Source organism: Cellulomonas humilata (genome assembly GCF_030814415.1).
Taxonomy (GTDB): domain Bacteria; phylum Actinomycetota; class Actinomycetes; order Actinomycetales; family Cellulomonadaceae; genus Cellulomonas; species Cellulomonas humilata_A.
Genome location: NZ_JAUSVB010000005.1, coordinates 1 through 112,837 on the forward strand (window position 1 = coordinate 1; position 112,837 = coordinate 112,837).

Below are 112,837 nucleotides of genomic sequence, written 5' to 3' on the forward strand. Positions count from 1 at the left end.
CTGCAGCCTGCGGAGGACCGGTACGACTTCTCGCGGCTCGATGCGATCGTCGCGCGGGCCACGGCCGAGGGCCGCTCGATCGTGCTGGCGACGCCGAGCGGCGCGATGCCGCCGTGGCTCGCGCAGGCCCACCCCGACGCGTGCCGGGTCGACTTCGAGGGCCGCCGGCACGTGTACGGCCAGCGCCACAACCACTGCCCGTCCTCGACGGCGTTCGCGCGGCTGTCGGTGGCGCTCGCGGGCCGGTTGGCGCAGCGGTACGGGGACAACCCGGCGGTGGTCGCGTGGCACGTCGGCAACGAGTACGGCGGCGCCTGCTACTGCGAGGAGTGCGGGGCGGCGTTCCGCGTCTGGCTCCGCGAGCGGTACGCCACGCTGGACCGGCTCAACGACGCGTGGAACACCACGTTCTGGTCGCACACGTTCACCGACTGGGACCAGGTCCAGCCGCCGACGGCCCTGTCCGAGCACTGGCGCGGACCGAACCACACCGCCTTCCAGGGCATCACCCTCGACTACCGTCGCTTCATGTCCGACGCGCTGCTCGGCGGGTTCCTCGCGGAGAAGGCGGCCATCCGCGCGCACGTCCCGCACACCCCCGTGACCACCAATCTCATGGGTCTGTACCAGCCGATCGACTACCACCGGTGGGCCGAGCACCTGGACCTGGCGACGTGGGACAACTACCCGCCCGAGGACCCGTCGCCGATCCGCACGGCCGCCCGGATGGCCCTCGCGCACGGGGCGATGCGAGGCCTGCGCGGGGGAGCGCCGTTCTGGGTGATGGAGCAGACCCCGTCGACCACCGCGAGCCGCGACGTCAACGCCGTGAAGCGTCCGGGCGTGCTCGGGCTGTGGACGTGGCAGTCGGTCGCGCACGGCGCCGATGCGACGCTGTTCTTCCAGCTGCGGCAGTCGCGCGGCGCGTGCGAGAAGTACCACGGCGCCGTCCTCGACCACGCGGGTCGGACGGACACCCGGGTGTTCCGCGAGGTCGCCGCGCTGGGGGCGCAGCTGGCGAGCCTGGGGGACGCCACGCTCGGCGCCCGCACGCCGGCGCGCGTCGCACTGCTGCTCGACTGGGACTCCTGGTGGGCGGTCGAGATGTCCGACGGACCCAACCGGAACGTCCGCTACCTCGACGTGCTCACCAGCTACCACCGCGCACTGTGGAACCTGAACGTCGCTCTCGACGTCGTCCCCGTGACGACCGATCTCGACGGGTACGACGTCGTCGTCGCGCCCCTGCTGCACCTGGTCAAGGGCGACCTGCCGTCGCGGCTGCGGGCGCTGGTCGAGCGCGGCGGGACGCTGCTGACCACGTTCCTGTCTGCGCGGGTGGACGAGGACGACAACGCGTTCCTCACCGACGCCCCCGGTCCGCTGCGTGACCTGCTGGGCCTGCGGGTGGAGGAGACCGACGCGCAGCAGCCGTCGGTGGTGAACCCGGTGACGCTCGACGGGGTGGTCCACGAGGCTCGGCACGTCTTCGAGCTCGTGGTGCCGGACGAGTCGACGACCGTGGTCGCGACGTACGGCGCCGACTTCTACGCGGGCTCCCCGGCCGTCACGCGGGCTACGCGGGGTCGCGGCGAGGCCTGGTACGTCGCGACGGCGCTCGACGACGCCGGTGTCGCGGACGTCGTCCGGCGCGTGGTCGACCGGCACGGGCTCGTCGGACCGCACGCCGACACCGAGGGCGTCGAGGTGGCCGACCGCGTCTCGCCGGAAGGTGGCCTGCACCGGTTCGTCCTGCACCACGGCGCCGACCCCGTGACGGTGACGTCCGAGGTCACCGGCACCGACCTGCTCACCGGCCGACGCATCGAGCTCGGCACGCCCCTGACCTTGTCCCCGACGGAGGTGCTCGTCCTCTCATGAACCGCGTCCTGATTCCCGCCGAGCCGTCCGGTCCGCTCCCGTCCGCGTGGCGCGAGTGCGTCGGCACCGGCCGCCTCAACCTCGCCCTGCGCGCCGACTACCAGGAGTCCGCCGCGCTGGTGCAGCGCGAGATCGGGTTCCGCTACATCCGCGGCCACGGCCTGCTGTCCGACGACATGGGAGTGCTGCGCGAGTCGGAGGGCGTGACCCGGTACACGTTCACCTACGTCGACCAGGTGGTCGACTCCTGGTTGCGGATCGGCCTCAAGCCGTTCCTGGAGCTCGGCTTCATGCCGTCGGCGCTCGCGTCGGGGGACCAGACGGTCTTCTGGTGGAAGGGCAACGTCACCCCGCCGCGCTCGCACGACGACTGGGCCGCGATGGTCCGCGCCGTCCTGCGACACCTGATCGACCGCTACGGCCTGGACGAGGTGCGCACCTGGCCGATCGAGGTGTGGAACGAGCCGAACCTGACCGTGTTCTGGGAGGGTGCCGACCAGGCCGCGTACCACCGGCTCTACGAGGTGACGGCCCGTGCGGTCAAGGACGTCGACGCGTCCCTGCAGGTGGGCGGGCCGGTCCTGTCACCCGGGTCCGACGAGTGGTGGGCGCCGTTCGCCGACTTCGTCGCGGCGCGGGACGTGCCCATCGACTTCGTCAGCCGGCACGCGTACTCGTCGGGACCCGTCCAGCAGGTGCCGTTCGGGGTCTACCAGACGTTCGAGCGACCGCAGGCGCTGCTCGACCAGTTCGACGCACCCCGCCGCTACCTGGCGGGCACAGCGCTCGCGGGCCTGCCCGTGCACATCAGCGAGTTCAACACGTCGTACCGCCCCGACAACCCGGTCCACGACACCGCGTGGAACGCCGCCTACCTGGCCCCCGTGCTGGCCGGCGGCGGGGACCTCGTCGACTCGTTCTCCTACTGGACCTTCTGCGACGTGTTCGAGGAGGCGGACATCCCGACGTCGCTCTTCCACGGGGGCTTCGGGCTGCTGACCCACCGCCAGGTGCGCAAGCCGACGTACCACCTGTACGCGTTCATGGCCCGGATGGGCCGGTCGGTCCTCGCCCGCGGCGACGACCACCTCGTGTGCCGTGACGACGACGGTCGCGTGACGGTCCTCGCGTGGCAGCCGGTGGGGGGTTCCGACGACGGCCCGTACGGCTCTGCGCCCGCGACCCATGAGCTCCGGCTGCGGGTGCCGGTCGCGTCGGACGTCGCGGTCGTGCGGCGTTCGGTGAACGAGACCGAGGGCAACGCCTGGACGGCCTGGCGCGAGCTCGGTCGGCCCCGGAACCCGTCCGAGCGAACCCTCGACCTGCTGCGCGACGCGTCGACCCCGGCCGTGCGGCACCACGCGCTGTCCGCGGTCGACGGTCACGTGGACCTCGACCTGGTGCTCGGGCAGCACGAGGTCACCCTGGTGGAGCTCGTGCCGGTGAGGTCCGACGAGCACCCCGGCCTGGACGACCGGCGGCTCCTCGGCCAGGACGTGGTGGGATGACCGCCATGGCGACGAAGCCCGACGACGAGATCGGTACCGGTCCGCTCCCGCGCTGGTCGGCGGTCGTGTACTGGTTCCTCGTGGTCGAGGGGATGCTCCTCCTGACGTCCGCGCCTGGGCTGGTGCTGCTGGGGCTGCTCGACCGGGACGTCAGCAACGTCCCGCTCGTCGCGCTCGCGTTCGTGCCGTTCGGTCCGGCGGTGGCGGCGGCGCTCTTCGCGTGGCGGGTGTTCGCCCGCGACCGCGACCTGTCCCCGGCGCGGCACTTCTGGCGGGGCTATCGGCTCGACGTCCTCGACGTCCTGCGCTGGTGGGTCCCGACCCTCGGGATCCTCGGCATCGTCGCCGTCAACCTCACGCACCTGGGCGCGACCGGCCTCCCGCCGGCCCTCGGGATCGCGCTCGGGGCGGTCGCGGTGCTCGTGGTGCTCTGGGCCGGGCACGCCCTGGTGCTCAGCGCGCTGTTCTCGTTCCGCACCCGCGACGTCGCCCGGCTCGGCGCGTACTTCGTGGCGGGCAAGCCCCTCGTCACGCTCGGGTTCGTGTCCGTCCTGGTGCTCACCGGGGCGCTGGCGTACGCGTCGGACTGGCTCCTCGTCCTGCTCGCCGCCCCGCTGACCTACCTCTACGCGCGCACGGCCGCACCGGTCGTGAAAGCCACCGAGCACCAATTCACGGACCGCCCGGAATAGGTCAGGCCCGCAGCCGGAGGCTGCGGGCCTGACCTCGTGCGTAGCGCCGTGCGTCAGCGCCGCGCGAAGCGGCGCAGGCCGACTCCGGCTGCGACGACCATCGCGCCGAGAAGGGCCAACAGCCCGGCCTGCGACCCGGTCGCCGCCAGCGTGCCCTCGGTCGCCGTGGGAACCACGGTGCTCACCGGCTCGACCGGCGCGGCGGCCACGGGTGCCGCGGGGACAGCCGGCGCCACGGGTGCGCCGGGCACCGGAGTCGCCGGGACCGGAGGTGTCACCACGGTCGGCTCCAGTCCGAAGGTGTAGGTGGCGCCGCCGACGACGATCTGCTCGATGACGGCGTCACCGATCACCCCGGAACCCAGCGAGTAGCCGACGCCGATGACCTTCGCGTTGGGGTTCGCCGCGGAGAAGGCCGCGATGGTGCCGAGGGACTCGTAGCCCGCGCCTGCCGGTACGCCGAACCCGGTCTTCGAGGTCCACCAGTTGCCCTCGCCGTAGGCCCAGGGCTCGTACACGAGGTAGCCGTCCCAGGTGCCGTTGCCGTCGCGGTCGACGGCGAGCTGCACGCTCGGGCGGACGCCGGAGTACGAGGAGAACTCGATGCTGGTCGTTGCGGCGTCCGTGAGCGGGAAGCTCGCCGCGACGTAGCCGGCGGCCTTCGACTGGGTCAGGCCGGGGTTGTCGGTGCCCGTCTCGGTCCACACGTGCAGACCGTTCTCGACGTACTCGTGGTGGCCGAACGTGCGGTTCTGCATGCCCCACCCGGCCGCGTTCTTGTCGGTCGAGTGGACCGTGGTCACGACAGGAGGCGTGACGACCACGGGTGCGAGCCCGAAGGTGTAGGTGGCGCCGCCGACGACGATCTGCTCAATGATGGCGTCACCGATCACACCGGAGCCCAGCGAGTAGCCGACGGCCATGACACGCGCGCCGGGGTTCGCTGCGGAGTACGCGTCGATGCTGCCGTAGGACGCGTAGCCCATGCCGGGCGTCACGCCGAACCCAGCCGCCGAGGTCCACCACATGCCGTCGGCGTAGGCCCACGGCTCGTACACGAGGATGCCGTCCGCCGCGCCGTCGGCATCCCGGTCTACGACGAGCTGCGCGCTCGGGCGGACTCCGGAGAACGAGGCGAACTCGATGGTGGTGGTCGCGGCGTCCGTGAGCGGGAAGTCCGCGGGGACGTAGCCGGCGGCCTTCGACTGGGTCAGGCCGGGGTTGCCGGTGCCCGCCTCGGTCCACACGTGCAGACCGTTGGTGACGTATTCGTGGTGGCCGAACGTGCGATCCGTCATGGTCCAGCCAGCCGCGCTCTTGTCGGTCGAGTGGACCGTGGTCACAGCGAGCGGCGCGGCTCCCGCGACCGGCTCGGTGACGACCGGCTCGACCGGGACGACGACGTCAGCCGGCGTCTCCTCGACGATGACCGAGGCGTCGTCGGTCGAGGGCTCCTCGGCCGGGCCTGCCTCGGGGGCGACCTCGGTCGACTCCTCGTCGGTCGACTCCTCGTCGGTCGACTCCTGGTCGACCGGTGCGTCGTCGGCGTCGGGGTCGATAGCGATGACCTCACCCGGCGTCTCGATGTCGTCGATCGCGACGATGTCCTGTGCCGTGCCGTTCGACACCTCGAGGTGGTCGTCGGCCATCGCCGGCACGGCGACGGCGCTGAGCAGCACGGCGCTCGTGGCTATCGCGCCGATGCGGTATCTGGTGCGCTTCACGGTTCGTTCCTCCCTGTGGCGGGCGTCTCGACCCGCGTGGCGCGGTGCATTCGCACCGAATGGTTCTATCCTGGTATGCCGGTATACCCGTATACAGGGACATTGGTCCCATGTTTGGCTCTCCACCGGTCGGTGGGATCGGGCTACTGTCGGGAGTCGCCTCGTGAGCCGTAGGAGCCGTCCGTGCCGCTGAGTTCGCCGAAGGAACCGCTTCGGCCCACGTCGATGACCGACCAGCTGGTCGAGACCGTGCGTTCTGCGATCGTCAAGGGAGATCTGCTGCCAGGTGAGGCAGTCCGCGAGGCGGACCTCGCCAAGACGTTGGGTGTCTCACGCACGCCGATACGGCAGGTGCTCCAGCGGCTCGCGGAGATCGGCCTCGTGCGCATCGACGTCGGCCGCCGCTACACCGTCACACCTGTCGAGCCCGAGCAGCTCCAGCAGATCGTGGTCGTCCTTGCCGAGCTGTTCGGCCTGGCGACCCGGCTGGCCGTCGCGAACCTCACCGACGAGGACCGAGAGTGGGTCGCGCAGGCAGGGCGCGCCGCGAGCACGGCCGATCCCACGGCGCCGACCACCGTCGCTCCCGGGTTCTTCGACCTCGTCCTGGGACGCTGCGGCAACGCGGTCCTTGTGGAGAGCGTCGATCGCTACCGCGTCCACGTCACACGCATGCGGACGCTCGTCGGCGGGGCGCCCGAGGTCGAAGCGCGGCGGATGGCGGCGATCCTCGCCGAGGTCCCGCGCCGGGACGGCGATGCCTTGGCGGCTCTGGCGCGCGACGTCTTTCTCGAGCACGGGACCGAGCTCGTGGCCACAGTGGCGGAGCGGACGCAGGCTGAGCAGCCGGGCGTCGCTCAGTAGCCCCCGGGGCCGGTCGCAGACTCGGCGGCGGTCGTCACCACCGTCGTCGGCCGACGGCTCACAGCCTGACGAGCGTCTTGCCGGTCGTCTCGCCGCGCATCATCGCCAGGAAGGCGTCGACCGCGTGGTCCAGGCCGTCGACCACGGTCTCGTCGTACGCGATCTGCCCGGCGGCGAACCATCCGCGCATGTCCGCGAGGAACGCGGGGTAGTGCTGCAGGTGGAACGGGACGGTGAACCCGCGCAGCATCAGCCCCTGCTGGATGATCCGCGCCAGGTTCCGGGGCCCGGGCTGCGGGTGCTCGTCGTTGTAGCCGGAGATCGCCCCGCACACGGCGACCCGACCGTCCCGTCGCAGCATGCCGATCGCAGCCTCGAGGTGCGCGCCGCCGACGTTGTCGAAGTACACGTCGATCCCGTCCGGCGCGGCCGCGCGCAGCCGCCGGTAGAGGTGACCGTCCTTGTAGTCGAAGGCCGCGTCGAACCCATACCGCTCCTGCACCAGCGCCACCTTCTCGGGCGACCCGGCGGACCCGACCACGCGCGACGCGCCCTTGAGCCTGGCGATCTGTCCCACGATCGACCCGACCGCGCCGGCCGCCCCCGACACGAACACGACGTCACCGGGCTGCATCGACGCGATCTGCAGCAGCCCGAGGTGCGCCGTGAACCCGGTCAGGCCGAGCACCCCGAGGTACGCCGACAACGAGACGCCGTCGTCGACCACCCGGAACTGCGCTGCATCCCCCTGCGCGACGTCCCGCCAGCCGAGGTCGTGGGTGACGGCGGCGCCGACCGGGACGTCCGCCGACGTGGACTCCACCACCCGGCCGACCGCGCCGCCGGTCATCGTCGCGTCCAGGGCGAACGGAGCGACGTACGACTCGGCGTCGTTCATCCGGCCGCGCATGTAGGGGTCCACCGAGAGGAACTCGTTGGCGACGCGCACCTGGTCTCTGTCCAGGGCGGGCAGGTCGACGGTCACGGTGCGGAAGTCCTCGGGCACCGGCCAGCCCTGCGGCCGACGGACGAGCTGGACCTGGGTGCTGGTGGTCGTCATCCCTCGATGATGGTGCAGGTCAGTAGATTGTTCGACCCGTCGCGTCCGGGATCCCCGAGCGGCGGTGGAACGCCGACCGGAGCTGGTCGCGCCACTCGCGGGCGCTGCGCTCCTGCTCGGTCAGCCGCTCGGTGACCCGGTCGAAGAACGCCTTCGGCACCCGCCCGTCCGCGGTCGCCCAGCTCTGCATCATCTGCACGACCTCGTCGTACCCGTCCGCGTGCGTGTCGTAGACGTGCTGGATGACGGTCGACCCGCTGTGCAGCACGTGCGTCCAGGGGACGTGGTGGAAGAACAGCAGGAGCTCGTCGGGGCAGGTCTCGACCGACTCGTAGACGTCCCGCCACGGCGGCGGGTACTGGCCCGTGAACCCCGTGCCGGTCGCCCGCGTGCGGTCGACGCCGATGCCGTCGCGGTCGGCTAAGTGGTACGTGCCCCAGGCGGTGTACTCGTAGCCGTCGACGTCGGGGCCGTAGTGGTGGCCCGGGCGCACCATGAACCCGACGCCGAGCGGGGCCGTGTACTTCTCGTAGGTGTGCCAGGAGTCGTCGAGCACCGCGTGCACCGCCGGCGCCACGGAAGGATCCTGGAACGTGAGCCCGATCCACTCGTCGAGGACCGCGACGGGGTCCTCCTCGCCCCACGCCAGCCGCGCGAACGCGTAGAGGTTCGCCTGCGCCAGCGGGTGCCCGGTCCAGAACTCGTCGTCGCCCACGTTGGAGACGGCGACGAGCCCGGCGGCCCGCCGCTCCGCCTCGTGGTCCTCCGACAGGCCGGCCGCGATCCACCCGACCGCGCGCCCGTCCTCGGCCAGCGGGAACCGCAGGATCTCGGCCCACTGCGTCCCGAGGTAGACCGCGTGCTGCTGCTGCCCGGTGTACTCCTGTGTCACCTGCAGCTCGACCGCCAGCCGGGTCTGCGGCATCGCGGCGATCACGGGGGAGACGGGCTCGCGCGCCTGGAAGTCCATCGGCCCGTACTTGACCTGCAGGACAACGTTGTCGTCGAACCGGCCGTCCAGCGGCGTGAAGTGGTCGTACGCCGCGCGTGCGCGGTCGGTGGAACGGTCGCGCCAGTCCTGGTGGTGGTCGTAGACGAACGCGCGCCAGAACACGGTGCCGCCGAACGGCGCCAGCGCCCTGGCCAGCAGGTTCGCCCCGTCGGCGTGGTCACGGCCGTACGCGAACGGGCCCGGCTGTCCCTCGGAGTCCGCCTTCACGACGAACCCGCCGAAGTCGGGGATGGTCTCGTAGACGCCGGCCGCCGCGTCGGCCCACCACCGCTGAACGTCGGGGTCGAGCGGGTCGGCCGTCTCCAGACCGCCCGAGAGAGGCGCGGCGAAGCTCACCGACAGGAAGACGCGGATGCCGTGCGGCCGGAACGCGTCCGCCAGCCGCGCGACGCCGTCGAGGTGGTCCGTGAGCAGCCGCGCCTCGGCCGCGTGCACGTTGACGTTGTTCAGCCCGACCGCGTTGATCCCGACCGACCCGAGCAGCCGCGCGTACTGCGCGACGCGGGACAGGTCGTCGCGAACCCGGCCGTCGGTCCAGAAGATCGAGCCGCCGGCGTACCCGCGCTCCACCTGGCCCATGACGGGGTGGACGACGGTGTTGTCCCAGTGGTCGAGCATGCGGATCTCGTTGACGGGCAGGTCCCAGACGAAGTCGTCCGGTCCGGAGAAGGCCGCCTCCCCGCGACGGACCAGCGCGTGCAGCCCGTAGAGGAGGCCCGCCGCGTCAGCTGCCACGACGACCGTCCTGCCCCGGTGCCGCCCGAGGCCGAACATGCCGGGGTTGAGCACGCTGCTCCCCAGGGCGAGCAGGTCCTCGACGACGGCCTGCACGGCCCGGAGGTAGGGATCGGTCCGTGGCGGGTGGCCGGGAGGCGGCGGCATGGTGGCCGACGCCGTCCCCACCTCCCCGGCGCTCCCGACGATCGCGAGCACCACGTCGCACGCGAGAGCGTCGTCGACGGTCACCGGAGCCGTCACCAGGTGCCCGCCGAACTGCTCCGTGGCACGCGCGACCTCCGCGACGACGGTGTCGGCGACCGGCCCGTCGTCCGGCCCCACGGCCACCAGCACACGCCGCGACCCCAGCGCCCGGAACGCCTCGTCGGGCAGCCACATCGGGTGCACCGGTCTGGCAAGCCGCCCGGTCACCAGTCGTGCACCGTGCCGTCCTTGAGCCGGTTGAACGGCAGGTACGCCTGCGCGTACGGGTACCGCGCGGCAGCGTCGTCGTCGTAGGTGACGCCGAGGCCGACCTCCGAACCCGGGTGCAGGTAGCCGTCCTCGAACGTGAAGGACTGCTGGAACACGGCGTTGGTCTTGGCGCCGTGCTGCATGTACTCCTGGATGCCGAAGTTGTGGATGGCCAGGTCCAGGTGCAGCGCCGCCGCCATGCCGACGGGGGAGATGTCCGTCGGCCCGTGGATGCCGGACTTGATCTGGTACTGCGCCGCGAAGTCGAGGATCTTGCGCAGCGCGCTGATGCCGCCGGTGTGCGTCACGGCGGACCGCACGTAGTCGATGAGCTGCTCGCGGACCAGCGTCTGGTAGTCCCACACGGTGTTGAACACCTCGCCGATGGCCAGCGGCGTCGTGGTGTGCTGGCGGACCAGGCGCAGGGCCTCCTGGTTCTCCGCCGGGGTGCAGTCCTCGAGCCAGAACAGGTCGTACGGCTCCAGGTCCTTGCCGAGCCGAGCCGCCTGGATCGGGGTCATCCGGTGGTGCCCGTCGTGCAGCAGCGGGACTTCGGGGCCGAACTCGTTGCGCACGGCCTCGAACACGGTCGGGATGTGCCGCAGGTATGCGCGGGTGTCCCAGTCCTCCTCGGCCGGCAGGGGTGCGCGCTGCGCGGGCTCGTAGTCGTAGCGGCCCGACGACGACGGCTGCGCGGCCACCCCGTAGACGGCGTCGATGCCCGGGACCGAGGTCTGCACGCGGATGGAGCGGAAGCCCTGCTCCTGGTGGTGCCGGATCGAGTCGAACAGCTCGGGCAGGTCCCGGCCGCTCGCGTGCCCGTACGCCATGATCCCGGTCCGGCTCGCCCCGCCCAGCAGCTGGTACAGCGGCAGCCCGGCGATCCTCGCCTTGATGTCCCACAGGGCCACGTCGACCGCGGCGATCGCCGCCATGGTCACCGGCCCCCGGCGCCAGTACGCCGAGCGGTAGAGGAACTGCCAGGTGTCCTCGATGCGGTGCGCGTCCCGTCCGAGCAGCAGGGGCACCACGTGGTCGGACAGGTACGACGCCACCGACAGCTCGCGACCGTTCAGCGTCGCGTCGCCGAGCCCGACGACCCCGTCCTCGGTGGTGATCCGCAGCGTGACGAAGTTGCGGTCCGGGCTGGTGACGAGGACCTCGGCGGAGCGGATCGCGGTGCCGCGCGCCGCGGGGGCCAGGTCGCTCGGCGAGGTGTCGGGGTGGTCCATCGGCATACCTGCTCCGTCCCGCCGACGACGCCGTCGGCGCTGCTCTGCTCCCTCGCGCACTCCACCCGTGCGGCGGGGCGCGGGTCCACCGTAGGCGTGCGGCCCTCCTCGGGGCAAACGTTTGCCGATGGTTGCCATCCGGCGCGTTCACCGCCACGATGGGGGTCGCGTCGGGCCGGTCGGCCCGTCACCCGATCGCTCGACGAGGACCGATGACCAGGCCACCCACCCTCCGCGACGTCGCGGCCGCCAGCGGCGTGGCCATCTCGACCGCGTCCCGTGCGCTCACCAAGCCGGGCCGGGTCAACGAGCGCACCGCCATCCGCGTCCGCGAGGCCGCGCGCGAGCTGGGCTACGCGCCGAGCGCCACCGGTCGCGCGCTGAGCTCGGGCCGCACCCGGATGGTCGCCCTCCTCGTCCCCGACGTCACCAACCCGTACTTCTTCGGCATCGTGCGCGGCACCGCCGCCCGGCTGCGGGCCGACGGCTACGTGCACGTGCTGGTCGACGCCGAGGAGTCGGTCGAGGCGGAGGAGCGGGCCCTGCGCGCGCTGCGCCCGACCGTCGACGGCGCCGTCCTGGCGGCCTCGCGGCTGGACGACGACCGCCTGACGGCCTGGTCGCACGAGTTCCCGATGGTCACGGTGAACCGCCCCGTGCCCGACCAGTCGGGGGTCCTCGTCGACACCGCGGGCGGCACCGGCCAGGCGCTCGCCCACCTGGCCTCGCTCGGCCACCGCCGCGTCGCCTACGCGGGCGGCCCGCGCGCGTCCTGGTCCGACCGTCGCCGGCGCGCGGTCCTGCGCACGGCAGCCAAGCGTCTCGATGTCGAGGTCGTCGCCATCGGCCCGTACGTGCCACGCCGCGAGGACGGAGCCGCCGCTGCCGACGCCGCCCTGCACGAGGGTGTCACCGCGGTCCTCGCATTCGACGACCTGCTCGCCTTCGGGATCCTCGACCGGCTGGCCGAGCGCGGGGTCGACGTGCCCGGTGCCATGAGCGTCGTCGGCTGCGACGACGTCTTCGGCGCCGACCTGGTCCGACCCGGCCTGACCACGATCGCCGCTCCGCTGGAACGTGCCGGTCACGCGGCCGCCGACCTCCTGTTGGCACGCCTGGACCCCAGCCACCCGGGCGGCACGGTGACCGTCGAGCTGCCCACCCACCTGGTGATCCGCGGCTCCACCGGCACGGCCCCGCTGCGCGTCGTGCGCTGACGCCTGCTCCGACCCCTCGGCCCCGCCCACGGCGACGAGGGCGGCACTGTGGGATGAGAGCGTGAGTTGCGACTGCCGATCTCGTCGCAGAGTGCCGACCTCGCGGGCCACGGGATTCGCCGACCAGCAGAAAGGCCGTGACCCGTGCGGGTCGGCGCAGCGAGGATGCCCGGATGCTTCCCCTCGCCGAGATCGCCCGGCTCGACGCCACCGTCGACCCCGACTGGCGCAGCCCGGTGGCCGACCAGGTCGCCGCCGCCTGGGGGATCGCCCCGGGCGGTGCCCGCTGGCGTCGGTCGAGCGCGACGCACGTGTTCGTCGTCCCCCCGGACGTCGACCCCCGCGGTGTCCTCTACCTGCGCTTCGTCCCAGCGTCTCTGCGCACGGTCCGCGACCTGGACACCCCCGCGCGGCTGCTCTCGACCTGGGCCGCCGGGCACGGGGGGACCGTCGCACCCCTGCCGTCGAGCGCCGGCCGGCTCGTCGAGACCGTCCCGACGGTGCTGGGGGACATGCACGCCACCGCGGTGCACGCGGCTCCCGGCGACGAGCTGCAGCTGGCGAACCTGACCACCACCCTCGCCGCGCGCTGGGGTGCGGCGCTCGCACGGCTGCACCGTGACGCGCGACCCCTGACCGCCGACGAGGAACCGCCGGTGCTCGACCTCGCAGCACTCGAGCGTGCGTGCGTGGACGACCCGGCCGTGCTGCGCGCTGCCCGCGCGGTGCTGGCGAGGGCTGACCGAGCGGAGCTGCCGAGCGGCACGCTGCACGGGGACTTCGAGCTGGACAACCTGCGCTGGCTCGACGGGAACCCCGTCGCGTTCGACGCCGACGAGGCGCGGACCGGTCCGTACGTCCAGGACATCGCCGCCGCGGTCCGCGACCTGGTCGGCGACACGCCCGGGCAGGTGGAGCACCCGGCGCTGCTCGCGGCGTTCCTGACCGGCTACCGCGGCGTGCGTCCGCTCGCGTACGACGAGGTGGCCGAGCTCGAGCTGCACAGCGCCGCGGTCGCCGTCCGCCTGCTGGTCGCGATCGCGCACCTGGAGGACGACCCCGCGGTCGATGAGGGCCAGTGGTCGGTCGACCTGCGGGCGTCCCTGCTCGAGCACCGGCAGAGGTTGCGCGCCCGCGTGCTGGCCGCCACGGTGGCCCGATGACGCTCTCCGACGCCGACCTTGCCCACCTCACCCGCGCCGTCGAGCTCGCCCGCGAAGCGCTCGACGACGGCGACGAGCCCTACGGCTCCGTGCTGGTCGACGCGGCCGGGCAGGTCCGGTTCGAGGACCGCAACCGCGTGAAGGACGGCGACGAGACCCGCCACCCGGAGTTCGAGATCGCCCGCTGGTCCGCCAACCACCTGACGCCCGACGAGCGCGCGGAGTCGACCGTCTACACCTCCGGCGAGCACTGCCCGATGTGCGCGGCGGCACACGCCTGGGTGGGCCTCGGCCGGATCGTCTACGCGACGTCGTCGGCGCAGACCGGCGCGTGGCTGGCGGAGTGGGGCATCCCTGCGGGACCGGTGGCGCCCCTCCCGATCGCCACGGTCGCACCGGGCGTTCCCGTCGAGGGCCCGGTCCCGGAGCTCGCCGACGAGGTCCGCGAGCTCCAGCGCCGCCGGTTCGGCGCCTGATCAGTCGTCGTTGCCGGCGTCGCACCGGCCGAGCGAGTCGGACTCCACGACCTCGACGACCTCCGCCGACGTTGTGGAGCACACTCCCGGCAGATCAGACGCTGGAGCCCGCCGGCGACGTCGTTGTGGGCGTCGGCCGCGCACTCCCACTCTTCAGGGCAGCCATCGGCGCGGCCATAGCCCTGCTTGGCCGGGGTGCTTCAAGGAAGCTCGTACGGGCGCGGTTTGCCGAGAAATCCGAAGTCGATCGCCGTGTTTCGCCAGTGCTGCAACAACGACGCGAACCACGGGCGGTCATCGACGACGAGGTCCAGCTGCCAGCCAAGGTCGTCCTCGTTGGACTCGATCAAGTAGGTCACCGTATGAACAGCGCCGTAGACGTCGTCGTCGTACGGGCGGTCGAGGAGGCCCAGCAAGAGTTGGCGCTCGGCGCTGTTGACCGGCGGTGTGATCGCGTGCAGCGGCTCACCGAACCGCGCCATCTCGTCGTCGCTCCACTCCTCCTCGGCCTTCATCGGAGCGAAGGCGGCCGCAGCGGCGACCTCAGGACGGATCACATCGCCCATGGGAGCATTCCCGTCTTCTGCCAGCACGCGTCGAGATTGCCGATGCTCGCCTCCACGTCGACAGCACGCGCGCTACCCGAGTAGGTGAATGACCAGACGACAAGCACCCCGAGGCACAGTACTCAGCCGGTCGCCCACCCGCGGGTCACCCGTTCAGCGCGGCCAGCAGTCCCGGGCCGTGCCGTTCGAGCTTGGTCGCACCCACGCCGCTGATCCCGCCGAGTGCCTCCAGCGATGCCGGCCGCTGCGTCACGATCTCGCGCAGGGTCGCGTCGTGGAAGACCACGTACGCGGGCACCCCTTGCTCCTTCGCGACACCCGCACGCCACGCCCGCAGCACCTCGAAGAGCTCGACGTCGTCGCCCGTCAGATCGGCTGCCGCGGTGGCCCGGGCGCCGCGCGACCCGCGCGTCCGGACGACCTTCTCGGTCTCCCGTCGCAGCCGGACCTCGCGCGCCCCGCGCAGCACGTCCGCGCTGTCGGGTGCCAGGCGCAGGGTGCCGTACCCGTCGGTGTCCACGCCGAGCAGCTCCATCGCCAGCAGCTGTCGGACGACCCCGCGCCACTCCCCGTCGGACAGGTCCTGCCCGACACCGAACGTGCTGAGCGACTCGTGACCGAGCTGCGTGACGCGCGGGGTCACCTTGCCGCGCAGGATGTCGACCAGGTGCCCGACGCCGTACCGCTGCCCGCGCTGCTCCAGCCGGACGACCGTCGACAGCAGCTTCTGCGCCGCGACGGTGCCGTCCCACGACTCGGGCGGCGTGAGGCAGGTGTCGCAGTTGCCGCAGGGCTCGGAGGGCTGGCCGAAGTAGTTGAGCAGCTGCACCCGGCGGCACGACACGGTCTCGCAGAGCGCGAGCATCGCGTCGAGGTGCGCGGTCAGCCGGCGCTTGTGGGCGGCGTCGCCCTCGGACGTGTCGATCATGCGCCGCTGCTGCACCACGTCGGCGAGCCCGTACGCGAGCCACGCCGTGGAGGGCAGACCGTCACGACCGGCGCGGCCGGTCTCCTGGTAGTACCCCTCGACCGACTTCGGCAGGTCCAGGTGCGCGACGAACCGGACGTCGGGCTTGTCGATGCCCATCCCGAACGCGATGGTCGCGACCATCACGATCCCGTCCTCGCGCAGGAACCGGCTCTGGTTCCGCGCCCGCACCTGCCGGTCGAGCCCTGCGTGGTAGGGCAGCGCCGGCACGCCGTGCTCCACCAGGAACTGCGCGGTCTGCTCGACCGAGTTCCGCGAGAGGCAGTACACGATCCCGGCGTCGCCCTCGTGCTCGGTGCGCAGGAGGTTGAGCAGCTGGTCGCGCGGCTTGTCCTTGGGCGCGATCCGGTACTGGATGTTGGGCCGGTCGAAGCTGGCGACGAAGTGCTTGGCGTCCCCGAGCTGCAGCCGCTGCGCGATCTCCGCGTGGGTCTGCTCGGTGGCGGTGGCCGTCAGCGCGATCCGGGGGACCTCGGGCCAGCGCTCGTGCAGCATCGACAGCTGCAGGTAGTCGGGGCGGAAGTCGTGCCCCCACTGGGACACGCAGTGCGCCTCGTCGATGGCGAACAGGGCGACGGTGCCGCGGTCCAGCAGCTCGATGGTCTCCCGCACCCGGAGGCGCTCGGGAGCCAGGTACAGCAGGTCCAGCTCGCCTGCGAGGTACGCGTCCTCGACCTTGCGGCGCTCGAACGACTGCTGCGTCGAGTTGAGGAACCCGGCCCGCACTCCGAGCGCCGAGAGCGCGTCGACCTGGTCCTGCATGAGGGCGATCAGGGGGGACACGACGACCCCGGTGCCCTGCCGGACCAGAGCGGGGACCTGGTAGCAGAGCGACTTGCCGCCGCCGGTCGGCATGAGCACCAGCGCGTCGCCGCCGCGCACGACGGTGTCGATGATCTCGGCCTGCTCACCGCGGAAGGCGTCGTACCCCCACACGGTGTGCAGCACCTCGGCGGCTGCCGCCAGAGCCGCCTCGGGATCGAGCGTCTGGGCGACCTCGCGCGGGATGTCGGGGCGCGGGGGAGGCTCGGCACGGGCACCCCGCGCGGACGACGGAGCGGGCTCGTGCTCGGGCGGTGCGGCGTCGTAGAACGGGTCGAACGGCGGCTCCTCGTCGAGAGGCCAGTCCGGCACGTCGCTACCCCACCCGTCAGTCACGCGGCACACCCTACGTCCGACCGCCGACGCGTCGAGCGGCTCCTCCACAGACGTCGAATCTGCCGCGGGGTCGAGCGACCAAGCCCTCGGTGACGTCCGGGCAGGCCGGGGCGGCACTCATGACATGGTCGAACCCGGACCGGCCGTCGGACGCGAGTCGCGGATCACCCGGGGCGCGCGACCCTGCACCCCCTCCGTAGGGTGTTCCCCATGGCAACCGCACTCATCACCGGCGCGTCCGCAGGCCTGGGCCTGGAGTTCGCCTGGCAGCTGGCCACGGCCAAGCACGACGTCGTCCTGGTCGCCCGCAACGAGGAGCGGCTGACCCGCCTCGCGGCCCAGCTCGAGGCCGCCGCGGGCATCCGGGCGGAGGTGCTCGTCGCCGACCTGTCCGTCCGCGCCGACGTCGAGCGCGTCGCCGACCGCCTGCGCGCCACCGAGCGCCCCGTCGGGCTGCTGGTCAACAACGCCGGCCTGGGCCTCAACCAGCGCTTCGTCCCGGGCGACCTGGCCGACGAGGAGACCGCGCTCGCGCTCATGGTCACCGCGGTCATGGTCCTGTCGCACGCCGCCGCGGGCGCGATGGTCCCGCGGGGCCGCGGGGCGATCCTCAACGTCGCGTCCGTCGCCGCCCTGCTCACGTCGGGCACGTACTCCGCGCACAAGGCCTGGGTCCGGGTGTTCACCGAGAGCCTCGCCGTCGAGCTGCGCGGGACAGGCGTCACCGCCACGTCGCTGAACCCGGGCTTCGTGCACACCGAGTTCCACGAGCGCGGCGAGATCGACATGACCGCGTACCCCGAGATCGCGTGGCTGAACGCCGAGGACGTGGTGGCCACCGGCCTCGCCGACGTCCGCCGCGGCGCCGTCCTGTCGACCCCGAGCCTGCGCTATCGGGTGCTCTCGGCGGTCGCCCGCCTGGCCCCCCGGTCCGCCGTCCGCGCGTTCGGCCGCTACCGCCGCTCGTTCCAGGGCCAGGAGACGGACGCCCCCACCGTCGGCTGAGCCGTCCGGGTGAGGCCCGCTGACCGGGGCGCTCGTCCTGGCTAGCATCGCGCGATGGTCTCGACGGGTGCAGGAACGACGCCATGAACTCCAACACGTGGCTCATCCTGGTCACCCTCGCTCTCGCAGTGGTGGTCCGCGTGGCGTCCGACCTGGTCGCACGGTGGAGGTCCGCCGAGGCGCGGCGCAGGCGCAGCTGGGCCCGGGAGCACGGGTGGGTGGTGCAGGACGAGGCGGACGCCGTGCTCGGACGGTTCGCGACGAGCCTGCTCGGCGGCCCGCGCTCGGGTCGGCACCGACGGCTCGTGGACGAGGTGCTCACCGTGGAGATCGGGACCACGGCCGTGTACTCGTTCCGGTACTCGTGGCAGTCGACCGACGACGAGCTCCTGCCACCCGGCGACCGGAGCATCGACGGGCACTCCGCGCATGTGGTGGGAGCGCCCCTCGGCCGGGCGGTCCCGATGGTCCAGGTCACCCCCGTGGGCGCGGTGTCGCCCTTCGCCCGAGCGTTCGGGGCGAGCGACGTGCGGTTCGAGTCGCACGCGTTCAACGAGGCGTTCCGGGTCGTCTCGGACCACCCTCGGACCGCGCACGCCGTGCTGCACCCGCGCCTGATGGAGCGGCTGCTCGAGGAACCCGGCCGGAGCATGTCGTGGCGCATCGAGCACGGCTGGGTCTTCACGTGGGTCGACGGTCGCACCGACGTGGAGCAGATCCTGCCGATGTTCGAGGTCGTCCTCTCGGTCCGCAGCGCGCTCCCCACCTTCGTCGGCACCCCGTCCGCCCCTGCCCGCCCGGTAGCCTGACCGCCGTGACCCACGACCTCTCCCCGACGCCCCGCGAGCAGCTGCTCGACCTCATCCGGACCCTCGCGGTCGTCCACGGGAAGGTCACGCTGTCGTCCGGCCGTGAGGCCGACTACTACGTGGACCTGCGCCGCGTGACGCTGCACCACCGCGCCGCCCCGCTGATCGGTCACCTGCTGCTGGACCGGCTGGAGGAGGTCGGCCTGGGCACTGCGGAGATCGACGCCGTCGGCGGCCTGACGCTCGGCGCCGACCCCGTCGCGACCGCGCTGCTGCACGCGGCCGCGTCCCGCGGTCAGGACCTCGACGCGTTCGTCGTCCGCAAGGAGGCCAAGGCGCACGGCATGCAGCGCCGCGTCGAGGGCCCGGACATCGCCGGCCGCAAGGTCGTCATCCTGGAGGACACGTCGACCACGGGCGGCTCGCCCATCGCGGCGATCGAGGCCGCGCGCGAGGCGGGTGCCGAGGTGCTGGGTGCCGCCGTCATCGTCGACCGCGCGACCGGTGCGCAGGCCAAGATCGAGGCGCTCGGCGTGCCGTACCACTACCTGTTCAGCCTGACCGACCTCGGTCTGGCCTGACCCGAGCATGGGCGACGGCCTGTTCGGAGTCCTGGTCGTCCTCGGCCTGGTCGTCACGCTCGGCCTGTTCGTCGCCGGGTACTGGGTGCAGAAGAAGCGCCACGAGCGGTTCCGGGCGTGGGCGCTGCGCAACGGGTGGACCTACGCGCAGTCCGAGCGGGCGCTCGTGGACATCTCGCGCGGGCAGCCGTTCGGGCAGGGGAGCAGCCGACGGGCCATCGAGGTCCTGCGCGGCACGTACGACTCGCGGTCGGCGCTCTCGTTCACCTACCAGTGGACCACCGGCAGCGGGAAGAACCGGACCACCCACCACGCGCACGTCGTCGGGTTGGCCCTGCCCACGTTCCTGCCGACCGTCGAGGTGACCCCCGAGGGGATCGGTGCCCGGCTGGCCAAGCTGGTGGGCGCGCAGGACGTCCAGTTCGAGTCCGAGGCGTTCAACCGCGCCTACCGGGTCGCGGCGAGGGACCAGCGGACCGGGCACGCGATCCTGCACCCGCGGCTGATGGAGCGCCTGCTGCGCCCCGACGCCCTCGGCAACGCCTGGCGCATCGACGGCACCTGGATCCTGTCGTGGGAGTCGGGGACCACCGACCTCGACCGCCTGGGACCCCGGCTCGGCCTGCTCTCCGCCGTGGTGCGCTCCGTCCCGCGGCACGTCTGGCAGGACCACGGCTACGACCCCACCCCGACCACGATCGGGCAACCTGACGCCGCTCCCGCACCGCCCGACGCTACGATCTCCTGAACCGCCCGACCTCCGAGAGGCCCTGCTGTGACCACCGGTGTCATCGTCCTGATCGTCATCGCCGTGATCGTCGTGATCGCCCTCATCTGGGCCGTCACCACGTACAACGGCTTCGTCCGGCTGCGGAACCTGGTCCAGGAGGCGTGGCGGCAGATCGACGTCGAGCTGCACCGCCGCCACGACCTGATCCCGAACCTCGTCGAGACGGTCAAGGGCTACGCGGCCCACGAGCGCGGCGTGTTCGACGAGGTCGCCCGCGCCCGTGCCGCTGCCGCCGGACCGGCCTCCGGCCCGGCCGAGCAGGCCGTCCAGGAGAACCAGCTCACGCAGGCGCTCGGTCGGCTGTTCGCCGTGGCGGAGGCCTACCCCGTGCTGCGGGCCAGCGAGAACTTCCAGCAGCTGCAGGCCGAGCTGACCAACACCGAGGACCGCATCGCGGCGGGCCGCCGGTTCTACAACGCGAACGTCCGCGAGCTGAACACGAAGGTCGAGTCGTTCCCGCCGAACATCATCGCCGGCATGTTCCACTTCGAGCGGGCCGAGTACTTCGAGGTCGAGGAGCCGAGCGTCCGAGCCGCTCCTGAGGTGAGCTTCTAGACCCGACCGATCAGGTCCTGCACGGAGTCGAGGATCTCGGTCGGGCGGAACGGGAAGCTCTCCACGTCGGCCAGCCGCGTGGACCCGGACAGGACCAGGAACGTCCGCAGCCCGGCCTCGATGCCGGCGACGACGTCGGTGTCCATCCGGTCGCCGACCATGACGGTGGTCTCCGAGTGGGCGTCGATCCGGTTGAGCGCGGAGCGGATCATCATCGGGTTGGGCTTGCCGACGAAGTAGGGCTGACGGCCGGTGGCGGCGCTGATCATCGCGGCGACCGCACCGGTGGCCGGCAGGTCACCGTCGGCCGACGGCCCGGTGACGTCCGGGTTGGTGGCGATGAACCGGGCGCCGCCCTGGATCAGGCGGATGGCCTGCGTGATCGCCTCGAAGGAGTACGTGCGCGTCTCGCCGAGGACCACGAAGTCCGGCTGCGCGGCGGTCAGCGTGTAGCCGGCCTCGTACAACGCTGTGGTCAGCCCGGCCTCGCCGATGACGTAGGCGGAGCCGTTCGGCATCTGGTCGACGAGGAACTGCGCGGTGGCGAGCGCGGAGGTCCAGATGGCGTCCTCGGGGACGTCGATCCCGGACGCGGCCAGGCGTGCGCGCAGGTCCCGTGTGGTGAAGATCGAGTTGTTGGTCAGGATGAGGAACGGGCGGTCACCGTCGCGGAGCGCCTTGACGAACTCCGCGGCTCCGGGCAGGGCGGTTCCCTCGTGCACGAGGACACCGTCCATGTCGGACAGCCACGAGCGGATCTCGCGGGGGCCGTGGTGCGTCACGCGCCGAACGCCTTGCGCTCGACCTCGTCGCGCTCGGCCTGGTCGTCGTAGCGCGTGTCGCGCTCCTCGGGCTCGGCTCCCTTGCGGCGGGCGCGCAGGAGCTCGATGCCGATGGGGATCACCGAGAGGCCGACCACGACGATCAGCAGGATCTCGATGTTCTCCTTGATGAACGTGAAGTTGCCCAGCCAGTAGCCGAGCAGGGTCACGCCGACCGCCCAGAGCAGCGCACCGATCACGTTGTAGCTGACGAAGTAGCGGTACCGCATCCCGCCGACGCCGGCGGCGACGGGGGCGTAGGTGCGCACGATGGGCACGAACCTGGCGACGACGATCGTGCGGCCGCCGTACTTGTCGAAGTACGCGTAGGTCTGGTCGATGTACTTCTTCTTGAAGAAGCGCGAGTCCGGCTTGTTGAACACCTTGGGCCCGACGGTGCGGCCGATGAGGTAGCCGGTCTGGTCGCCGAGGAACGCGGCGGCGAAGAGGACCAGGCAGAGCACCCAGATATTGATGTCGAGCGAGTCCTGCGCCACGAGCGCCCCGGCGGTGAACAGCAGCGAGTCGCCGGGGAGGATCGGGAACAGCAGGCCGGTCTCGACGAAGATGACGAGCGCGATCCCGATGAGCGCGGCGGTGCCGAACGACTCGATCAGGTAGTCGGCGTTGAGGAAGTCGGGCCCGAGGGCAGCAACAGGTCCGGCGGCCGTGAGGGCGGTCGTCATCAGCATGCGACCAGAGTACGGGGCCGTCGGTGGGCAGCCCGTGGCCGGGTTGTGCGGAGCGTGTGCGCCGCCGTGCTGAACAATGGCACCGTGCGGGCCACCGTGAAGGATGTCGCTGCCCGGGCAGGGGTGTCGCCCAAGACCGTCTCCAACGTCATCCACGGGGTCGTGTTCGTGCGTCCGGAGACCCGTGAGCGGGTGGAGCGCGCGCTGGCCGAGCTCGACTACGTGCCCAACCTCGGCGCGCGCGGGCTGCGCAACGGGCGGTACGGGCTCATCGCCCTGGCGCTGCCCGACCTGTCGACGGCGTACTCGGCCGAGCTGGCGCACCACTTCGTCGAGGAGGCGCACGCGCGCGGCTGGTCGGTGCAGATCGAGGAGACGGCTGCCGAGCCAGGACGCGAGCGGGACCTGCTGTCCCGCGCACGGTCGCACCTGGTCGACGGGCTCGTGCTCAACCCCGTCTCCCTCGCGGACTCCGTCGTGCCCGTGGTCCGCGGGCCGCTGCCGCCGACGGTGCTCATCGGCGAGGTCGTCCAGGACCGGGCCGACCACGTGGGCGTGGACAGCGTGCTGGCCTCGCGGGACGTCACGGAGCACCTGCTGGCGACGGGCCGGCGACGCATCGCCGCGCTGGGCACACCACCGGCGGGCGTGGAGACCGCGGCGGCGCGGCAGCGCACCGAGGGGTACCGGGCGGCCCTCGCGGTGGCGGGGGTGGCGCACGACCCGGACCTCGAGATCCCCGTGCGGCACTGGACGACGGAGCAGGCGGTCGACGCGACCCGCGCCCACCTGGCGCGGCACGCCGCCCCTGATGCGTTCGTCTGCTTCACCGACTCGATGGCGCTCGGGGTTCTGAGCGTGCTGTGGGAGCGCGGGCTGCGGGTCCCTGACGACGTCGCGGTGGCGGGGTTCGACGACGTCGCCGCCGCCCGGTACGCGGTGCCTCCGCTGACCACGGTGGCCTTCGATCTGCGGACCTACGCGGTGGCCGCTCTGGAGCTGCTCAGCGGGCGGATCGCCGACCCCGACCGGCCTCTGCGGCAGCTGGTGCATCCCCACCGGGTCGTCGTACGCGCCAGCACCGGCTGACGTCGCCGCTGGTCAGAGCGGGTGTGACACGGGTGAGCGCGTCTATGTTGCCTGTCCGTTCCAACGATGTAATGATGCGAACCGGACACGGCGACGACGCCGGACCTGGCTACCGACGACGACGTCGGACGCGTCTCACGAAGGAGTGAGGGCATGGCACTGCACCACTTCGCGCACCGGCGCACCGCCGGCGACGCAGTCCTCCCACCCGGTCAGGGCCTCACCCGGCGCCAGATGCTGATCGGGTCCCTCGCCACCGTCGGAGGCGTCGCCGCAGCCTCCTCGCTCGCCGGCTGCGCTCCGTCGGCGTCGGCGAGCGGCCTGCACGAGCTCGCCTACTGGCACCTGCTCAGCGGCGGAGACGGCATCAACATGGCCGGCCTCGTCGACAAGGTGAACGCCCTCGACCACGGGTACGAGGCGACCCAGACCGTGCTGGCCTGGGGCGCGCCGTACTACACCAAGCTGGCGATGGCGAGCGTCGGCGGGCGGTCGCCCGACGTCGCGATCATGCACGCGTCACGCGTGGCGGGCTACGCGCCCGGCGGGCTGCTGGACCCGTGGGACCTGGACCTGCTGGCCGAGCTCGGCGTCGCGGAGTCGGACTTCCTCGAACGCGTCTGGGCCAAGGGCGGGCTGGACGGCAAGCAGTACTCGATCGCCCTCGACTCGCACCCGTTCATCATGATGTACAACCTCGACGTGGCCGATCAGGCCGGCGTCCTCGGCCCGGACGGCCAGCTGGCCCCGATCGACAGCCCCGACCAGTTCCTCGAGGTCGCCCGCGCGATGCAGGCGGTGACCGGCAAGCACGGCCTGTCCTACGGGTACCTGGGCGACGGCGCCCAGATGTGGCGGCTGTTCTACACGCTCTACAAGCAGCACGACGCCGACTTCGACCTGTCCGGACTGACCGCGAAGGTCGACGACGCCGCCGCCGTGGAGTCGCTCGAGTTCATCCAGCAGCTCCTCGACGGCACCATCTGCACGCCCAGCGGCGACTACGGCACGGCGGTCTCGGAGTTCATGTCCGGCGAGAGCGGGATGTTCTTCACCGGCGTGTGGGAGCTGCCGACCGCCAAGAGCTCCGGTCTCGCGTTCGACGCGCAGCCGATCCCGACGCTGTTCGGCACGCCGGCCGCGTACGCCGACTCGCACGCGTTCACGCTGCCGCACCAGTCGAGCCCCGACCCGGAGCAACGGCGGGCGAGCTACCAGTTCGTCGCCGACCTCCTGCAGAACTCGCTCGGCTGGGCCGAGGCCGGGCACATCCCCGGCTACCAGCCGGTGGTGCAGAGCGCCGAGTACCAGGCGCTCGTCCCGCAGGCGCACTACGCGGCCGCCGCGGAGATCCTCAACTACGACCCGGAGGCGTGGTTCACCGGGTCCGGAAGCGACTTCCAGAACTACTTCCTGGAGACCGTCCAGAGCGTCTACCTGGACGGCGCCGACCCGGCAGAGGGCTTCGCCGCCTTCGTCCGCCGCGTGAACGTGCAGCTCGCCAAGCCCAACCCGGTGTGACCCGAAGGAGTTGACCGTGTCCTCTGCAGCTCTCGACGCCTCGGCCACCGGCGCGCCGCCGCGCACCACGACGGCCGAGGAGGTCCGGCGCGGCGAACGTGAACGCCGCGCCCGCGACAACCGCATCGGCTGGGCCTTCGTCGCCCCGTTCGTCATCGTCTTCGTGATGTTCCTCATCTGGCCGCTGGTGCACGGCTTCTACCTCAGCTTCACCGGGGAGAGCATCACCGGTGCCGGTGGCGAGCTCATCGGCTTCGACAACTACGCCGAGGCGCTGCGCGACCCGATCATGTGGCGCTCCCTGCTCAACACCCTGTGGTTCACGGTTCTGTCGACCGTGCCGCTGGTGGTCGTCGCGCTGATCCTGGCGCTGCTGGTGCACCAGGGACTGCCCGGGCAGTGGCTGTGGCGGCTGTCGTTCTTCATGCCGTTCCTGCTGGCCTCGACCGTCGCTGCGCAGTTCTGGATCTGGATGTACAACCCGCAGCTCGGCCTCGTGAACTACGTGCTCGGGGCGGTGGGCGTCGAGCAGATCGCCTGGCTGCAGGACCCACAGTGGGCGATGCTCGCGGTGGTCATCATGACGCTGTGGTGGACCGTCGGGTTCAACTTCCTGCTGTACCTGACGGCCCTGCAGAACATCCCCGAGCAGCAGTACGAGGCGTCCGCGCTGGACGGCGCCGGCCGGTGGCGGCAGCTGCGGTCGATCACGGTCCCGCAGCTGGGCCCGACCACCGTGCTCATCGTGATCCTGCAGGTCCTGGCCTCGCTGAAGGTCTTCGACCAGATCTACATCATGACGCAGGGCGGACCCGGGGGCGTGACCCGACCGGTCGTCCAGTACGTCTTCGAGGTGGGCTTCACGGGCTACCGGTTCGGGTACGCGTCGTCGATCGCCTACATCTTCTTCGCCATCATCGTGATCATCTCGGTCGGCCAGATGCGGCTGACGACGAGGAGGAGTGCCTGATGACCACCACGGTTGCTCCCCAGCCCAACGCCGCCGCACCGGGCCCCGTCCACAAGCAGCGCGGGCGGTTCGCCGACAAGGCGGGCCTGCGCATCGGTGAGAGGTTCGCCAGCCCAGGTCGCATCGGCGCGATCGTCGCGCTCGTCATCCTCGCCGTGTTCTGGCTCCTGCCGTTCCTGTGGGCGGTCGCGACGTCCTTCAAGACGGAGACGTCCGCCGCCGCGACACCGGTCTCCTGGCTGCCGCCCGACGGCTTCACCACCGAGGCCTACGCCAACGTGCTGCGCGAGGGGAACATCCCGCTCTGGACGTGGAACAGCCTGATCACCGCCACGGCGATCACGCTCATCACGCTCGCTGTGACCGCGCTCGCGGCCTACGCGTTCTCGCGGCTCGACTTCACCGGCCGGCGCTGGCTGTTCTGGGCGATCATCGCGTCGATCATCATCCCGCCGCAGGTGCTCATCGTCCCGCTGTTCTACGAGATGCTCACGCTCAACCTCGTCGACACCTACTGGGCCGTGATCCTGCCTCAGGTGGTGCACCCGGCCATGGTGTTCATCCTGAAGAAGTTCTTCGACCAGATCCCGGTCGAGCTCGAGGACGCGGCGCGCATCGACGGCGCCGGCCGCCTGCGGGTGTTCTGGTCGATCGTGCTGCCGCTGTCGCGGCCGATCATGGCGGCCGTCGCGATCTTCGTGTTCATCGCGGCGTGGAACAACTTCCTGTGGCCGTTCATCGCCACGAGCGACGCGTCCCTGATGACCCTGCCGGTCGGCCTGCAGACGGTGAAGAGCGCCTACGGCCTGCAGTACGCGCAGGTCATGGCGTCGGCCGTGCTCGCCGCGCTCCCGCTGGTCGTCGTCTTCCTGTTCTTCCAGCGCCAGATCATCAAGGGCTTCGCCACCACCGGTTTCGGCGGCCAGTAGCACGCACGCAGCACCAGCCTCGGAGGAGATCCATGTCCCGCGCACGCGTCACGCTCGACCGCGACTTCGTCGTCGGGGAGGTACCCCGGCGGATCTTCGGGTCGTTCGTCGAGCACATGGGCCGGTGCGTCTACACCGGCATCTACGAGCCCGGCCACCCGACGGCCGACGACCAGGGCTTCCGTCGTGACGTCCTCGACCTGGTCAAGGAGCTCGGGGCGACGGTCATCCGGTACCCCGGGGGCAACTTCGTCTCCGGGTACGCCTGGGAGGACGGCGTCGGCCCCGACCGGCCCCGGCGGCTGGACGGTGCCTGGCACACGGTCGAGACCAACGCGTTCGGGCTGCACGAGTTCGTCGACTGGGCGCGCGTGGCCGATGTCGAGGTCATGGAGGCCGTCAACCTGGGCACCCGGGGCGTCGAGGAGGCGCGCGCGCTGGTCGAGTACGCCAACCACCCCGGCGGCACCGAGCTGTCCGACCGGCGGCGCAAGAACGGTCACGAGGACCCGTTCGACATCCGGCTGTGGTGCCTGGGCAACGAGATGGACGGCCCGTGGCAGATGGGCGCCAAGACCGCCGACGAGTACGGCCGGCTTGCCCAGGAGGCCGCCAAGGCGATGCGGCTGGTGGACCCGCGGATCGAGCTGGTCGCGTGCGGCTCCTCCAACTCGGGGATGCCGACGTTCGGCGCGTGGGAGCAGACGGTTCTCGGGCACGCCTATGACCAGGTCGACTACGTCTCGCTGCACGCCTACTACCAGGAGCACGACGGCGACCACGCGAGCTTCCTGGCCAGCGCGGTCGACATGGACTACTTCATCGAGTCGGTGGTCGCCACGGCCGACGCCGTCCGCGCGAAGGGCAAGCACAAGAAGCACATCGATCTCTCGTTCGACGAGTGGAACGTCTGGTACGCCACCGGCAAGGACACCGAGGACCAGCCGCACGTCATCGAGAAGGCCGGCGCGTGGCGCGAGCACCCGCGGATCATCGAGGACGAGTACTCGGTCACCGACGCGGTCGTCGTCGGCACGTTCCTCAACTCGCTGCTGCGGCACGGCGACCGCGTGAAGATCGCCAACCAGGCCCAGCTGGTCAACGTCATCGCCCCCATCCGCTCGGAGGAGGGCGGCCCCGCGTGGCGGCAGTCGATCTTCTGGCCGTTCGCGCGGACTGCGGCGCTGGCCCGCGGGGTCATCCTGCGGACCGCCGTCACCTCGGACCGGTACGACAGCGCGAAGTTCGACGCGGTGGACCTGGTCGACGTCTCCGCCACCTGGGACGAGGAGCACGGCCGCGTCGCGCTCTTCCTGGCGCACCGCGGTCTCGACGAGGACGCGGAGGTCACGGTCGACGTGCGCGGCTGGACGGCGGGGCAGGTCAGGCGTGCCGAGGTGCTGACCGTGCCCGAGGGCGGCGACCGGCACACCACCAACGCGCAGGACGCCCAGGACCGGGTCGGCCTCCGCCCGCTCGACGGGGTGCGGGCCGACGGCGGCACCGTGAGCCTGCGGCTGCCGCCGCTGTGCTGGGCGGTGGTGGAGCTGGAGGTCACTCCGGCCTGAGGACGCCGTTACCGTGGCGCCGTGGACGAGGAGCGCGCGGAGGTCGGGGTCGGGCCGTGGGAGGGCGAGTGGCCGTCTGACGCCCGCTTCGACCCCGGGCTGCTGGCCGAGGGGGACCGTCGCAACGTCGTCGACCGCTACCGGTACTGGACGGTCGAGGCGATCGTCGCCGACCTCGACACCCGTCGGCACCCGTTCCACGTGGCGATCGAGAACTGGGCGCACGACATGAACATCGGCTCGGTCGTCCGCACCGCCAACGCGTTCCTGGCCGCCGAGGTGCACATCGTCGGCAACCGCCGCTGGAACCGTCGCGGCGCCATGGTCACCGACCGCTACCAGCACGTCCGGCACCACCCGACGGTCGAGGACCTGGTCTCCTGGGCGGCCGAGCACGACCTCCCGGTGCTGGGCGTCGACAACCTGCCCGGCTCCGTCGCCCTGGAGGGCTACCCGATCCCGCGCGCGTGCGTGCTGTTGTTCGGCCAGGAGTCCGTCGGGCTGTCCGACGCGGCCCGCGACGCCGCCGTCGACGTCCTGCACATCGCCCAGTTCGGCTCGACCCGCTCGATCAACGCGGGCGCCGCGGCCGCGATCGCCATGCACGCCTGGATCGCCCGGCACGCACCGGGAGCTGTCCAGGGGTAGAACGTCCCGGGCGTCGGGTCATGCGGGCGTGCCAGAATCGATGCGATACCCCCTCCCCTCTACGCGCAGGAGATGCTGCAGATGGCCATCGCCACCCCCGAGGTCTACGCCGAGATGATCGACCGGGCGAAGGCGGGCAAGTTCGCCTACCCGGCCGTGAACGTCACGTCGTCCCAGAGCGTCACCGCCGCACTGCAGGGCTTCGCCGAGGCGGAGTCCGATGGCATCATCCAGGTGTCCGTCGGCGGCGCCGAGTACGCGGCCGGCTCGACCGTCAAGGACCGCATCGCCGGTTCGCTGGCCCTCGCGGCGTACGCGGCCGAGGTGGCCAAGGGCTACCCGATCACCGTCGCCCTGCACACCGACCACTGCGCCAAGCAGAACCTCGACTCCTGGGTGCGGCCGCTGCTCGCGCTCGAGATCGAGCAGGTCAAGGCCGGCAAGCTCCCCACGTTCCAGTCGCACATGTGGGACGGCTCGTCCGTGCCGCTCGACGAGAACCTGATCATCGCCGAGGAGCTCCTGGAGCTCTCCGTCGCTGCCCGCACGATCCTCGAGATCGAGGTCGGCGTCGTCGGTGGTGAGGAGGACGGCCACACGGCCGAGATCAACGACAAGCTGTACACGACCGTCGAGGACGGCCTGGCCACGGTCAAGGCGCTCGGTGCGGGCGAGAAGGGCCGCTACCTGACGGCCCTCACGTTCGGCAACGTGCACGGCGTCTACAAGCCGGGTGCGGTCAAGCTGCGTCCGTCGATCCTCGCGGAGATCCAGAAGGCCGTCGGCGACGCCATCGGCAAGGAGAACCCGTTCGACCTGGTGTTCCACGGTGGCTCCGGTTCGACCGAGGCCGAGATCGCCGAGGCCGTCGACAACGGTGTCATCAAGATGAACATCGACACGGACACGCAGTACGCGTTCAGCCGTCCGGTGGCGGACCACTTCTTCCGCAACTACGACGGCGTGCTCAAGGTGGACGGCGAGGTGGGCAACAAGAAGGCCTACGACCCGCGCGCCTGGGGCAAGCTCGCCGAGGCCGGCATGGCGAAGCGCCTCGTCGAGGCCGCGCAGCAGCTCCGCTCGGCCGGGCACACGCTCGGCGCCTGACGTCCGAGCACAGGAAAGGCCCCCGGTCACCCGGGGGCCTTTCCTGTGTGTCAGCTCGTGCTGTCCCCGACCGGTTGGAACTCGGACTCGTCCCCCTCGACGACGTCCAGGAGCTCACCGATCCGGGTGACCTCGAGCAGGAACCGCACGGTGGGCGGTACCCGCAGGAGCCGGACGCGGTGCTGGGACCGGATGGACAGGCGGGCCAGGAACGCGACACCGGACGAGTCCATGAACGTCACATGGTGGGCGTCCACCTCGATGGGCAGCCCCACCTGCTCGGCCTCCGCCGTCGCCTCCTGCAGCTCGGGGCCGAGGTCGGCGTCGACCTCGCCCGAGAGCACGATGCGAGTGGCGTCGGTCCCCACGATGACCTGCACAGCCCCCGGCTCACCGACGATCCCTGCACCCTGGTCGGCCTGCGAGACGTCCGCAGGCCCGTCGGGGATCGTGCTGTTACCGTCGCGCACGGCGCTCCTTTCAGGTTCTTCGGCAGGCCCGCGCCGCTTCTCGACGACTTGCCTGTTCGGAACGCTAGACGATGGGAGGTGGTGGTGGTCAACTCCCACGCCTCCCCCCTTCCCGATCGGGCCCTGGCCGAGGTCCGCGACCGTGCCCTGAAGTCCACTTCCGTGCCGATGGCGCTGCTGGATGCGACGACGACGAACCTGCCCGTGATCTGGGTGAACGACGCGTTCGAGCGGGTCACCGGCTACGGCGTGGAGGAGGCGCAGCTCCGACAGGCGGCGGTGCTGGCGGACTCAGCGCTGCAGCCGCCCGACCTGCTCCGGTTGCTCGACGAGCTCCGCGCCGGGCGGGAGATCGCCCACACGATCGTCCTGCGACGTGCCGACGGCACCCAGCTCGCCTGCCGCGTGCACCTGTCCCCGGTCCACGCCGGCGGTGACGGTCCCCTGACCCACTGGGTCGCCGCGCTCCAGGACCTGACCGAACAGCTGTCGCACGACGCCGAGCAGGCGGCGATGGTGGAGACGGAACGCCGCGAGCGGCGCAGCCTCGGGCTCATCGCGCAGGTCTCGGACCTCCTCATGGACGTCGACGACCCGCACGCGCTGCGCGAGATCGCGGCGATCCTGCGGCGGGCGGTCGTCGGCTGGGCCGCGTTCTACCTCAACGACGGTGGGCTGCGGGTGGCCGACGGGATCGACGCGGGGCGCCCGCCCACCGGCAAGGGCTCGCGCCACGGGGAGGGGCCGACGGTGCGGGACGTGGGGCCGGACGCCGTCCAGCAGCTCCTCGACGCCGAGATCGACCGGCCGGTGGAGCTGGCGCTCGGCGGCTCGTACGGGCTCGGGAGCGCGTCGGCGTGGCTGGCCCAGCAGGCCGAGACCGAGCTGGGCCTGGCCGACACGGCTGAGAGCCGCTCGGTCCTCGTCTTCCCGCTGCCCGGTCGCCGCCGGGTCCTCGGGGTGCTCGTCGTGCACGCGCACGACGGCCACGGCCTGCACGGCCTGGAGCCGTCCGTGCGCACCGTCCTGGACCTCACGGCCCGCCGTGTCGGGCTGGTCATCGACAACGCACGCCTCTACGACCGCGAGCACCGGCTGGCCGAGACCCTCCAGCGGGCGATGCTCCCCGAGCAGGCCGAGGTCGACGGCCTCGACGTGTGGACGTACTACGCGCCGAACTCGGAGAACGCCCAGGTGGGCGGCGACTGGTACGACGTGCTCCAGGTCAGCCCGGACGTCGTCGGCGTGGTCATCGGGGACGTCGTCGGCCACGACGTCGAGGCTGCGGCGTCGATGGGTCAGCTGCGCTCGGTGGTCCGCTCCTACATCTTCGACATCACGACGCCCGGCCCGGTGCTGGAGCGGGTCGACCAGCTCGTCGCCGGCATGCGGGTGCCGCGCCCGGCCGGTCTGGTCCTGTCGACCCTGACGCGCTCCGAGGACCGTTGGCGGCTGGAGTACTCGCGCGCGGGTCACCTGCCGGCGCTGCTCGTCCGGGCGGGGCGCGTCACCCCGCTCGACGCGGCCGGGGGACCGCTGATCGGCTTCGGCGGCGTGCCCCGGAGCACGGGTGCGGTCGACCTCGACGCCGGTGACGTCGTCGTCTACTACACGGACGGTCTCATCGAGCGGCGCGACCGTGGCCTGCGCGACGGGCTCGCCGCGCTGTCGGCCGTGGCCGCCGGTGTCACAGCGCGCGACGCGGCGGGCGTCGGCGAGGAGCTGCTGTCGCGGCTCGCGGACCACCCCGAGGACGACGTCGCCGTCGTGGTCGTGCGGGTGCCATCGCCGCTGGACACCTCCGGGCGCACCCGCAGCCCCCGCCGGCGGCGCTGGTCGCTGCCCAGCGAGGCGGCCTCGATCGGGCGCGCGCGGCACGCGGTGGTGCGGACCTGTCAGGCGTGGGGGATCGAGGACGCGGCGAACGCGGAGCTGGTCGTCTCCGAGCTCGTCGCGAACGCCGTGCTGCACGGGTTCGGGCACGTCTCGTTGCAGCTCTACGACACCGGGGACGGCCTGCGCATCGAGGTCGAGGACGCCAACCCGGCGCCGCCGGTCACCACGGACGGGCATCCCGGGCGCGTGGGGGGCTTCGGCATGCAGATCGTGGAACGGCTCGCGGACTGGGGCTGGCGGCAGTCCCGCGGCGGCAAGCTGGTCTGGGCGAAGGTGCGACCGGGGTCGCTGCCCGCCGGCAGCCGCTAGGCCGGGGCGGAGGCCCCGTCGGGACGGCGGAAGTCCGACGGCTCGACGCCCGACTCGCACCGGTGGTCCGTGTCGATGCGGAACAGGTCGAGGGCACCGCAGATCTCGATGACGAACAGGTCCCGCGGGTCCGCCCCGCGCAGGACCGTCGCGCCGCCACGCTTGCGGCCGGCGTCCGCCAGCGAGATGAGGAACGCCGCACCGGTCGAGTCCATGAAGGTCACGCGGCACATGTCGATGACCACGAGCTGGCGGCGCAGCCCCACGACGCGCGCGGCGATCTCGGGGAACTGGTCACGCTCGGCGAGGTCCAGGTCGCCGGCGACGGTCAGCGTCGTCGTCGTCGCGGACGTCGAGATCTCGATCATGGGCACCCTGTCTGGAGGGGGGGAGGTGCGCACCGAACAAGGGTCCAGGTCGGCGGGACGACTGTAGTCGCGCTCCCAGCGGGTCGCACGCGGTAGGGGACACTGTGACGATGAGCCACGAGAACCTGCTGGACGGTCCCGCCCCGACCCTGCTGCCCGCCGACGGCCCCGACGCCGACGCCCGTGCCGCGCTCATCAGCGGCTCCTCCCCGCGCGAGGCCGTCGCCGCGGCACCGGCGGCATCGATCCTGTGGGCCCTGCTGGCCGAGAACGCCCTCGCGGACGACGGCGACCCCGTGGCTGCCTACGCGTACGCGCGCACCGGCTACCACCGGGGTCTCGACGCGCTGCGCCGTGCGGGCTGGCACGGCCGCGGCCCGATCCCCGCGGACCACGCACCCAACGAGGGGTTCCTGCGGTCGCTGCTCGCGCTCGCAGAGGCCGCGGAGGCCATCGGCGAGTCCGAGGAGGCGACGCGGTGCGAGACGTTCCTCGCCGACAGCGGCACCTCCGTCAGCGAGGTCGCGAACCTGCGGTGACATGACCATCTCTTGACGATCCGGTAGCCTCTGTGGGTACTGGGTCACTGCCGCCCGGTGCACGGCCCCGGCACACCTCCAGCACCCGGGTCCGCACCGTAGGCAGCATGGGAGTGGTGATCTGGATGCCGGCCGTCGTGGTGCTCGGAGCTCAGTGGGGCGACGAGGGCAAGGGCAAGGCCACCGACCAGCTCGGTGCACGGACGGACTACGTCGTGAAGTTCAACGGCGGGAACAACGCGGGCCACACGGTCGTGATCGGCGGCGAGAAGTACGCCCTCCACCTGCTGCCCTCGGGGATCCTGTCGCCCGGCGTCGTCCCGGTCATCGGCAACGGCGTCGTCGTGGACATCGAGGTGCTGTTCGAGGAGATCGACGCGCTCGAGGCCCGCGGCGTGGACACCTCCGCGCTCAAGGTCTCGTCGGCCGCCCACGTGATCGCCCCGTACAACCGCACGCTCGACAAGGTCACCGAGCGGTTCCTGGGCAAGCGCCGCATCGGCACCACCGGTCGCGGCATCGGCCCCGCGTACTCCGACAAGATCAACCGCGTCGGCATCCGCATCCAGGACCTCTTCGACGAGAAGATCCTGCGGGAGAAGGTCGAGGGTGCCCTCGACCAGAAGAACCACCTGCTGGTGAAGGTCTACAACCGGCGCGCGATCACCGTCGACGAGACGGTCGACGACCTGCTGCGCCACGCCGACCGCCTGCACCCCCTGGTCGCCGACACCCCGCTGCTGCTGAACACCGCGCTCGACGAGGGCAAGACGCTCGTCTTCGAGGCCGGCCAGGCCACCATGCTCGACGTCGACCACGGCACCTACCCGTTCGTCACGTCCTCGTCGGCCACGGCCGGCGGCGCGTGCACCGGCTCGGGCGTGGGGCCGACGAGGATCGACCGAGTCGTCGCCGTCGCCAAGGCGTACACCACCCGCGTGGGCGAGGGCCCGTTCCCCACAGAGCTGCTCGACGACGACGGTGAGTGGCTGCGGCAGACCGGCGGCGAGTTCGGCACCACCACCGGCCGCCCGCGCCGCACCGGCTGGTACGACGCCGTCGTGGTCCGCTACGCCAGCCGCGTCAACGGGCTCACGGACCTGGTGGTCACCAAGCTCGACGTGCTGACCGGCCGGGACAAGATCCCCGTCGCCATCGCGTACGACGTCAAGGGTCGCCGGTTCGACGAGATGCCGTACGACCAGTCGGACTTCCACCACGCGACGCCGGTCTACGAGTACCTCGACGGGTGGTCCGAGGACATCTCGGGAGCCCGCGAGTTCGACGACCTGCCGGCCGCCGCGCAGCGCTACCTGCTGCGGCTCGAGGAGATCTCGGGCGCCCGCATCTCCTCGATCGGCGTCGGTCCCGGCCGCGAGGCCACGATCGTCCGGCACGAGCTGCTCAGCTGACGTCTCCCGCGACGCGGGCGTGCAGGTGCATGTCGTGCCAGCCGTCCGCGTGCAGGGCGTCGCCGCGCTTGGTGCCCTCCAGGCGGAAGCCGGCGCGGGTGGCCACCCGGCACGACGCGGGGTTGTCGACGGAGTGGTCGACCTCGATCCGGTGCAGGCCGAGCGTCTCGAACGCCCAGGTGCTCACGGCGGTCAGGGCGGCGGTCGCGGTGCCGCGTCCGCGCGCCTGGGGCAGCACCCAGTAGGAGATGTCCGAGCGCCCGTCGCCGTGGTCGAGCGACCGCAGGCTGATCTGGCCGACGACCGCGCCGTCGCGCACCAGGGCCCAGCCGGCGCCGGTCTCGCCGTGCCACCGGCCGGCCCAGGACGTCACCCACGCGGTGGCCTCGTCGAGGTTCATGGACCGCGTGTGCCACCGCCGGATGTCGGAGTCCTCGTAGGCGGTGACCACCACGGCGGCGTCGTCGACGTGCCAGGGGCGAAGGCGGAGACCGTCGGCGTCGAGCACCGGCTGGGTCAGGTCGCGCTGGGTTCCGGGGGTGATCGCGGGCGTTGTCAGCCGGGGCACGCGGCCAGTTCTACCGCGCTCCGGCGGTCGCCGTCAGCACGGTCTCGTCCACGGGCGCCGGCGGCAGCTCCAGCTCGGCCACCATGCGCTGCCGGACGACCGCGACCGGGTAGGCCACCCCGGCCACGCAGACCGCCGTCGCGCCCAGGAAGACCGCGGACAGGCCCCACTGCTCCGCGACGAGGCCACCGAGCAGCGCGCCGACGGGCATGAGCCCGTAGGCGAGGGTCCGGCTGGCACCGCCCACGCGACCGAGCATCCCGGGCGCGACCATCCGCTGCCGCATCGACTGCGAGATCACGTTGCCGGTGGTGTTGAGGAACCCGACCACGAACAGGCCCGACGCGATGGCGGGCACGGTGGGCGCGAGCACAGGGACCAGCATCAGGAGGGACTGCAGCATCCAGGAGGTCAGCAGCAGCGGGACCTCGGGGATGCGTCGGCCGAGCGGCTCGGCGGCGATCGAGCCGAGCACCGCGCCGACCGCCAGGACCGCGATGACCAGCGGGTACTGCGCGGGCTCGAGGCCGACGCGCGACCCGGGGCCCACCATCCAGAGCACGAACACGGCGAAGTAGCCGGTGCTGGCCATGTTCATCACGCTGCCGGCCACGAGCAGCGGCCGGAGCACCGGGTGCCGGACCAGGAAGCCGACGCCCTCGCGGATCTCGGCGGTCGCCGAGCGCCTCTGCGGCGCGGCGTGCTTGTACGACCCGGGGATCCGGGTGGCGATGAGGACCAGCGCGAGCACGCCGAGCCCCGCCGGGACGCCGAGCACCCAGCCGGCGCCGAGCGCGAGCAGGGCGCCGGCGACCGGCCCGCCGACGAACGCGGACATCACCTGCTGCGCCGCGAGCGTCCGCCCGTTCGCGGCCTCGAGGCGGGAGCGCGGCACCAGGTCCGGCACCAGCGCCGAGCCGGCGAGGTCGACGAACACGTCGGTCACCCCGTAGAGCAGCACGATCACGGTCAGCGCCGGCATCGTCATGCGCCCGGAGGCGACCATCCAGACTGCGACCCCGAGCAGGGCCGCGCGGGCGGCGAGCCCGACCACCTGGGTGTACTTACGGTCGCGTCGGTCGACGACCACCCCGGCGGCGAGCCCGCACACCAGCCACGGGAGCCACGCCGCTGCGGTGAGCTGGGCGATCTGGCTGGGGGATCGCGTGAGCGTCAGGGCGTACAGGGGGACGCCGGTCTGCACGATGCCGTCGCCGAGGTTCGCCATCCCGGTGGCCGTGAGGTGCGCGGCGAACCGACGGCCGAGGGGTTCCCGCGTGGCGACCTGCTCGCTCATGGGTGTGCTCCCGGTAGGATTGAAGAGGAAACTCTGCAAAGACAACTCTGCAAAGGTATCTCTGCGAATGAGCGAGAGCAACCCCCTTCCTTTCCGGGCCCGTGCCATCGGGCCGGAGGAGCTCAAGGCGTTGGCGCACCCCCTGCGGATGGCGATGTACGACTACCTGTCCGAGCACGGGGCGGCCACGGCCAGCCAGCTCGGCCGGCACCTGGGCGAGAGCAGCGGGCAGACCAGCTACCACCTGCGCCAGCTGGAGAAGCACGGCTTCGTCGAGGACGACCCGGCGCACGAGCGCGGTCGGGACCGGTGGTGGCGCGCGGTCGGGTACAGCCTCGACGGCCGGGACATGCTCCGTGACCCCCGGACCGCGGACGCCGCCAAGGCGCTGCTGCAGGGGGTCGTCGCCGAGCGCGCCCAGGTGCTCCAGCGGTGGCTGTCCATGGGGGACACCCCGGAGTGGGAGGGCGCGTCGCTCAACGACCGGACGACGGCCGACCTGACCCTCGAGGAGCTGCAGCAGGTCGTGCTCGCGGTGCAGGAGGTCGTCGACGACGCCGTCAAGGCGGCCAAGGCGCGCAAGGCTGCCGGCGAGACCGAGGGCCGGCGACGGGTGCGGATCTACGTCGACGCACTCCCGCTGCCGCGCGACGATGGCGCCTGAGTTGTGCAGATCGAAAGAAACGCGGATGTTTCCGGCCTGAGGTGATGGAATCGGTGGACGAAGAGGTCCACGGTGGAAGGACTGGATCCTTTCCCGGAGGTCGTCATGACGCTCGTCGAGCACTATCCGCCCCTCACGGTCCCGGCTGCGCCCGGTGTGCACCGGCACCGTGCGCTGCACTCGTGGGTCGGCGCCGTCGCTGCGCTCACGGAGCCGGACGATGTCGTCTGGGTCGACGGCTCGCCGGAGCAGGCGGCGACGCTCGTCGAGGACATGGTCGACGCGGGGACCCTCATCCGGCTCAACGAGGAGCTGCGGCCGAACAGCTTCCTCGCGCGCTCCGACCCGTCCGACGTCGCCCGCGTCGAGGACCGCACCTTCATCTGCTCGGTCGACGCCGACGACGCCGGACCCACCAACCACTGGCGCGAGCCGCACGTCATGCGCGCCGAGCTGGCGGGGGTGTTCGCCGGCTCGATGCGCGGCCGGACCATGTACGTCGTCCCGTTCTCGATGGGCCCGCTGGGCGGACCGATCTCGCAGCTGGGCGTGCAGGTCACCGACTCGCCGTACGTCGTCGTGAGCATGCGCGTCATGACGCGCGTGGGGACGCCGGTCCTGGACCTGCTCGGGCCCGACGGCGACTTCGTCCCCGCGGTGCACTCCGTCGGCGCGCCGCTCGGCCCCGGGGACGACGACGTCCCGTGGCCGTGCAACCCCACGAAGTACATCGTCCACTTCCCCGAGACCCGGGAGATCTGGTCGTACGGCTCGGGCTACGGCGGCAACGCGCTGCTGGGCAAGAAGTGCTTCGCGCTGCGGATCGCGTCGGTCATGGCACGCGACGAGGGCTGGCTCGCCGAGCACATGCTCGTGCTGCGGGTGACCTCGCCGACCGGGACGGTGTCGCACGTCGCGGCCGCGTTCCCGTCCGCGTGCGGCAAGACCAACCTTGCGATGCTCCAGCCGACCATCCCGGGCTGGAAGGTCGAGACGATCGGCGACGACATCGCGTGGCTGCGTCCCGGCGGGCCCGGGACCGACGGGCGGCTGCGGGCGATCAACCCCGAGGCCGGGTTCTTCGGCGTCGCCCCCGGCACCGGCGAGGCCACCAACCCCGCCGCCATCGCGACCCTGTCGCACGACGTCATCTTCACGAACGTCGCCCTCACCGACGAGGGGGACGTGTGGTGGGAGGGCCTGACCGACACCCCGCCGGACCACCTGACCGACTGGCGGGGCGACGACTGGACCCCCGCGTCCGAGACGCCGGCCGCCCACCCGAACAGCCGGTTCACGGTGGCCGCCGAGCAGTGCCCGACGATCGCCGACTCGTGGGACTCGCCCGAGGGGGTGGCCATCGACGCGATCTGGTTCGGCGGTCGGCGGGCCACCAACGTGCCGCTGGTCGCCCAGGCGCGGAGCTGGTCGCACGGGGTGTTCCTGGGCGCGACGATCGCGTCCGAGCAGACCGCCGCCGCGGAGGGACCCGTCGGGACGCTGCGTCGCGACCCCTTCGCCATGCTCCCGTTCTGCGGCTACAACATGGCCGACCACTGGGGCCACTGGCTCCGGCTCGGCGCGCAGCTGTCCGCCCGCGGCATCCCCCTGCCGGCGATCTTCGGCGTCAACTGGTTCCGCAAGGGTGCCGACGGGTCCTACCTCTGGCCGGGGTTCGGGGAGAACGCCCGGGTGCTGGCCTGGGCGCTGCAGCGGCTCGACGGGTCGGTGGAGGGGGCCGACTCGCCGATCGGGGTGCTGCCCGCGGAGGGTGAGCTGAACCTCGACGGGCTGAACCTGCCGACGACCGCCCTGGAGCAGCTGCTCGCGGTCGACCCCGCGGCCTGGCTGGCCGAGTGCGACCTGACCGAGGAGTTCTTCGCGCGGTTCGGGGACCGGCTCCCGCTGGCGATGGTCGACGAGCTGGACGCCCTGCGGGCACGGCTCCGCGCCGCCGGCTGAGCCCGCACCGGTCGCCGGGCGCGCCGTCGGGGCGCGGCCGGTAGGCTCCCGGCCCGTGAAGATCCTCGTCGTCGGCACCGGTGCCCGTGAGCACGCGCTGGTGCGCGCGCTGTCCCTCGATCCGGCGGTCACCGCGCTGCACGCCGCCCCGGGCAACCCCGGCATCGGGTCGCTCGCGACGCTGCACGCCGTCGACCAGCTCGACGGGACCGCCGTCGCGGCACTCGCCACGAGCCTGGACGCGGACCTCGTCGTCGTCGGGCCCGAGGCACCGCTCGTCGCGGGCGTCGCCGACGCGGTCCGGGCCGTGGGGATCCCCGTCTTCGGCCCGTCCGCCGCGGGCGCCCGGCTCGAGGGCTCCAAGGCGTTCGCCAAGGAGGTCATGGCCGCCGCTGGCGTCCCCACCGCCGAGCCGCGGGTGGCGACGACGATCGAGGAGGCCGCCGCGGGTCTCGACGCGTTCGGTGCCCCGTACGTGGTCAAGGACGACGGGCTCGCCGCGGGCAAGGGCGTCGTCGTGACCCACGACCGCGCCGAGGCGCTGGCCCACGCGCAGGCGTGCCTTGCCAAGCCCGACGGCCGCATCGTCATCGAGGACTACCTCGACGGACCCGAGATCTCGCTGTTCGTCCTGTCCGACGGCATCGACGTGGTGCCGCTGGTCCCCGCGCAGGACTTCAAGCGCGCGCACGACGGCGACGAGGGCCCCAACACCGGCGGCATGGGCGCGTACTCGCCGCTGCCGTGGGCACCCGCGGACCTGGTCGACGAGGTCGTCGAGCGCGTCGCGCGCCCGACGATCGCCGAGATGGCCCGCCGCGGCACCCCCTTCTCCGGTGTCCTGTACGTCGGGCTCGCGCTCACGTCGTCCGGGCTGAAGGTCGTCGAGTTCAACGCCCGCTTCGGGGATCCCGAGACGCAGGTCGTGCTGGCCCGGCTGGAGACGCCGCTGGCCGCGGTGCTGCTCGCCTCCGCGACGGGGACGCTCGGCACCCTGCCCCCGCTGCGGTGGCGCGACGACGCGGCGGTGACGGTCGTCATCGCCTCGGGCGGGTACCCGGGCGCCGTCCGCTCCGGAGACCCCATCACGGGGACCGAGGACGCCGAGGCGATCCCCGGCGTGCACGTCCTGCACGCCGGCACGGCCCTGCATCTCAATGCCGCATCCGACGACGACGACGCGATCGACGGCGCGCACCTCGTCTCCGCGGGTGGTCGCGTGCTGTCCGTCGTCGGCGTCGGCCCCGACCTGCACGCCGCCCGCGCCGCCGCCTACGCGGGTGTGCAGCAGATCGAGCTGCCGTTCTCGCACCACCGCTCGGACATCGCCGCGGCCGTTGCGGACGTCCCACTCGTCTGAGGAGCGGTACGGCATCATCGCGGGATGGCTACCACCACGTTCGTGTACGGCGACGGCGCCTGGGGCGGGGATGCAGCTGTGACCCCGAGCCTGACCATCGAGGTGCAGGACGGCGACATCGCGACCATCGACTACCGACCGGCGCCGGACGGGCTCGGCCGGTTCTACCTGGGCTTCCAGCCGCGGGACTTCTTCGACGACCCGGCGGAGAGCGACCCGGTGGATCTCGCGGCCGAGGCGGAGGCCTTCGCCGAGTGGGCGCTGCTGGTCGGCGCGGTGGATGTCGAGGCCAAGCACGTGCGGCGTCTGCTGGCCGAGGAGCACGTCGACGAGCCGGCGGACACGTTCGTCGAGGAGACCGTCGAGCGGCTGGTCCGGCTCGTCGGGTTGCCCATCCCGGATGGTCTCGAGGGCGGGGACGACCTCGTCTGATCGGGCACACTGTGCCCGTGACTTCTCACCTCCCTGGCTGGACGCACACCTACTCCGGCAAGGTCCGTGACCTGTACGTGCCGGAGGACCCGTCGCACGGGGACGTCGTCCTCGTCGTCGCCAGCGACCGGGTCTCCGCGTTCGACCACGTGCTCGACCCCGGCATCCCCGGCAAGGGCGTCGTCCTGACGCAGCTGAGCCTGTGGTGGTTCGAGCAGCTGGCGGACCTGGTGCCCAACCACGTGGTGTCGACGGACGTCCCGGCGCAGGTCGCCGGGCGCGCGATGATCTGCCGCCGCCTGGACATGTTCCCCGTCGAGTGCGTCGCGCGCGGGTACCTCACCGGGTCGGGGCTCGCGGAGTACCGGGTGTCCGGCTCGGTGACCGGGATCGCGCTGCCCGCGGGGCTGGTGGACGGCTCGCGGCTGCCGGAGCCGATCTTCACCCCGGCCAGGAAGGCCGAGCTGGGGGAGCACGACGAGAACGTGCCGTTCGAGGCCGTGGTCGCGACCGTCGGTGCCGACACGGCGGAGTCGCTGCGGGCGCTGACCCTGGCGGTGTACGGGCGGGCCGAGGCGATCGCGCGCGAGCGCGGCGTGATCCTGGCCGACACCAAGCTGGAGTTCGGCACCGACCCGACGACCGGCGCGATCACCCTGGGCGACGAGGTGCTGACCCCCGACTCCTCGCGGTTCTGGCCGGCTGACCTGTGGCAGCCCGGGCGTGCGCAGGCCAGCTTCGACAAGCAGTTCGTCCGGGACTGGCTCACGTCGTCGGCGTCCGGGTGGGACCGCGCCTCCGACTCGCCGCCGCCGAGCCTGCCCTCGGACGTCGTCGGGCGCACGCGCGACCGGTACCTCGAGGCGTACGAGCGACTGACGGGAACGCCGCTGCCGGTGTGATGTTTCGCTCACCCCCGACAGGGGAGGGGTGCCGCAGGAGAGGTTAGGCTTGCCTCATTCTGACGTCGCCCGCTTCGCCGAGGTGGCAGTCCCCGAACGAATGGGAGCACCTCCGTGCGCATCGCCCGTCGCGCGGCAGCAGTGGCATCCGTCGCTGCCGTCGCCCTCACTCTCACTGCCTGCGCCGGCGCGGCCGAGTCCGCCGACGAGCCCACCGCGAGCGCGTCCTCCGACAGCATCTTCCCCGTGTCGATCGACTCGACGCTCGGCACGGCCGAGATCGAGAAGAAGCCCGAGCGCGTCGTGACGCTCGGCTGGGGCGCTGCTGACATCGCGTTCTCGCTGGGCACCGTGCCGGTCGGGATCGAGGAGGACACCTGGGGCGGCGACGCCGACGGGTACCAGCCGTGGTTCCGCGACGCGGTCGAGGACGAGGGCGCCGAGCTGCCCGAGACCATCGCGATGTACCCCGAGCTGGACGTCGACGCGATCATCGCGCTCGAGCCCGACCTCGTGCTCGCCCCGCAGTCGGGTCTGGAGCAGGACGTGTTCGACCAGCTCTCCGCGTTCGTCCCCGTGGTCGCCTACCCCGGTGAGCCCTGGCAGACCTCGCTCGAGGACCAGGTGAACATCGCCGCCGAGGCGCTGGGCGTCCCGGAGAAGGCGGACCCGCTCCTCGCGGAGCGCCAGGCCGCGATCGACACCGCTGCCGAGGAGAACCCCGAGCTGTCCGGGCTGACGTTCGCCTACGTCTACGGCGGCGACCAGCCGGGTGCCCTGTCGGTGTACCTGCCCGGTGACCCGCGCGTCGAGCTGCTCACCGGTCTCGGCCTCGAGCTCGCCCCGTCCGTCTCGACGCTGTCGGCCTCGCCCGGGACGTTCGTGAGCACCCTCGGCCTCGAGAACGCCGACCAGCTCGACGACGCGGAGCTGCTGTTCACGTGGTTCAACAGCACCGACGAGCAGGCCGCGACCGAGGCCCAGCCGCTCTGGGCGCAGATCCCGGCGTTCGCGTCCGGTGCCTACGTCCCGATGCTCGACCCGCAGCTGGGCATGGCCGTCTCGGTGGCCACGCCGCTGAGCGTGCCGTGGGCGATCGACGAGTACGTCCCGCTCATCACCGCCGGCGCGGCGAAGGTCCAGGGCTGACCGACCTTCACCTCGCGCCGTGAGCATCGCCGTCGCCGGAGCCCCGCACGCCACCCGCGTGCGGGGCTCTCGCGCGCTCGTGCTCGGGCTGGGGCTGGTCGCCGCACTCCTGCTGCTCGTGCTCGTCGTCGGACTGAGCATCGCCGTCGGCGCCAAGCCTCTGCCCCTGGGCGACGTGTGGTCGGCGTGGCGGAACCCGGACGGGTCGTACGCGTCCACGGTGGTCGCGTCGCGGGTGCCCCGCACGCAGCTCGGCCTGCTCGTCGGCGCCGCGCTCGCCGTGGCGGGCGTGGTGATCCAGGGCCTGACCCGCAACCCGCTCGGCGACCCGGGGCTGCTCGGCGTGAACGCGGGGGCGTCGGCGTCGCTCGTGGTCACGGCCGCGGTGCTCGGCGGGGTCGCCGGTCGGACCGTCTGGGCGGCCGTGCCCGGTGCGCTGTTCGCCGCGGGTGCCGTGTACCTGATCGGGTCCGGGGGTCGACGGGCGACTCCCGTGCGGCTCGTCCTGGCCGGCGCCGCCGTCTCCGCGGTGCTGATCGCGCTCGTCGAGGCCATCACCCTGGCCAACCCGACGGTGTTCGACACCTATCGCTCCTGGGTGGTCGGCTCCCTGGCCGGGCGGCCCCCGTCGACCGTCGATGCCGTGCTGCCGTTCGTCCTCGTGGGCCTCGTCCTGTGCCTGCTGCTCGCCCGGCCGCTCAACGCGCTCGCGCTCGGCGACGAGGCCGCGACCTCCCTCGGGCTGCGCGCCGGCCGGACCCGGCTGCTCGGCGCCGCCGGCGCGACCCTGCTGTGCGCCGCGGCCGTGGCCGCCGTCGGACCCATCGCCTTCGTCGGGCTGGCCGTGCCGCACGTCGTGCGCTCGTTCACCGGCTCCGACCACCGCTGGCTCCTGCCGTACTGCCTCGTGCTCGGTCCGGTCCTCCTGCTCGCCGCCGACGTCGTCGGCCGGGTGGTCGCCCGCCCCGGCGAGCTCCCCGTCGGTGCCGTGACGGCGTTCGTCGGGGCGCCCTTCCTGATCATGGCCGTGCGCCGAGGGCGGGTGGGGCTGTGACCGCCGTCCTGACCCTCGGTCCCGCGGTCGCCGTGCGCTGGCGGCGTCGGCCGGTCGTGGTCTGCATCGTCGCGCTCGTGATCATGCTGGTCACGATGCTCGTCACGCTGTCTGCGGGGCAACTGGGCATCCCGCTGACGGAGCTGCCCGGGGTTGTCGCCGGTACCGGGTCGCGCGCGCAGGAGTGGGTGCTGTGGACCAGCCGGCTGCCGCGGCTGCTCGTCGGCGCCGCGGCCGGCGCGGCGTTCGCGGTCTCCGGGGCGATGTTCCAGTCCGTCACGCGCAACCCGCTGGGCAGCCCCGACGTCATCGGCCTCGGCGCGGGCGCCGCAGCGGGTGCGGCGGCCGCGGGGCTCGTGTGGCCGGGCGTCGTGCCGGTCCCCGTCGGTGCGCTGATCGGTGCCGGCATCGCGATCGGCGCGGTCTACCTGGGCTCGGGGGCGGGGTTCCGGGCGCCGTTGCGGATGGTCGTCGTCGGCATCGCCGTCGGTGCGATGTCGATGGCGTTCGTGCAGCTGGCCCTCGCGCGCGCCACCCGCCAGGACGCGCAGGTGATCTCCGCGTACCTCAACGGCAGCCTCGCCGCGCGGGCCTGGTCCGACGTGGTCCTCATCGTCGTCGCGCTCGTGGTGCTGCTGCCCGTCGCGCTCGCCCTGACCCGGCCGATGCAGCTGGTCGAGATGGGCGACGAGGTCGCCGTCGCGGTCGGCGTCCACGCGGACCGGGTGCGGACCTGGGCGGTGGTGGTCGGCGTGCTGCTCACCGCCGCGGCCGTCACCGTGAGCGGGCCGATCGCGTTCGTCGCGCTGACCGCACCGCAGATCGCGCGCCGGCTGACCCGGTCGACCGGACCCGGTATGGTCGCCGCCGCGTGCTGCGGTGCCGCGGTGCTCGTCGTCGCCGACCTGGTCGCCCAGTACGCCGTGCCGGGCGTCGTCTACCCCGTGGGTGTCGTCACCGCCGCGCTCGGCGGCGTGTACCTCGCGTTCCTGCTGGTCCGCGAGTGGAGGAGGAGTCCCGCGTGAGCTCTCCCGTACAAGGTTCACCGCTGGAGGCAGAGGGCCTGACCCTCGCCTACGACCAGCTCGTCGTCGCCCAGGACCTGTCCGTGCAGATCCCGCGGGCCTCGTTCACCGTGATCATCGGCCCCAACGGCTGCGGCAAGTCGACGCTCCTGCGGGCGCTCGGTCGCACGCTCAAGCCGCGCGCAGGACGGGTGCTGCTCGAGGGCACCCCGATCTCGACCATGAAGAGCAAGGACGTCGCCCGTCGGCTCGCGCTCCTGCCGCAGAGCCCGATCGCGCCCGAGTCCATCACCGTCGGGGACCTCGTCGCCCGCGGCCGGTACCCGCACCAGGGGCTCCTGCGGCAGTGGTCGGCCGCCGACGCCCGGGCCGTCGCGGACGCCCTCGACGCCACCGAGGTCGCCGACCTGCGCGACCGCTACGTCGCCGAGCTGTCCGGCGGTCAGCGGCAGCGGGTCTGGCTCGCCATGGCCCTCGCGCAGCAGACCGACCTGCTGCTGCTCGACGAGCCGACGACGTTCCTGGACATCGCGCACCAGTTCGAGGTCATGGACCTGTGCGCCCGGCTGCACGAGGAGGGCCGCACGCTCGTGGCCGTCCTCCACGACCTGAACCAGGCCGCCCGGTACGCCACGCACCTCATCGCGATGAAGGCCGGGGCCGTGGTCGCCGAGGGGCCGCCGGCCGACGTCGTGACGGAGCCCCTCGTCCGCGAGGTGTTCGGGCTCGCCTGCCGGGTGGTGCCGGACCCGGAGACCGGGACGCCGATGGTCGTGCCCGCCCGCCGTGACGCGCACGTGCGGCACTAGAGGGCGATCTGCGCCACCGCGGTCAGCGGCAGCCAGCGCTCGCGGTCGGCCAGGGCGCCGACAGGGGCGAGCACGTCGGCGTCGACCAGCGGACCGAGATCGATCCCGGTGAGCTCCTCGACGTCGACGACGGGCACCTGGAACGTGCGGAACGGCCCGAGCTCGGGCACGCCCACCTGCAGGGTTCGGACGAAGGGCGTCTGGTCGAGCACGAACGCCGTGGCACGCAGGTCCGCGCCGGACGCCCACGCGGCGACCTTCCAGAACCTCCGCGGGATCTGGACGCCGCGGTAGACCGGGTCGTCGTCGGCGAGGACAGGCCCGGTGAACACCGAGACCCGGTGCCCGTGCGTCTGGGCGTAGTCGAGCACGTGGTCCTCGAGGCCGACCCAGAGCAGCTCGCCCTGGTTGAACGCCGAGGCCTGCGGCGCGGCGTTCGGGTACGCGAACGTGTCGAAGTTGGCCTTCCGGGCGACCACCAGGTCACCCCAGACAGGGTCGCGACGACGCACCAGGTGCCCGCGGTCGAGGTCGTTGCGCGCGTACAGCTCCGGGCCGGCCTGCTCGTCGGCCGGGACCCGCGGGTCGAGGTGCCAGTCGTCGCCGCGCTCCAGGTTGACCAGCTGTGCACCGTCGATGTTCACCGCCGTCGCCGCCGCCAGTCGTCGCGCAGGGTCGAGCAGCACCGTGAAGTGCGTCGACGGGAGGGTCCGGACCGTCTGCGCCGGTCTCGGGAGCGGGACGAGCGGACCGAGGAACGTCGGGTCGTATCCCTCTACGGTGCTCACATGCGGACCGTACCGACCACCTCCGACCTGCTGCTGCGCGATGCTCGCCTGGTGGACGGCGACGGACCCGTCGACGTCCTCCTCCGCGACGGCCGGGTGGTCGCCGTCGGACCACGGCTCGATGCCGGTAACGAGCAGGTGCCGCTCGACGGCCGGTGGCTCATGCCCGGTCTCTGGGACGCGCACGTCCACCTGACCCAGTGGGCGCTCGCCCGGCGCCGGCTGGACGTCTCCGGGGCCACGTCCGCCGCGCACGCCGTCACGCTCGTCGCCGCGGCCCCGCCCCCGCCCCCGGGTACGGCACTCGTCGGCTTCGGGTTCCGCGACGGGCTCTGGCCCGACCAGCCGACGGCCGCGCTGCTCGACGCCGCCGTCGGGGACCTGCCCGTCGTCCTCGTCTCCGGTGACCTGCACTGCGCCTGGGCCTCGACGGCCGGGCTCCGGTTCCTCGGCGTCGGCTCGCACCCCACCGGCCTGCTCCGGGAGTCCGAGTGGCTCCCACGGCAGGCGGCCGTCGACCACGTGCCCGACGACGTCGCCGACGCGCTCGTCGACGACGCCTCCGCCGCCGCGGCCGCACGCGGGGTGGTCGGCATCGTCGACCTGGAGATCGCCGACAACGTGGCCGTCTGGCGTCGTCGCGTCGCTGCCCGACCCGCCCGGCTCCGCGTGCGCGCGGGGGTGTGGGAGGAGTTCCTCGACCGCGTCGTCCGCGAGGACCTGCACACCGGCGACGCCATCGGCGGGCTCGTCACGCAGGGCCCGGTGAAGGTCATCACCGATGGCTCGCTCAACACGCGGACGGCCTTCTGCCACGACCCGTACGCCGGGCTGACCGGCCCGAACGCCCGCGGCATCCTCGCGGTGCCCCCGTCGCGGCTGGCTCCGCTCATGGCGCACGCCACCCGCCACGGTCTGCGCTGCGCGATCCACGCCATCGGCGACGCCGCGAACGCGCTGGCCCTCGACGCCTTCGCCGCGTCCGGTGCGACCGGGTCGATCGAGCACGCCCAGCTGGTGTCCTGGGAGGACGTCGAGCGGTTCGCGGCGCTCGGGGTGGTCGCCAGCGTGCAGCCCGAGCACGCCATGGACGACCGCGACGTCGCGGACCGCTACTGGACCGGTCGCACCGACCGCGCATTCGCCTTCGGCTCGCTCCATCGGGCGGGCGTCCGGCTGGCGCTGGGGTCCGACGCACCCGTCGCGCCCCTCGACCCGTGGGTCGCCGTCGACGCCGCGGTCAGCCGGTCCCGCGACGGGCGCGATGCCTGGCATCCCGAGCAGGCCATCGACCGTCGGGTCGCGCTGGAGTCCTCCGTCGACGGCCGCGGGCTGACCGTGGCGGTCGGGGCGCCCGCGGACCTCGTCGTGCTCGACGCCGACCCGCTCACCGCACCGCTGCGGGGGATGCCGGTGGCGGGCACCCTCGTCGCGGGCGAGTGGACGCACCGGGCGTTCTGACTCACTCGCCGGGTCGGCGAGGATGGGCGCATGCGTGCCGTCGTGATCTCCGAGTTCGGCGTCCTCCCGACCGTGCGTGAGGTCCCGGCGCCGACCTGCCCCGACGACGGCGTCGTCCTGCGGGTCACCGCGACCGGCGTGTGCCGCTCCGACTGGCACGGCTGGCAGGGTCACGACGACGACATCACGCTCCCGCACGTGCCCGGGCACGAGCTGGCCGGGGTCGTCGTCGAGGTCGGCCCGCTGGTTGGTGCGTGGGCGCTCGGCGACGAGGTCACCGTGCCGTTCGTGTGCGCGTGCGGGTCCTGTGCCGCCTGTCTCGCGGGGGAGCAGCAGGTGTGCGAGCGGCAGCGCCAGCCGGGCTTCACCGACGACGGGTCGTTCGCCGAGCTCGTCGCGATCCACCACGCCGACGTGAACCTGGTCCGTCTCCCGGACGGCATGTCCCCGGTCACCGCCGCCGGTCTGGGCTGCCGGTTCGCGACCGCCTACCGAGCCGTCACCGTCCACGGCCGGGTCCAGGCGGGGGACTGGGTCGCGGTGCACGGGTGCGGTGGCGTGGGTCTGTCGGCGGTCATGGTGGCCGTCGCCGCCGGTGCCCAGGTCGTCGCGATCGACGTGTCACCCGTCGCCCGCGACGCCGCCCTCGCGATGGGTGCTGCCGTGGTCCTGGACGGCACCGGCGACGTCGCCGAGCAGGTCCACCGGGTGACCGGCGGGGGTGCGGCCGTCTCCCTGGACGCCCTGGGCAGCCGCGCCACCGCGACGGCGTCGATCCTGTCGCTCCGCCGCCGCGGCCGGCACGTCCAGGTCGGCCTCCTGCTCGGCGCCGACACCGCCCCACCGCTGCCGATGGGTCGCGTGATCGGGTGGGAGCTCGAGGTCTACGGCAGCCACGGCATGGCCGCCCACGAGTACCCCGCGATGCTCACGCGCATCGCGTCCGGCGACCTCGACCCGTCCCGCCTGGTCGGACGCACGATCGGCCTCGACGAGGCACCGGCCGCGCTCGCAGCTCTCGGCGACGGCACCGGCGGCCCGGGAATGATGGTCGTCGTCCCCTGAACGGGGGTCAGCCGCGTGGAGAACCTGACGTCGTCGCGACGGTCGCCTCCGCCTCGTCGACCGCGACAGTCGTGACCGCCGCCCGCGCAGCGTCGGCCGACCGGCGCCGTGCGGCACCCCACTGCGTCAGGCCGACACCCGCGAGCACGATCGCGCCGCCCACGGGCTCGTACCAGTGCAGCCCCTCGTGCAGCACGAGGACGCCGAGGGTCGTCGACACCAGCGGGATCACGTACGTGACGCTCGCTGTGACGGTGGCTCCGGCGATGGCCAGGACGCGCCAGAACAGCACGTACGCCAGCCCGGTCCCGCCCAGGCCGAGCGCGAGCAGTGCCAGGGCCGGCGCCGGGGCGACCGGTCCCACGAGCGGCGTGGAGACGGCGAACGGAAGGATCACCAGCGCACCGACCGCCAGCTGGATGGCGGGCAGGGCCACGTTCGACAGGCCCGTGCTGGTCAGTCGACGTCGGCTCCACGCGTTACCGAGGCCGTAGCAGAACGTGGCCCCCAGCAGCATGAGACCGCCGACGAGGTCGATCGCCCCGGAGTTCCACACGCCCAGCAGCACCGCGATTCCCCCGAAGCCCAGCACCAGCCCGCCTACCTGCACCCGGTCCGGCCGCTCGCTGGGCAGCAGGAGCGCGACGAACACGGCGGTGAACAGGGGAGTCGTCGCGTTCACCAGGCCCGCGAGCACGGAGGTGACCCGCTGCTCGGCGAGCGCGAAGAGCACGAACGGGATCGCCGTCATGATCGCGCCGACCATCACGAAGTCGCCGATCCGCCGCCGCTCGACGCGCACCCGCTCGCGCCGGATCAGCAGGATCACCGCGAGCAGCGCGAACCCGATGATGATCCGGCCGAACGCCACCTGCGTCGGCGCGAAGGTCTGCAGCGCAGTCGCGATGAACAGGAAGCTGCAGCCCCAGAGCACCGCGAGCAGCAGGTACGGGCCGATCCAGCCGCGCGTCGAGGGGGCGAGGGAAGTCGCCCACGCATCATGCCCCCGACCACCGACACTCGACGCACGCCGTCGATGGGCTCTCTGACCAGCACAAATACGCCGAACATGACTCGAAACGCCTGAAAGTTCGCTACCGTGCGCGCAGCAACCAGGGCAACGCGAAGGAGCGAGCACGTGGGATACCGGACCAGCACGGACGTGTACTTCCTTGACGCTCCGCCCGAGCGGGTCTGGGAGCTGGTCGCGGACCCGACGGTGATCGAGGAGCTCGTCGCGCACGGAGTCACGTTCGAGCCCGCGCCGGATGGTCCGGTCTCGACGGGCGACACCTGGGTGGAGGTGCACGGGCCCGAGTGCAACGACGACCGGGTGCCGTGGAAGGTGGTCGAGGCGCGCCCGCCGCAGATCGTCCGGCTGCACGGCTGGCAGTCGGCGATGCGTCAGGAGTCGACGTTCGAGCTCACGCCGCACGACGGCGGGACCATCCTCCGCACGCGGCTCACCCTGACGCCGACCCTACGGGGACGCTCCAAGGAGCGACCGCTGACGTGGCTCCTGTTCGCCGTCTGGATCCTCGGGTGGATGGTCGCGCGCGAGCCCGACCTGGTGAAGCAGAACCTCCCGGCACGGCTGCACGCGGTGGACGAGCCCTTGTCGTCATAGGTCGTCACGCGATATATATCGCCCATGGCGTTCCGGATGAGCGAGCAGGCGTACTACGTCCTGCTGTCGCTGGCCGAGGAGCCCCGGCACGGCTACGGCATCGTGCAGGCGGTCAAGGCGATGTCCGACGACCGCGTCCGCCTCGGCGCTGGCACCCTGTACGGCATCCTCGACCGCCTGGTCGAGGCCGGCTACACCGAGGCATCGGGAGAGATCGTCGTCGACGGCCGCGTCCGCCGCTACTACCGGCTCACCCCCGACGGCATGGCGGCCCTCACCGCCGAGACCGCCCGCCTGACCGACCTCGCGTCTCTGGCACGACGCGTGATCGCCGCCCGACCGACATCCCGCCCCGCCCTCGGGACGGCCTGATGCGCAGCCTGGACCGGTCCGCGGCGTTCTGGCTGCGCGCCTACCCACCGGCCTGGCGGACGCAGCGCGCCGACGAGGTGACCGCTGTCCTGGTCGACCTCGCGCCCGACGGGGCACGACGGCTCGACGCCCGCACCGCCCTCGGCCTGCTGCGCGGTGGGGTCGCGACGCGCTGGCGGCTGACCCCGCCCCTGCGCGTCTACCTGCCGTACCGGATGCTCGACATCCGGGTCCCGGCGCAGTACCGGGAGTGGGTGCACCAGGACATCGCGACGCCCGGTGCCATGCGCCGGAACCTGACGGGCCGCCTCTGGCTGTTCGCCTTCCCGATCTACAACGCCCTGACGACCGACGCCCGGGACGTCACCCTCGTGATGTGGACGGTCGTGGGCGTCGCACTCCTCGCGACGCTGCTGTGCGTCCGCCCGGGCTTCGGGGTGCGGCGGAGGCTGCAGCACCACGCGGGCACGGGATCCAGAGTCCTCGGCTCGTCGGTCTGGGTGCGCACGTCCCGTGCGCGGGTGTCGGCCGGGCCGGGCGCTCGGGTGCTGGTGCTCCTGCTCGCGGTCGGCGCGGTGGCCTGGTCCGCCGCCGCGGTCCTCGCCCCGACGCGTCTCGGTGCGGTCCCGTGCGACGCTGCCGGTGCGCTGGCGTGCTGGGAGACCGTCGTCGTGGAGCGGGACTCCGCCGCCCTGATCACCGCCCCGATCGCGGCCGCGGCCCTCGCCGGCATCGCGATCGCGGTCGCGGTCCACCGACGCCTGGGCCGCCACCTCGCCGACCGGCCGGACCAGCCCGCGCGGCACCTCGTCGGTCTGGCGCCCCACGCCGGCGTCGGCTTCACCCTGTGGGCGGGGCTCATCATCGCGGAGGCGTGGGCGGAGGCAACGGGTGCCTGGGTGCTCTCGCTCTCCGCGGTCGCCGCTCCGGCGTGCCTCCTGCTGCTCCCGGCGGCCGTCGTCGTCTGGCTCCGGTCCCGCACGGCGCCGGACCTCGCCCTCGTCGACCTCCGGCACGTCGCGTGGACGGGCCGCCCGGTGCAGGTGGACCGGTACGACACGGAGCTCGTTCCCGCCCTCGCTCAGGAGAGCCGATGACCATCGACCCGCGCTTCGAGCGCTCCGTGCGCCGGTGGCTGCGGGCCTACCCGCGTCGTTGGCGACTCCGGAGGGCCGACGAGATGGTCGCGCTGCTCGCGGACCTCGCCGCCCCGGGAGCGACGCGCGTCGACGCGCGGACGGCCGCGGGGCTGGTCCGCGCGGGGTGGGCGACGCGCGCGCGGACCCGGCCGCCGCTGCGGCACGCGCTCGCGTACCGGCTGCTCGACCGTCGCGTGCCGGCCCAGCACCGGGGCTGGGTCCGCGACGACCTCGAGGGGGCGTGCGCGCCGCTGCGGGTGCTGGTCAACGTGTCGGCGGTGGTTCTCGTCGTCTCGGTGCTCCTGCCCCTGGCGACCGGGGGGCGGCCGCACGCACCGTCGGCCGGCACGATGGCGGTCGTGCTGGGGATGTCCGTCGGCCTGCTGTCGCGCGGTCCGTGGCAGCAGCGCAAGCAGTCCCGCAAGCACCTGGTCGCGGAGCCGGGCGAGGAGGTCACGGCCGACACCCTCCTGTTCGGGATGGTCATGCGCGACCGGCTGACGGCGCGCGGGACGGCGGGGATGCTCGTGGTCGCCGTCGGGGTCGTCGGACTGTCGGCCGTCGTCGCGTGCCTCGTGGCTCCCACGAGGCTCGGTGTCGAGGGGTGCGGGGCCGGCTGCTTCGGGACGGTCACGGACCGGCGTGCCGGTGCGTCGCCCGTGCTCCTGGCCGTGCTCGGCGTTGCGCTCCTCGTAGGCGTGCTCGGATCGGTCCTCGCCGCTCGCCGCCTACGACGGCTGGTTCCCGCACGGCACCCGCAGCACGCCCGACGGCTGGTTCCTCCGACGGTGCGGCACGGCATGCTGCTCGGGACGATCAGCCTCAACGTGGTCGGCATCGCCTGGATCGAAGGGACGGGGCGCGCGGACCTCTTCTTCTCCGTCGGGGTCGCGGCGGGTGCGCTGCTGACCCTGCCCGCACTGCTGATGGCCTGGCGCGCCGCCCGGACCGGCCCCGCCGATCTCGCGCTAGTCGATGTCCTGAGGATCGCCAGGGCGGGCACCGTCCCGCCCGTCGACACCTACCGCGAGGGCCTCGTCCCCGCGCTGGTCTCCACCGACTGAGCACCTGGACCGGGCTCCGGCGCGCACTGGCTAGAATCGCCGCGACCCCCCACCGCCGCGCGAACACCTGGAGCCCTTTCGTGGGACGAGTCGTCGTCGATGTCATGCCGAAGCCCGAGATCCTCGACCCGCAGGGCAAGGCCGTCGCCGGCGCCCTGCCGCGGCTCGGGTTCGGGCAGTTCGCGTCCGTCCGTCAGGGCAAGCGGTTCGAGCTCGAGGTCGACGGGCCGGTGACCGAGGAGATCCTCGCCGCGGCTCGTGAGGCCGGCGAGCACGTGCTGTCCAACCCGGTCATCGAGGACGTGGTCGCGGTCTACGAGGACACCGAGGCATGACTCGCATCGGCGTCGTCACCTTCCCCGGCACGCTCGACGACCGCGACGCCGCCCGCGCGGTCCGCCTCGCGGGCGCCGAGGCCGTCTCCCTGTGGCACGGTGACGCCGACCTGCACGGGGTCGACGCGGTCGTCCTGCCCGGTGGCTTCTCCTACGGCGACTACCTGCGCGCCGGTGCCATCAGCCGGTTCGCGCCGGTCATGGGCGAGATCGTCGACGCCGCGCACAAGGGTCTGCCGGTGCTGGGCATCTGCAACGGCTTCCAGGTCCTCACCGAGGCGCACCTGCTGCCCGGCTCGATGATCAAGAACGACCACCTGCACTTCGTGTGCCGCGAGCAGGTCCTCTCGGTCGACAACGTCGACACGGCCTGGACCCGCGACTACACGGCGGGGGAGCACATCACGATCCCGCTGAAGAACCAGGACGGGCAGTACGTCGCCGACGAGCACACGCTCGACGAGCTGGAGGGCGAGGGCCGCGTGGTCTTCCGCTACCAGGGCTGGAACCCGAACGGGTCGCGCCGCGGCATCGCCGGGATCTCGAACGCGGCGGGCAACGTCGTCGGCCTCATGCCGCACCCCGAGCACGCGGTCGAGCCCGGCTTCGGGCCGGACGGTGCCCAGGGTCCGCGCACCGGCACGGACGGGCTGCGCTTCTTCACGTCGGTCCTCAAGGCCCTCGTCGGCTGAGCGTTGACCACCAGCATCACGCTCGTCGACTGGGACGACCCCGACGCCCTCCGCCTGCGCACCGCCCAGCAGGCTGAGCTGCTCGCCCTGTACGGCGAGGAGGACATCGGCGCCTCGATGACCGGCGAGAGCATCGTCGCGATGCTCCTCGTGCGGGTCGACGGCGAGGCCGTGGCGTGTGGCGCGATCCGCGACGCGTCCGCCGAGCTCGGCGAGGGCGTCGGCGAGCTGAAGCGCATGTTCGTCACCCCGGAGCACCGCGGCCGCGGGCACTCCCGCGCGGTGGTCCGGGAGCTCGAGCGTCTCGCGCTGGACAAGGGCTTCCACCGGCTCGTCCTGGAGACCGGCGTGCTGCAGGCGTCGGCGATCGGGCTCTACCTGAGCGAGGGCTACCGCTCGATCCCGAACTTCGGTGAGTACGCGGCCGAGTCTGAGTCGCGCTGCTTCGGCAAGGACCTCGGACCGACACCCGCCAGGACCCCTGGCACCGGCCAGCGGCCCACCGTCACGCTCACGCACGCCGAGTGGTCCGACCCCGTGGCGACGGCGCTGCGCCTGGCGATGTGGCGGGACATCGAGGTGCGGTACCCGGAGATCGCCGCGAGCACCCCGGGCGGTTTCGACGTCGACGATCCCCGGCAGGGCGTCGGTGCCCTGAGCACCGTCCTCGCGTGGATCGACGGCCGCGCGGTCGGTTGTGCGACCCTGCGCGCGGCGCGCGACGGCTATCCCGCCGGTTCGGTCGAGCTCAAGAAGGTCTGGGTCGACGAGTCCGCTCGCGGCTCCGGTGCAGCCCGTGCCCTGCTCGGAGCGATCGAGGACGACGCCCGCGCGCACGGACTGACCTCCGTCGTCCTGCAGACCGGCATCCGACAGCCCGAGGCCGTCTCGTTGTACCTGTCCGCCGGCTACCGACCCGTGGTGCCCTTCTTCGACTTCGCGGGCGACTTCCTCTCGCTCTGGATGGCCAAGGACGTCTGAGCGGCGGCCACCCGGGCGACCTCGGCGAACCGCATCCACTCGTCCTCCAGCGAGGACGGCAGCGCGACCCAGTCGTGGAACAGCCGGCCGCTGTCCCCGGGCGACCACACGGCGGCCCCGGGCAGCGCGAGCGCCTCCGCGAACGCGTCGGTGTCCCGGCCGAGCTTCACCGCGAGCCTGTCCCCGCCCACGTGCGCGGCGAACATGGTCGACCGGACCTTGAGGATCGGCCGCCCCATCATCTGTGCGCGCGTGGCGCCGCGGGCGACCAGGTCGTCGGCCATCGCCTCGTAGTCGCTCTCCATGGTCCGAGCATGCCCGGTGCCTCCGACATGCGGCAGCCGCGACCCCGACCTACCGTGGCCGGGCCGCCGCGGTCAGCAGCCCCGTGAGCGCGCTGGTGGAGGAGGACGCATGACGCACGACGACGACATCGCCACGGTGGCCGGTCTGATCAAGGACGCGAAGATCGCGATGCTCACGACGGTGGGCGCGGACGGCTCGCTGGTCAGCCGGCCGATGGGGGTGCAGGACGTGGACTTCGACGGGGACCTCTGGTTCTTCGCCGACGCCGACAGCCACAAGGTGCACGAGATCGAGGCGGGCAGCCCCGCGAACGCCGCGTTCGCGGACTCGACCGCGTGGGTCTCGGTGTCGGGTCCGGCCGAGGTGGTCCGCGACGTCGCCAAGAACCGCGAGCTCTGGGGCGCGACGGCCGAGGCCTGGTTCCCCGACGGACCGGAGACCCCCGGCCTGGTGCTCGTGGTCGTGCACGGGCAGACCGCCGAGTACTGGCACGCCAAGGGCGGCCGCCTGACGACGGCGTTCAGCCTGGTCAAGGCCAAGGTCACCGGGGAGCGCTACGACGGCGGCGAGAACGAGACGGTGCAGCTCTAGCCCGCGAGCGTGCCCAGGGCCTGCGCGAGGTCGTCGATCAGGTCCGCCGGATCCTCGAGCCCCACCGACAGCCGCACTGTCGACTCCGCGATGCCGACCGCCGCACGCCCCTCGGGACCGAGCTTGCGGTGCGTCGTCGTCGCCGGGTGCGTGATGAGCGACTTGGCGTCGCCGAGGTTGTTGGAGATGTCGACGACCCGCAGGGCGTCCAGGACCCCGAAGGTGACCTTCTTGGCGACGTCGGGGGTGGCTCCCTCGGGCACGGCGAGGTTGAACGTGACGACGGTGCCGCCCCCGGTCTGCTGCGCGCGGGCGAGCTCGTGCTGCGGGTGCGACGGCAGGTACGGGTAGCGGACGAGCGAGACGCCGGGCTGCTGCTCGATCCACGTCGCGACCTGCAGGGCCGACGAGGTCTGGTGGCGCACGCGCAGCGACAGCGTCTCCAGGCCCTTGAGCAGCACCCACGCGTTGAACGCGGACAGCGACGGGCCGGTGTTGCGGATGAGGGTCTGCACCGGGCCGTGGATGTACTCGTCGGTGCCGAGGATCGCGCCGCCGAGCACCCGGCCCTGCCCGTCGATGTGCTTGGTCGCGGAGTACACGACCACGTCGGCGCCGAACTCCAGCGGCCGGGACAGCACGGGGGTGGCGAAGACGTTGTCGACGATGACCGTGGCGCCTGCGGCGTGCGCGAGCCGGCTGACCGCCGCGATGTCGACGAGGTCCTGCATCGGGTTGGACGGGGTCTCGAAGAACACGACGTCGGCCGGCGTGGACAGCGCGGCCTCCCACTGGTCGAGCTCGTGCCCGTCGACGTAGTCGGTGCGCACACCCCACTTGGCCAGGATCTCCTCGAAGATCACGACGGTGGACCCGAACAGCGCCCGCGCGGAGACGATGCGCGAGCCGGACTCGACCAGGGCGGCGATCGCGGTGAACACCGCGGACATGCCCGACGCGGTGGCGAAGGCTGCCTCGGCGCCCTCGAGCAGGCGCAGGCGCTCCTCGAAGGTGGAGACCGTGGGGTTGCCGTAGCGGGAGTAGAGGAACCGGTCGGCGTCGCCGGCGAACGCGGCCTCGGCCTCGGCGGCGCTGGAGTAGACGAAGCCCTGCGTGAGGAACAGTGCCTCGGAGGTCTCCTGGAACTGGCTGCGGACCAGCCCGCCGCGCACCGCGAGGGTGTCGGGGCGCAGGTCGGTGCCGGGGGTGCGCCGGTCGTCCCAGTCGCTCGGACCGGGGACGCGCGCGGCGCTCACGCCTGCCGCCAGGGGAGACCGGCGGCGCGCCAGCCCGAGTGCCCGCGGTGGCCGTCGGGGCCGACGTCGCCCTCGAAGCCCTCGAGCACGTTGTACGCCGGGCCGAGGCCCGCGGCGGTCGCTGCCTGCGCGGCGGCGACCGAGCGCACGCCCGACCGGCAGAGGAACACGACGGGCCGGCCGGCCGCGACGCCGGCCTCGGCGAGCTGCTTGAGGAACTGCGGGTTCGGGCGTCCCGACGGGTAGGAGACCCACTCGACCAGGGCCGCGCGACCGTCGAGGGGCGCGGAGTCGGGGATGCCGACGTAGCGCCACTCGGCGTCGGTCCGGACGTCGACGAGCACCGCGCTCTGGTCGGACGTCAGGAGGTCCCAGGCCTGCTGGGGGGTCAGGTCGCCGGCGTAGCTCATACGGGCCTCGTCTCGTAGGTGGTGGCAGAGGGCAGGATCACGGCCTGCGCGACGATGACGTGCTCGCCGTCGAACGTCGCGGCCGGGCTGCCGTAGAGGACGTAGCCCTCGTCCAGCGAGCGGTGACGCGGTCGCAGAACGCGGCGTCGTCGGGACCGGTCAGCAGCCGGTAGCGCCGGGGCTCCGGGGGTACAGCAGTCATGTCGCCTCTCCATCGGTCCTGGCGGTAGCACCCTCGGCCGGGCACAGGGTGCCCGCGGGTTGCTGCGGCGTCGTCGAGCCAGATCTCTCAGCCGCTCTGGATGGTGGCCGTGATGCTACGCGCGGCGGCACGCACGCTCCAAGTGGTGGACAAGTCGTCCCGTCAGGCGAGACGGTTCGCGTGCCACGTTGACAGGCCCCGGGAGGTGCCGGGACCCTCGTCACAGGTCATGAGCGCCAGCGTCAAGCCCCGGCTCGCTGGCCGGCAACCCTCCTCCGCGGTGGGGTGCCCCGGGTGACGACCTGGCTGCGTCCCGTCCGGGATGCGGCAAGCGCGGGGTTCCACCACAGCCGGTGTCCCCCCGGAACGTGTCGGAGGACCATCATGACCGTCATCGCCGAGCGCCTCTCGTGTGCCTCCGTCGACGAGGTGGGCGCCCTGCTCCCGGTCGTCGGCGGCACCACCACCGTGCCCCTGGTCGACGGCACGCAGCGCGTCTACGCCAACCTGGACTACGCCGCCAGCGCCCCGGCCCTCGAGGCCGTCGCCGCCCGCGTGACGGAGGTGCTGCCGCTGTACGCGTCGGTGCACCGCGGCGCCGGCTACCTGTCGCAGGTGTCCACGGCCCTGTACGAGTCGGCCCGCCAGACGGTCGCGCGGTTCGTGGACGCGCGTCCCGACGACGTCGCGATCATCACGCGCAACACCACGGACTCGCTCAACCTGCTGGCGGGCGTGGTCCCCGAGGGCGGTCGCGTCCTGGTGCTGGACGTCGAGCACCACGCGAACCTGCTGCCGTGGGTCCAGTCGAGCGAGCGCCACGGCAACCGCACGACGATCCTGCCGATCAAGAGCACGGTCGCCGCGACCCTCGACGCGTTGCGGTCCGAGCTCGCGCGCCAGCCGTACGCGCTGGTCACGATCACGGGCGCGTCCAACGTGACGGGGGAGGCGCTGCCGATCGACGAGGTCGTCGCGCTCGCGCACGCCGAGGGCGCCCGCGTGGCCGTCGACGGCGCGCAGCTGGTCCCGCACCGCGGCTTCTCGCTCGCGGCCACGAGCGCTGACTACATCGCGTTCTCCGGCCACAAGACCTACGCACCGTTCGGTGCGGGGGTCCTCGTCGGACGACGGGACTGGCTCGACACGGGCACGCCGTACCTCGCAGGGGGAGGTGCGGTGCGCGACGTGCGTGCCGACCGGACCGTCTGGCAGCCCGCCCCGGCGCGCCACGAGGCCGGGTCGCCCAACGTCATCGGCGCCATCGCCCTCGCGGAGGCGTGCGACCAGCTTGCCTCGCTGCCGGCGGGTGCCCTGGCGGCGCACGAGGAGGCACTGCGTGAGCGGTTGGTCTCCGGTCTGTCGGGGATCGACGGCGTCGAGATCGCGCGCATCTGGCCGGACTCGCAGGCGCCCGTCGGCGTGCTCACGTTCACGGTGCCTGATCACGACCCGGGTCTCGTCGCGGCGTACCTGGCGGCCGAGCACGGCATCGGCGTCCGCGACGGTCGGTTCTGCGCGCACCCGCTCCTGGCGCACCTGGGCGCGTCCAACGGCGCGATCCGCGCGTCGGTGGGCGTCGGCACGACGAGCGAGGCGGTCGACCGCCTCATCGTCGCGCTCACGCAGTACCTGTCCACGGGTCCCGCGGTCCGCTACGAGGTCGTCGACGGCTGCTGGGCGGTCGTCGAGGACACCCGCCCCCTGCTCGCTGTCCACGGCCTGGACCACCTGGCGGCCACCGCCGCGGCAGCGTGCGGCCCGGCCCTGGACGACTGAAGCACTGCGCCGAGCTCGTTGAACCGCGCGCCCGAGCAGCGCGAGTCCGTCGGCCGAGCCGCGCCGCGAGATCGGCAGTTGGCGACGAGATCGGCAGTTGCAACTGACGATCTCGTCCGAAACTCACGACCTAGGCGACGTCACGACGTGGGCGAGTGCATCTCGAGGGCCGGTTCCGGACGAAGGGGACACAGGGCGTCCTCCCGGGCGCCCGCGCGGTGCGGCGCAGGGGCGTCGGCCGTGACCGTCGTCCGCAGGAGCCCACCATGAGGATCCGCCGCACGCTCTCCGCTCTCGTCGCCGCCGGTGTCGCCGCCGGTGCAGGACTCGCCCTCGCACCAGCAGCAAGCGCCGCAGCACCCACGGGAACGTCCAGCCTGGCCGCCCTGCTCGCCTCCGACGGCGACACGTTCGACCGGAGCTGGCGGGACTTCGACATCCTCGACCAGGCCGTCGGCGCGGTGCTCGCCGCCAAGCCGGGCAGCCCGGTCGCGGTCCTCGCGGACGGCACCGTCCCGCTCACCGCCTTCCTGCCGACCGACCGCGCGTTCCAGCTCCTGGCCAAGGACCTCACGCACCGCTGGTACGGCAGCGAGCAGGAGGTCCTGACGGCGCTCGCGGGTGCCGTGGGCATCGACGCGATCGAGCAGGTGCTGCTCTACCACGTGGTCCCGGGCGCGACGATCGACTCCGGCACGGCGCTGGCCAGCGACAATGCCGTGCTGACCACCGCGCAGGGCGCCACGTTCACCGTCGACGTCCTCTCGAAGCGGTGGGGGATCGTGCAGCTGCGCGACCAGGACCGCAACGACCTCAACCCGTTCCTCATCCCCGGCAAGCTGGACCTCAACGCGGGCAACGTCCAGATCGCGCACGCCATCACGTTCGTCCTGCGCCCCGCGGACCTCTGAGCACCGGACGGTCAGGTCGTGCCAGCATCGACGGATGCTGCACGACCTGACCCTCGAGGGCCACGGCACCCGGCTGGTCCCGCTGGCCGACGAGCACGCCGAGCCGCTGTCCGCATTCGTCGACGACCGGCTGTGGGCGGGGATGTCGTCGCCGACGCCCGACACCCCGGCGGCGATGCGCACGGAGATCCGGGCCGCCCACGAGGCGCCCAGCCGGTTGGCGTTCGCGGTCCTGGACAGCGCCACGGGCGAGGTCCGCGGCTCGACCTCGTTCTACGACTGGGAACCGCGGATCGGACGCGTCGAGATCGGGTACACGTACTACGCCCCGCGCTGGTGGGGCACCACGAACAACCCCGCCTGCAAGCTGCTGATGCTCACGCAGGCGTTCGAGACGTGGGGCTGCGCCCGCGTGGCGTTGCGTGCCGACGCCCGCAACGCCCGCTCGATCGCGGCGATCCTCCGCCTCGGCGCGGTGCCGGAGGGTGTCCTGCGCAGCCACCGCCTGGCACCGGACGGCACCCGCGGCGACAGCGCGTACTTCTCGATCCTCCCCGACGAGTGGCCCGCGGTCCGCGCCGGCCTGGAGGCCCGGCTCAGCGCAGCGAGGTGACCGAGCCGGTCAGGTGCGGCTTGCCGGAGCGGGCGTCCCAGCCGGCGAACGTGAAGTCCTCCGACGAACGCGCGATCCGCACGGTGACGGTCCCGGGCAGCAGCACCGGCTTCACGAACTCGACCGACCACGCGAACGCGTCCCCGCGCCCGGCACCCACGTCGGCGAGCGCGCGCGACGCGGTGTACATGCCGTGCGCGATGGCCCGCGGGAATCCGAGCAGCTTGGCCGACAGCGCGGACAGGTGGATCGGGTTGCGGTCGCCGGAGACGGCCGCGTACCGACGTCCGACGTCGCCGTCGAGCTTCCACCGCCCGGTGGGGGTGGGCGGGACGAAGGTGTCCGACGACTCCTCGACGGGCCCCGCGAGGAACAGCCCCCGCGCGAGGTAGGTGGACACCCCGCGCCACGCGACCGACCCGTCGACGGACACCTCGGTCACCAGGTCCACCTGCGTGCCGGACCGGTGCCCTCGCAGGTCGGTGGCGGTCGCGCGGACGTCGAGGACGTCGGTGAGCAGGACCGGCCGCAGCTGCGTCACGCGGTTGGCCAGGTGGACCAGGCCGACCAGCGGCAGCGGGAAGTCGTTCCGGACCATGAGCGCGGTCGCGACGGGGAACGCCAGCACGTGCACGAACCCGGCGGGCAGCGCGTCCGACGCGGACTCGCCGAGGAGGTGCTGGTACTCCGTCAGGTGCTCCGACGACGCCTGCACCCCGCGGACGAGGTACTCGACGTCGGGCAGCACCGACGGCCCGGACCGCACGCGCCGCGCCAGGGAGAGCCCGGCGCCGCGCGTGAACAGCCCGCCGAGTGCGGGGACCTCCGGCAGGACGACGGTCGCCGTCACTGGCCCACCATGTTCTGCCCGCACACGCGCAGCACGCGTCCGACCACGCCGCCGGCGGCGGGGGAGGCCAGGAACGCCACGGTCTCGGCGACGTCCACCGGCTGCCCGCCCTGCTGCAGCGAGTTGAGCCGGCGAGCCACCTGCCGCGTGACGGCGGGGATGCGCGCGGTCATCTCGGTCTCGATGAACCCGGGGGCGACCGCGTTGGCGGTCCCGCCGAACGCTTCGAGCAGCGGCGCGGTCGCCCGGACCATGCCGATGACCCCACCCTTCGACGCGGCGTAGTTGGTCTGCCCGCGGTTGCCGGCGATGCCCGAGGTCGACGCGAGCGACACGATCCGCGGCGCATCGGTGAAGTCGCCGGACGTCAGGAGCGCCTCGTTGATGCGCAGCTGCGACGCGATGTTCACCGCGAGGACCGAGTCCCACTTGTCGGGGGTCATGTTGGCCAGCAGCTTGTCGCGGGTGATCCCGGCGTTGTGCACGACGATGTCGAGCCGCCCGTGCCGCTGCAGCGCGTGCTCGAGGATCCGTGCCCCGGCGTCGTCGGCCGTGACGTCGAGCTGCAGCGCGGTCCCGCGGACGCGGTTGGCGACGGTCACCAGCTGCTCCCCGGCGGCGGGGACGTCGACCGCGACGACGGTGGCACCGTCGCGGGCGAGGGTGTCGGCGATCGACGCGCCGATGCCCCGGGCCGCCCCGGTGACGACGGCGACGCGGCCGGCCAGCGGCTTCTCCCAGTCGGACGGCAGCGAGCCGGCGGCCGAGTCGATGGCGAGCAGCTGACCGTCGACGAACGCGGACTTGGTGGACAGGAAGAACCGCAGCGCGCCGACGACGGACGGCGCGGTGACCGGGACGTCGGCCGCGAGCACCAGACCGTTGCCGGTCGACCCGCCGCGCAGCTCCTTGGCCAGCGACCGCAGCAGCCCGTCGACGCCCTGACGTGCGGCGGCGACCGCGGGGGCGTCGTCGGCACGCGGTGCGCGCGAGACGGTGACGACGCGCGCGCCCTTCGGGAGCGACTTGAGCACGGAACCGACGGCCAGCACCGGCTCCGACAGCTGGTCGGGGTGCGTCAGCTCGGTCAGCGCGAGGACGACCGCCGAGTACCGCGTGCCGGGCGTCGCGTGCCGGTGGACGTCGAGGTCCCAGTCGGCGGACAGGAAGCCGGCGAGCGCGTCGGACTCCGACCCGCGTCCGAGCACCAGCACCGCGCCCTGCAGGAGCGGCTGTCCAGGCTCGTAGCGACGCAGGGGAGCGGGCTGGGGCAGTCCGAGCTGCTTCGCGACCTTCTTGGTGAAGCCGCTGTTGACCAGGTTCAGGTAGGTGTCGCTCATGGTCAGGCCGCCTCGAGGATCGCGGTGAGGCCCAGCCCGCCGGCTGCGCACACGGACACCAGCGCCCGGACCGGCCGGTCGGAGCCGGACTCGACCTTGCGTCGGTGCAGCTCCTTGCTGATGGTCGCGATGATCCGCCCGCCCGTCGCGGCGAACGGGTGCCCCGCGGCCAGCGACGACCCGTGCACGTTGAGCTTGGCGCGGTCGACGGTCCCGAAGGCGCCGTCCAGGCCGAGCCGGGTGCGCCCGAACTCCTCGGACTCCCACGCAGCCAGCGTCGTCAGCACGGTCGCGGCGAACGCCTCGTGGATCTCGATGTAGTCCAGGTCGTCCAGCGTCAGCCCGTTGCGGGCCAGCAGGCGCGGCACGGCGAACGCGGGGGCCATGAGCAGCCCGTCGTCCCCGTGCACGAAGTCGACCGCACCGGCCTCGGCGTCGATGACCGAGGCGAGCGGGACCAGGTCGTGCGCGGCGGCCCACTCGGCCGACCCGAGCAGCACCGTCGAGGCGCCGTCGGACAGCGGCGTCGAGTTGCCGGCCGTCATCGTCGCGGGGGTGTCCAGGCCGAGCCCGAACGCGGGCTTGAGCTTCGCCAGCTTCTCCAGCGAGGAGTCGGCGCGCAGGTTGGCGTCGCGCGTCAGCCCCCGGAACGGGGTGACCAGGTCGTCGAAGAACCCGGAGTCGTAGGCGGCGGCGAGGCGCTGGTGGCTGGCGAGTGCGACCTCGTCCTGCGCAGCCTGCGTGATCTCCCACTGCGCGGTGGTGAGCGCCTGGTGCTCGCCCATCGACAGGTGCGTGCGCGGCTCGCCGGTGTTCGGGGCGACGGGCGCGAGGTCCTTCGGGCGGATCTTCGCGACGGCCGCGAACTTCTGGCCGACGGTCTTCGCGCGGGAGAGGTCGAGCAGCGCGCGGCGCAGGCGGTTGCTGACGGCGATCGGAGCGTCCGACGTGGAGTCGACGCCGCCGGCGATCGCGGACTCGAGCTGGCCCAGGCGGATCTTGTTGCTCAGCGAGACGACGGTCTCCAGACCGGTCGCGCAGGCCTGCTGCACGTCGTACGCGGGAGTCTCGGCCGAGAGTGCCGACCCGAGGACGGCCTCGCGGGTGAGGTTGAAGTCCTTGCTGTGCTTGAGCACGGCACCCGCGGCGACCTCGCCGATGCGCTCGCCCTGCAGCCCGTACCGGGCGACGAGCCCGTCGATCGCGGCGGTGAGCATGTCCTGGTTGCTGGCGCGCACGTAGGGGCCGCCCGCGCGGGCGAAGGGGATCCGGTTGCCGCCGAGCACGTAGGCCCTGCGTACCTCGGTCGTGGGGGTGGTGGGGCGTGCCATGGGGCGCGTTCCTCTCGCTTCGTCGCTGAGCGGGGACCGAGCGCAGCGGCTCGATGATGATGACGTGGTGTCCGAAACCCACAGTACCTGATACCTTCGGTCTCGTGAGCCCTGTCACACCGGGCCCGTCGAAGGCGACGGCCCTCACCCTGTTGAACTCCGAGGCCGGTCGTGCGCGACCGGCCCTTCCGACGCCGCCCACGAGGCGCCCTGCTGACGACGCCTTCGCGGCCGACGGTCGGTCCACCCGGTGGGCCGACCACCGCGAGGCCCGCCGCGCCGAGCTGGTGCGCATCGCCCGCCGGACCGTCCACCACAAGGGCCCCGACGTGTCGATGGAGGAGATCGCGGCCGCCGCGGGCACCTCCAAGTCGATCGTCTACCGGTACTTCGCGGACAAGACCGGCCTGCAGATCGCGGTCGCCGAGGCGGTCGTGCTGCAGATCCAGGGGGCGCTCGAGGGCGTCCTGCGGATCGCGCCGACCCCCCGCGACGGCCTGCGGGCGATGGTCGCGGTGTACCTCGAGATGATCGAGTCGTCGCCCAACGTCTACGCGTTCGTGACGCGCAACGGCTCGGTCGAGTCGGGCGGCCCGCTCGGGCACTTCCTCGACTCGGTCACCGCGCTGGTCGCCGCCCCGTTCGCCCGCGGGCTGACCGAGGAGCACGCGGACGGTCGTCGGACCGCGCGCCGTCCCGAAGGGGGCGAGGTCGCGGATGACGACGCCCTCGCCGCCCGCGTCGCCCTGGCCGAGTCCTGGGCCGCCGGCGCCGTCGGCTTCGTCCGCGGTTCCGGCGAGTGGTGGCTGGCCCACCGCAACGAGCCCGCCAGCCCGGACCGAGAAGAGCTCACCGCCCAGGTCGCCGCATGGCTCTGGGCCGGACCCGTCGGGCTCCTTGCCCGTGACCGCAACCGCACGACCCACGAGGAGTCCCGATGACCACGACCAGCACCCGCCCCACCGTCGAGACTCCCGAGGCCGGCGACCCCCGCCTGGACGCCGACGTCACCAACGTCGACATCGCCCACCTCAGCGAGGTGCTGCTCGGCCACTACCCCGAGCTGCGGCTGGCGGCGCGCAAGCTCATGGCCGACGAGCGGTTCCACCGGATCGAGGGCCAGACGCTGGTCGACCACCGCGAGCGGGTCATCGGCCAGCTCCGCCTGCTCGCCGCCGAGGGCGACGTGCACCGGTCGTTCCCCGAGCGGTTCGGCGGCCACGAGGACCACGGCGGCTTCCTCGCCCGGTTCGAGGAGCTGACGCACGCGGACCCGTCGCTGCAGATCAAGTCGGGCGTGCAGTGGGGCCTGTTCGCGTCCGCGATCTACCACCTGGGCACCGAGCGCAACCACGACGAGTTCCTGGCCGACGCTCTGTCGGTCAAGGTCCCGGGCGCCTTCGCGATGACGGAGACGGGCCATGGCTCGGACGTCGCCGCCATCGGCACCACCGCCACGTACGACCCGGCGACGCAGGAGTTCGTCATCCACACGCCGTTCCGTGCGGCGTGGAAGGACTACCTCGGGAACGCCGGGGTGCACGGCACGGCGGCCACCGTCTTCGCGCGACTGATCACGGCCGGCACCGACCACGGCGTGCACGCGTTCTACGTCCCGATCCGCGACGAGGACACGATGGAGTTCCTCCCGGGCGTCGGCGGTGAGGACGACGGGCTCAAGGGCGGTCTGAACGGGATCGACAACGGCCGGCTCTGGTTCGATCAGGTCCGTGTCCCGCGCACCAACCTGCTCAACCGGTACGGCGACGTCGACGAGGCCGGGACGTACTCGTCGCCCATCGCGAGCCCCGGCCGCCGCTTCTTCACGATGCTCGGCACCCTGGTCCAGGGCCGCGTCTCCCTCGACGGTGCCGCGGTCACCGCCGCCCGCGTGGGCCTGACCATCGCGATCACGTACGGCAACCAGCGCCGGCAGTTCAACGGCGCGTCGCCCACCGACGAGATCGTCATCCTCGACTACGCCGAGCACCAGCGCCGCCTGCTCCCGCTGCTCGCCGAGACGTACGCCGCCGGGTTCGCGCACGAGGACCTGCTCGCCGCGTTCGACGACGTGTTCTCCGGCCGCAACGACACCCCGGAGACCCGCGAGGACCTCGAGACGCTCGCCGCGGCGCTCAAGCCGGCGTCGACGTGGCACGCGCTGAACACGCTCCAGGTCGCCCGCGAGGCGTGCGGCGGGGCCGGGTTCCTCGCGGAGAACCGGATCACCGGGCTGCGCGCCGACATGGACGTGTACGCGACGTTCGAGGGCGACAACACCGTCCTGCTGCAGCTCGTCGGCAAGCGCCTGCTCACGGACTACTCGAAGAGCTTCAAGCACCTGGACGCGACCAAGGTCGCCCGCATGGTGGCCGAGCGCGCGTCCGACGCCGCCCGGTACCGCACGCCGCTGCACCGGGCCGTGCAGACCATCGCCGACGTCGGTGACCCGCGCCGTTCGGCCGGTCAGCTGCGCGAGACGGCGACCCAGCGCGAGCTGCTGGTGGACCGCGTCGAGACGATGGTCGCGGAGATCGCCCAGGCGCTCCGCCCCGCGCAGAAGGCCGACCCGGCGACGGCTGCGGCCCTGTTCAACGCCCACCAGCACGAGCTCGTCCAGGCGGCCCGCGCGCACGCCGAGCTGGTCCAGTGGGAGTCGTTCACCGCGGCGCTGGAGCGCGTCACCGACCCGGGCACCCGCCAGATCCTCACGTGGGTGCGGGACCTGTTCGGGCTCACCGTCATCGAGCGGAACCTCACCTGGTACCTGCTCAACGGCCGGCTGTCCGCGGGTCGCGCCCGCACGGTCACGTCGTACATCGACCGCCTGCTGGCCCGCCTCCGCCCGCACGCGCAGAGCCTGGTCGACGCGTTCGGCTACGAGCAGGCGCACCTGCGCGCACCGATCGCGTCGGGCGCCGAGCAGGACCGGCAGGACGAGGCCCGCGCCTACTACCGGGCGCAGCGTGCGTCGGGCGACGCGCCTGTCCCGGAGAAGCACAAGCGCTGACCGCGCGCACTGCACCGACGCAGGGTCACGACCCTGCGTCGGTGTCCTGTGCCCAGCGCCGGACGGGTTCCGGCGGCAGGTCGGACCCCGGCGTGTGTGCGGTGACCCGGGAGCCGGCGAGCGCCCAGACCTCGAGGAGCCGGCGGACGCTCTGCGGCAGACCGTCGACGCGGATGCCGTCCTCGACGTCGACGACCGTGCCGGCCGCCCCCGCGACCTGGTTGTCGCCCCACACCGAACCGGCGGCGTAGACGAGGTACAGGTCCGCCTCGGTCAGGTTCGCCGAGCGGAGGTCGGCGCCGTCGAGCCACGTCTTCACCAGGAACGAGCGCGACAGGTCGGCCCCGGTGAGGTCGGCGCCCGTCAGGTCCGCCCTGATCAGCGTGCACCCGCGAAGCACGGCCCCCCGAGCCCGGACCCGGTCGAGGTGCGCCTTCTTGAGGTACGCACCGGACAGGTCGGCACCGGACAGGTCCGCGCCGACGAGCCAGGCGTGACCGAGGTCCGCACCGCGGAGGTCCGCCCCGGACAGGTCGGCTCCCGAGAGATCGGCACCGGACAGGTCGGCACCGGGCCCCACCTCGATCACGACGATCAGCCCTTGCGCCCGGCTCGGCGGGTCTTGGCGATCCAGCCGACGACGATGCCGAGCGCGAACGTGATCGCGAGGATCACCCACAGCGGCATCGCGAAGTGGGTGAACACGAGGCTGAACTCGACCTCGTCCCGGTTGGCGGCGATGACGACGACCGTGACCACCACGATGACGATCGCGAGCCACCGGCGCTTGAGGAACGCGACGAACGAGCTCTCCTGCGGGGCGGTCGACGCTCCGGACATGTGCCACTACCTCCGTGCCGGGAGGGGCCTGCTTCCCCTCGTCGTCCGCCAGTCTGGCGCGCTCAGGGGTTGCAGCGCTCGCGGATCATCTCGATGACGTCGACGTCGGGCCGCCACGGTTCCAGGTTCCAGGTGGCCTTGTCCGGGGCGCCGAGCTCGTGGCACTCGAGCTGCGCCTTCATGCCGGGCGTGTCGGCGTCCGGCGCGAGTGCCACGACCTGCGCCCACAGACCCTCCTGCGCGGCCAGTCCGCGGGCACGGGCCCACGCGCTGGGCGTCACCGCGAGCGAGCGTCCGCCCTCGGCCTCGCCCCAGACGGCGCTCTCGACGGCGACGGAGGTGAACCAGAGGCCGGCGGCGTCGTCGAGCCGGACGACGTCGGGCCCCACCTGGACCAGCGCGCTGCCCCACGGGTCGGTGGTCAGGCCCGCGACGAACGCGCCGACGCCGTCGCGGACGGCGGCGGTCCCGTCGGTCAGGGCCGCGATCGTCAGGCCCTCGGGAGCGGCGATCAGCACGCCGCCGGGGACTGCGGCACGCGCGGAGCCGTCGGGGTCGACCGTCACCGCGAGACCGGGCACGGAGACGGTGAGCGTCACGGCGCCGGAGGTGACCGGGGTGCCGGTCGTGCGGATCACGGTGGGGTCCGTCGGGTCCGCGGTGGGTGTCGGCGTGGCCGACGGGGACGCGGGCGGCGAGGGCGCCGAGAGCCCAGCGGGGTCCGAGCTGCAGCCCACCAGCACGAGGGCGGCCATCGCTGCGACGAGGGCTGCCTGTGTTCTCACCCTCGGAAAGGTACCGGCCCGTCCGCGAGCCAGACGCACTCCGACGGGGTGACGATCGTCGGCTCGGCGCCGGGACGGCTGCGAGCGACCACGGAGGCCCCGGTCGGCAGCCGCCAGGGGCGCGACGAGGTGTTGAGCACGACGAGGGCGTCGCCGCGGCGGCCGACGAGCACCCCGGGCCGGGCGTCCTGCCAGGTCAGGTCCTCCGACGTCCACAGGGTCCGGCGTGCGGCGAGCGCCCGGTGCAGCACCGCCCAGGTCGAGCCGGGGTCGGCCTCCTGCCGGTCCCGGGCGTACTGGGGCCAGGTGGACGGGATCGGGAGCCACGGGGTGCCCGTCGTGAAGCCGACGCCTGGCCCGGCTGCCCACGGCAGCGGCACCCGGGCACCGTCCCGGTTGGGCAGCGTGCCTGCGGACCGCAGCGACTGCGGGTCCTGCCACTGCTCCGGAGGCACGTCGGCGTCGGGCAGGCCCAGCTCGTCGCCCGCGTAGAGGTAGAACGCCCCGGGCAGAGCGAGCAGGAACAGGTGCAGGGCCAGCGCGCGCTCGGGTCCGAGCCGGGTCGCGACGCGGGCGATGTCGTGGTTGCCGGCCACCCATGCGGGCAGGGCGCCGACTGCTCGATGCGCCGCGAGCTGGGCGTCGACGGTCCGGCGCAGGGCCGCGGCGGACCAGGGCGTGCGCAGGACGTCGAACGCGAACGCCTGGCCCAGCTCGTCGGGCCGGGCGAACGCCGCAGTCCGCTCGGGCGGTCCCCAGGCCTCGGCGACCGCGGGCGCATCGCCCAGCACGCGGCGCCACGACCGGTAGATGTCGTGCACCTCGGTGCGGTCCCAGTGCGGGTGCTGGGCGCTGCGGCGCACCTCGCCGTACGCGGGGTCCTTGGCCAGCCCGCCGGCGACGTCGACCCGAAATCCGTCGACCCCGCGGTCCAGCCAGAACCGCAGGGTGGCGACGAAGTCCGCCTGCACCACCGGGTCGGCCCAGTTCAGGTCCGGCTGCTCGGGGGCGAACAGGTGCAGGTACCAGTCGCCGTCGGGCAGGGGTGACCAGGCAGAGCCGCCGAACATCGAGCGCCACCGGGTCGGCGTGGACCGGACGTGGAACCGCGAACGCTCAGGGCCGCCGGCCTTTGCGGCGACGAACCACGGGTGCTGGTCGGACACGTGGTTGGGGACCAGGTCCATGAGCACCCGCAGCCCGCGCTCGTGCGCCGCTCCCAGGAACGTGTCGAACGCCGCGAGGTCCCCGAACAGCGGGTCGATGTCGCGGTGGTCGGCCACGTCGTACCCGTGGTCGGCCTGCGGCGAGCGATACACCGGCGTGAGCCAGACCGCGTCGACGCCCAGGCGGGCGACGGCGTCGAGCCCGGCGGTCAGACCCACCAGGTCACCGACGCCGTCGCCGTCACCGTCCAGGAAGGACCGGACGTAGACCTGGTAGACGACGGCATTGCGCCACCAGGAAGTCACACGCGAACCAGCTCGATCAACACGATCGAGGGGTTCGGCAGGTCGACGTCCAGGGACGACCCGTCGAGCGGGCGCTCCGTGACGGCGAGCTGGTCCGCCGCCCGCAGGGCCGCCCACTGCTCGTCCGTGGGCCAGTCGGCGCCGTCGGACATCGAGGACCACAGGGCCGCGATGTTCGAGTGCTCGGCGTCGACCCGGGACTCGCGCACGGTCCACTCCCCGTCGGGGAGGCCGTCGAGCGCCACGTGAGCGGTGCGCGCCAGGGCATCGGACCCGTCGACCTTGGACTGGTCGAGAGTGCCGTTCCACAGCGCGATGGCCACGCGGTCGTCGTCGCGCGACGCCCACACCTCCACCAGGCTGTCCGCGCCGTCGCCGGTCACGGTCGCCGCGACCTCGTCGCGACCCAGCTGCTCGAGCAGCCACAACCCCCACCACCGCGGCTTGCGCAGCTCGCCGACGGTCCGCAGCCCGAACCCGCCGTGCAGGAGCCGCGGCGGACGGCCCAGCTCCTCGAACTGGTCGGAGACCACCCAGTACGACAGGGCGTCGATGCGCCCGGCGGCCGAGCGCATCCCGCGGACCAGGAACGCCGCGGAGAACACGCCGTCGTTGGCGTTGCCGAAGTGCGTCGGGCTGACCCCCCACTCCGTCCACCAGATCTGCGCGTCCTCGCGACCGTGCCGCGCGAGCGTCGCCCGCATGTCCAGCGGCGCGTTGCCGTAGGTGTGCGTCGACACGAAGTCGACCGGCGCGCCAGAGGAGGCGACGTGCTCGAGGAGCCCGTCCACCCATCCGGCCGCCGCGGTCGACGGCCCGCCGACCACCAGCTGGTCGTCGACCGCGCGCACGGCGTTCACGGTGACGTCGTACAGGCGCCAGAACTCGTCGCGCGTGCCGGACCAGAACACCTCGAGGTTCGGCTCGTTCCAGACCTCGAAGGACCAGCGCGACCGGACCTCGTCCAGCCCGTACCTGTCGACGAGGTGCTGGACGAGATCCGTGATCAGCGCACCCCAGCGGTCCCAGTCCTTCGGCGGCGACACGATCGCGCCGTAGTCGAACACGGTCACGTCCGGGTCGGACGCCAGGTCGCGCGGCATGTACGACAGCTCGACGACGGGCCGCAGGCCGAGCGCGAGGAGCGCGTCGTACGTGGCGTCGACGCCCGTGAAGTCGTGCACGGGCTCGCCGTCGACCTCGCGGTAGACGCCGAGGTCGTCGCACAGGATCGCGTGCGCCCGGACCGTCGACACCCCCAGCTCGTCGTGCGCGGCCCGCAGCGCCGACGTGAGGTCCGCGGAGATGCTCTGCCCGCCGACCGTCTCGTCGCTCAGCAGCAGGCTGAGGTGCTCCGAGCCGATCATCGGCCGCCACGGTCGGGGCAGCTCGCGGACCACCGTGCCCAGGTCCACGAGGACCTCGACGCCGGCGTCCTCGAGCTCCAGCGACGCCGCGACGACCTCGGCGCCGGTCGGACCGGTGACGTCCACGTCGGTGACCGTCGCCACCGCGTACCGGTACGCGACCCCGGGCTCGCCGGTGGTGTCCGCGTACGGCCCGTGCGGGACCGCCAGGACGTCGCCGCCCTGGTGGTCCAAGGGCGTGCCGTCGCGGACCACCTGGTACCCGACCGCGCCGTCGACCGGCTCCCAGTGCAGGGTCACCTGCCCGACCCCCGGCGAGGCGTACAGCCCCGCCGGGGGAGCGAGCACCGGGATCTGCCCGGCGGCGGTGGTGTCGGAGCGACGACCGATCCTGTTCTCCCAGTCCGTGCGTGCCCCGGTCACTTGATCACCCCCGCGCTGAACTCCTCCTGGCCGATGAGCGGTCGCAGGACCTTCTCCACCTGGCGGGTGCCGAACGACTCGTGCAGCACGTTCCCGCCGAGCACGTTGCCCAGCGCGCCCAGGACCATGCCCTGGTCGAGCGACAGGTAGCGCTTGGCCTGGGTGTTGGAGCGGACCGCGACGGAGTCGTAGAACCCGCCGTCGCCGTACGCGCCGAGCACCGTCTCGATGTTGCGCAGGTTGTCGACGGCCTCGCGCGGTGCGTACGGCAGCGCGAGGAAGGACGCGTGCGGGGTCACGACGCCGTCACCGAACGTCGGCGTCGGGTTGGTCGCCTCGCGGCAGCCCTCGTAGCCCGCATCCACGTTCGTCTTCTCCGCGTCCGACGGGTACCCGCCCGGGTCCATGCCGATCGCGTCGACGCCGTACACGTTGTACGTGCCGAACGGGTCGCTGGCGGGGGAGAAGCCCCAGTAGCCGTAGCCGGCCTCGACCATGCCGTGCTCGATGTGCGCGCGGACCGCGAGCGGGTGGTTGACGCCCCAGCTCTTCGGGGCCCACTCGGACTCCGGCACGAACAGATCGGGCATGAGCTCCTCGAACATGTCCCCGCCCCAGCTCGGGACGATGTGCATGCCGCGGTACGTGAACGCACCCTCGAACACCTCGAGGCCCTCGTACGTGCGGGTCACGCCGACCGGGCGCTGCTCCAGCCAGGACCAGTCACAGCTGGCCGGGAACGTGCGGTTGGTGGCGAAGTAGTGCGCGGGCGGGACCTGGCCGCGCACGATGCCGATGTAGCTGGCGATCCGCGGCTCGGAGTTCGTGATGTCGTAGTGGTGGCAGGTGAACAGCACCGTCGACCCGGCGACGTCGCCCGGTTGCGTGCACTGCTCCGGGTTCGGCGGGTCGACCCAGAACCCGCCGCGCATCATGCCCGGACGGGCGCCGCCGAACTGGTTCGCGTCGTAGAACGCACCGAAGTTCATCGGCTCCAGGAGGGCGTTCGCCTGGCGGCGCAGCGACGGCTCGGCGGACGCGACGACCATGAGCGCCGCGGCCATCCACCCGTTGTCGACCGTGGACAGGAACGGGTAGACCGTCTCGCCCGTGGGGAACTCGGTGAGCTTGGCGCCCGTGGCCTCGTCGTACCAGTTGTAGAACATGCCGCTCGGCTCGTGGCGCTCCATCGTGGCGACAGTCGCCAGCGTCTGCGCCATGCGCTTGCGGGCCTCACGCTTGCTGATCACCCCGAGCTCCTGGGCGGAGATCGTGGACCACAGGTAGGCGCCGATGTTCGTCGGCGAGGTGTAGCCGGACCGGGTGGCCGGGTCCAGCGACGCGTCGATGTTGTCGGCCGGGAGGCCCGTGGTCTCGTCCGTCATGGCGACGAACGAGGTCCACGTGTCCTGCGCCCAGCGGTGCAGGTCGGCGCGGTCCTGCCGGGTCAGGCCGAGGTCGTCGGGGTGGTGCCGGCCGCCTGCGGAGGCGGTCGTGGCACCGGTGAGGAGCAGTGCGGTCGCGGCCGTGGCAGCCGCGAGGGATCGGAGTCTCATCGTTGAGCCCTTCAGGACTTGAGGCCGGTGGTCGCCAGCCCTTGGACGAAGTGGCGCTGCATCGTGAGGAACACGACGAGCACGGGGATCAGGACCACGCAGGAGCCCGCGAGGAGCAGCCCGTAGTTGGTCGAGTTCTGCCCGACGCTGTAGAGCGCGAGCGCGACCGGCAGCGTGTACATGTCCTCGGTGCTCGCGACCACGAGCGGCCACAGGAAGTTGTTCCAGGAGCCGAGGAAGGTGAGGATCGCGAGGGTCGCGAGCGCCGGCTTGCACAGCGGCATGACCACGGTGGCGAAGATGCGCAGCTCGCCCGCGCCGTCGACGCGCGCGGCGTCGATCAGCTCGTCGGGGATCCCCTGCATGAACTGGCGCATGAGGAACACGCCGAACGGCCCGGCCAGGAACGGCAGGATCAGCCCGAAGTAGGTGTTGACCATGCCGAGGTTGCTGATCAGCACGAACAGGGGGACCAGCAGCACCATGCCCGGGATCATCAGCGTGCCCAGGACCAGCCGGAACAGCCAGGTGCGGCCCCAGAAGTCGATCTTCGCGAACGCGTACCCGAGCATCGAGCAGAACACCATGTTGCCCACCGTCACCACGGTGGCGACGACGAACGAGTTGGTGAAGAACTGCGCGAAGTCGAGCCGCGTGAACAGCTCCCGGTAGTTGTCGAGCGTGGGCGCCTGCGGCCACCACGTCGGCGGGTTGGCCCGCAGCTCCCCGTTCGGCTTGAACGACCCGAGCAGCATCCAGACGAACGGCGTGACGACGAGCACGAGACCGAGCCCGAGGACGACGTAGATCCACGGGCGCGGCTGCGGCTCGCCGATGTGCGACCCCGCCTGCTCGCGGGGCTTCGTGACGGTGCTCATGCTGGTCATGACGAACCTCCCGCCCGGCGGAACCACCCGCGCCGCGGGCCGACCGCGTCGTCGCGCTCACCGAGGACCTTGAAGTTGATCACCGTGAGCACGACGACGGCGGCGAAGAGCACGTAGCTCATCGCGGCGGCGACGCCGTAGTTGCCGAACCCGAACGTGTTGTAGACGAGGTACGCGACCGACAGCGTGCTGTTCAGCGGGCCGCCCTGGGTCATCACGAACGGCTCCTCGAAGAGCTGCAGGAACCCGATGCCCGTGATCACGCCGGCGAACAGCATGGTCGGGCGCAGCGTCGGCAGGGTGATGTTGCGCAGCCGCTGCCACGCGTTGGCGCCGTCGAGCGCGCCGGCCTCGTGCAGGGCCTTGGGCACCGACTGCAGACCGGCCAGGAAGATCACGACGAGCGTGCCCAGCGAGCGCCAGACCGACATCATGATCAGAGAGGGCATCGCCCACGTCGTGCTGCCCAGCCAGTCCGGTCCCTGGATGCCGAACCAGCCCAGCACCTCGTTGATCAACCCGTTGTCGGGCTGCAGCAGGAAGCGCCACACGACGGCCACGGCGACGATCGTCGTGACGACCGGCATGTAGTAGCCGACCCGGAAGAAGCCGGACAGCTTGGTGATCCCGGTGTTGAGCGCGAGCGCGATGGCCAGCGCCACGAGGATCGTGAGCGGGACGCCGACGACGACGAAGTAGAGCGTGTTGAACGCGGCCGTGTGGAAGAGCGGGTCGCTGAGCACCGTCGCGAAGTTCTCGAACCCCACGAAGTTGACGGCGAACGGGTTCTGCAGGTCGCGACTCTTGATGTCGGTGACGCTCATGAAGAGCGACGAGATCACCGGCCACGCGGTGAAGATGAGGAACAGCACGACGAACGGTGCTGCCAGTCCCCAGGCGGCGATGCTGCGCCGACGGCGCAGGGGCGAGGAGCGTCGCACCCCGGGAGCGGCCGTGCCGGCCGTCCCCGGGGGGCGAACACCCTGCCCGGAGGTCAGGGTCGCGGACATGGGGTCAGAGCCCCGTGCCGATCGACTCGGCCTGCTGCTGGATGGCCGTGGCCGCCTCCTGCGGGTCCATGCCGGTCTTGCAGACCTTCTCCAGCTCGGTGTCGATGACGTTCGCGATCTGCTCCCACGTCGGGATCGACGGGGGGGCCTGCGCGGTCGTCATCTGCTCGCCGAACACCGCGAGGCGCTCGTCGGAGGCGAGGTCGCCCTCCTCCCACGCGGACTGCACGGCGGGCAGGTCGCTCGTCGTCGCGTACCAGTCGGCCTGGACGTCGGGCTGGCTCAGCCACTGGACGAAGGCCCACGCGGCGTCGCGGTTCTCGGCGCTCTTGAAGACGGCGAGGTTGCTGCCGCCGATGAACGACGCCTGCGTCTCGTCGGCGGGCATCGGAGCGAGGGTGACCCCGTCCATGAAGGCCTCGCCGCCGGACTCCTCCAGCAGGCCGATGTGCCACGGCCCTGACGAGAACGCACCGATCTTGCCGGCCACGAAGTCGGGCTCCAGCGTGCCCTCCGGCAGCTCCTTCGGCGCGACCCCGTCGGTGAAGAACGACTGGTAGTAGGTGAGGGCCTTGACGAACTCCGGGCTGTCGAACGTGAACTCGGTGTTGTCCTCGTTCATGATCTCGGCACCGGCCTGCCATGCGAACGGCAGGAACGTCTGCCACGCGCCGGTCTGGCCGGGCTGCAGGTTGATGCCCCACTGCGCGCCGGCGGACTGCATGCCCGCCGCGGTCGCCGTCAGGTCGTCCCAGGTGGCGGGCGTCGGGGAGACGCCGGCCTGCTCGGCGAGCGCGGTGTCGACGTACAGCACACGGGTCTCGACGTACCACGGGACCGCGTAGGACGTGCCGCCGACCTCCGTGGAGCCCCAGGCGCCCTCGAAGAACGTGGACTCGTCGATCAGGTCGGGCGGCGTCGGGTCGAGGCCACCGCTCGTGGCGAACTCACCCATCCAGGTGGTGCCGATCATCGAGACGTCGGGCACCTCGTCGGCGGCGATCGCGGTGGCGATCTTGTCGTGGGCGGCGTCCCAGGGGACCGCGGTGACGTCGATCGTCACGTCGGGGTTCTCCTCGGTGAACGCCTGCGCGAAGTCGCCGAGCGCCTCGCCCTCCGTCCCCATCGCCCAGACGGTCACGGTGCCGCTGAGCTCGCTGGTGTCGACGGCGGTGGCGCTGGCGTCCCCGGTGGCCGCGTCGTCGCCGCGACCGCAGGCGGTCAGGGCGAGCGTCGTGACGGCGAGCGCGGCGACGCTGATGCGCGCTGTTCTCCTCATGGTGGTTCCTCCTCGAACCGGACGGCCCCTCGTGGAGTCCGTCAGTGGTGCAGGCCGCAGCTGTCGCGCACCACCAGGTCGGTGGCGAGCAGCTCGTGCCGCGGCGTCGTGCGGGTGGCGGTGATGCGCTCGTCGAGCACCTCGGCGGCGAGGGACCCGAGCGCGCGCATCGGTTGGCGGACGGTGGTGAGGGCGGGACGGGCATGGCGCGCGGCCATGACGTCGTCCCACCCGGTGATCGCGATGTCGTGTCCCACGCGCAGGCCGGCTTCCTCGGCCGCGACGATGGCGCCCAGCGCGATCTCGTCGTTCGCACAGACGAGGGCGTCGGGACGCCTGCGCCCTTCGAGCAGGGTGGCCGCGACGCGGGTGCCCGATGCCTCGTCGAACAGGCAGGGGGTCTCAGTCGGCTCGATGTCGTGCGCGCCGAGGCCCTCGCGGATGCCGAGGAACCGCTCGGCCACGTCCGGAGACTCGTCGGGGGAGCCGAGGAGCACGATGCGGCGCAGCCCGTGACCGGCCAGGTGCTCGCCGAGCGCGCGGGCCGAGGTGAGGCCGTCGGTGCGGACCGAGTCGACGTCGCCGAGCTCCGGCCGGGCCAGGACGACGACCGGGAGGCCGGCGAGACCGGCGATGACCTCGTCGCTCACCGTGCGACCCAGCAGGACCATCCCGTCGACGCGTCCGGCCAGTTCACGCACGGCCGAGGCGGGGTCGGGGCGGCCGTGCGTGGCCAGCACGAGGACGCTGCGTCCGAGCTGCGAGGCGGTCTCCTCGTACCCGAGCAGCACCTCGGCGTAGTACGGGCCGGACAGGTCCGGGAAGACGATGCCGTTGGCGGCATGCGTGCGGGCGGCGAGCGAGGTGCCCGCGTGGCTGGGGCGGAAGCCCAGCTCCTCGACGGCGGCGAGCACGCGGGCTCGGGTCGCCTCGGCCACGGGGGCGGAGCCGTTCAGGGCCCGGGAGACGGTCGCGATCCCGACGCCGGCACGTGCGGCGACGTCGTAGATCGTCACCGTGCCCGTCTCGTGGCCCGAGGGCACAGGAAGCGCTTTCATGTGGTGACCGTCACACCTCCCGACGAGTTGCGCAACTCGAGCGGGGACGCATGATCGCGGTCATCTCGCGCCATCCTGAGTCACGTTGGCCCTGTCGCCGCAGGTCAGTGAGGCGATCCCGAGGCGGGGGGATACCGCCGCAATTGCCCGGAAACTCGTCGGCACGGACGCTGCTCCGGACGGCGTCCGGGCGCCGGTATCCTGTGCGCGTCTGCCGACGTCGGCCGCGCGGCCACCGAGCCGGCGCCGAGCCACGGGTCTCCACCGAGGGAATCGATGACCACCGCACCTGCTCGCGCCCCCCAGACCGACACCGTCGACGTCGCGGCCGCGACACCCGACCAGGAGCAGCCGTTCGCGGAGCTGGGCCTGAAGCCGGACGAGTACCAGCGCATCCGCGACATCCTCGGCCGCCGCCCCACGGCCGCCGAGCTGGCCATGTACTCGGTCATGTGGTCGGAGCACTGCTCGTACAAGTCGAGCAAGAACCACCTGCGCCAGTTCGGCGACAAGACCACCGACGCCATGAAGGAGCACCTGCTCGTCGGCATCGGCGAGAACGCCGGCGTCGTGGACATCGGTGACGGCTGGGCGGTGACGTTCAAGGTCGAGTCGCACAACCACCCGTCGTACGTCGAGCCGTACCAGGGCGCGGCCACGGGCGTCGGCGGCATCGTGCGCGACATCATCTCGATGGGCGCCCGTCCGGTCGCGGTCATGGACCAGCTGCGCTTCGGCGCCGTCGACCACCCCGACACCGCACGCGTGGTGCACGGCGTCGTGGCCGGCGTCGGTGGCTACGGCAACTCCCTCGGACTGCCCAACATCGGCGGCGAGCTGGTGTTCGACGCCTCCTACCAGGGCAACCCGCTGGTCAACGCGCTGTGCCTCGGCGTCCTGCGGCACGAGGACATCCACCTGGCCAACGCCTCGGGCGCGGGCAACAAGGTGGTCCTGTTCGGTGCGCGCACGGGTGGCGACGGCATCGGCGGCGCGTCGATCCTCGCGTCCGAGACCTTCGACGACACCAAGCCCTCCAAGCGTCCGTCGGTGCAGGTGGGCGACCCGTTCATGGAGAAGGTGCTCATCGAGTGCTGCCTCGAGCTCTACGCCGCGCGCGTGGTCGAGGGCATCCAGGACCTGGGCGCCGCCGGCATCTCCTGCGCGACCAGCGAGCTGGCCTCCAACGGCGACGGCGGCATGCACGTCGACCTGGAGAACGTCCTGCTCCGTGACCCCTCCCTGACCGCCGGCGAGATCCTCATGTCGGAGTCGCAGGAGCGGATGATGGCCGTGGTCCGGCCCGACCAGCTCGACGCGTTCCTGGCCATCACCGGCAAGTGGGACGTCGAGACGGCCGTGATCGGCGAGGTCACCGGCACCGGGCGCCTCACCATCGACCACCACGGCCTGCGCATCGTCGACGTCGACCCGAAGACGGTCGCGCACGAGGGCCCGGTCTACGACCGCCCGTACGCGCGGCCGGCGTGGCAGGACACGCTCAACGCGGACACCGTTGCCTCATTGCGGAAGCCGTCGACCAATGCCGAGCTCCGCGCCACGGTCCTGGAGCTGCTGGCCAGCCCCAACCTCGCGTCCAAGGCGTGGGTGACCAACCAGTACGACCGGTTCGTGCAGGGCAACACCGCGCTCGCGCAGCCCGACGACTCCGGCGTGGTCCGCGTCGACGAGACCACCGGTCTCGGCGTCGCGCTGGCCACCGACGCCAACGGCCGCTACGCCAAGCTCGACCCGTACACCGGGGCCCAGCTGGCCCTGGCCGAGGCGTACCGGAACGTGGCGACGACGGGCGCTCGGCCGCTGGCCGTCACCGACTGCCTCAACTTCGGCAGCCCGGAGCACCCCGACTCGATGTGGCAGCTGGTCGAGGCCATCCGCGGCCTGGCCGACGCGTGCCAGGTGCTCGAGGTCCCCGTCACCGGAGGCAACGTCTCGCTCTACAACGGCACGGGCGAGCCGGGCCTCATCGACTCCGCCATCCACCCGACCCCGGTGGTCGGCGTGCTGGGCGTCCTCGACGACGTCGCCGACGCCACGCCGTCGGGCTGGACGGCCCCCGGCCAGGCCGTCTACCTGCTGGGCACCACGCGCGCCGAGCTCGACGGGTCGGCCTGGGCCGACGTCGTGCACGGCCACCTCGGCGGGCTGCCGCCGGCCGTGGACCTCGACGCCGAGCGCCGGCTGGCCGAGGTGCTCGTCCGCGCCAGCCGCGACGAGCTCGTCGACGCCGCGCACGACCTGTCGGAAGGCGGCCTGGTCCAGGCGCTGATCGAGTCGAGCCTGCGGTTCGGCGTCGGCGTGCAGGTGTCGCTCGAGCCGATCTGCGCGCGCGACGGTGTCACGCCGTTCGAGGCGCTGTTCTCGGAGTCGACCGCCCGCGTGCTCGTCGCGGTCCCGCGCTCGGAGGAGGTCCGCCTGGTCGACCTCTGCACCGCGCGCGGCGTCCCGGCGCTGCGCCTGGGGGAGACCGCCGAGTCGTGCTCGCCGGGTGCCGGCACCCCGACCGACGCCGCCGACCACGTGCACGGCCCCGCGGTCGAGGTGCAGGGGGTGTTCACGCTGCCCCTGGCGGAGGCCCGCGAGGCCCACGAGGCGACGCTCCCGCACTACTTCGGCTGACCGCGCGCCGAGCGCGGGCGCCGAACCCGACGTGGGGGTCGTTCTGCGGCCGATGACGGCACCCATGTCGGGTTCGCTCCTCTGAAACAATGAGAAACCGCTTACCCGAATGGTTTCGCCGGGTAGGGGAGCCGATGTCCCAGGTGGACCCTGCCGTGACGGCGCCAGCACAGCGAAGTGCACCCCGGGCGCCGCACGAGAAGAGGACCTCCCATGCGACTCACGACCCGACGACGTACGGCGACGGCGGCGTTCACCTCCGCGGCGCTCGTCGCGATGGCAGGCGTCGGCGCGCTCCTGGCGGTACCCGCGCAGGCCGCGACCGGCTGCAAGGTCGAGTACAAGGTGACCAACCAGTGGCCGAGCGGCTTCGGTGGTGACGTCGTCGTCACCAACCTCGGGGACGCGGTCAGCAGCTGGAAGCTGGGCTGGTCGTTCGGGGCCGGCCAGCAGATCACGCAGGCCTGGGGCGGCACTGCGACGCAGTCCGGCGCGGCGGTCACGATCAGCAACGCCGGCTGGAACGGCTCGCTGTCCACGGGCGCGACCGCGCAGGTCGGCTTCAACGCGTCGTGGTCGGGCAGCAACCCGGTGCCCACGTCCTTCACGCTCAACGGCGTGACGTGCACGGGCGGCACGACGAACCCGACGTCGAACCCCACCACCCCGCCGCCGACGAGCAACCCGACCACCCCGCCGCCCACGTCGAACCCGACCACTCCGCCGGCGACCGGTCTGGTCGGCTGGGCGTCGCAGAACGGTGGCACCAGTGGTGGTGGGTCGGCGGCGGCGACCACGGTGACCAGCTCGTCGGCGCTGGTCAGTGCCGCGTCGGGCACGGGTGCGGCGGTGGTGCGGGTCTCGGGCACGATCTCGTGCTCGGGGATGCTGGCGATCGGGTCGAACAAGACGATCCTGGGGGCCAGTGGCGCCAAGATCGTGGGCTGTGGTCTGAACATCAAGAACGCGAAGAACGTGATCGTGCGCAACCTGACGTTCGACGACTGGGACGACGACGCGATCAACGTCGAGACGTCCACGAACGTGTGGATCGACCGGAACACGTTCTTCACCGGGTACGACGGGTCGGTGGACACCAAGCGGGCCTCGGACTACGTGACGATCTCCTGGAACCACTTCGACGGTCAGGACAAGAACTCCCTGGTCGGGCACTCGGACGACAACGGGTCCCAGGACCGCGGCAAGCTGCGGGTGACGTATCACCACAACTGGTTCGACGGCACCAACCAGCGCAACCCGCGGGTGCGGTTCGGTAACCCGGTGCACGTGTTCAACAACCTGTACAGCTCGGTCGGGTCGTACGGGGTGGCGTCCACGATGGAGGCCGGGGTGCTGGTCGAGGGCAACTACTTCGAGAACACCGACGACACGTTCCACCTCGGTGAGGGGTCCTCCCCGGCGGGTTCTCTGGTGGCGCGGAACAACCACTTCGTGGGCTCGTCGGCCGGGCAGACCGGCGGGTCGGTCAAGTCGATCCCGTACGCCTACTCGCTGGACACCGCGAGCTCGGTGAAGTCGATCGTGAGCTCGGGCGCCGGCGCACGCTGAGCGCCTGCACCACGGACGGCCCGCGACGGATCCACTCCGCCGCGGGCCGTCCCGCGTATTTCCGTGGCTCCCGGACCGGCACGCTCCTACCGTCGAGGGCGTGATCGACCTCTTCCGTGTGGTGCGCGCCGACAAGGGCGCCGTGCTCGTGCTGCCCGCCGACGGTCTCGACGGCGCCCACGAGCCGCGCCGGGTCGCGCTGGACCGGGACGGACTGGTCGCCACGGAGGGTGGGGACCGGCTCGCGCCGACGGTGGGGGACTGGCTGCTGGTCGACGAGGCCGGTCCGAGCCTGCGCCCCCGGACCACAGCGCTGGTCCGCGACAGCGCGGGAGCCACCTCCCGGGTCCAGGCGCTGGCCGCCAACATCGACGTCGTGCTCGTGGTGGAGCACCTCGAGCCGGACCCGGACCTCGGGCGCATCGAGCGGATGCTCACGCTGGCCTGGCGCTCGGGGGCGACCCCGGTCGTCGTCCTGACGAAGGCCGACCTGGTCCCGGACCCCGACGGCATGACCGCCGAGGTCGAGGCGGTGGCCCTCGCGGTCGACGTCCACACGGTCAGCGTCCCCACCGGCCGGGGGCTTGACGCCCTCCGGGCGCTGCTCGTCCCCGGCGCCACCCTCGTCGCCGTCGGCCCGTCGGGCGCGGGCAAGTCCACCCTGGTCAACGCGCTGGCCGGCCGGGAGGTGATGGCCACGGGCGAGCGACGGGTCGACGGACGCGGTCGGCACACGACGACGCACCGCGAGCTGGTCCCGCTGGCGGGCGGCGCGATGCTCATCGACACGCCCGGCATCCGCGGGGTCGGTGTCGTCGCCGACGAGGACGCGCTGGACACCACCTTCGCGGACGTCGCCGAGCTGGCGGGGGCCTGCCGGTTCGCCGACTGCCACCACGCGGGCGAGCCGGGCTGCGCCATCCAGGCGGCGCTCGACAGCGGGGAGCTGGCGGAGCGCCGGTTCGACAGCTGGCGCCGGCTGGCGCGCGAGGCGGCGTACCAGGCGCGGAGGTCGGACGCGCGGCTGCGTGCCGAGGAGCGCGACCGGTGGAAGAAGGTCACCAAGGAGTACCAGCGGGGCCTGCGCGGACCCGGTCGGCCGCGCCCCTGAGGCGCGCGCGGAAGCGCATCGACGACCCGGATCGAGTACCAAAACGTTTCGTATCCGGCCGAGCGCTCGCCAGACCTGAGGGCGGTCGGGTTTCCTCGTCGAGACCGGGGTGCGCCGCCGTCATCGCCGACGCGCGGCCCGCCCCGCCCAGACACAGACGTCCCGAGGAGACCCATGCCCACCCGCAGATCCGCCACCGCGCTGCTCGCCGCCGCGGCCATCGCGGTCGGAGGCCTCACAGCCGCCGCGACCGCCGCGCAGGCCGCCCCCGGCTGCAAGGTCGAGTACAAGATCACGAACCAGTGGGGCGGCGGCTACGGCGCCGACGTCACGATCACCAACCTCGGTGACCCGGTCAGCTCCTGGAACGTCGGCTGGACGTTCACGGCCGGGCAGAAGATCACGCAGCTCTGGAACGGCAACGCGACCCAGAGCGGCTCGACGGTCTCCGTCGCGAGCCTCCCGTACAACGGCTCGCTCGGCACCAACGGGAAGACGAACTTCGGGTTCAACGGGTCGTGGAGCGGGTCCAACCCCGTGCCGGCCTCGTTCACGCTGAACGGCACCACCTGCACCGGCAGCACGCCGACGCAGACGCCGACCCCCACGCAGACGGCGACCCCGACGCCCACCCCGACGGTGACCGCGACCCCCACGCCGACACCGACCCCCACGCAGACGACGCCTCCGCAGCCGGCGGGCAACTTCTACGTCGACCCGACCACGCAGGCGTACCGCGCGTGGCAGTCGGCGGGTGGCTCCGACAAGGCGCTGCTCGAGAAGATCGCGCTGACGCCGCAGGCGTACTGGGTGGGCAACTGGGCCGACGCGTCGCACGCCCGGAGCGAGGTCGCCGACTACACCGGTCGCGCCGTCGCCGCGGGCAAGACGCCGATGCTCGTCGTCTACGCGATCCCCGGCCGCGACTGCGGCAACTACTCCGGCGGCGGAGTCGCCGAGTCCGCCTACGCGGCCTGGATCGACACCGTCGCGTCCGGCATCCAGGGCAAGCCCTACGTGATCCTCGAGCCCGACGCGCTCGCCATGCTGGGCGACTGCAGCGGCCAGGGCGATCGGGTCGGCTTCCTCAAGTACGCGGCGAAGGCGTTGACCCTCAAGGGCGCCCGCGTCTACATCGACGCCGGCCACTCGGCGTGGCTGCCCGTCAGCACGGCCGTGAGCCGCCTCAACCAGGTCGGCTTCGAGTACGCGGTCGGTTTCGCGCTGAACACGTCGAACTACCAGACCACCGCGGCGTCGAAGTCGTACGGCCAGCAGATCTCGCAGCAGCTGGGCGGCAAGAAGTTCGTCATCGACACCTCCCGCAACGGCAACGGCTCCAACGGCCAGTGGTGCAACCCGAGCGGCCGCGCGCTGGGCGAGAAGCCGACGCTCGTGAACGACGGGTCCGGTCTCGACGCCCTCCTGTGGGTCAAGCTGCCCGGCGAGTCCGACGGCACCTGCAACGGCGGCCCGTCCGCCGGTGCCTGGTTCCAGAGCATGGCCCTGGAGCTGGCCCGCAACGCGCACTGGTGACCACCCTTCAGCAGTAGGTCATCCCCATGAGCTCGCGGACGTCACGAAGAGTGGCGTCCGCGAGCTCGTTCGCGCGTGCGTTCCCCTGCGCCAGGATGTCGGCCACCAGCCCGGGCTCGGCGGCGAACAGGGCGCGGCGGGCCCGCAGGGGAGCCAGGTGCTCGACGAGCGCGTCGGCGACCACGGCCTTGAGGCGGCCCGCGCCGCCGGACCCGATCTCGTCGGCGATCGTCTCCGGCGCGGCGCCCGTGCACAGCGACGCGAGCAGCAGCAGGTTGGCCACCTCGGGTCGCGACGACGGGTCGTAGGTGATCACCCGGTCCGAGTCGGTCTTCGCGGACCGGATCGCACGGACCGTCTCGTCGGCGCTCGCCCGCAGCGCGATGCCGTTGCCGTTGCTCTTGCTCATCTTGCGGCCGTCGGTCCCCAGGACCACGGGAGCCTCGGACAGCACGGGCTCCGGCTCGGTGAAGCACGGTCCGTATCGCTGGGTGAACCGCCGTGCGATCGTCCGCGTCAGCTCCAGGTGCGGCAGCTGGTCCCGGCCCACCGGCACGACGTCCGCGTGGCAGAACAGGATGTCGGCCGCCTGGTGCACGGGGTAGGTGAGAAGCAGCCCGGACATCGACCGGCCGGAGTCGGCGAGCTCCTGCTTGACGGTCGGGTTCCGTTCCAGCTCCGCGACGCTGACCAGCGAGAGGAACGGCAGCATCAGCTGGTGCAGGGCGGGCACCGCGCTGTGCGTGAAGATCGTCGCGGTGTCGGGGTCGATACCTGCGGCCAGGTAGTCGAGGACGATCTCGCGCACGTTTCCGGCCACGTCACCCGTGACCTCGCGGTCGGTGATCACCTGGTAGTCGGCGAGCACGAGCATCGTCTCGACGCCCGAGCGCTGCAGGCGCACCCGGTTGGCGACCGTCCCGAACAGGTGGCCGATGTGCAGCGGGCCGGTGGGGCGCTCGCCGGTAAGCATGCGGGTCATGAGATGCTCCTTCTTCGGGGGAGCAGCGCACGTGCCCGGAGACAGCGATGCCCCCGCAGCCGCGTGAGCAGCTCGGGGGCAGGACGACCGCGGGCTGCGTCTAGAGCAGCCGGCGCCAGGTCGTCGAGGACATGGGGAGCAGGCTAGCCGACCAGGCAGAATCGGACCATGCCCCCCCGTCGACGTACCGATCCCGCCGACGGGCGGGCCGCGCTCGCCGTCTGGCGGGCCGACCCCGAGGGCGTCCCGACGTCCGCGCGCCGGACCGCCGTCCGGTTCACCCTCGAGGAGCTGGCCGAGGTGGCGCCCGGCAACGCGGTCGAGGTGCGGGTGCCGCCGGACGGTGCCGTGCAGGCGGTGGAAGGACCTCGTCACACCCGAGGCACGCCGCCGAACGTGGTCGAGACCGACGCGCAGACCTGGCTCGCCCTGGCCACGGGTGCCCTGACCTGGGACTCCGCGGTGGCCGACGGGCGGATCCGCGCGTCCGGAGAGCGTGCCGACCTGCGCGAGTGGCTCCCGCTGCAGGCCGCCCGCCCCCGCGGCTGAGCACCGCGCTGGGGCTGCTGACCTAGGATCACGGGGTGCCTGACGACCCCCAGCCCGACGAGACCCCGGCCGCGGCCGAGCAGCCCACCGCGCCCGGGCCCGCAGCGGAACCCGTCGCCCTCGACGCGCGCGGCGTGCCGATCCCGTCGGAGGAGGAGCTGGCCCGGGTCGCGGAGCCGGCCACCGTGCGCCACGCCCCGAAGTTCGGCGCGTTCATCACCGCCGGCGCCCTCGTCGGCATCGTCGTCGCGCTGGTCCTGGTCGCGGTCGTCCGCCCGGAGGTCCCCTGGGTGGCCGACGGGTCCGGCTTCATCTCATTCCTCGACGGCGAGGGTGCCGTGCGCACCGTCATGGCCGTCGCCGGCGCGGTCCTCGGCGGGTTCCTCGGTGGTCTCGCCGCGGTGCTGGCGGACCGGCGCAGCGTGCGCAAGGCCGTCCGCCCCACCGTCTGACTCGCGGTCACCTTGGTCGCCCACCGTGCGGACTGTGCGACCATAGGAACGTGGCCCCCCGCGCAGACGGACGTCTGAACCACGACCTCCTCCCCAACGAAAAAGGCCCCCAGGACGCTTGTGGCGTCTTCGGTGTGTGGGCACCTGGCGAGGAAGTCGCCAAGCTGACCTACTTCGGCCTCTACGCACTGCAGCACCGTGGCCAGGAGTCGGCGGGCATCGCCACCTCCAACGGCCAGCAGCTGCTGGTCTACAAGGACATGGGCCTCGTCTCCCAGGTCTTCGACGAGACCGCGCTGAACGCGCTGCAGGGGCACATCGCCATCGGGCACACGCGCTACTCGACGACCGGTGGCAGCACCTGGGAGAACGCGCAGCCGACGCTCGGTCCCACGGCCGCCGGCACCGTCGCCCTGGGCCACAACGGCAACCTGACGAACGCCGCCGAGCTGGTCGATCTCGTCGCCGAGCGCTACGGCAGCCAGCGGCGCGGCGAGCTCGCGCGCGGCAACACCACGGACACCGCGCTGATCACGGCCCTGCTGGCGGGGGACCCGGACCACACGCTGGAGGCCACCGCGCTCGAGGTGCTCCCGCGCCTGCGAGGCGCGTTCAGCCTCGTCTTCATGGACGAGCACACGCTGTACGCCGCGCGGGACCCGCAGGGCGTCCGGCCGCTGGTGCTCGGCAGGCTGGAGCGCGGCTGGGTCGTGGCCAGCGAGACCCCGGCCCTGGACATCGTCGGCGCCTCGTTCGTCCGCGAGATCGAGCCCGGTGAGTTCATCGCGATCGACGCCGACGGCCTGCGCAGCAGCCGGTTCGCACCCGTCGACCGCGCCGGGTGCGTCTTCGAGTACGTCTACCTCGCGCGTCCCGACACCTCGATCGCCGGCCGGTCCGTGCACGCCGCGCGCGTCGCGATGGGCCGACGTCTTGCGGTCGAGCACCCCGTCGAGGCCGACCTGGTCATCCCCGTGCCGGAGTCCGGGACGCCCGCGGCCGTCGGCTACGCCGCGGAGTCCGGCATCACGTTCGGGCAGGGCCTGACCAAGAACGCGTACGTCGGTCGCACGTTCATCCAGCCGTCGCAGACGCTGCGCCAGCTCGGCATCCGCCTCAAGCTCAACCCGCTCAAGGACGTCATCCGCGGCAAGCGCCTGGTGGTCGTCGACGACTCGATCGTCCGCGGCAACACCCAGCGCGCGCTCATCCGGATGCTGCGGGAGGCCGGCGCGGCCGAGGTGCACGTGCGCATCAGCTCTCCGCCGGTGAAGTGGCCCTGCTTCTACGGCATCGACTTCGCGTCCCGCGCCGAGCTCATCGCCAACGGCCTGGGGGTCGACGAGATCGCCGCGTCGCTCGGCGCCGACTCGCTCGGCTACATCTCCCCGGAGGGCATGATCGCCGCCACCGAGCAGCCCGCGTCGCAGCTCTGCGCCGCCTGCTTCACGGGTCAGTACCCCATCGAGCTGCCCCCGGACGACCGGCTGGGCAAGTTCCTGCTCGAGCAGAACGAGCTGCCGCTGGGCGCTCCGGAGGACGGGCTGCTCGCCATCGTGCCGAGCGTCGGTGGCGCGACCGCGCTGGACCACCCGTGAGCGGCACCCAGGGCACGCAGGTGACCTATGCCGCGGCGGGCGTGGACACCGAGGCGGGCGACAAGGCCGTCGAGCTGATGAAGGACGCCGTCCGCGCGACCCACGGGCCGCAGGTGCTCGGCGGGGTCGGCGGGTTCGCGGGGCTCTACGACGCCAGTGCGCTGCTGACCTACCGCAAGCCGCTGCTGGCCACGTCGACCGACGGCGTCGGCACGAAGGTCGCCATCGCGCAGGCGCTCGACATCCACGACACCATCGGGTTCGACCTGGTGGGCATGGTCGTCGACGACATCGTCGTGGTCGGCGCCACGCCGCTGTTCATGACCGACTACATCGCGTGCGGCCGCGTGGTGCCCGAGCGCATCGCGGGCATCGTGCGCGGCATCGCGGCGGCCTGCTCGGTGGCCGGGACGGCCCTCGTCGGCGGCGAGACCGCGGAGCACCCCGGGCTGCTGGGTCCCGACGAGTACGACGTGGCCGGTGCCGCGACGGGCGTCGTCGAGGCCGACCAGCTGCTGGGCCCGGAGCGGGTGCGGGCCGGCGACGTGCTGCTCGCGCTGGGCTCCAGCGGTCTGCACTCCAACGGGTACTCGCTGGTCCGCAAGGTCGTGTCGGTGGCCGGCTGGTCGCTGGACCGTCACGTCGACGAGCTCGGCCGCACGCTCGGCGAGGAGCTCCTGGAGCCCACCCGCGTCTACGCCTCCGACTGCCTCGCCCTGGCGGAGCGCGCCGGTGTCGCCGGCCTGCACGCGTACAGCCACGTCACCGGTGGGGGACTCGCGTCGAACGTCGCGCGCGTGCTGCCCCAGGGCCTGGTCGCGGACATCGACCGTGGCGGCTGGACGCTGGCGCCGATCTTCTCGCTGGTGCAGCGCCTCGGGCAGGTGCCGTGGACCGACCTCGAGGGCACGCTCAACCTGGGCGTCGGCATGGTGGCGATCGTCGCGGCCGACGCCGTGGACGGGATCCTCGCGCACGCCGCCGAGCTCGGCCTGCCGGCCTGGGAGCTGGGCACCGTCCGGCACACCGACCCCGCGACCGACGTCGTCGGCGCCCCGGGCTTCGTGGCCGGGACAAAGGGAGTGCACGGGGGAGCCGTCCAGCTCAGCGGTGCCTACCGGACGTGACCCCGCCTGGCGGGCTCGGTCGGCTCGCGGGACGGTCCGTCTAAGGACGTGACCACGAGGCTCGGCGGCGAGCCCGACGAGAACGAGCACGACGCTGAGCGCCGACAGCCACCAGCCCCAGCTCAGACATCGGCGACGTACGTCCGGGTCGGACGTGACCTCGTAGTCGCCAGCGCAGCAGGACGCCAGCCGGGACGATCACCACGATCCAGGTCCAGAGAGCGACGTGCGAGACGAGCGACAGCTGGGCTGCCGCCGTCTCGCTCGTCGATCGCGACGCGCGCGAGATGAGTGACGACCGCGTCAGCGGTCGTCGTCGGACCAGCGCCGGTAGTCGTCGCTGTCGTCGTCAGTGTCCGTCTCCACAACCGCGCGAGGGCGGTTGTCGGTGACGACATCGTTGTGGCCGTGCGACGTGAGCTCCTGCTCGAGAGCTCGGTAGTTGGTCTCCGGGCTGAAGTACTTCAGCTCCCGGGCCACCTTCGTCTGCTTAGCCTTCTGACGGCCGCGCCCCATGGCATCGACCCCCTCTTACGTGGATGCGGGGCGGCTCCGTGCTGACACGTGCGGCCCCGGGGTGCTGAATCGTCTCTTCGAGGGGCAACGGTACATGCTCGTTCGCTATTCCGACCACTCGCCGCGGGCGATACGCGTCACGTACGCCCGTCGGACCCGGTCGGCGGGGCCGCAGGTCCAGGTCGGCCGTCCAAGCGGGCGTGGACGGTGCGCGCGTCGACGGGTATGACCGATTGGTCGGGTTTAGGGTGGTGCTGCGGCCGCGGAGTGGCGCGGCATGAGAGTTGTATGAGAGTCCTGTGTAGGTTCGTTACGAGAACGTGTCCCGGAATGCGGTGTCTGCGGCTTTCGTTCATGCTAGAGGGCGATGTCACGGTTTGGGCATCGACCACGTAGGCTCGCCGTACCGAGAACGTTTCACACAGTTGGACCTGCACCACCCGCACTTGAACTGGCCGGGCGTCGACACCTGTCGGCACCGCGGGCCGCACGCTTGCCAGGAGGCAGCTGATGAACCCACACCCCGTAGAGACCGAAGCACTGCTCACGCCCTCCGAGGTCGCGACTCTGTTCCGGGTTGATCCGAAGACCGTCACCCGGTGGGCCAAGGCCGGGAAGCTGTCGTCGATCCGCACCCTGGGTGGTCACCGGCGTTACCGCGAGTCCGAGGTGCGCGACCTGCTGAACGGTGTTCCGCAGCAGCGCCCGTCGGACGGCTGAGCGACCGTACACGCCCGGCCGAGCCCGTCGACCACGATCGACGGGCCCATGGTGGTCGAGCGCCCGGCACGCCTCCTGGCTTCACCAGACTGCTGCACGAGCGTGTTAACAGAACTGCGCGGGTCGCGATGACGCGACCCGCGCAGTTCTCGTCCCTGCGTCCTCGTCCTAGCGACCCGACGTCAGCCCTTGCGGCGCGCGGCGACCATCAGTGCGAGCAGGGCCGCCACCCCCGCCACGGCCCCGCCGATCAGAGCGATCGCCTTCTTGCGGGCGTCGGGCGCGGCGTCGCTGCTCGTCGCGTCGCTCCACAGGTGACCGACCGACGCGACCGCCCGCCCGGCCTGCGCCCGCGGGTCGAGGCGCGCCACCAGCTCGTCCACGGTCGACGCCAGCTGGGCGCGGGTCACGGCGAGCTCGGCCTCCAGCGCCACCATCTCCGGCGTGCTGAAGGGCTTCTGCGTGCTCGCAGGCTTCTGGACCGACTCGTCGCTCATGCGTTGAACCCCGCCTTGACTGCCTCGATGTCCTGCTGGACGTTCTCGATCGCCTTCGCCGGTGTGGGTGGGGACCCGGCCTTCACGCGGTTGATGCCGATCAGCACCAGGACCACGATCACCAGCAGCAGGAACGCGCAGACGATCAGCGCGGCCAGCCACAGGTCGAGCCACAGGTCCAGCACGATGATCGTGGTGGCGATCCCTGCGGCGAGCAGGTAGAGCGCGAGCACGGCGCCGGCCGCGATGAGTCCGGCACCGACGCCCAGCTGCTGCGCCCGCCCGGCGATCTCCGCCTTGGCCAGATCGATCTCGGCGCGGACGAGCCGCGCTCCCTGCTCGCTGAGCTCGGACACCAGCTGGCCCAGCGACTTCTCGTCGCCCGGCAGTCCCGACTGCGTGGTCATGGGCACGGCCTCTCGTCTGCTCTTCCGTAGGGCACTCAGTCTGGTGGTCGGCGATCCTGCCCGCGAGTCAGTCCGCCCACGGATGCACCTGCTCCTCGGCCGGGTGGACCGGCTCGTGGATGCGGACCACCGACACCGTCGGCCCCGGAGGCAGCCGGCGCTTGGCCCAGGCGGCCACCCCGGCGCCGATGAGGAGCAGGGCGACACCGATGATGAGCGCGGCCAGCCAGGGCTCGACCGCGTGGGACAGGCCCAGCACGCCGGCCGTGATCAGGAGCGCGAGACCGAAGAAGCTGAGGAGCGCGGCGACGCCGAACCCGATGGCCGACGGGCGGACCTCGATCGCGCGCGACCGGACGCTGCGCGCGACCGCGTCGATCTCGTGCTGGATGGCCTCGCGGACGTGGTCCTCGGCCTGCTCGAACTTCTCGCGCGCCCGGTCGGTGAACGGCTCGGTCAGCCGGTCGAAGAAGCTGCGGGGTCGATCGGCACCGGGGGTGCTGGCCATGGGTCCTCCTCGTACGGCGGTGTGCCCAGCGTAGGAGGAAGAGCGCTGGTCAGGGGTCCGCCGCGCGCTACCTGCCTGGGACCGGCGCGGTGCAGGCGTCCGCGTCGGCCGGGCAGAGGCGGGTGCCGCCCACGACGAGCCGCAGTCGCAGGTCGACGTCCTCGAGCGCGTGCCCGTCGAAGGCGTCGCGGAGGGTCTCCGGGTCGACCGACGGCGGCGGGCCCAGCGCGTCGACGGTCACGAGGCCGTTGAGCGCGGTGACCGTCGTGACCTCCCAGCCCGCCTCGCGCGCCCACTCCTCGGCGACCGGTCGCGCGGTCGACTCGAGGTGCTGGTCCCGCGCCACGCGCACGGACCCGGCGGCCAGCGGGATCGCGACGACGACCAGCAGCGCGACCACGACCGCGATCGTCCGACGGCTGGTGTGCCCGACAGGGCCGCCGGCCGCCTGGGCTGCGGACCGGACCCCGGCCAGGCCGAGCACCAGCGTCCCGGTCGCGATGATCGCCGCCACGTTGGTCAGGAACAGGAGCGTCGACTCCGCTGCGTCGGCCGTCCGTCCGGCCTCGAGGAGCAGGCCGGTGACGGAGAGCGGAGGGACGAGCGAGATGGCGATCGCGACGCCCGGCAGCGCGTCGGAGATGTCGGAGCGCACGAGCGCGAACGCGCCGACGGTGCCGGTGGCCAGGGCGGCGAGCAGGTCGATGAGCTTGGGGCTGATCCGGCCGGCGACCTGCGAGTTGCCCACGTAGTTGTCGGCCGGGTCGACGAGCATCCCCACGAGGTAGCCGATGGCGATCACCACGAGGGCGCCGAGGACCACGTGCACCAGGCTGCGCAGCAGGTGCGGTCGGTCGGCGAGGACGACGGCGAGCGCGATCCCGAGGATCGGCGTCATCAGCGGGGCCACGATCATGGCGCCGATGACCGTCGCCGTGGAGTCCGCGACGACGCCCGCCGACGCGATGACGGACGCCAGGACCAGCAGCACCCAGAACCGCGTCGACGAGCGGCTGGTGACCGGTGGCTCGATGAACACCGAGGTCCGGATGCGGTCGATGTCGTCGGCGGTGATCGTCGTCAGGCTGGCCACAGCGCCTCCCGAGCTCCCAGTGGATCCCTGTCATCGTCGCGGACCCGACCGGCGGCCCCGAGGAGACGCGCCGGGAACGGAGGTCCGGGACGACGAAGCCCCGCTCCGGAGGGATCCGGGCGGGGCTCGCGCTGTGGCCACTGGCAGGGTCGAACTGCCGACCTTTCGATTTTCAGTCGAACGCTCTACCAACTGAGCTAAGTGGCCGTAACCGACGACGCCCGGGTTCCTGAGAACAGGATGACCGGGCGGATCGAGCGACCCCGACGGGACTTGAACCCGCGACCTCCGCCGTGACAGGGCGGCGCGCTAACCAACTGCGCTACGGGGCCTTGAACTGCTGCAAGGCCTTGCTGCTGTACTGCTGAACTGCTCGTACCCCCAACGGGATTCGAACCCGTGCTACCGCCGTGAAAGGGCGGGGTCCTAGGCCGCTAGACGATGGGGGCATGTCCTACGCGAACATCCAACCCCCAACGCCGAGGCGCCGGATGACCGGTGATGAGCATACGGGGTCATCGGCCCGAACTCCAAAGTCGATGGATGTGCCGGCCATCACCCACTCCTGAGCAGGCAGGATGGGCACATGGTCGACATGTCCCCAGCCGAGTTCGAGGACGCGGTCCGCGACGCGCTCGACGAGATCCCCGACGAGCTCGCCGCGATGATGGACAACGTCGTCGTGCTCGTCGAGGACGCTCCGCCGGAGGGCGAGGTCGACCTGCTCGGTCTGTACGAGGGCACCCCGCTGACCGAGCGCGGGGAGTTCTGGGCCGCCGGGTCGCTGCCCGACCGGATCACGATCTTCCGGCTCCCGACGCTGGCCGTCTGCGACAGCCGCGAGGACGTGGTCGAGGAGGTCGCCGTCACCGTCGTGCACGAGATCGCCCACCACTTCGGCATCGACGACGAGCGGCTGCACGAGCTGGGCTGGGACTGACCCGTGGGACACGACCACTCCCACTCGACCGCGGCGCAGGCTCATCGCGGCCGGCTCCTCGCGGTGCTCGTCCTCACGCTCGTCGTGCTCGTGGTCGAGGTGGTCGGCGGGCTGGTGTCGGGGTCGTTCGCGCTGATCGCCGACGCCGGTCACATGCTCACGGACGCCGCCGGGGTCGGTCTGGCGCTCGGCGCCACCGCGCTCGCCGCCCGGCCCGCGACCGCGGCCCGCACGTTCGGCTGGCAGCGCGCGGAGATCCTCGCCGCCCTGGTGAACGGCCTGGTCATCGCCGCCGTCGGGATCGGCGTGATCATCGGCGGGATCAGGCGGATCGCCACGCCCGGCGAGGTGGAGGCTGGGCTGATGCTCGCCGTGGCTGTCGTCGGGCTCACCGCCAACGCGGTCGGCCTCATGCTCCTGCGCCGCGGGCAGGAGGAGTCGCTGACCGTGCGGGGCGCCTACCTCGAGGTCCTCGGCGACCTGCTGGGCTCCGCGGCCGTCGTCGCGGCGGCGCTGGTCGTGATGGCCACGGGGTACCTGCGTGCCGACGGCATCGCGTCCGTGCTGATCGGCCTGATGATCGTGCCGCGCGCCGTCGCGCTCCTGCGCGAGGTGGGGACGGTGCTCCTGGAGGCCACCCCGCGCGGTGTCGACCTGGACGCCATCCGTGCGCACATCTGCGGCGTCCCGGGGGTGCTCGGCGTGCACGACCTGCACGCGTGGACCATCACGTCCGGCGTCCCGGTGCTGTCCGCGCACGTCGAGGTGCCCGACGAGCTCCTGTCCCGGGGCGAGGCCGGTCGCGTGCTCGGCGACCTGCGGCACTGCCTCGCGGGTCACTTCGACGTCGACCACTGCACGTTCCAGCTGGAACCGCCGTCCACCACCGGCAGCGAGCACCACGCGCACGCGTGAGGGACGGGCGCATAGGGTCGGCGCATGGTTGCTGTGGGGATCGCGTTGCTGCCGCAGGAGCGGTGGGTGTCTGCTCGTCGCCGGTGGGAGCAGGTCGAGGAGTGGGGTTTCGACCACGCGTGGACGTACGACCACCTGGCATGGCGAACGCTCGTCGACGAGCCGTGGTTCGCGACAGTCCCGCTGCTGGCCGCCGCCGCCGCGGTCACCGAGCGGATCGGGCTCGGCACGTGGGTGGCGTCGCCGAACTTCCGCCACCCGGTCCCGTTCGCCAAGGACGTCATGGGGCTCGACGACGTCAGCAACGGGCGGTTCCTGCTCGGGGTGGGCGCCGGCGGTGAGGGGTTCGACGCCTCCGTCCTGGGCGACCCGCCCACCCGCGGCGAGCGGACGCGCAGGTTCGAGGAGTTCGTCGGGCTGCTGGACCAGCTGCTGACCCAGCCCGTCACGTCGCACCAGGGCACGTTCTACCGGGCCGACGAGGCGCGCATGATCCCCGGCACCATCGCGCAGCCGCGCACCCCGTTCGTCGTCGCCGCCAACGGCCCGCGCACGATGGCGCTGGCCGCGCGGTACGGGCAGGGCTGGGCCACCTACGGGCCCGCCTACGCGACCGAGGACGTGCCCGACGAGCCGAGCGCCGCGCAGGAGCAGTGGTGGACCGGGCTCGCGACGATGCTCGAGCAGGTCGACGCGATCGAGTCCGAGCACCGGCCCGCCGGAGCGCCCCCGCTGCGCCGGTACCTGAGCCTGGACGGCGCGCCGATCTTCTCGATGACCTCGCTCGCCGTGGTCACCGAGGGCATCGAGCGTGCGGCAGCCCTGGGGTTCACCGATGTGGTGGTCCACTGGCCGCGCGCCGAGGGCATCTACGCCGGCGACGAGTCGGTGCTGGAGGGCCTGGTGGACCAGCTGCCCCGGCTGCAATTGCTATAGCCGCGCGCGCCCGGCTCCGTAGCGTCCGCAGATTCGGTCGCCCGGACGCTCGAATGCGCGGACGTCGCGTCAGTGGACCTGGAGCGTCCGCAGATTCGGTCGTGGGGACGCTCGATTGTGCGGACGCTGCGCTGGGGTGAGGCTGCGAAGGGTCAGTGGGCCTGGCGGGCTTCCCAGGCGCTGGTGACCATGTCCAGCAGGGTGTGGCGCATCTGCCAGTCGAGGTCGCGGGCCGCCAGCTCGCCCGAGGCCACGATGCGGTCGGGGTCGCCCGGGCGGCGCGGTCCGGTCTCCGGCTCGAACGGCATGCCCGTGCCCTCGGCCATCGCGGTCATGATCTCGCGCACGGAGACGCCGGTCCCGGAGCCCAGGTTGTAGACCGGCTCCAGGGTGCGGCCGGCGGCGAGTGCCTGGGCTGCGGCGACGTGGGAGGCGGCGAGGTCCGCCACGTGGATGTAGTCGCGGACGCAGGTGCCGTCCGGCGTCGCGTAGTCGGAGCCGTTGATCCGGGGGGTGCGTCCCGCGACCAGGGCGTCCAGGACGAGCGGGAAGAGGTTGTGCGGGCTGGTGTCGTAGAGGTCGGGCGTGGCCGAGCCGACGACGTTGAAGTAGCGCAGGGACGTGTGCCGCAGCCCGACGGCCCGGCCCTGGTCGCGCAGCAGCCACTCGCCGATGAGCTTGGACTCGCCGTACGGGGACTCCGGGGTGGTCGCGGTGGTCTCGGTCACCAGGTCGACGTCCGGCGTGCCGTAGACGGCGGCCGAGGACGAGAACACGATCGCGTCGACGCCCTGGGAGGCCATCGCCTCGAGCAGGTGGGCGGTGCCGGTGACGTTCTGGTCGTAGGTGTGCAGCGGGCGGTCCACGGAGACGCCCGCGTACTTGAACCCGGCGAGGTGCACCACGCCCACGACGCCGTGCTGGACCAGGGTGTCCGCCACGAGGTCGGTGTCGAGGATCGACCCCTCCACCAGCGGGACGCCGTCGGGGACGAAGGCGCGGTGCCCGCTGGACAGGTCGTCCAGGACCACCGTCTCCAGCCCGACCTGCCCGAACGCCCGCACCACGTGCGACCCGATGTACCCAGCACCCCCGGTGACCAGCCATGTCATGGTGCCGAGCGTACCGACGACGGTCGGGGGCGGCTGACCGGTCCGGCGCTGGAGAAAGTCGGCGCCGGGTGCATCCGTCCAGGGCCTCCAGGCTGAAGGGTGCAGAACAGCCCCGTGCGGTGGCGGTCCCGGGAATGCTCAGTATGCTGAGTATTTCTCGCGGGCACCGGACGGGTGAGGCGGACAGGTCGGTTTCAGCAGCACGGACGGGAGAGCGCATGCACGTCGAGTCGGCGCTGCGTCGGCAGTCGGTGGAGTCCCAGGTCGCGCAGACCGACGCGCACGCCGAGGTTGCCGAGCGCGCGGACCTGGCGGAGTCGGTCGAGAGCACCATGGCCGTGACGACGTCCGTGCTGCGGGACTTCCTCGACGCGCGCGTCCGAGCGGCCGCAGCGCGGTCCGACGTCGCCGAGCGGCTCTGGGCCGACCTCGCGGACGGCGTCGGGGGCAAGCTCATGCGCCCACGGCTGGCCGTGTCCGCCTACCTCGGGCTGGGCGGGCAGGACGCGTCGACGATCGCCCCCGTGGCAGCCGCGATCGAGGTCCTGCACGCCGCGATGCTCGTGCACGACGACCTGCTCGACCACGACGAGGTCCGCCGCGGCCGACCCAACGTCGCGGGAGCCGCACGCGACCGTCTGGCCGGCCGAGGCCTCCCCGAGCGGACCGTGTCCGACCAGGTGCTCGCCGCCGGTCTGCTGGCCGGCGACCTGGCCATCGCCTCGGCGTTCGCCCTGGTCGCGGGCGCGCCGGGCGATCGCGACGCCCTCCTGCGGGTGGTCGGGCTCCTCGCCGAGGGCATCGAGACCACCGTCGTCGGCGAGCTGCTCGACGTGACCGGTGCCCTGTCCTCGCCGCGCGACGTCGACGCGCTCGCGGTCGCGGAGCTGAAGACCGCCGCGTACTCGGGCAGCCTCCCGCTGGTGGTCGGTGCGGTCCTCGCGGGGGCGGACGATGCGCAGGTGGATCGGCTCGGCGCCGTCGGGTCCGCCCTGGGGGTCGCGTTCCAGCTCGCCGACGACGACCTGGGGGTGTTCGGCGACCCCGCGGTGACGGGCAAGTCCGTGCTGTCCGACCTGCGCGAGGGCAAGCGCACCGAGCTGCTGCGCCGGGCCTACGCGATGGCCGACGAGGCCGGGTGCGCGGTGCTCGACGCGCACGTCGGCCGGGCGGACCTGGACGACACGGGAGCCGCCGCCGTGCGCGACGTCCTGGTGTCGAGCGGTGCGCTGGAAGCGGTGCGGGAGCTGACCCGGGCCACCGGGCGCCGCGCGCGGGAGCTGGCGGTGGACGGGGTGCCGGAGCCGTTGGGAGGCTACCTTGTGGGCGTCGTCGACGATCTTGTCGGACGAGGTCACTGAGGTGCTGGGAGAGTCGATGTCGGACCTGCGAACAGCCCGCGACCGGGCGCTCCGGCTGTACGACGCCACGGCAGCGCGCACGAGCGCCGGCGTGCTCGCCGCCTACTCCACCTCGTTCGGCCTGGGCACGCGCCTGCTCGGGAGGCGGGCGCAGGAGGACATCCGCGCGGTGTACGCGCTGGTGCGGCTGGCCGACGAGGTGGTCGACACCTACCGCGGCGACGACGCGGGCGCCGAGCTGGACGAGCTCGAGGAGCAGACCGCGCGTGCGCTGCGGACGGGCTACTCGACGAACCTGGTGGTGCACGCGTTCGCCCGGACCGCGCGACGCGTCGGGATCACCGCGGCGGAGACCGTGCCGTTCTTCGCGTCCATGCGGTCGGACCTCACCGTGCGCGAGCACGACCGTGCGAGCTACGAGGCCTACGTCTACGGGTCGGCCGAGGTGGTGGGCCTGATGTGCGTGCGCGCGTTCCTCAACGAGGACCGCCGGCCCGGTGAGCCCGTGCGGGAGCCCGACCAGGCCCAGGTGACCGGCGCTCGGGCGCTCGGCGCGGCGTTCCAGAAGATCAACTTCCTGCGCGACCTCGGCGCCGACACCGAGGAGCTGGGCCGCACCTACTTCCCGGGCACCACCCCGGGACACCTCGACGACGCGCAGCTGAGCGCGATCCTGCGGGAGATCACCGACGACGTGGAGGCGGCACGGGCGGCGGTGCCGAGCCTCCCCCGGCGGGCGCGCTACGCGGTCGGCGCCACCCTCGCGCTCTACCAGCGGCTGCTCGACGAGATCGCGTCGCGGCCGCCGGAGGACCTCCTGGTGGGCCGGGTCCGGCTGCCGACGCCGGTCAAGCTGCTGGTCGTCGGCGAGTCCGTGCTCGCGGAGGCGCGGGCGGGCCGGGCCGCAGACGCATGACCGCTGGACGCGTCGTCGTCATCGGTGGGGGCATCGCGGGGCTGACCACCGCCGCCCTGCTGGCCCGCGGGGGTGCGCTGGTGACCCTGCTCGAGCGGCACGACCAGCTCGGTGGGCGGGCCGGGACGCTGTCGGTCGACGGGTTCCGGTTCGACACCGGGCCGTCCTGGTACTTCATGCCGGAGGTGTTCGAGCACGCGTTCGCGCTGCTGGGCGAGCGGATCGAGGACCACGTCGAGCTCGAGCGGCTGGACCCCGCGTACCGGCTGTTCCCGGAGCCGGTCGACGGCGGGCTGTCGGAGCCGTTCGACGTGGTCGGCGACGCCGAGACCAACTGGGCGACGTTCGAGGCGCGCGAGCCCGGGGCGGGGGAGGCGATCCGCCGGTACACGCAGGACTCCACGCAGGCGTACCGGACGGCTCTCGACTCGTTCCTCTACACGACGTTCGCGCGGCCGGACCGGCTGCTGTCCCTGGACGTCGCCAAGCAGTCGGGCACGCTCGCCGGGCTGCTGACGGGGACGCTCGCCGACAAGGTGGCGGCGACGGTGACCGACCCGGTGCTCCGGCAGGTGCTCGGCTACCACGCGGTGTTCCTCGGGTCCTCGCCGTACCGGGTCCCTGCGCTGTACTCGCTCATGAGCCACCTGGACCTCGTCGACGGCGTACGTTTCCCCCGCGGCGGGATGTACACGGTCATCGAGGCGCTCGAGCGGATCGCCCGCAAGGAGGGGGTCGACGTCCGCACGGGGGTCGACGTGACCGCGATCGAGGTCGACGACGCCGGCCCGTCCTTCCGGCATCCGCGCAGGTCAGGCAAGGCCCGAGGGGTCCGGCTGGCCGACGGGACGTTCGTCCGGGCGGACGTCGTGGTGTCCGCGGCAGACCGTCACCACACGGAGACCGCGCTGCTGGGGACCCACCGCGAGCTGCCCGAGGCGTGGTGGGAGGACCGCGGGCCGGGGATCTCCGCGCTGCTGATCATGGCCGGGGTGCGCGGTGAGCTGCCCGAGCTGGCGCACCACTCGCTGTTCTTCACGCGCGACTGGCCGGGCAACTTCGAGGACATCCTGGGGTCGGGCAGGTCGACCCCGGCGGACGGTCTGCGGGTGCCCGACGCGGCGTCGATGTATGTGTCGCGGACGTCCGCGAGCGACCCGACCGCCGCGCCACCCGGGCACGAGAACCTGTTCGTGCTCGTCCCGTTCCCCGCGGACCCGTCACTGGGTGCGGGGGACCGGGACACCGTCGAGCGGCACGCCGACCGGTACCTCGACCAGGTCGGTGCCTGGGCGGGCATCCCGGGGCTGCGCGACCGCGTGGTGACCCGACGGGTCATCGCTCCCGCCGACTTCGCCCGCGACTTCTCCGCCTGGCGCGGCAGCGCGCTGGGGATGGAGCACACCCTGCGGCAGAGCGCGATGTTCCGGCCGGGCGACGCGTCGGCGCGCGTCCCGAACGTGCTGCACGTCGGAGGTGGCACGATCCCGGGTGTGGGACTGCCGATGTGCCTGATCAGCGCCGAGCTCGTGGTCAAGCGGATGCTCGGGGAGACGTCGTCGCGACCCCTGCCCGCCCCGCTGCGACCGGGGTTCCTCGCGTCGTCCCGGCCCCGCGGGGTGTGGAGCGAGTCGGTCGGATGAGGTTCATGTACCTCGGCGCCCTGCTGCTCTCGCTGGGCGGCCTCGCCCTGCTGGACCGCCGCTTCCGACTCGCGTTCTGGTCCGACCCCCGCCGGGCCGCCCTGACCGTAGGCATCGGCGTGGTCGGCTTCCTGCTGTGGGACGGGATTGGGCTGGTGCTCGGCATCTTCGCGCGCGGCGACTCGCCCCACATGACGGGCCTGCTGCTGGCACCCGAGCTGCCGGTCGAGGAGGCGTTCTTCCTGGCGCTCCTCTGCTACACCGCGCTGCTGGCGTGGCGGTGGTTCGACCAGAGCGCCTTGCAGCGCGAGGCGGGTCGCCGGGCCCTCGACGACGGGGGGACACGATGACGAACATCGTGCTCAACGTGATCGTGCTCGCCGTGCTCGCAGCTGTCTCCTGGCGGGTCCTGCGGGGGATGCGCGGGATGCCCCTGGTGTGGACCGTGCTGCACCTGTGCGTGCTCACCGCCGTCTTCGACACGATCATGATCGACGTCGGTCTCTACGTGTTCGACCCCGACAAGATCCTCGGCCGGTACATCTGGGGCGCACCCCTGGAGGACTTCGCGTACGCCATCGCCGCGAGCATCGGCATTCCGGTGCTCTGGGTGGCGCTGGGTCGGCGGGAGAGCCGGCGGACGACCCGGCAGGACCGCGCGTGAGAGAGGTCCTCGCCGCCTCTCGGCCGTTCTCCTGGATCAACACCGCGTACCCGTTCGCGGCCGGCTACCTGCTGGCGACCGGCGGCCGGGTCGATGCGACGTTCGTCGTCGGCACCCTGTTCTTCCTCGGCCCGTACAACCTCCTGATGTACGGGATCAACGACGTGTTCGACTACGCCTCGGACCTGCGCAACCCGCGCAAGGGCGGGATCGAGGGCGGCCTCGTGGAGCCCGCCCGGGCCCGCGAGGTGCACCGCCGGATCCTGTGGGCCTGCCTGGTCACGACGGTGCCGTTCGTCGTCTACCTGCTGCTGGTCGGCGACGCCGCCGCGAACGCGACCCTGGCCCTCGTCCTGTTCCTCGTCGTCGCGTACTCGGCTCCCGTGCTCCGCTTCAAGGAACGTCCGGTGCTTGACTCGCTCACGTCCGCCATGCACTTCGTCGGCCCGCTGCTGTACGCGCTGGTGCTGGTGGGCGCGGACCTGAGCGCCTCGACGACGTGGCCCGTGCTGGTCGCGTTCGTGCTCTGGGGGATGGCGTCGCACGCGTTCGGGGCCGTGCAGGACGTCCGGGCGGACCGTGAGGGCGGGATCGCGTCCGTGGCGACCGCGCTCGGCGCCCACCCGACCGTCGTCGCGTCGACCGTGCTCTACGTGCTGGCGGCCGCGGTGCTCCTCGTCGTGCCCTGGCCCGGCACGCTCGCGGCCGTGCTGCCGATCCCGTACGCGATCAGCACGGCTCAGTTCTGGTCCGTGCGCGACGACGACTGCGAGCGCGCCAACATCGGCTGGCGCCGGTTCCTGTGGCTGAACCTGGTCACCGGGTTCCTGGTCACGATGCTGCTGATCGTGATCTCCCGCACGGGCTGACCGCGGTCAGCCCGTCGTGACGTCCCACGTGGCGCCCTCGTCCTCGCGCACGACGAGGTAGCCGCCGGGCGCCACCGTCACGCCGTCGTCGGTCCGGCCGCCGGCCACCAGGTCGACGCCCGGCCCGGCGACGCACGCCGCGTGGTCGCCGTGGTTGAGGACGAACAGGTAGTCGTGCTCGGCACCACGGCGGCGGACCACCTCGACGGAGGCCGGGCGGTCGGCCACCACGGGCTCGACCCCCGCGCCGGCCGCGACCTCCTCCAGCAGGGCACGCGTCGCGGCGAGGTCGAGGTGGGTCGAGAGGTACGTGACGGTCCCCGCGCCGCGGGTCGCCCGGGTCACTGCGGGGTGCCCGTCCAGGTCGCCGCCGCGGTACCGGCGGAGCGGCGTCGCGTCGTCTGGCTGCACCAGCTCCGACCACACGGTGCCCGTCGAGCCGTCGTCGAGCGTCACCGTCTGGTCCGGGGCCAGCGGCGCGAGGTGCTCGACCCGCAGCCCGACCAGGTGGCGCAGCCGTCCCGGGTATCCCCCCGTGACCACGTGCAGGTGCTCGTCGGCGATGCCGGTGAAGGGCCAGACCACGACGTGGCCGCCCGCGGAGACGAACTGCTCCAGGGAACGGACGGCGGCGTCGTCGAGGGCGAACATGCTCGGCACGAGCAGCACGCGGTAGTCCGACAGGTCGGCGCCGGGGCGGGTGAAGTCGACCTCCAGGCCCGCGTGCCAGGCCGCACGGTGCGCGGCGCGCACGGCGTCGGAGTAGGTGAGGTGGTCGGACGGGAGGCTGCGGTTCTCCAGCGCCCACCAGCCCTCCGCATGCCACCAGACGGCGACGGCGCTGTGGGTCAGGCGGCCGTCGGCCGGCGGGCGGGTCACCTCGGCGATCGAGTCGAGGACCGCGCCCAGCTCGCACACCGCGCGGAACGTCGCGGAGTCCGCGCCCGCGTGCGGGACCATCGCGCCGTGCCACGCCTCAGAGCCCGCCGCCGACGCCCGCCACTGGAAGAACAGGGACGACTGCGCGCCGCGCGCCACGTAGCCGAGCGAGTTGCGGATCGCACGCGCCGGGTCCTTGAAGGCGATCCGTCCGTCGGCCGAGATCGAGCTCATCGACTGCTCCATCAGCAGCCACGGCCCGCCGTCCGCCCACGACCGGGTGAGGTCCGAGCCGTAGGCGACGTGCGCCTCCCCGTCGGAGCCGGTCGTGTCGAGGTAGTGGTCGACGGACGGCACGTCGAGCTCGGCGGACCAGCTCCACTGCTCGAGGTGGTTCCAGGTGGGGAGCATGAAGTTCGTCGTGATGGGGACGGACGAGCCGGCGGCGCGGATCTCGCTGCTCTGCTCGCGGTACGCGTCCAGCATCTCGTCGGAGAAGAAGCGCCGGAAGTCGACCGACTGCGTCGGGTTGTGCAGGTACTGGGTCGCCCGCGGCGGGACGACCTGCTCCCACGACTCGTAGTGCTGGCTCCAGAACGTGGTCCACCACGCCGCGTTGAGGGCGTCGAGCGTCCCGTACCTGTCCTCCAGCCAGACCCGGAACGCGGCCGCGACGTGGTCGCACCAGCAGTAGGTGCCGTACTCGTTGTGGACGTGCCACGCGCGCAGTGCCGGGTGGTCCCCGTAGCGCTCGGCCAGGACGCGCGCGATCGACCGCGACGCCTCGCGGTACGCCGGGGCGCAGACGCAGTAGGTGTCACGGCTGCCGTGCCACAGCCGGGTGCCGTCGGCGAGGACCGGCAGGGCGTCCGGGTGCGCGGCCGTGAACCACGGCGGCGGCGAGGCAGTCGGCGTGGCGAGGACGACCCCGATGCCCCCGGCGTGGAGCAGCTCGATGACGTCGTCGAGCCAGCCGAGCTCGTACCGGCCCTCCTCGGGCTCGAGCAGGGCCCAGGAGAAGACGCCGATGGTCGCCGTGTTGACGCCGGCGCGCTGCATGAGCTCGACGTCTCGCGCCCAGACCTCGCGCGGCCACTGCTCGGGGTTGTAGTCGCCGCCGAACCAGAACCGGTCGGGGGCGAAGGGCGTGCGGGTCATCGGGTCTCCTGGTGGTGCGAGAGCGTCATCGACCGTCGGGACCGAGCCACACGCGCTGGTCGGGGACCAGCGTCGCGAGCTCGTCCCACAGGTCGGCGGGGACGGGGTGCCGCGCCCAGGCGAGCGCGTCGTGGATCTGCTGCGGCCTGGTCGCACCGACGATCGTCGAGGCGACCCGCGGGTCGCGCGTGGACAGCTGGAGGGCCGCGGCGGCCACGGGGACCCCGTGCCGGGCGCAGGCATGGCCGATCGCGGAACGCGCGTCGACGTGCTCCGGGGTCGCCGGGCGGTACGCGTACGTGAGCGCGACGCCCGGCTCCGGCTCGCGGGCGAGGATGCCGCCCCCGTAGGGCGCGGCGTTGAAGACCGCCACCCCGTGCTCGACCGCCGCATCGAGCAGCGCGTCGGCGGACCGGTCCAGCAGGGTGAGCCTGTTGTGCGTCACGGCGGCGTCGAACACCCCGAGGCGCACGAAGCGCTCCATCATCGCGGCGGGTCCGCCGGCGACGCCGACGAGCCCGACGACGCCCTCGTCCCGGAGCGCGAGCAGCGCCTCGAGCGGGCCGCCGGGAGCGGTCGCGGCGGCGAAGGAGATGCGTTCCGGGTCGTGCAGGTGGACCAGCGGCAGGTGGTCGACCTCGAGCCGGGCGAGGCTCTCCTCGACGGAGCGGCGGACGCGGTCGCCCGAGAAGTCGTCGTCACCGGGAGCCGGGTCGACCTTGGTGATCACGAGGTGGCCAGCCGGGACGCCGCCCAGGGTGCGCAGCACGGCGCCGATCCGCTCCTCCGAGCGGCCGTAGTCGTTGCCGGTGTCGAGCGCGGGCAGAGGACCGGTGAGGGCCGCGGTGATCGTGGCCCGCGCGGTGCGGTCGTCGACGCTTGGGCTGCCCAGCGCGGAGGCACCCACCGTGAGCACGCCGACCTCCACGCCGGGGGCGATCACCCTGCGTTCGGCCGGGTCGGGTGACCCGGTCATCCCTTGAGCCCACCGCTGATCAGGTCGAGCCGCCAGAACCGCTGCAGGAAGAGCAGGAGGGCGACGAGCGGGATGATCGAGACGGCTGCGCCGATGATGGCGATGCTGTAGAGCGCCGGCTCGCCCGAGCCCTTGGACAGCAGCGTGTACAGGCCGACCGTGATCGGGTACTTGTTCTGGTCGGACAGCATGATGAACGGAAGCAGGAAGTTGTTCCAGATGCCGACGAACTGCAGCATGAAGACGGTCACCATGCCCGGCAGCATCATGGGGATCCCGATGTTGGTGAAGATCCGCGCCTCGCCGGCGCCGTCGAGCCGGGCGGCCTCGATGGTCTCGACCGGTACGGCCGCGGTGGCGAACACGCGGCAGAGGTAGATGCCGAACGGCGAGACGATCATCGGCAGCAGCACCGACGCGTACGACCCGGCGAAGCCGAGCTTCGACATCAGCAGGTACTGCGGGATCGCCAGCGTGATGCCGGGGATCAGGACGCCCGCCAGGATCGCGTAGAACACCAGGTTGCGGCCGCGGAACTGGTACTTGGCCAGGCCGTAGCCCGCCATCGCGGACACGATGACCGACAGGACGGACCCCACGCCGGCGTACAGCAGGCTGTTCAGGGCCCAGCTGCCGTACTGGCCGCCGCCGTACGCGAACAGGTCCGTCAGGTTGTCCAGCAGGCCGCTGCCGGGCGCGAACGTGAACGTGGTGAACAGCTCGGAGCGCGACTTGGTGGACGCGACGATGACCCACGCCACGGGCACGAGGCAGTAGATGGCGCCGACCAGGATGACGGCGGTCGGCAGCGCCTTGGACAGGAACGGGGTGCGCACGGTGTCGTGCGCGAGGGTGGGCTGGGACATCAGCTCTCTCCGAAGGCGCGCTTCTGCGTCAGCCGCAGGAGGATCACGGACAGGGCGACGGTGCACACCGCGAGGAAGACCGAACCCGCAGCCGCGCGCGGCAGGTCGTCGCGCACGAACGCGTCGCGGTAGATCGTCATGAGCGGCACCCAGGTCTGGGAGATCGCGCTCGTCATGGGCCGCAGCGTCGTGGGCTCGCCGTAGACCTGGAGCGTGCCGATGAGCGCGAAGAGGCCGGTGAGCACCAGCGCCGGCGTCACCAGGGGCACCTTGACCCGCCACGCGATCTGCCACTCGTTGGCGCCGTCGATGCGGGCTGCGTCGTACAGCTCGGACGGGATGCCGCGCAGGGAGGTGTAGATGATGATCATGTTGAACCCGACGCCGCCCCAGATCGCGATGTTGGCGATCGAGCCGAAGATCTCGGGGTTCTCCAGGAAGGGGATGGTCCCCCAGCCCAGCTGCTCCGTCACGTACGAGAACGGGCTGGTCAGCGGCAGGTACATGAAGCCCCACATGAGCGTCGCGACGACGCCCGGGACTGCGTACGGGATGAAGATGGCCGTCCGGGAGAACCGCTTGGCCCGGGTGGCCCCGAGGTCGAGCAGCAGCGCGAACACGAGCGCGAGCCCGAGGGTGAGCGGCACGGCGATCGCGCCGTAGATGGCGAGCCGGCCGAATCCCGCCAGGAAGTCGCGGTCGGTGATCGCCGAGACGTAGTTCCCGAGGCCGATGAACACCTCCTGCCGCTTGCCGAAGGCGCCGCCCTCGACCAGCCGCAGACCGCGGAAGCTGAGGTAGACCGAGTAGAGCATCGGCACGAGCAGGAACGCGAGGTACAGCACGACCGCCGGCGCGACGAACACGTAGGGGGCGATCGGCGAGCGCCGTCGGGTGGTCGTCCTGGGGGTGCTGCCGGTCGACGTGGTCGTCGGCATGGTCGTCGTGGTTGTCATGTCCCTCTCCGCCGGCAGGTCCGGCCGGGGCGCCCGGTGGACGCCCCGGCCATGACCGTCCTCATTCGCTGACGTCGAACCCGGTGGTCTTCATGTCCTCGACGACGACCTTCTGGGTCTCCGTGAGGGCCTCGCGCAGCGGTGTCCCGTTCTGCACGGCCTTGGCCATGGCGTCCTGGAACGCCGACTGGGCGACGTTGACGTTCGGGCCCCACGAGATGTTCGGGATCGTGTCCCCGGCGATCGTCGAGGCGAGCTTCCAGAAGTCGGTCTGCTGCGGCATGAGCAGCGGCGGCGCGGACGTCTCCGCCTTCGTCTGGCCCAGCGTCGAGGCCGGGTACTGGCCAGTCTCGAGCTGGATGGCGGCGCCCTCGTCGCTGGAGTTGATCCAGGCGGCGAACTCGGCGGCCTGCTCCGGGTGCTTCGAGGAGGTCGTCACGACGACGGCCGAGCCGCCCTGGTAGGCCACCTCGGTGTCACCGGGGGTCCACTGCGGGAGCGGGGCCATGGCCCACTGGCCGGCCATCCCCTCGGCGACGCCGTAGATGACGCCGGGTGCCCACAGCGCGGACGGCCACGACAGCACCTGGCCCGCGTTGACCTCCTGGTTCCACTGCGGGGTGAGCAGGTCCTCGACCTTGATCAGGTCGTTGTCGATGAGGTCCTGCCAGTAGTCGGCGACCTCCTGCGACGCCTCGTCGTCGATGCCGACGGTCCACTGGTCGCCGTCGACGGACCACCACTGCGCGCCGGCCTGCTGCGCCATGCCGGCGAAGAAGCCGAACTCCGAGGTGTTGAACGTGGCCAGGTAGGCGTTCGGGTCGGCCGCACGGACCGCCGCCGCCGCGGTCTTGAACTCGGCCCACGTGGTCGGCACCGGGACGCCCAGCTCGTCGAGCTTGGCCTGGTTGTAGACGAACGCCATCGGGCCCACGTCCTGCGGGACGCCGTAGATCGCGTCGTTGAACGTCGTGAGGCCCCAGGTCGCGTCCGTGAAGCTCGACTTCAGGTCGTCGTCGACGTACTCCGTGATGTCGGCGGCGACGTCCCCGACGATCATGGCGGGCAGCGTCTGGTACTCGACGACGGCCACGTCGGGCGCGTTGTCGGCCCGGGTGGCGGTGAGCAGCTTGGCGGAGGAGTCGCTGCCGCCACCGGCGTCGGTGTGCTTCACCTGGATGTCGGGGTGGGCCTTGTTCCAGGCCTCGACCATGGGGTCCTGCGCCGTGCCCCACGCCCAGTACTCGAGCGTGACGGGTCCGTCGGCGGCGTCGTCGGTGGAGCCGGAGGAGCCGCCGCCGGAGCAGCCGGCGAGCAGTGCGCCTGCGGCGACCAGGGCGCTGGTGGCGGCGAACACTCTCGAACGCATGTTTCACATCTCCTTTGACGTGGTGCTGGTACCGGGATCGGGGGACCCCGCGAAGCGAAGCGCTTCGATGACTGATGCGCGCCATCGTGTGCCTCGTGCCGGCGAAATGTCAACACGTGCGGGGAATTGTTTCGGGCCGTGGACTCCGTAGCGCCCTGCCGAGGGAGAGTGATTTCGAAGCGCTTCGACGTAGAGAATTCGAAGCGCTTCGACGGGCGCGCGTCGGCTCGGGGACCGCGAAGGTGGAGGTCAGCGAGGCGGCGCGACGCTGCCGTGCGGCGTGAGCCTCGGGGCGACGAGCCGGGTCTCGCCGGGGCTCTCCTGGCGCACGCGGGCCATCGCCATCTGCACGGCGATCGCGCCGATGTCGTGGCCCGGCACGGTGATCGAGTCGACCGGGCGCCGCAGGCCCTCGGCGATGTTGGCGGCGTTGATGGCGACCACCGACATGCCGGTCGGGACCGGCCGACCCGCGCGGTCCAGCGCGTCCACCACGCCGGCCAGCGCAGCCTCGTTGTGCACCACCAGGCCGGTGACGTCGGGGTCCTCCGCGAGGAGCTGGTCGAGCGCGTCGACACCGCCCGCGTAGGTCGGCTCGCACGGCATGACGTGCACCTCGAGCCCGCTCCGGGCGGCCTGCTCGACGACCCCGTCGCGCATGCGGACCGCGTAGTTGGCTCTCCGTTCGAACCGCTCCCGGGACGCCCCGATGAGCGCAACACGCCGGTGACCTGCGTCGATGAGCGTCCGGGTGGCCAGCCGGCCCGCGGCGGCGAAGTCGAGGTCGACGCACGCGAGGCCTGAGGTGTCCTCGGGTACGCCGATCAGCACCGCAGGCTGGTCCAGGGCGCGCAGCGCCGGGAGGCGGGGGTCGTCGGACTCGACATCCATGACGATGACGGCGTCCGCCAGCGACCGCGCGGCCACCCGGTCTATCTCCTGGATGTCCTCCTGCGTGAGCAGCAGGACGTCGTGGTCGAACGCCCGGGCCGCGGTGACCACGCCGGCGACGAACTCCATGATGATCGCGACGTTGATCCCCGGCCGGAACGGCACCATCAGCGCGATGACGTTGCTCCGCGACGACGCGAGGGCCTGCGCCCCGGCGTGCGGGTGGAACGCGAGGTCGCGGATGGCCCGCTCGACCCGCTCCCGGGTGGGCTGCGAGATCGGGCGCTTGCCGCTGATCACGTAGCTCACGGTCGACAGGGACACCCCGGCCGCCCGTGCCACATCGCCGATGGTCGCCATCGCGCAAGGTTAGCGCCATCTGCGTGTGACGAGAGAAGAATGACGTTCGGCCGCATTGATCTGCGCATTCGTACGGACGGTCGGCCTTCTGGCGTCGGACGCACTGGGAAGGGCTCGGGCTGTGGCGTAGCCTCCTCGCTAGCGAAGCGCTTCGACGATGCGCGCCCGCGCCGGTTCGCCCCCCGACGGGGCGGTCCCCAGCGGAGACCGATCCTTAGGACCGAGAGGACGACGATGAAGTTCACCGATGGCTACTGGCAGACGCTGCCGGGCGTGAGCGTCCTGCACCCGCGGGACGTGGCCGACGTCGTCGTGGGGGACGCCGGCGTGCGGGTCTACGCCCCGACCGCGCCGCAGCGTCGCCGTGGCGACTCGCTCAACCGCCCGCTGGTCTCCGTGGCGTTCGACAGCCCGATGGACGACGTGATCCGGGTCCGCATCGAGCACCACAGCGGAGGCGTCGACCGCGGCCCGCACTTCGAGGTGGCCACGGGGGCTGCGGACGTCAAGGTGACCGGTCCCGACGCCGGGTTCCTCACGATCCGGTCCGGCGCCCTGAGCGCGCGGATCGGCACGGCGGGACCGTGGGACGTCACGTTCGAGGCCGAGGGACGGGTGCTCACCTCGTCCACACCGCGGTCCGTCGGGATCGTCACCGACGCGGCGGGCGGGACGTACGTGCACGAGCAGCTGACGCTCGGTGTGCGGGAGCACGTCTACGGGCTGGGGGAGCGGTTCGGCGCGTTCGTGAAGAACGGGCAGTCCGTCGACATCTGGAACGAGGACGGCGGCACGGCGAGCGAGCAGGCGTACAAGAACGTGCCGTTCTACCTGTCGGACGCGGGCTACGGCGTGTTCGTCGACCACCCCGGGCGCGTCTCGTTCGAGGTCGGCTCCGAGGTGGTCAGCCGGACCCAGTTCTCGGTCCCGGGGGAGTCGCTGCAGTACTACGTGATCCACGGCCCGACGCCGAAGGACGTGCTGCGCCGGTACACCGCGCTGACGGGCCGCCCCGCGCTGCCGCCGGCATGGTCGTACGGGCTCTGGCTCTCCACCTCGTTCACCACGAGCTACGACGAGGAGACCGTCACGTCGTTCGTCGACGGGATGGCCGAGCGGGACCTGCCGCTGAGCGTCTTCCACTTCGACTGCTTCTGGATGCGGGCGTACCACTGGACCGACTTCACGTGGGACCCCGCCACCTTCCCGGACCCGCAGGGGATGCTCGACCGGCTCAAGGCCAAGGGCCTGAAGATCTGCGTCTGGATCAACCCGTACATCGCGCAGCGCTCCGCACTGTTCGAGGAGGGCCGTGCCGGGCGCTTCCTGGTGGAGCGCGCCGACGGGTCGGTCTGGCAGACCGACCTCTGGCAGGCGGGCATGGGGCTCGTCGACTTCACCAACCCGGACGCGGTCGGGTGGTACCAGGGGCACCTGCGCCGGCTCGTCGGCCAGGGCGTGGACGCGTTCAAGACGGACTTCGGGGAGCGGATCCCGACGGACGTCGTCTGGCACGACGGCTCCGACCCGGAGCGGATGCACAACTACTACACGCAGCTCTACAACCGCACCGTCTTCGAGCTCCTCGAGGAGGAGCTCGGCACGGGGGAGGCCGTCCTGTTCGCGCGGTCCGCGACGGCCGGCGGCCAGCAGTTCCCGGTGCACTGGGGTGGCGACTGCGAGTCGACGTTCGTCTCGATGGCGGAGTCATTGCGCGGCGGGCTGTCGCTCGCGTCGTCGGGCTTCGGGTTCTGGAGCCACGACATCGGCGGCTTCGAGGGCACCCCGGACCCGGCGGTGTTCAAGCGCTGGCTGGCGTTCGGGCTGCTGTCGTCGCACAGCCGCCTGCACGGCTCGGACTCCTACCGGGTGCCGTGGGCCTTCGACG

108 protein-coding genes, 3 tRNA genes, 1 pseudogene and 2 riboswitches (1 of these 114 cut by a window edge) are annotated in these 112,837 nt (G+C 72.4%); of the genes and pseudogenes, 65 read left to right on the top strand and 47 right to left on the bottom strand.

Annotation, left to right across the window (positions count from 1 at the left end; genetic code table 11):
* From J2X26_RS16295 to J2X26_RS16305, 3 genes are all read left to right on the top strand, one after another.
* Positions 1-1,881 (top strand): beta-galactosidase (locus J2X26_RS16295; RefSeq protein WP_307493764.1); only part of this gene is annotated, 1,881 nt, incomplete at its 5' end.
* Complete coding sequence (locus tag J2X26_RS16300; RefSeq protein WP_307493765.1) at positions 1,878-3,389, top strand: GH39 family glycosyl hydrolase; 1,512 nt, start codon at positions 1,878-1,880, stop codon at positions 3,387-3,389. The genes J2X26_RS16295 and J2X26_RS16300, both read left to right, overlap by 4 nt.
* Before the next feature lie 5 nt (positions 3,390-3,394).
* Positions 3,395-4,081 (top strand): DUF624 domain-containing protein, encoded by a 687-nt coding sequence (locus J2X26_RS16305; protein ID WP_307493766.1) that lies wholly within the window; start codon positions 3,395-3,397, stop codon positions 4,079-4,081.
* Between the two features lie 53 nt (positions 4,082-4,134).
* Here J2X26_RS16305 and J2X26_RS16310 read toward each other — a convergent pair whose 3' ends face one another.
* Entirely contained in the window at positions 4,135-5,805 is a 1,671-nt protein-coding gene (locus tag J2X26_RS16310; RefSeq protein ID WP_307493767.1) for a hypothetical protein, read from the bottom strand.
* A gap of 225 nt (positions 5,806-6,030) precedes the next feature.
* Here J2X26_RS16310 and J2X26_RS16315 point away from each other — a divergent pair, with 225 nt between their 5' ends.
* Positions 6,031-6,669, top strand: coding sequence for a GntR family transcriptional regulator (locus J2X26_RS16315; RefSeq protein ID WP_307493768.1), 639 nt, complete (start codon positions 6,031-6,033; stop codon positions 6,667-6,669).
* Positions 6,670-6,727: 58 nt separating this feature from the next.
* Here the strand turns inward: J2X26_RS16315 and J2X26_RS16320 are convergent, their stop codons facing one another.
* From J2X26_RS16320 to manD, 3 genes are read right to left on the bottom strand one after another with little or no spacing between them, the layout of a single operon-like run.
* Positions 6,728-7,729 (bottom strand): NADP-dependent oxidoreductase, encoded by a 1,002-nt coding sequence (locus J2X26_RS16320; RefSeq protein ID WP_307493769.1) that lies wholly within the window; start codon positions 7,727-7,729, stop codon positions 6,728-6,730.
* A 19-nt stretch (positions 7,730-7,748) separates the two neighbouring features.
* The gene (locus J2X26_RS16325; RefSeq protein WP_307493770.1) at positions 7,749-9,857 is read right to left on the bottom strand and encodes an alpha-glucuronidase; all 2,109 of its coding nucleotides are present in this window, start codon (positions 9,855-9,857) and stop codon (positions 7,749-7,751) included.
* A 29-nt stretch (positions 9,858-9,886) separates the two neighbouring features.
* Positions 9,887-11,164 carry a D-mannonate dehydratase ManD gene (gene manD / locus J2X26_RS16330; protein WP_307494145.1) on the bottom strand — a complete coding sequence of 426 codons (1,278 nt, stop codon included), beginning with the start codon at positions 11,162-11,164 and terminating at the stop codon, positions 9,887-9,889.
* 212 nt (positions 11,165-11,376) lie between these two features.
* On the opposite strand from manD, the gene J2X26_RS16335 reads away from it, so the two are divergent.
* The 3 genes from J2X26_RS16335 to J2X26_RS16345 all read left to right on the top strand — a co-directional run bounded on the left by J2X26_RS16335 (position 11,377) and on the right by J2X26_RS16345 (position 14,020).
* Entirely contained in the window at positions 11,377-12,381 is a 1,005-nt protein-coding gene (locus tag J2X26_RS16335; protein ID WP_307493771.1) for a LacI family DNA-binding transcriptional regulator, read from the top strand.
* 173 nt (positions 12,382-12,554) lie between these two features.
* Positions 12,555-13,544 (top strand): phosphotransferase enzyme family protein, encoded by a 990-nt coding sequence (locus J2X26_RS16340; protein ID WP_307493772.1) that lies wholly within the window; start codon positions 12,555-12,557, stop codon positions 13,542-13,544.
* Positions 13,541-14,020, top strand: a complete 480-nt coding sequence (locus J2X26_RS16345) for a nucleoside deaminase (protein WP_307493773.1) — start codon at positions 13,541-13,543, stop codon at positions 14,018-14,020. The genes J2X26_RS16340 and J2X26_RS16345 overlap by 4 nt, the downstream gene beginning before the upstream one ends.
* A 200-nt stretch (positions 14,021-14,220) precedes the next feature.
* Here the strand turns inward: J2X26_RS16345 and J2X26_RS16350 are convergent, their stop codons facing one another.
* Positions 14,221-14,613, bottom strand: coding sequence for a hypothetical protein (locus J2X26_RS16350; RefSeq protein WP_307493774.1), 393 nt, complete (start codon positions 14,611-14,613; stop codon positions 14,221-14,223).
* A 118-nt stretch (positions 14,614-14,731) separates the two neighbouring features.
* Complete coding sequence (gene recQ / locus J2X26_RS16355) at positions 14,732-16,732, bottom strand: DNA helicase RecQ (RefSeq protein WP_307493775.1); 2,001 nt, start codon at positions 16,730-16,732, stop codon at positions 14,732-14,734.
* A gap of 210 nt (positions 16,733-16,942) precedes the next feature.
* On the opposite strand from recQ, the gene J2X26_RS16360 reads away from it, so the two are divergent.
* From J2X26_RS16360 to J2X26_RS16380, 5 genes are all read left to right on the top strand, one after another.
* The gene (locus J2X26_RS16360; protein ID WP_307493776.1) at positions 16,943-17,737 is read left to right on the top strand and encodes an SDR family NAD(P)-dependent oxidoreductase; all 795 of its coding nucleotides are present in this window, start codon (positions 16,943-16,945) and stop codon (positions 17,735-17,737) included.
* Positions 17,738-17,820: 83 nt separating this feature from the next.
* The gene (locus tag J2X26_RS16365; RefSeq protein ID WP_307493777.1) at positions 17,821-18,546 is read left to right on the top strand and encodes a DUF3137 domain-containing protein; all 726 of its coding nucleotides are present in this window, start codon (positions 17,821-17,823) and stop codon (positions 18,544-18,546) included.
* 5 nt (positions 18,547-18,551) lie between these two features.
* Positions 18,552-19,127 (top strand): orotate phosphoribosyltransferase, encoded by a 576-nt coding sequence (gene pyrE / locus J2X26_RS16370; RefSeq protein WP_307493778.1) that lies wholly within the window; start codon positions 18,552-18,554, stop codon positions 19,125-19,127.
* 7 nt (positions 19,128-19,134) lie between these two features.
* Positions 19,135-19,875 carry a DUF3137 domain-containing protein gene (locus tag J2X26_RS16375; protein ID WP_307493779.1) on the top strand — a complete coding sequence of 247 codons (741 nt, stop codon included), beginning with the start codon at positions 19,135-19,137 and terminating at the stop codon, positions 19,873-19,875.
* Between the two features lie 27 nt (positions 19,876-19,902).
* Entirely contained in the window at positions 19,903-20,472 is a 570-nt protein-coding gene (locus J2X26_RS16380) for a LemA family protein (protein WP_307493780.1), read from the top strand.
* On the opposite strand, the gene J2X26_RS16385 is transcribed toward J2X26_RS16380, so the two are convergent.
* Positions 20,469-21,209, bottom strand: coding sequence for an HAD-IIA family hydrolase (locus tag J2X26_RS16385; protein WP_307494146.1), 741 nt, complete (start codon positions 21,207-21,209; stop codon positions 20,469-20,471). The genes J2X26_RS16380 and J2X26_RS16385 overlap by 4 nt on opposite strands.
* Before the next feature lie 41 nt (positions 21,210-21,250).
* Entirely contained in the window at positions 21,251-21,985 is a 735-nt protein-coding gene (locus J2X26_RS16390; RefSeq protein WP_307493781.1) for a VTT domain-containing protein, read from the bottom strand.
* Between the two features lie 84 nt (positions 21,986-22,069).
* On the opposite strand from J2X26_RS16390, the gene J2X26_RS16395 reads away from it, so the two are divergent.
* The 7 genes from J2X26_RS16395 (at position 22,070) to fbaA (ending at position 29,817) form a co-directional block, all read left to right on the top strand.
* Positions 22,070-23,074: a LacI family DNA-binding transcriptional regulator gene (locus J2X26_RS16395; RefSeq protein WP_307493782.1), complete on the top strand. Its 1,005-nt coding sequence runs from the start codon at positions 22,070-22,072 to the stop codon at positions 23,072-23,074.
* 153 nt (positions 23,075-23,227) lie between these two features.
* A complete protein-coding gene (locus J2X26_RS16400; protein ID WP_439897866.1) occupies positions 23,228-24,595 on the top strand; it encodes an extracellular solute-binding protein in 1,368 nt (455 codons plus the stop codon).
* Positions 24,596-24,719: 124 nt separating this feature from the next.
* Positions 24,720-25,565 (top strand): carbohydrate ABC transporter permease, encoded by an 846-nt coding sequence (locus J2X26_RS16405; protein ID WP_307494148.1) that lies wholly within the window; start codon positions 24,720-24,722, stop codon positions 25,563-25,565.
* Positions 25,565-26,494 carry a carbohydrate ABC transporter permease gene (locus J2X26_RS16410; RefSeq protein ID WP_307493783.1) on the top strand — a complete coding sequence of 310 codons (930 nt, stop codon included), beginning with the start codon at positions 25,565-25,567 and terminating at the stop codon, positions 26,492-26,494. Before J2X26_RS16405 ends, J2X26_RS16410 begins: the two co-directional genes overlap by 1 nt.
* A gap of 32 nt (positions 26,495-26,526) precedes the next feature.
* Entirely contained in the window at positions 26,527-28,062 is a 1,536-nt protein-coding gene (gene arfA / locus J2X26_RS16415; RefSeq protein ID WP_307493784.1) for an arabinosylfuranosidase ArfA, read from the top strand.
* A gap of 21 nt (positions 28,063-28,083) precedes the next feature.
* A complete protein-coding gene (locus J2X26_RS16420; RefSeq protein WP_307493785.1) occupies positions 28,084-28,710 on the top strand; it encodes a TrmH family RNA methyltransferase in 627 nt (208 codons plus the stop codon).
* An 81-nt stretch (positions 28,711-28,791) separates the two neighbouring features.
* Positions 28,792-29,817 (top strand): class II fructose-bisphosphate aldolase, encoded by a 1,026-nt coding sequence (gene fbaA, locus J2X26_RS16425; RefSeq protein ID WP_055920451.1) that lies wholly within the window; start codon positions 28,792-28,794, stop codon positions 29,815-29,817.
* A 50-nt stretch (positions 29,818-29,867) separates the two neighbouring features.
* Here the strand turns inward: fbaA and J2X26_RS16430 are convergent, their stop codons facing one another.
* On the bottom strand, positions 29,868-30,287 hold the full coding sequence (locus tag J2X26_RS16430) for an STAS domain-containing protein (protein ID WP_307493786.1): 420 nt from the start codon (positions 30,285-30,287) through the stop codon (positions 29,868-29,870).
* Between the two features lie 168 nt (positions 30,288-30,455).
* On the opposite strand from J2X26_RS16430, the gene J2X26_RS16435 reads away from it, so the two are divergent.
* A complete protein-coding gene (locus tag J2X26_RS16435; RefSeq protein ID WP_368671708.1) occupies positions 30,456-32,492 on the top strand; it encodes an ATP-binding SpoIIE family protein phosphatase in 2,037 nt (678 codons plus the stop codon).
* Here J2X26_RS16435 and J2X26_RS16440 read toward each other — a convergent pair.
* Entirely contained in the window at positions 32,489-32,860 is a 372-nt protein-coding gene (locus J2X26_RS16440; RefSeq protein ID WP_307493787.1) for an STAS domain-containing protein, read from the bottom strand. The two genes, J2X26_RS16435 and J2X26_RS16440, sit on opposite strands and share 4 nt — an antisense overlap.
* Before the next feature lie 110 nt (positions 32,861-32,970).
* On the opposite strand from J2X26_RS16440, the gene J2X26_RS16445 reads away from it, so the two are divergent.
* Both J2X26_RS16445 and J2X26_RS16450 read left to right on the top strand, forming a co-directional pair.
* On the top strand, positions 32,971-33,399 hold the full coding sequence (locus tag J2X26_RS16445) for a DUF3151 domain-containing protein (protein WP_307493788.1): 429 nt from the start codon (positions 32,971-32,973) through the stop codon (positions 33,397-33,399).
* Between the two features lie 125 nt (positions 33,400-33,524).
* Positions 33,525-34,811: an adenylosuccinate synthase gene (locus J2X26_RS16450; RefSeq protein ID WP_307494150.1), complete on the top strand. Its 1,287-nt coding sequence runs from the start codon at positions 33,525-33,527 to the stop codon at positions 34,809-34,811.
* On the opposite strand, the gene J2X26_RS16455 is transcribed toward J2X26_RS16450, so the two are convergent.
* Positions 34,804-35,379 carry a GNAT family N-acetyltransferase gene (locus J2X26_RS16455; RefSeq protein WP_307493789.1) on the bottom strand — a complete coding sequence of 192 codons (576 nt, stop codon included), beginning with the start codon at positions 35,377-35,379 and terminating at the stop codon, positions 34,804-34,806. The two genes, J2X26_RS16450 and J2X26_RS16455, sit on opposite strands and share 8 nt — an antisense overlap.
* 10 nt (positions 35,380-35,389) lie before the next feature.
* Positions 35,390-36,676, bottom strand: coding sequence for an MFS transporter (locus J2X26_RS16460; RefSeq protein WP_307493790.1), 1,287 nt, complete (start codon positions 36,674-36,676; stop codon positions 35,390-35,392).
* Positions 36,677-36,743: 67 nt separating this feature from the next.
* Between J2X26_RS16460 and J2X26_RS16465 the strand changes: the two genes are divergently transcribed.
* From J2X26_RS16465 to J2X26_RS16505, 9 genes are all read left to right on the top strand, one after another.
* Positions 36,744-37,340 (top strand): helix-turn-helix domain-containing protein, encoded by a 597-nt coding sequence (locus J2X26_RS16465; protein ID WP_307493791.1) that lies wholly within the window; start codon positions 36,744-36,746, stop codon positions 37,338-37,340.
* Between the two features lie 105 nt (positions 37,341-37,445).
* Positions 37,446-39,302, top strand: coding sequence for a phosphoenolpyruvate carboxykinase (GTP) (locus tag J2X26_RS16470; protein WP_307493792.1), 1,857 nt, complete (start codon positions 37,446-37,448; stop codon positions 39,300-39,302).
* 55 nt (positions 39,303-39,357) lie between these two features.
* On the top strand, positions 39,358-40,662 hold the full coding sequence (gene purD / locus J2X26_RS16475; protein WP_307493793.1) for a phosphoribosylamine--glycine ligase: 1,305 nt from the start codon (positions 39,358-39,360) through the stop codon (positions 40,660-40,662).
* A 24-nt stretch (positions 40,663-40,686) separates the two neighbouring features.
* Entirely contained in the window at positions 40,687-41,094 is a 408-nt protein-coding gene (locus J2X26_RS16480) for a hypothetical protein (RefSeq protein WP_307493794.1), read from the top strand.
* Between the two features lie 17 nt (positions 41,095-41,111).
* The gene (locus J2X26_RS16485) at positions 41,112-41,996 is read left to right on the top strand and encodes a phosphoribosylaminoimidazolesuccinocarboxamide synthase (protein ID WP_307493795.1); all 885 of its coding nucleotides are present in this window, start codon (positions 41,112-41,114) and stop codon (positions 41,994-41,996) included.
* Between the two features lie 114 nt (positions 41,997-42,110).
* Positions 42,111-43,145, top strand: coding sequence for an ABC transporter substrate-binding protein (locus tag J2X26_RS16490; RefSeq protein WP_307493796.1), 1,035 nt, complete (start codon positions 42,111-42,113; stop codon positions 43,143-43,145).
* Between the two features lie 19 nt (positions 43,146-43,164).
* Complete coding sequence (locus J2X26_RS16495) at positions 43,165-44,199, top strand: FecCD family ABC transporter permease (protein WP_307493797.1); 1,035 nt, start codon at positions 43,165-43,167, stop codon at positions 44,197-44,199.
* Complete coding sequence (locus tag J2X26_RS16500; RefSeq protein ID WP_307493798.1) at positions 44,196-45,224, top strand: FecCD family ABC transporter permease; 1,029 nt, start codon at positions 44,196-44,198, stop codon at positions 45,222-45,224. The genes J2X26_RS16495 and J2X26_RS16500 overlap by 4 nt, the downstream gene beginning before the upstream one ends.
* Entirely contained in the window at positions 45,221-46,033 is an 813-nt protein-coding gene (locus tag J2X26_RS16505; protein WP_307493799.1) for an ABC transporter ATP-binding protein, read from the top strand. Before J2X26_RS16500 ends, J2X26_RS16505 begins: the two co-directional genes overlap by 4 nt.
* On the opposite strand, the gene J2X26_RS16510 is transcribed toward J2X26_RS16505, so the two are convergent.
* Entirely contained in the window at positions 46,030-46,821 is a 792-nt protein-coding gene (locus J2X26_RS16510) for a DNA/RNA non-specific endonuclease (RefSeq protein ID WP_307493800.1), read from the bottom strand. The genes J2X26_RS16505 and J2X26_RS16510 overlap by 4 nt on opposite strands.
* Between J2X26_RS16510 and J2X26_RS16515 the strand changes: the two genes are divergently transcribed.
* Positions 46,822-48,282: an amidohydrolase gene (locus tag J2X26_RS16515; RefSeq protein WP_307493801.1), complete on the top strand. Its 1,461-nt coding sequence runs from the start codon at positions 46,822-46,824 to the stop codon at positions 48,280-48,282.
* Between the two features lie 30 nt (positions 48,283-48,312).
* The gene (locus tag J2X26_RS16520) at positions 48,313-49,347 is read left to right on the top strand and encodes a zinc-dependent alcohol dehydrogenase family protein (protein ID WP_307493802.1); all 1,035 of its coding nucleotides are present in this window, start codon (positions 48,313-48,315) and stop codon (positions 49,345-49,347) included.
* Positions 49,348-49,354: 7 nt separating this feature from the next.
* Here J2X26_RS16520 and J2X26_RS16525 read toward each other — a convergent pair whose 3' ends face one another.
* Positions 49,355-50,281 carry a DMT family transporter gene (locus J2X26_RS16525; protein ID WP_307493803.1) on the bottom strand — a complete coding sequence of 309 codons (927 nt, stop codon included), beginning with the start codon at positions 50,279-50,281 and terminating at the stop codon, positions 49,355-49,357.
* A gap of 204 nt (positions 50,282-50,485) precedes the next feature.
* On the opposite strand from J2X26_RS16525, the gene J2X26_RS16530 reads away from it, so the two are divergent.
* From J2X26_RS16530 to J2X26_RS16560, 7 genes are all read left to right on the top strand, one after another.
* On the top strand, positions 50,486-50,974 hold the full coding sequence (locus J2X26_RS16530) for an SRPBCC family protein (RefSeq protein ID WP_307493804.1): 489 nt from the start codon (positions 50,486-50,488) through the stop codon (positions 50,972-50,974).
* A 36-nt stretch (positions 50,975-51,010) separates the two neighbouring features.
* Positions 51,011-51,346 carry a PadR family transcriptional regulator gene (locus J2X26_RS16535; protein ID WP_307493805.1) on the top strand — a complete coding sequence of 112 codons (336 nt, stop codon included), beginning with the start codon at positions 51,011-51,013 and terminating at the stop codon, positions 51,344-51,346.
* On the top strand, positions 51,346-52,443 hold the full coding sequence (locus tag J2X26_RS16540) for a hypothetical protein (protein ID WP_307493806.1): 1,098 nt from the start codon (positions 51,346-51,348) through the stop codon (positions 52,441-52,443). Before J2X26_RS16535 ends, J2X26_RS16540 begins: the two co-directional genes overlap by 1 nt.
* Complete coding sequence (locus J2X26_RS16545) at positions 52,440-53,549, top strand: hypothetical protein (protein ID WP_307493807.1); 1,110 nt, start codon at positions 52,440-52,442, stop codon at positions 53,547-53,549. The genes J2X26_RS16540 and J2X26_RS16545 overlap by 4 nt, the downstream gene beginning before the upstream one ends.
* A gap of 80 nt (positions 53,550-53,629) precedes the next feature.
* Positions 53,630-53,884, top strand: a complete 255-nt coding sequence (gene purS, locus J2X26_RS16550; protein WP_055918563.1) for a phosphoribosylformylglycinamidine synthase subunit PurS — start codon at positions 53,630-53,632, stop codon at positions 53,882-53,884.
* Complete coding sequence (gene purQ, locus J2X26_RS16555; RefSeq protein ID WP_307493808.1) at positions 53,881-54,576, top strand: phosphoribosylformylglycinamidine synthase subunit PurQ; 696 nt, start codon at positions 53,881-53,883, stop codon at positions 54,574-54,576. Before purS ends, purQ begins: the two co-directional genes overlap by 4 nt.
* 3 nt (positions 54,577-54,579) lie before the next feature.
* Positions 54,580-55,557: a GNAT family N-acetyltransferase gene (locus tag J2X26_RS16560; RefSeq protein WP_307493809.1), complete on the top strand. Its 978-nt coding sequence runs from the start codon at positions 54,580-54,582 to the stop codon at positions 55,555-55,557.
* Here the strand turns inward: J2X26_RS16560 and J2X26_RS16565 are convergent.
* A complete protein-coding gene (locus J2X26_RS16565; protein WP_307493810.1) occupies positions 55,485-55,862 on the bottom strand; it encodes a hypothetical protein in 378 nt (125 codons plus the stop codon). The two genes, J2X26_RS16560 and J2X26_RS16565, sit on opposite strands and share 73 nt — an antisense overlap.
* Before the next feature lie 109 nt (positions 55,863-55,971).
* Between J2X26_RS16565 and J2X26_RS16570 the strand changes: the two genes are divergently transcribed.
* Positions 55,972-56,454 (top strand): pyridoxamine 5'-phosphate oxidase family protein, encoded by a 483-nt coding sequence (locus tag J2X26_RS16570; protein ID WP_307493811.1) that lies wholly within the window; start codon positions 55,972-55,974, stop codon positions 56,452-56,454.
* Here J2X26_RS16570 and J2X26_RS16575 read toward each other — a convergent pair.
* The 3 genes and pseudogenes from J2X26_RS16575 to J2X26_RS16585 all read right to left on the bottom strand — a co-directional run bounded on the left by J2X26_RS16575 (position 56,451) and on the right by J2X26_RS16585 (position 58,322).
* Positions 56,451-57,710: an O-succinylhomoserine sulfhydrylase gene (locus J2X26_RS16575; protein ID WP_307493812.1), complete on the bottom strand. Its 1,260-nt coding sequence runs from the start codon at positions 57,708-57,710 to the stop codon at positions 56,451-56,453. The two genes, J2X26_RS16570 and J2X26_RS16575, sit on opposite strands and share 4 nt — an antisense overlap.
* Entirely contained in the window at positions 57,707-58,120 is a 414-nt protein-coding gene (locus tag J2X26_RS16580) for a rhodanese-like domain-containing protein (RefSeq protein ID WP_307493813.1), read from the bottom strand. The genes J2X26_RS16575 and J2X26_RS16580 overlap by 4 nt, the downstream gene beginning before the upstream one ends.
* A pseudogene (locus J2X26_RS16585) lies at positions 58,117-58,322 on the bottom strand (DUF1737 domain-containing protein). Before J2X26_RS16585 ends, J2X26_RS16580 begins: the two are co-directional and overlap by 4 nt.
* 6 nt (positions 58,323-58,328) lie before the next feature.
* A riboswitch (SAM riboswitch) is annotated at positions 58,329-58,429 on the bottom strand.
* A 118-nt stretch (positions 58,430-58,547) separates the two neighbouring features.
* Positions 58,548-58,662: riboswitch (SAM riboswitch) on the top strand.
* A gap of 44 nt (positions 58,663-58,706) precedes the next feature.
* Between J2X26_RS16585 and J2X26_RS16590 the strand changes: the two are divergent.
* The 3 genes from J2X26_RS16590 (at position 58,707) to J2X26_RS16600 (ending at position 61,625) form a co-directional block, all read left to right on the top strand.
* The gene (locus J2X26_RS16590; RefSeq protein WP_307493814.1) at positions 58,707-60,101 is read left to right on the top strand and encodes an aminotransferase class V-fold PLP-dependent enzyme; all 1,395 of its coding nucleotides are present in this window, start codon (positions 58,707-58,709) and stop codon (positions 60,099-60,101) included.
* A 266-nt stretch (positions 60,102-60,367) separates the two neighbouring features.
* Positions 60,368-61,012 (top strand): fasciclin domain-containing protein, encoded by a 645-nt coding sequence (locus J2X26_RS16595; protein WP_307493815.1) that lies wholly within the window; start codon positions 60,368-60,370, stop codon positions 61,010-61,012.
* Between the two features lie 34 nt (positions 61,013-61,046).
* Entirely contained in the window at positions 61,047-61,625 is a 579-nt protein-coding gene (locus J2X26_RS16600; protein WP_307493816.1) for a GNAT family N-acetyltransferase, read from the top strand.
* Here J2X26_RS16600 and J2X26_RS16605 read toward each other — a convergent pair.
* The 3 genes from J2X26_RS16605 to J2X26_RS16615 are packed head-to-tail and all read right to left on the bottom strand — an operon-like array spanning position 61,609 to position 65,146.
* Positions 61,609-62,475 (bottom strand): MaoC/PaaZ C-terminal domain-containing protein, encoded by an 867-nt coding sequence (locus J2X26_RS16605; protein WP_307493817.1) that lies wholly within the window; start codon positions 62,473-62,475, stop codon positions 61,609-61,611. The two genes, J2X26_RS16600 and J2X26_RS16605, sit on opposite strands and share 17 nt — an antisense overlap.
* Entirely contained in the window at positions 62,472-63,815 is a 1,344-nt protein-coding gene (locus J2X26_RS16610; RefSeq protein WP_307493818.1) for a 3-oxoacyl-ACP reductase, read from the bottom strand. Before J2X26_RS16610 ends, J2X26_RS16605 begins: the two co-directional genes overlap by 4 nt.
* A 2-nt stretch (positions 63,816-63,817) precedes the next feature.
* Entirely contained in the window at positions 63,818-65,146 is a 1,329-nt protein-coding gene (locus tag J2X26_RS16615; protein ID WP_307493819.1) for an acetyl-CoA C-acetyltransferase, read from the bottom strand.
* 104 nt (positions 65,147-65,250) lie between these two features.
* Here J2X26_RS16615 and J2X26_RS16620 point away from each other — a divergent pair, with 104 nt between their 5' ends.
* Both J2X26_RS16620 and J2X26_RS16625 read left to right on the top strand, forming a co-directional pair.
* Positions 65,251-66,087, top strand: a complete 837-nt coding sequence (locus tag J2X26_RS16620; protein ID WP_307493820.1) for a TetR/AcrR family transcriptional regulator — start codon at positions 65,251-65,253, stop codon at positions 66,085-66,087.
* The gene (locus J2X26_RS16625; protein WP_307493821.1) at positions 66,084-68,156 is read left to right on the top strand and encodes an acyl-CoA dehydrogenase family protein; all 2,073 of its coding nucleotides are present in this window, start codon (positions 66,084-66,086) and stop codon (positions 68,154-68,156) included. The genes J2X26_RS16620 and J2X26_RS16625 overlap by 4 nt, the downstream gene beginning before the upstream one ends.
* A 25-nt stretch (positions 68,157-68,181) precedes the next feature.
* On the opposite strand, the gene J2X26_RS16630 is transcribed toward J2X26_RS16625, so the two are convergent.
* The 10 genes from J2X26_RS16630 to J2X26_RS16675 all read right to left on the bottom strand — a co-directional run bounded on the left by J2X26_RS16630 (position 68,182) and on the right by J2X26_RS16675 (position 78,833).
* A complete protein-coding gene (locus J2X26_RS16630; protein WP_307493822.1) occupies positions 68,182-68,745 on the bottom strand; it encodes a pentapeptide repeat-containing protein in 564 nt (187 codons plus the stop codon).
* A 5-nt stretch (positions 68,746-68,750) separates the two neighbouring features.
* Positions 68,751-68,996: a LapA family protein gene (locus J2X26_RS16635; protein WP_307493823.1), complete on the bottom strand. Its 246-nt coding sequence runs from the start codon at positions 68,994-68,996 to the stop codon at positions 68,751-68,753.
* A 62-nt stretch (positions 68,997-69,058) separates the two neighbouring features.
* Positions 69,059-69,781 carry a DUF2599 domain-containing protein gene (locus J2X26_RS16640; RefSeq protein WP_307493824.1) on the bottom strand — a complete coding sequence of 241 codons (723 nt, stop codon included), beginning with the start codon at positions 69,779-69,781 and terminating at the stop codon, positions 69,059-69,061.
* Positions 69,778-71,253 (bottom strand): alpha-amylase family glycosyl hydrolase, encoded by a 1,476-nt coding sequence (locus J2X26_RS16645; protein WP_307493825.1) that lies wholly within the window; start codon positions 71,251-71,253, stop codon positions 69,778-69,780. Before J2X26_RS16645 ends, J2X26_RS16640 begins: the two co-directional genes overlap by 4 nt.
* On the bottom strand, positions 71,250-73,043 hold the full coding sequence (locus tag J2X26_RS16650) for a GH39 family glycosyl hydrolase (RefSeq protein WP_307493826.1): 1,794 nt from the start codon (positions 73,041-73,043) through the stop codon (positions 71,250-71,252). The genes J2X26_RS16645 and J2X26_RS16650 overlap by 4 nt, the downstream gene beginning before the upstream one ends.
* Positions 73,040-74,599, bottom strand: a complete 1,560-nt coding sequence (locus J2X26_RS16655) for a glucoamylase family protein (RefSeq protein ID WP_307493827.1) — start codon at positions 74,597-74,599, stop codon at positions 73,040-73,042. The genes J2X26_RS16650 and J2X26_RS16655 overlap by 4 nt, the downstream gene beginning before the upstream one ends.
* Before the next feature lie 11 nt (positions 74,600-74,610).
* On the bottom strand, positions 74,611-75,486 hold the full coding sequence (locus J2X26_RS16660; protein ID WP_439897867.1) for a carbohydrate ABC transporter permease: 876 nt from the start codon (positions 75,484-75,486) through the stop codon (positions 74,611-74,613).
* Positions 75,483-76,496 (bottom strand): carbohydrate ABC transporter permease, encoded by a 1,014-nt coding sequence (locus tag J2X26_RS16665; protein ID WP_307493828.1) that lies wholly within the window; start codon positions 76,494-76,496, stop codon positions 75,483-75,485. The genes J2X26_RS16660 and J2X26_RS16665 overlap by 4 nt, the downstream gene beginning before the upstream one ends.
* Before the next feature lie 4 nt (positions 76,497-76,500).
* Entirely contained in the window at positions 76,501-77,775 is a 1,275-nt protein-coding gene (locus tag J2X26_RS16670; protein WP_307493829.1) for a sugar ABC transporter substrate-binding protein, read from the bottom strand.
* A 41-nt stretch (positions 77,776-77,816) separates the two neighbouring features.
* The gene (locus J2X26_RS16675) at positions 77,817-78,833 is read right to left on the bottom strand and encodes a LacI family DNA-binding transcriptional regulator (protein WP_307493830.1); all 1,017 of its coding nucleotides are present in this window, start codon (positions 78,831-78,833) and stop codon (positions 77,817-77,819) included.
* A 276-nt stretch (positions 78,834-79,109) separates the two neighbouring features.
* Between J2X26_RS16675 and purL the strand changes: the two genes are divergently transcribed.
* The 4 genes from purL (at position 79,110) to J2X26_RS16695 (ending at position 85,689) form a co-directional block, all read left to right on the top strand.
* Positions 79,110-81,473 carry a phosphoribosylformylglycinamidine synthase subunit PurL gene (gene purL, locus J2X26_RS16680; protein WP_307493831.1) on the top strand — a complete coding sequence of 788 codons (2,364 nt, stop codon included), beginning with the start codon at positions 79,110-79,112 and terminating at the stop codon, positions 81,471-81,473.
* A gap of 213 nt (positions 81,474-81,686) precedes the next feature.
* Positions 81,687-83,042, top strand: coding sequence for a pectate lyase family protein (locus J2X26_RS16685; protein WP_307493832.1), 1,356 nt, complete (start codon positions 81,687-81,689; stop codon positions 83,040-83,042).
* A 100-nt stretch (positions 83,043-83,142) separates the two neighbouring features.
* Entirely contained in the window at positions 83,143-84,153 is a 1,011-nt protein-coding gene (gene rsgA / locus J2X26_RS16690; protein WP_307493833.1) for a ribosome small subunit-dependent GTPase A, read from the top strand.
* Between the two features lie 174 nt (positions 84,154-84,327).
* Positions 84,328-85,689 (top strand): glycoside hydrolase family 6 protein, encoded by a 1,362-nt coding sequence (locus J2X26_RS16695; RefSeq protein WP_307493834.1) that lies wholly within the window; start codon positions 84,328-84,330, stop codon positions 85,687-85,689.
* A gap of 7 nt (positions 85,690-85,696) precedes the next feature.
* On the opposite strand, the gene trpS is transcribed toward J2X26_RS16695, so the two are convergent.
* A complete protein-coding gene (gene trpS, locus J2X26_RS16700) occupies positions 85,697-86,671 on the bottom strand; it encodes a tryptophan--tRNA ligase (RefSeq protein ID WP_307493835.1) in 975 nt (324 codons plus the stop codon).
* 168 nt (positions 86,672-86,839) lie between these two features.
* On the opposite strand from trpS, the gene J2X26_RS16705 reads away from it, so the two are divergent.
* Genes J2X26_RS16705 through purM form a run of 4 tightly spaced genes read left to right on the top strand, consistent with a single transcriptional unit; the run spans position 86,840 to position 90,397 of the window.
* On the top strand, positions 86,840-87,220 hold the full coding sequence (locus J2X26_RS16705; RefSeq protein ID WP_307493836.1) for a sterol carrier family protein: 381 nt from the start codon (positions 86,840-86,842) through the stop codon (positions 87,218-87,220).
* A 35-nt stretch (positions 87,221-87,255) separates the two neighbouring features.
* Entirely contained in the window at positions 87,256-87,672 is a 417-nt protein-coding gene (locus J2X26_RS16710) for a histidine kinase (RefSeq protein ID WP_307493837.1), read from the top strand.
* A 50-nt stretch (positions 87,673-87,722) separates the two neighbouring features.
* Positions 87,723-89,270 carry an amidophosphoribosyltransferase gene (gene purF, locus J2X26_RS16715; protein ID WP_307493838.1) on the top strand — a complete coding sequence of 516 codons (1,548 nt, stop codon included), beginning with the start codon at positions 87,723-87,725 and terminating at the stop codon, positions 89,268-89,270.
* Positions 89,267-90,397, top strand: coding sequence for a phosphoribosylformylglycinamidine cyclo-ligase (purM, locus tag J2X26_RS16720; protein WP_307493839.1), 1,131 nt, complete (start codon positions 89,267-89,269; stop codon positions 90,395-90,397). The genes purF and purM overlap by 4 nt, the downstream gene beginning before the upstream one ends.
* A 303-nt stretch (positions 90,398-90,700) precedes the next feature.
* Here purM and J2X26_RS16725 read toward each other — a convergent pair whose 3' ends face one another.
* Positions 90,701-90,913, bottom strand: coding sequence for a DUF3073 domain-containing protein (locus tag J2X26_RS16725; protein ID WP_056026136.1), 213 nt, complete (start codon positions 90,911-90,913; stop codon positions 90,701-90,703).
* Between the two features lie 510 nt (positions 90,914-91,423).
* Between J2X26_RS16725 and J2X26_RS16730 the strand changes: the two genes are divergently transcribed.
* Positions 91,424-91,633 (top strand): BldC family transcriptional regulator, encoded by a 210-nt coding sequence (locus J2X26_RS16730; protein ID WP_307493840.1) that lies wholly within the window; start codon positions 91,424-91,426, stop codon positions 91,631-91,633.
* Positions 91,634-91,815: 182 nt separating this feature from the next.
* Here J2X26_RS16730 and J2X26_RS16735 read toward each other — a convergent pair whose 3' ends face one another.
* From J2X26_RS16735 to J2X26_RS16765, 7 genes are all read right to left on the bottom strand, one after another.
* The gene (locus J2X26_RS16735) at positions 91,816-92,130 is read right to left on the bottom strand and encodes a DUF3618 domain-containing protein (protein WP_307493841.1); all 315 of its coding nucleotides are present in this window, start codon (positions 92,128-92,130) and stop codon (positions 91,816-91,818) included.
* On the bottom strand, positions 92,127-92,537 hold the full coding sequence (locus J2X26_RS16740; protein ID WP_307493842.1) for a phage holin family protein: 411 nt from the start codon (positions 92,535-92,537) through the stop codon (positions 92,127-92,129). Before J2X26_RS16740 ends, J2X26_RS16735 begins: the two co-directional genes overlap by 4 nt.
* 67 nt (positions 92,538-92,604) lie before the next feature.
* Positions 92,605-93,045, bottom strand: coding sequence for a phage holin family protein (locus J2X26_RS16745; protein WP_307493843.1), 441 nt, complete (start codon positions 93,043-93,045; stop codon positions 92,605-92,607).
* A gap of 67 nt (positions 93,046-93,112) precedes the next feature.
* Positions 93,113-94,138 carry a DUF389 domain-containing protein gene (locus J2X26_RS16750; RefSeq protein WP_307493844.1) on the bottom strand — a complete coding sequence of 342 codons (1,026 nt, stop codon included), beginning with the start codon at positions 94,136-94,138 and terminating at the stop codon, positions 93,113-93,115.
* A 134-nt stretch (positions 94,139-94,272) separates the two neighbouring features.
* Positions 94,273-94,345 (bottom strand) — tRNA-Phe (locus tag J2X26_RS16755).
* Positions 94,346-94,396: 51 nt separating this feature from the next.
* Positions 94,397-94,470, bottom strand: a tRNA-Asp gene (locus tag J2X26_RS16760).
* A 44-nt stretch (positions 94,471-94,514) separates the two neighbouring features.
* Positions 94,515-94,587, bottom strand: a tRNA-Glu gene (locus J2X26_RS16765).
* Between the two features lie 137 nt (positions 94,588-94,724).
* Here J2X26_RS16765 and J2X26_RS16770 point away from each other — a divergent pair.
* Genes J2X26_RS16770 through J2X26_RS16780 form a run of 3 tightly spaced genes read left to right on the top strand, consistent with a single transcriptional unit; the run spans position 94,725 to position 96,929 of the window.
* Complete coding sequence (locus J2X26_RS16770) at positions 94,725-95,078, top strand: metallopeptidase family protein (RefSeq protein ID WP_307493845.1); 354 nt, start codon at positions 94,725-94,727, stop codon at positions 95,076-95,078.
* A 3-nt stretch (positions 95,079-95,081) separates the two neighbouring features.
* Positions 95,082-95,993 (top strand): cation diffusion facilitator family transporter, encoded by a 912-nt coding sequence (locus J2X26_RS16775; protein ID WP_307493846.1) that lies wholly within the window; start codon positions 95,082-95,084, stop codon positions 95,991-95,993.
* A gap of 24 nt (positions 95,994-96,017) precedes the next feature.
* On the top strand, positions 96,018-96,929 hold the full coding sequence (locus J2X26_RS16780; protein ID WP_307493847.1) for an LLM class flavin-dependent oxidoreductase: 912 nt from the start codon (positions 96,018-96,020) through the stop codon (positions 96,927-96,929).
* Between the two features lie 152 nt (positions 96,930-97,081).
* On the opposite strand, the gene galE is transcribed toward J2X26_RS16780, so the two are convergent.
* Entirely contained in the window at positions 97,082-98,041 is a 960-nt protein-coding gene (galE, locus tag J2X26_RS16785; protein WP_307493848.1) for a UDP-glucose 4-epimerase GalE, read from the bottom strand.
* Between the two features lie 218 nt (positions 98,042-98,259).
* Between galE and J2X26_RS16790 the strand changes: the two genes are divergently transcribed.
* Genes J2X26_RS16790 through J2X26_RS16815 form a run of 6 tightly spaced genes read left to right on the top strand, consistent with a single transcriptional unit; the run spans position 98,260 to position 103,494 of the window.
* On the top strand, positions 98,260-99,402 hold the full coding sequence (locus J2X26_RS16790; protein WP_307493849.1) for a polyprenyl synthetase family protein: 1,143 nt from the start codon (positions 98,260-98,262) through the stop codon (positions 99,400-99,402).
* A gap of 16 nt (positions 99,403-99,418) precedes the next feature.
* Entirely contained in the window at positions 99,419-100,318 is a 900-nt protein-coding gene (locus J2X26_RS16795; protein ID WP_307493850.1) for a phytoene/squalene synthase family protein, read from the top strand.
* On the top strand, positions 100,315-101,961 hold the full coding sequence (gene crtI, locus J2X26_RS16800) for a phytoene desaturase family protein (protein ID WP_307493851.1): 1,647 nt from the start codon (positions 100,315-100,317) through the stop codon (positions 101,959-101,961). Before J2X26_RS16795 ends, crtI begins: the two co-directional genes overlap by 4 nt.
* Positions 101,958-102,311 carry a lycopene cyclase domain-containing protein gene (locus J2X26_RS16805; RefSeq protein WP_307493852.1) on the top strand — a complete coding sequence of 118 codons (354 nt, stop codon included), beginning with the start codon at positions 101,958-101,960 and terminating at the stop codon, positions 102,309-102,311. The genes crtI and J2X26_RS16805 overlap by 4 nt, the downstream gene beginning before the upstream one ends.
* Complete coding sequence (locus J2X26_RS16810; RefSeq protein WP_307493853.1) at positions 102,308-102,625, top strand: lycopene cyclase domain-containing protein; 318 nt, start codon at positions 102,308-102,310, stop codon at positions 102,623-102,625. Before J2X26_RS16805 ends, J2X26_RS16810 begins: the two co-directional genes overlap by 4 nt.
* A complete protein-coding gene (locus tag J2X26_RS16815; RefSeq protein WP_307493854.1) occupies positions 102,622-103,494 on the top strand; it encodes a prenyltransferase in 873 nt (290 codons plus the stop codon). Before J2X26_RS16810 ends, J2X26_RS16815 begins: the two co-directional genes overlap by 4 nt.
* 6 nt (positions 103,495-103,500) lie before the next feature.
* Here the strand turns inward: J2X26_RS16815 and J2X26_RS16820 are convergent, their stop codons facing one another.
* From J2X26_RS16820 to J2X26_RS16845, 6 genes are all read right to left on the bottom strand, one after another.
* Positions 103,501-105,531, bottom strand: coding sequence for a beta-galactosidase (locus J2X26_RS16820; protein WP_307493855.1), 2,031 nt, complete (start codon positions 105,529-105,531; stop codon positions 103,501-103,503).
* Between the two features lie 25 nt (positions 105,532-105,556).
* Positions 105,557-106,507: an aldo/keto reductase gene (locus J2X26_RS16825; RefSeq protein WP_307493856.1), complete on the bottom strand. Its 951-nt coding sequence runs from the start codon at positions 106,505-106,507 to the stop codon at positions 105,557-105,559.
* Positions 106,504-107,373, bottom strand: a complete 870-nt coding sequence (locus J2X26_RS16830) for a carbohydrate ABC transporter permease (protein ID WP_307493857.1) — start codon at positions 107,371-107,373, stop codon at positions 106,504-106,506. The genes J2X26_RS16825 and J2X26_RS16830 overlap by 4 nt, the downstream gene beginning before the upstream one ends.
* Positions 107,373-108,329 carry a carbohydrate ABC transporter permease gene (locus tag J2X26_RS16835; RefSeq protein WP_439897868.1) on the bottom strand — a complete coding sequence of 319 codons (957 nt, stop codon included), beginning with the start codon at positions 108,327-108,329 and terminating at the stop codon, positions 107,373-107,375. The genes J2X26_RS16830 and J2X26_RS16835 overlap by 1 nt, the downstream gene beginning before the upstream one ends.
* Positions 108,330-108,390: 61 nt before the next feature.
* Complete coding sequence (locus J2X26_RS16840; RefSeq protein ID WP_307493858.1) at positions 108,391-109,698, bottom strand: ABC transporter substrate-binding protein; 1,308 nt, start codon at positions 109,696-109,698, stop codon at positions 108,391-108,393.
* A gap of 249 nt (positions 109,699-109,947) precedes the next feature.
* Positions 109,948-110,949, bottom strand: coding sequence for a LacI family DNA-binding transcriptional regulator (locus tag J2X26_RS16845; RefSeq protein WP_307493859.1), 1,002 nt, complete (start codon positions 110,947-110,949; stop codon positions 109,948-109,950).
* Positions 110,950-111,183: 234 nt separating this feature from the next.
* Here J2X26_RS16845 and yicI point away from each other — a divergent pair, with 234 nt between their 5' ends.
* Positions 111,184-112,837 carry the 5' portion of an alpha-xylosidase gene (gene yicI, locus J2X26_RS16850; protein ID WP_307493860.1) on the top strand. 641 nt of this gene lie beyond the right edge of the window, so 1,654 of the gene's 2,295 nt are visible here — the first part of the coding sequence; the start codon lies at positions 111,184-111,186; its stop codon lies off the right edge, out of view.

Excerpts from the sequence above, each read along its gene's own strand:
- J2X26_RS16300 (WP_307493765.1), top strand. The coding sequence starts at position 1,878 with ATGAACCGCGTCCTGATTCCCGCCGAGCCGTCCGGTCCGCTCCCGTCC.
- J2X26_RS16305 (WP_307493766.1), top strand. The coding sequence starts at position 3,395 with ATGGCGACGAAGCCCGACGACGAGATCGGTACCGGTCCGCTCCCGCGC.
- J2X26_RS16315 (WP_307493768.1), top strand. The coding sequence starts at position 6,031 with ATGACCGACCAGCTGGTCGAGACCGTGCGTTCTGCGATCGTCAAGGGA.
- J2X26_RS16320 (WP_307493769.1), bottom strand. The coding sequence starts at position 7,729 with ATGACGACCACCAGCACCCAGGTCCAGCTCGTCCGTCGGCCGCAGGGC.
- J2X26_RS16325 (WP_307493770.1), bottom strand. The coding sequence starts at position 9,857 with ATGTGGCTGCCCGACGAGGCGTTCCGGGCGCTGGGGTCGCGGCGTGTG.
- manD (WP_307494145.1), bottom strand. The coding sequence starts at position 11,164 with ATGGACCACCCCGACACCTCGCCGAGCGACCTGGCCCCCGCGGCGCGC.
- J2X26_RS16335 (WP_307493771.1), top strand. The coding sequence starts at position 11,377 with ATGACCAGGCCACCCACCCTCCGCGACGTCGCGGCCGCCAGCGGCGTG.
- J2X26_RS16340 (WP_307493772.1), top strand. The coding sequence starts at position 12,555 with ATGCTTCCCCTCGCCGAGATCGCCCGGCTCGACGCCACCGTCGACCCC.
- J2X26_RS16345 (WP_307493773.1), top strand. The coding sequence starts at position 13,541 with ATGACGCTCTCCGACGCCGACCTTGCCCACCTCACCCGCGCCGTCGAG.
- J2X26_RS16360 (WP_307493776.1), top strand. The coding sequence starts at position 16,943 with ATGGCAACCGCACTCATCACCGGCGCGTCCGCAGGCCTGGGCCTGGAG.
- J2X26_RS16365 (WP_307493777.1), top strand. The coding sequence starts at position 17,821 with ATGAACTCCAACACGTGGCTCATCCTGGTCACCCTCGCTCTCGCAGTG.
- J2X26_RS16375 (WP_307493779.1), top strand. The coding sequence starts at position 19,135 with ATGGGCGACGGCCTGTTCGGAGTCCTGGTCGTCCTCGGCCTGGTCGTC.
- J2X26_RS16385 (WP_307494146.1), bottom strand. The coding sequence starts at position 21,209 with ATGGACGGTGTCCTCGTGCACGAGGGAACCGCCCTGCCCGGAGCCGCG.
- J2X26_RS16390 (WP_307493781.1), bottom strand. The coding sequence starts at position 21,985 with ATGCTGATGACGACCGCCCTCACGGCCGCCGGACCTGTTGCTGCCCTC.
- J2X26_RS16400 (WP_439897866.1), top strand. The coding sequence starts at position 23,228 with ATGGCACTGCACCACTTCGCGCACCGGCGCACCGCCGGCGACGCAGTC.
- J2X26_RS16410 (WP_307493783.1), top strand. The coding sequence starts at position 25,565 with ATGACCACCACGGTTGCTCCCCAGCCCAACGCCGCCGCACCGGGCCCC.
- arfA (WP_307493784.1), top strand. The coding sequence starts at position 26,527 with ATGTCCCGCGCACGCGTCACGCTCGACCGCGACTTCGTCGTCGGGGAG.
- fbaA (WP_055920451.1), top strand. The coding sequence starts at position 28,792 with ATGGCCATCGCCACCCCCGAGGTCTACGCCGAGATGATCGACCGGGCG.
- J2X26_RS16435 (WP_368671708.1), top strand. The coding sequence starts at position 30,456 with ATGGCGCTGCTGGATGCGACGACGACGAACCTGCCCGTGATCTGGGTG.
- J2X26_RS16440 (WP_307493787.1), bottom strand. The coding sequence starts at position 32,860 with ATGATCGAGATCTCGACGTCCGCGACGACGACGACGCTGACCGTCGCC.
- J2X26_RS16445 (WP_307493788.1), top strand. The coding sequence starts at position 32,971 with ATGAGCCACGAGAACCTGCTGGACGGTCCCGCCCCGACCCTGCTGCCC.
- J2X26_RS16450 (WP_307494150.1), top strand. The coding sequence starts at position 33,525 with ATGCCGGCCGTCGTGGTGCTCGGAGCTCAGTGGGGCGACGAGGGCAAG.
- J2X26_RS16460 (WP_307493790.1), bottom strand. The coding sequence starts at position 36,676 with ATGAGCGAGCAGGTCGCCACGCGGGAACCCCTCGGCCGTCGGTTCGCC.
- J2X26_RS16465 (WP_307493791.1), top strand. The coding sequence starts at position 36,744 with ATGAGCGAGAGCAACCCCCTTCCTTTCCGGGCCCGTGCCATCGGGCCG.
- J2X26_RS16470 (WP_307493792.1), top strand. The coding sequence starts at position 37,446 with ATGACGCTCGTCGAGCACTATCCGCCCCTCACGGTCCCGGCTGCGCCC.
- J2X26_RS16480 (WP_307493794.1), top strand. The coding sequence starts at position 40,687 with ATGGCTACCACCACGTTCGTGTACGGCGACGGCGCCTGGGGCGGGGAT.
- J2X26_RS16515 (WP_307493801.1), top strand. The coding sequence starts at position 46,822 with ATGCGGACCGTACCGACCACCTCCGACCTGCTGCTGCGCGATGCTCGC.
- J2X26_RS16520 (WP_307493802.1), top strand. The coding sequence starts at position 48,313 with ATGCGTGCCGTCGTGATCTCCGAGTTCGGCGTCCTCCCGACCGTGCGT.
- J2X26_RS16535 (WP_307493805.1), top strand. The coding sequence starts at position 51,011 with ATGAGCGAGCAGGCGTACTACGTCCTGCTGTCGCTGGCCGAGGAGCCC.
- J2X26_RS16540 (WP_307493806.1), top strand. The coding sequence starts at position 51,346 with ATGCGCAGCCTGGACCGGTCCGCGGCGTTCTGGCTGCGCGCCTACCCA.
- J2X26_RS16545 (WP_307493807.1), top strand. The coding sequence starts at position 52,440 with ATGACCATCGACCCGCGCTTCGAGCGCTCCGTGCGCCGGTGGCTGCGG.
- purQ (WP_307493808.1), top strand. The coding sequence starts at position 53,881 with ATGACTCGCATCGGCGTCGTCACCTTCCCCGGCACGCTCGACGACCGC.
- J2X26_RS16565 (WP_307493810.1), bottom strand. The coding sequence starts at position 55,862 with ATGGAGAGCGACTACGAGGCGATGGCCGACGACCTGGTCGCCCGCGGC.
- J2X26_RS16570 (WP_307493811.1), top strand. The coding sequence starts at position 55,972 with ATGACGCACGACGACGACATCGCCACGGTGGCCGGTCTGATCAAGGAC.
- J2X26_RS16580 (WP_307493813.1), bottom strand. The coding sequence starts at position 58,120 with ATGAGCTACGCCGGCGACCTGACCCCCCAGCAGGCCTGGGACCTCCTG.
- J2X26_RS16590 (WP_307493814.1), top strand. The coding sequence starts at position 58,707 with ATGACCGTCATCGCCGAGCGCCTCTCGTGTGCCTCCGTCGACGAGGTG.
- J2X26_RS16595 (WP_307493815.1), top strand. The coding sequence starts at position 60,368 with ATGAGGATCCGCCGCACGCTCTCCGCTCTCGTCGCCGCCGGTGTCGCC.
- J2X26_RS16600 (WP_307493816.1), top strand. The coding sequence starts at position 61,047 with ATGCTGCACGACCTGACCCTCGAGGGCCACGGCACCCGGCTGGTCCCG.
- J2X26_RS16610 (WP_307493818.1), bottom strand. The coding sequence starts at position 63,815 with ATGAGCGACACCTACCTGAACCTGGTCAACAGCGGCTTCACCAAGAAG.
- J2X26_RS16615 (WP_307493819.1), bottom strand. The coding sequence starts at position 65,146 with ATGGCACGCCCCACCACCCCCACGACCGAGGTACGCAGGGCCTACGTG.
- J2X26_RS16625 (WP_307493821.1), top strand. The coding sequence starts at position 66,084 with ATGACCACGACCAGCACCCGCCCCACCGTCGAGACTCCCGAGGCCGGC.
- J2X26_RS16635 (WP_307493823.1), bottom strand. The coding sequence starts at position 68,996 with ATGTCCGGAGCGTCGACCGCCCCGCAGGAGAGCTCGTTCGTCGCGTTC.
- J2X26_RS16655 (WP_307493827.1), bottom strand. The coding sequence starts at position 74,599 with ATGAGACTCCGATCCCTCGCGGCTGCCACGGCCGCGACCGCACTGCTC.
- J2X26_RS16660 (WP_439897867.1), bottom strand. The coding sequence starts at position 75,486 with ATGACCAGCATGAGCACCGTCACGAAGCCCCGCGAGCAGGCGGGGTCG.
- J2X26_RS16665 (WP_307493828.1), bottom strand. The coding sequence starts at position 76,496 with ATGTCCGCGACCCTGACCTCCGGGCAGGGTGTTCGCCCCCCGGGGACG.
- J2X26_RS16670 (WP_307493829.1), bottom strand. The coding sequence starts at position 77,775 with ATGAGGAGAACAGCGCGCATCAGCGTCGCCGCGCTCGCCGTCACGACG.
- J2X26_RS16675 (WP_307493830.1), bottom strand. The coding sequence starts at position 78,833 with ATGAAAGCGCTTCCTGTGCCCTCGGGCCACGAGACGGGCACGGTGACG.
- purL (WP_307493831.1), top strand. The coding sequence starts at position 79,110 with ATGACCACCGCACCTGCTCGCGCCCCCCAGACCGACACCGTCGACGTC.
- J2X26_RS16685 (WP_307493832.1), top strand. The coding sequence starts at position 81,687 with ATGCGACTCACGACCCGACGACGTACGGCGACGGCGGCGTTCACCTCC.
- J2X26_RS16695 (WP_307493834.1), top strand. The coding sequence starts at position 84,328 with ATGCCCACCCGCAGATCCGCCACCGCGCTGCTCGCCGCCGCGGCCATC.
- trpS (WP_307493835.1), bottom strand. The coding sequence starts at position 86,671 with ATGACCCGCATGCTTACCGGCGAGCGCCCCACCGGCCCGCTGCACATC.
- J2X26_RS16705 (WP_307493836.1), top strand. The coding sequence starts at position 86,840 with ATGCCCCCCCGTCGACGTACCGATCCCGCCGACGGGCGGGCCGCGCTC.
- J2X26_RS16725 (WP_056026136.1), bottom strand. The coding sequence starts at position 90,913 with ATGGGGCGCGGCCGTCAGAAGGCTAAGCAGACGAAGGTGGCCCGGGAG.
- J2X26_RS16730 (WP_307493840.1), top strand. The coding sequence starts at position 91,424 with ATGAACCCACACCCCGTAGAGACCGAAGCACTGCTCACGCCCTCCGAG.
- J2X26_RS16735 (WP_307493841.1), bottom strand. The coding sequence starts at position 92,130 with ATGAGCGACGAGTCGGTCCAGAAGCCTGCGAGCACGCAGAAGCCCTTC.
- J2X26_RS16740 (WP_307493842.1), bottom strand. The coding sequence starts at position 92,537 with ATGACCACGCAGTCGGGACTGCCGGGCGACGAGAAGTCGCTGGGCCAG.
- J2X26_RS16745 (WP_307493843.1), bottom strand. The coding sequence starts at position 93,045 with ATGGCCAGCACCCCCGGTGCCGATCGACCCCGCAGCTTCTTCGACCGG.
- J2X26_RS16770 (WP_307493845.1), top strand. The coding sequence starts at position 94,725 with ATGGTCGACATGTCCCCAGCCGAGTTCGAGGACGCGGTCCGCGACGCG.
- J2X26_RS16780 (WP_307493847.1), top strand. The coding sequence starts at position 96,018 with ATGGTTGCTGTGGGGATCGCGTTGCTGCCGCAGGAGCGGTGGGTGTCT.
- galE (WP_307493848.1), bottom strand. The coding sequence starts at position 98,041 with ATGACATGGCTGGTCACCGGGGGTGCTGGGTACATCGGGTCGCACGTG.
- J2X26_RS16790 (WP_307493849.1), top strand. The coding sequence starts at position 98,260 with ATGCACGTCGAGTCGGCGCTGCGTCGGCAGTCGGTGGAGTCCCAGGTC.
- J2X26_RS16795 (WP_307493850.1), top strand. The coding sequence starts at position 99,419 with ATGTCGGACCTGCGAACAGCCCGCGACCGGGCGCTCCGGCTGTACGAC.
- crtI (WP_307493851.1), top strand. The coding sequence starts at position 100,315 with ATGACCGCTGGACGCGTCGTCGTCATCGGTGGGGGCATCGCGGGGCTG.
- J2X26_RS16805 (WP_307493852.1), top strand. The coding sequence starts at position 101,958 with ATGAGGTTCATGTACCTCGGCGCCCTGCTGCTCTCGCTGGGCGGCCTC.
- J2X26_RS16810 (WP_307493853.1), top strand. The coding sequence starts at position 102,308 with ATGACGAACATCGTGCTCAACGTGATCGTGCTCGCCGTGCTCGCAGCT.
- J2X26_RS16820 (WP_307493855.1), bottom strand. The coding sequence starts at position 105,531 with ATGACCCGCACGCCCTTCGCCCCCGACCGGTTCTGGTTCGGCGGCGAC.
- J2X26_RS16825 (WP_307493856.1), bottom strand. The coding sequence starts at position 106,507 with ATGACCGGGTCACCCGACCCGGCCGAACGCAGGGTGATCGCCCCCGGC.
- J2X26_RS16830 (WP_307493857.1), bottom strand. The coding sequence starts at position 107,373 with ATGTCCCAGCCCACCCTCGCGCACGACACCGTGCGCACCCCGTTCCTG.
- J2X26_RS16835 (WP_439897868.1), bottom strand. The coding sequence starts at position 108,329 with ATGACAACCACGACGACCATGCCGACGACCACGTCGACCGGCAGCACC.
- J2X26_RS16840 (WP_307493858.1), bottom strand. The coding sequence starts at position 109,698 with ATGCGTTCGAGAGTGTTCGCCGCCACCAGCGCCCTGGTCGCCGCAGGC.
- J2X26_RS16845 (WP_307493859.1), bottom strand. The coding sequence starts at position 110,949 with ATGGCGACCATCGGCGATGTGGCACGGGCGGCCGGGGTGTCCCTGTCG.